Origin of the sequence: Leptothoe sp. LEGE 181152, from assembly GCF_032906605.1 — a bacterium.
Taxonomy (GTDB): domain Bacteria; phylum Cyanobacteriota; class Cyanobacteriia; order Phormidesmidales; family Phormidesmidaceae; genus Leptothoe; species Leptothoe turfae.
This window is the reverse complement of sequence record NZ_JASATU010000003.1, coordinates 1-115343: the sequence shown is the minus strand read 5'-3', so window position 1 is coordinate 115343 and position 115343 is coordinate 1. Positions and strand designations below refer to the sequence as shown.

At 44.5% G+C, this 115343-nt stretch carries 58 protein-coding genes and 5 pseudogenes (1 of these 63 running past the window's edge); 37 read left to right on the top strand and 26 right to left on the bottom strand.

Annotated features, from left to right (window positions below):
• The 8 genes from QGP82_RS01580 to QGP82_RS01545 form a co-directional block, all read left to right on the top strand.
• Positions 1 to 4321, top strand: the 3' portion of a protein-coding gene (locus tag QGP82_RS01580) for a choline/carnitine O-acyltransferase (RefSeq protein WP_499056768.1). It extends 2837 nt beyond the left edge of the window; only the last 4321 of its 7158 coding nucleotides appear in the window; its start codon lies off the left edge, out of view; it ends in the stop codon at positions 4319 to 4321.
• A gap of 41 nt (positions 4322 to 4362) precedes the next feature.
• Positions 4363 to 14949 carry an amino acid adenylation domain-containing protein gene (locus QGP82_RS01575; protein ID WP_499056767.1) on the top strand — a complete coding sequence of 3529 codons (10587 nt, stop codon included), beginning with the start codon at positions 4363 to 4365 and terminating at the stop codon, positions 14947 to 14949.
• Positions 14950 to 15006: 57 nt separating this feature from the next.
• Entirely contained in the window at positions 15007 to 16188 is a 1182-nt protein-coding gene (locus QGP82_RS01570) for a TauD/TfdA family dioxygenase (RefSeq protein WP_499056765.1), read from the top strand.
• Positions 16189 to 16200: 12 nt separating this feature from the next.
• A complete protein-coding gene (locus QGP82_RS01565) occupies positions 16201 to 16830 on the top strand; it encodes a class I SAM-dependent DNA methyltransferase (RefSeq protein ID WP_499056763.1) in 630 nt (209 codons plus the stop codon).
• A gap of 15 nt (positions 16831 to 16845) precedes the next feature.
• Positions 16846 to 18591 (top strand): MFS transporter, encoded by a 1746-nt coding sequence (locus tag QGP82_RS01560; RefSeq protein WP_499056761.1) that lies wholly within the window; start codon positions 16846 to 16848, stop codon positions 18589 to 18591.
• Positions 18592 to 18595: 4 nt separating this feature from the next.
• Positions 18596 to 20362: an MFS transporter gene (locus QGP82_RS01555; RefSeq protein WP_499056760.1), complete on the top strand. Its 1767-nt coding sequence runs from the start codon at positions 18596 to 18598 to the stop codon at positions 20360 to 20362.
• A 165-nt stretch (positions 20363 to 20527) separates the two neighbouring features.
• Positions 20528 to 20785: a hypothetical protein gene (locus tag QGP82_RS01550; protein ID WP_499056758.1), complete on the top strand. Its 258-nt coding sequence runs from the start codon at positions 20528 to 20530 to the stop codon at positions 20783 to 20785.
• Positions 20786 to 21575: 790 nt separating this feature from the next.
• On the top strand, positions 21576 to 22373 hold the full coding sequence (locus QGP82_RS01545; protein ID WP_163665674.1) for an HAD-IIA family hydrolase: 798 nt from the start codon (positions 21576 to 21578) through the stop codon (positions 22371 to 22373).
• A 135-nt stretch (positions 22374 to 22508) separates the two neighbouring features.
• Here the strand turns inward: QGP82_RS01545 and QGP82_RS01540 are convergent, their stop codons facing one another.
• The gene (locus tag QGP82_RS01540) at positions 22509 to 24311 is read right to left on the bottom strand and encodes a hypothetical protein (RefSeq protein ID WP_499056756.1); all 1803 of its coding nucleotides are present in this window, start codon (positions 24309 to 24311) and stop codon (positions 22509 to 22511) included.
• 891 nt (positions 24312 to 25202) lie between these two features.
• Here QGP82_RS01540 and QGP82_RS01535 point away from each other — a divergent pair.
• Entirely contained in the window at positions 25203 to 26324 is a 1122-nt protein-coding gene (locus tag QGP82_RS01535; protein ID WP_163671880.1) for a hypothetical protein, read from the top strand.
• Positions 26325 to 27031: 707 nt separating this feature from the next.
• Here the strand turns inward: QGP82_RS01535 and QGP82_RS01530 are convergent.
• The 5 genes and pseudogenes from QGP82_RS01530 to QGP82_RS01510 form a co-directional block, all read right to left on the bottom strand.
• On the bottom strand, positions 27032 to 28165 hold the full coding sequence (locus tag QGP82_RS01530; protein WP_163697791.1) for a formylglycine-generating enzyme family protein: 1134 nt from the start codon (positions 28163 to 28165) through the stop codon (positions 27032 to 27034).
• A gap of 394 nt (positions 28166 to 28559) precedes the next feature.
• Positions 28560 to 29546: a ParB/RepB/Spo0J family partition protein gene (locus QGP82_RS01525; protein ID WP_163697789.1), complete on the bottom strand. Its 987-nt coding sequence runs from the start codon at positions 29544 to 29546 to the stop codon at positions 28560 to 28562.
• Positions 29547 to 29548: 2 nt separating this feature from the next.
• Positions 29549 to 30349, bottom strand: a complete 801-nt coding sequence (locus QGP82_RS01520; protein ID WP_163671140.1) for a ParA family protein — start codon at positions 30347 to 30349, stop codon at positions 29549 to 29551.
• Positions 30350 to 30591: 242 nt separating this feature from the next.
• Positions 30592 to 31068, bottom strand: coding sequence for a tyrosine-type recombinase/integrase (locus tag QGP82_RS01515; protein ID WP_499056754.1), 477 nt, complete (start codon positions 31066 to 31068; stop codon positions 30592 to 30594).
• A gap of 232 nt (positions 31069 to 31300) precedes the next feature.
• Positions 31301 to 31429: pseudogene (locus tag QGP82_RS01510) on the bottom strand (HU family DNA-binding protein); the annotation flags it as partial.
• 290 nt (positions 31430 to 31719) lie between these two features.
• On the opposite strand from QGP82_RS01510, the gene QGP82_RS01505 reads away from it, so the two are divergent.
• The 3 genes from QGP82_RS01505 to QGP82_RS01495 all read left to right on the top strand — a co-directional run bounded on the left by QGP82_RS01505 (position 31720) and on the right by QGP82_RS01495 (position 32881).
• The gene (locus QGP82_RS01505; RefSeq protein WP_163671138.1) at positions 31720 to 32196 is read left to right on the top strand and encodes a hypothetical protein; all 477 of its coding nucleotides are present in this window, start codon (positions 31720 to 31722) and stop codon (positions 32194 to 32196) included.
• Positions 32159 to 32545, top strand: a complete 387-nt coding sequence (locus QGP82_RS01500) for a hypothetical protein (RefSeq protein WP_250565215.1) — start codon at positions 32159 to 32161, stop codon at positions 32543 to 32545. The genes QGP82_RS01505 and QGP82_RS01500 overlap by 38 nt, the downstream gene beginning before the upstream one ends.
• Before the next feature lie 123 nt (positions 32546 to 32668).
• The gene (locus tag QGP82_RS01495) at positions 32669 to 32881 is read left to right on the top strand and encodes a hypothetical protein (RefSeq protein ID WP_499056753.1); all 213 of its coding nucleotides are present in this window, start codon (positions 32669 to 32671) and stop codon (positions 32879 to 32881) included.
• Between the two features lie 427 nt (positions 32882 to 33308).
• Here QGP82_RS01495 and QGP82_RS01490 read toward each other — a convergent pair whose 3' ends face one another.
• The 12 genes and pseudogenes from QGP82_RS01490 to QGP82_RS01435 form a co-directional block, all read right to left on the bottom strand.
• Entirely contained in the window at positions 33309 to 34289 is a 981-nt protein-coding gene (locus tag QGP82_RS01490; protein ID WP_499056751.1) for a tyrosine-type recombinase/integrase, read from the bottom strand.
• Positions 34290 to 34503: 214 nt separating this feature from the next.
• Positions 34504 to 34734: pseudogene (locus QGP82_RS01485) on the bottom strand (ISKra4 family transposase); the annotation flags it as partial.
• 113 nt (positions 34735 to 34847) lie between these two features.
• Positions 34848 to 35618 (bottom strand): thioesterase II family protein, encoded by a 771-nt coding sequence (locus QGP82_RS01480; protein WP_163697781.1) that lies wholly within the window; start codon positions 35616 to 35618, stop codon positions 34848 to 34850.
• 124 nt (positions 35619 to 35742) lie between these two features.
• Positions 35743 to 40380 (bottom strand): amino acid adenylation domain-containing protein, encoded by a 4638-nt coding sequence (locus QGP82_RS01475; RefSeq protein WP_499056750.1) that lies wholly within the window; start codon positions 40378 to 40380, stop codon positions 35743 to 35745.
• A 200-nt stretch (positions 40381 to 40580) separates the two neighbouring features.
• Entirely contained in the window at positions 40581 to 42236 is a 1656-nt protein-coding gene (locus QGP82_RS01470; RefSeq protein WP_163659756.1) for an NAD(P)/FAD-dependent oxidoreductase, read from the bottom strand.
• Between the two features lie 42 nt (positions 42237 to 42278).
• Positions 42279 to 43664, bottom strand: coding sequence for a cytochrome P450 (locus QGP82_RS01465; protein WP_163659758.1), 1386 nt, complete (start codon positions 43662 to 43664; stop codon positions 42279 to 42281).
• 141 nt (positions 43665 to 43805) lie between these two features.
• A complete protein-coding gene (locus tag QGP82_RS01460) occupies positions 43806 to 49670 on the bottom strand; it encodes an SDR family NAD(P)-dependent oxidoreductase (RefSeq protein ID WP_499056749.1) in 5865 nt (1954 codons plus the stop codon).
• Between the two features lie 54 nt (positions 49671 to 49724).
• Positions 49725 to 53141 carry a non-ribosomal peptide synthetase gene (locus tag QGP82_RS01455; RefSeq protein ID WP_499056748.1) on the bottom strand — a complete coding sequence of 1139 codons (3417 nt, stop codon included), beginning with the start codon at positions 53139 to 53141 and terminating at the stop codon, positions 49725 to 49727.
• A 51-nt stretch (positions 53142 to 53192) separates the two neighbouring features.
• On the bottom strand, positions 53193 to 59129 hold the full coding sequence (locus tag QGP82_RS01450) for an SDR family NAD(P)-dependent oxidoreductase (protein ID WP_499056747.1): 5937 nt from the start codon (positions 59127 to 59129) through the stop codon (positions 53193 to 53195).
• A gap of 42 nt (positions 59130 to 59171) precedes the next feature.
• The gene (locus QGP82_RS01445) at positions 59172 to 65828 is read right to left on the bottom strand and encodes an amino acid adenylation domain-containing protein (RefSeq protein WP_499056746.1); all 6657 of its coding nucleotides are present in this window, start codon (positions 65826 to 65828) and stop codon (positions 59172 to 59174) included.
• Positions 65825 to 66877 (bottom strand): annotated as a pseudogene (locus QGP82_RS01440) (class I SAM-dependent methyltransferase); the annotation flags it as partial. The gene QGP82_RS01445 and the pseudogene QGP82_RS01440, both read right to left, overlap by 4 nt.
• A gap of 609 nt (positions 66878 to 67486) precedes the next feature.
• Positions 67487 to 70441 (bottom strand): annotated as a pseudogene (locus QGP82_RS01435) (non-ribosomal peptide synthetase); the annotation flags it as partial.
• A gap of 1663 nt (positions 70442 to 72104) precedes the next feature.
• Between QGP82_RS01435 and QGP82_RS01430 the strand changes: the two are divergent.
• Positions 72105 to 72242, top strand: a pseudogene (locus tag QGP82_RS01430) (ISAzo13-like element transposase-related protein); the annotation flags it as partial.
• Between the two features lie 544 nt (positions 72243 to 72786).
• Here the strand turns inward: QGP82_RS01430 and QGP82_RS01425 are convergent.
• Positions 72787 to 73791 carry a helix-turn-helix transcriptional regulator gene (locus QGP82_RS01425; RefSeq protein ID WP_163659773.1) on the bottom strand — a complete coding sequence of 335 codons (1005 nt, stop codon included), beginning with the start codon at positions 73789 to 73791 and terminating at the stop codon, positions 72787 to 72789.
• 2154 nt (positions 73792 to 75945) lie between these two features.
• Here QGP82_RS01425 and QGP82_RS01420 point away from each other — a divergent pair.
• From QGP82_RS01420 to QGP82_RS01315, 22 genes are all read left to right on the top strand, one after another.
• Positions 75946 to 76203, top strand: coding sequence for an acyl carrier protein (locus tag QGP82_RS01420; protein ID WP_163666334.1), 258 nt, complete (start codon positions 75946 to 75948; stop codon positions 76201 to 76203).
• Between the two features lie 618 nt (positions 76204 to 76821).
• Positions 76822 to 77010, top strand: a complete 189-nt coding sequence (locus tag QGP82_RS01415; RefSeq protein WP_163666336.1) for a hypothetical protein — start codon at positions 76822 to 76824, stop codon at positions 77008 to 77010.
• A gap of 491 nt (positions 77011 to 77501) precedes the next feature.
• Positions 77502 to 79214, top strand: a complete 1713-nt coding sequence (locus tag QGP82_RS01410; protein WP_163666338.1) for an NAD(P)-binding domain-containing protein — start codon at positions 77502 to 77504, stop codon at positions 79212 to 79214.
• A gap of 86 nt (positions 79215 to 79300) precedes the next feature.
• Positions 79301 to 80866, top strand: coding sequence for a benzoate-CoA ligase family protein (locus QGP82_RS01405; protein ID WP_499056744.1), 1566 nt, complete (start codon positions 79301 to 79303; stop codon positions 80864 to 80866).
• A 62-nt stretch (positions 80867 to 80928) separates the two neighbouring features.
• Positions 80929 to 82251, top strand: a complete 1323-nt coding sequence (locus QGP82_RS01400) for a salicylate synthase (protein WP_163666342.1) — start codon at positions 80929 to 80931, stop codon at positions 82249 to 82251.
• A gap of 622 nt (positions 82252 to 82873) precedes the next feature.
• Complete coding sequence (locus QGP82_RS01395) at positions 82874 to 83761, top strand: 3-hydroxyacyl-CoA dehydrogenase family protein (protein ID WP_163666345.1); 888 nt, start codon at positions 82874 to 82876, stop codon at positions 83759 to 83761.
• 62 nt (positions 83762 to 83823) lie between these two features.
• Positions 83824 to 84075: an acyl carrier protein gene (locus QGP82_RS01390; RefSeq protein WP_163666346.1), complete on the top strand. Its 252-nt coding sequence runs from the start codon at positions 83824 to 83826 to the stop codon at positions 84073 to 84075.
• A 107-nt stretch (positions 84076 to 84182) separates the two neighbouring features.
• Positions 84183 to 85337, top strand: a complete 1155-nt coding sequence (locus QGP82_RS01385) for an acyl-CoA dehydrogenase family protein (RefSeq protein ID WP_250565033.1) — start codon at positions 84183 to 84185, stop codon at positions 85335 to 85337.
• Positions 85338 to 85532: 195 nt separating this feature from the next.
• The gene (locus tag QGP82_RS01380) at positions 85533 to 87932 is read left to right on the top strand and encodes a non-ribosomal peptide synthetase (protein WP_163666348.1); all 2400 of its coding nucleotides are present in this window, start codon (positions 85533 to 85535) and stop codon (positions 87930 to 87932) included.
• Between the two features lie 39 nt (positions 87933 to 87971).
• Positions 87972 to 88739 carry an alpha/beta fold hydrolase gene (locus tag QGP82_RS01375; RefSeq protein ID WP_163666350.1) on the top strand — a complete coding sequence of 256 codons (768 nt, stop codon included), beginning with the start codon at positions 87972 to 87974 and terminating at the stop codon, positions 88737 to 88739.
• Positions 88723 to 89511: a 4'-phosphopantetheinyl transferase family protein gene (locus QGP82_RS01370; RefSeq protein ID WP_163697750.1), complete on the top strand. Its 789-nt coding sequence runs from the start codon at positions 88723 to 88725 to the stop codon at positions 89509 to 89511. The genes QGP82_RS01375 and QGP82_RS01370 overlap by 17 nt, the downstream gene beginning before the upstream one ends.
• A 325-nt stretch (positions 89512 to 89836) precedes the next feature.
• Positions 89837 to 91249, top strand: coding sequence for an alpha/beta hydrolase family protein (locus tag QGP82_RS01365; protein WP_163666354.1), 1413 nt, complete (start codon positions 89837 to 89839; stop codon positions 91247 to 91249).
• An 850-nt stretch (positions 91250 to 92099) separates the two neighbouring features.
• Positions 92100 to 93632, top strand: coding sequence for a 3-oxoacyl-[acyl-carrier-protein] synthase III C-terminal domain-containing protein (locus QGP82_RS01360; protein WP_163666356.1), 1533 nt, complete (start codon positions 92100 to 92102; stop codon positions 93630 to 93632).
• Positions 93633 to 93763: 131 nt separating this feature from the next.
• The gene (locus tag QGP82_RS01355) at positions 93764 to 94744 is read left to right on the top strand and encodes a sulfite exporter TauE/SafE family protein (RefSeq protein ID WP_163666358.1); all 981 of its coding nucleotides are present in this window, start codon (positions 93764 to 93766) and stop codon (positions 94742 to 94744) included.
• Between the two features lie 359 nt (positions 94745 to 95103).
• A complete protein-coding gene (locus QGP82_RS01350; protein WP_499056741.1) occupies positions 95104 to 97575 on the top strand; it encodes a TIGR03118 family protein in 2472 nt (823 codons plus the stop codon).
• A gap of 284 nt (positions 97576 to 97859) precedes the next feature.
• Positions 97860 to 98876, top strand: coding sequence for a helix-turn-helix transcriptional regulator (locus QGP82_RS01345; RefSeq protein ID WP_163666362.1), 1017 nt, complete (start codon positions 97860 to 97862; stop codon positions 98874 to 98876).
• Between the two features lie 236 nt (positions 98877 to 99112).
• Entirely contained in the window at positions 99113 to 101209 is a 2097-nt protein-coding gene (locus tag QGP82_RS01340; RefSeq protein ID WP_499056739.1) for a TonB-dependent receptor, read from the top strand.
• A gap of 393 nt (positions 101210 to 101602) precedes the next feature.
• Positions 101603 to 103399, top strand: coding sequence for an ABC transporter ATP-binding protein (locus QGP82_RS01335; protein ID WP_499056738.1), 1797 nt, complete (start codon positions 101603 to 101605; stop codon positions 103397 to 103399).
• Positions 103366 to 103950 carry a protein-S-isoprenylcysteine O-methyltransferase gene (locus QGP82_RS01330; RefSeq protein WP_250565034.1) on the top strand — a complete coding sequence of 195 codons (585 nt, stop codon included), beginning with the start codon at positions 103366 to 103368 and terminating at the stop codon, positions 103948 to 103950. Before QGP82_RS01335 ends, QGP82_RS01330 begins: the two co-directional genes overlap by 34 nt.
• Before the next feature lie 11 nt (positions 103951 to 103961).
• Complete coding sequence (locus tag QGP82_RS01325; protein ID WP_499056737.1) at positions 103962 to 105704, top strand: ABC transporter ATP-binding protein; 1743 nt, start codon at positions 103962 to 103964, stop codon at positions 105702 to 105704.
• Positions 105705 to 106027: 323 nt separating this feature from the next.
• Positions 106028 to 106856 (top strand): IS1 family transposase gene (locus QGP82_RS01320; RefSeq protein ID WP_250565035.1). Its coding sequence is split into 2 segments (ribosomal slippage): positions 106028 to 106371 and positions 106370 to 106856, totalling 831 coding nucleotides; the frame shifts between segments, so codons are not numbered across the junction.
• Between the two features lie 118 nt (positions 106857 to 106974).
• A complete protein-coding gene (locus QGP82_RS01315; RefSeq protein ID WP_163666370.1) occupies positions 106975 to 107433 on the top strand; it encodes a GlxA family transcriptional regulator in 459 nt (152 codons plus the stop codon).
• Positions 107434 to 107546: 113 nt separating this feature from the next.
• On the opposite strand, the gene QGP82_RS01310 is transcribed toward QGP82_RS01315, so the two are convergent.
• The 6 genes from QGP82_RS01310 to QGP82_RS01285 all read right to left on the bottom strand — a co-directional run bounded on the left by QGP82_RS01310 (position 107547) and on the right by QGP82_RS01285 (position 113057).
• Positions 107547 to 108086: a phosphotransferase gene (locus QGP82_RS01310; protein ID WP_163666372.1), complete on the bottom strand. Its 540-nt coding sequence runs from the start codon at positions 108084 to 108086 to the stop codon at positions 107547 to 107549.
• A 33-nt stretch (positions 108087 to 108119) separates the two neighbouring features.
• A complete protein-coding gene (locus tag QGP82_RS01305) occupies positions 108120 to 108530 on the bottom strand; it encodes a protein kinase family protein (protein ID WP_163666374.1) in 411 nt (136 codons plus the stop codon).
• 22 nt (positions 108531 to 108552) lie between these two features.
• Entirely contained in the window at positions 108553 to 109116 is a 564-nt protein-coding gene (locus QGP82_RS01300) for a GNAT family N-acetyltransferase (RefSeq protein ID WP_163666376.1), read from the bottom strand.
• A gap of 402 nt (positions 109117 to 109518) precedes the next feature.
• Positions 109519 to 110274 (bottom strand): class I SAM-dependent methyltransferase, encoded by a 756-nt coding sequence (locus QGP82_RS01295; RefSeq protein ID WP_163666378.1) that lies wholly within the window; start codon positions 110272 to 110274, stop codon positions 109519 to 109521.
• A 112-nt stretch (positions 110275 to 110386) separates the two neighbouring features.
• Complete coding sequence (locus tag QGP82_RS01290; protein ID WP_499056735.1) at positions 110387 to 111172, bottom strand: GNAT family N-acetyltransferase; 786 nt, start codon at positions 111170 to 111172, stop codon at positions 110387 to 110389.
• Positions 111173 to 111491: 319 nt separating this feature from the next.
• Positions 111492 to 113057 carry an iron uptake porin gene (locus QGP82_RS01285; RefSeq protein WP_499056734.1) on the bottom strand — a complete coding sequence of 522 codons (1566 nt, stop codon included), beginning with the start codon at positions 113055 to 113057 and terminating at the stop codon, positions 111492 to 111494.
• Positions 113058 to 113409: 352 nt separating this feature from the next.
• Here QGP82_RS01285 and QGP82_RS01280 point away from each other — a divergent pair, with 352 nt between their 5' ends.
• Positions 113410 to 113880, top strand: coding sequence for a hypothetical protein (locus tag QGP82_RS01280; RefSeq protein ID WP_499056732.1), 471 nt, complete (start codon positions 113410 to 113412; stop codon positions 113878 to 113880).
• On the opposite strand, the gene QGP82_RS01275 is transcribed toward QGP82_RS01280, so the two are convergent.
• Positions 113833 to 115221: a group II intron reverse transcriptase gene (locus tag QGP82_RS01275; RefSeq protein ID WP_499056731.1), complete on the bottom strand. Its 1389-nt coding sequence runs from the start codon at positions 115219 to 115221 to the stop codon at positions 113833 to 113835. The two genes, QGP82_RS01280 and QGP82_RS01275, sit on opposite strands and share 48 nt — an antisense overlap.
• Between QGP82_RS01275 and QGP82_RS01270 the strand changes: the two genes are divergently transcribed.
• The coding region (locus QGP82_RS01270) for a DUF5372 family protein (RefSeq protein ID WP_499056846.1) at positions 115173 to 115343 on the top strand (171 nt) is incomplete at its 3' end. The genes QGP82_RS01275 and QGP82_RS01270 overlap by 49 nt on opposite strands.

Genomic DNA, 115343 nt, shown 5'->3' with positions numbered 1-115343 from the left:
AATTATGCCCGGAGCTGCCTTTGCCGTCATGGCAATGGCCTCGCAGCAAGATCCTACTCAACTGCACGATGTGACCTTTGAGCGGCCTCTGCTGGTATCGGAACTCTGTGAACTCCAGCTACACCTGGAAACAGGAGGAGAGGGTGAACAGCAACGCTTCACCATTTATAGCCGCACATTATCCCAAGCCGGAACCTGGCAACTCCATAGCTATGGCCGTATTGGTCTCGCCTCCTCAGGTTCTGAATTCATCAATAAATACATCGATCTTGAACAACTCCAATCTCATCTCCCATCTCACTCAGTGGATCAGATGTATGAGCATTTAGGGGCCACTGGCCTCGAATTCGGCCCTGCATTTCGAGGGATTCAACAGCTATGGGGGGGAACTGGTGAATCCCTGGCTGAAGTAATGTTGCCTGAGGCACTGGTAGCTGCCGAACAAATCGAGCCGATTCATCCAGCCTTGTTAGATGCTTGTACCCAAACCCTCTTTGGTGCCATGGATGAGACTTTAGATGGTGGGCTCTATCTACCCCTGCGATATGGTCAGCTTGAGCTACAGCGCTCTGCCCCCTCCCATCTATTCTGCTATGCCCAGATCAGTGAAATTGATGCCACGGAGCAGACAATAACCTCGCATCTCACGTTTGTCGATGAGCAAGGTAACGTATTCGGCGGCATCCAAAACTTTGTTATTAAGCGAGCAGCTAGTGATAACCTGCTGCGAGAGCAAGTTCAATCAACAACGCAGTTGTTATATAAGACCCAATGGCAACCCGTCGTTCGCAATCAGACAGTCAATATTGAAACCACCATGGCACCATGGCTTATCTTGGGCGAGGTCGATGGTTGTGCCACCCTGAGTGAGCAGTTAGCGGCCCAAGAACAGTCGGTGTTGTGTGGTTTACCTGAACAATTGGCAGAGTTGCTCACTCAAGGGATAGCCCCAGACCCCACGGAGCATGCTGCCCTGACAGGCATTGTGCTGATCAGTACCGTCAATATGGACGATATGACCGCTGAGGTTGAGGAGAATGCCAATACCATTCTTCAGGTGGTTCAGACACTGCTAACTCAGGATGTGCCTCTACCCCAGGGGCTAACGCTGATAACTCAACGGGCCATAACAGTGGATGCCACAGCTGATGTAGCACCGGCTCAATCTGCACTCTGGGGCCTTGGCCGAACTATCCAGATTGAACAACCGCAACTCGGATTACGGCTACTGGATGTTGACAGCCTTGATACTGTCTCCTTGTCTGCAGGTTTAATGCACTCCATGGAGTCACAGTGTGTACTGCGGGAAGAACTGATCTTTGTGCCGAGACTTACTCGCACTCAACTCGACCGTACTCAACTCGACGTCGCTGAGTCGCTGAATATCCGAGCCGATGGCAGTTATCTCATTACTGGCGGATTAGGAGCCTTAGGTTTCCAGGCTTGCCAGTGGCTTCTGGAACAGGGAGCCCAGCATGTGGTGCTCAGCAGTCGGCGGGACGCTGATGAAGCCATTCGACAACAGCTTACTGAACTTGAACAAACCTATGACGGCACCATTGAAGTCCAAGCAGCGGATGTCACCAATCCGGAGCAAGTGAGTGAACTGATCAACGGCTTTGGCCAAAAATGGCCACATCTGGCTGGCCTGATCCATGCCGCTGGGATTCTTGATGACGGTAGCATCAGTGAACAAACACCTGAACGCTTTGCTCGGGTGCTTGCCCCCAAGGTGCAAGGTGCCTGGCATCTACACCAGGCCACGGTTCACCATGACTTAGATTTCTTTGTCCTCTATTCATCAGTAGCATCCACGTTGGGGTCTGCAGGACAGAGCAATTATGCCACCGCCAATGGATTCCTCGATGGTCTGGCCCAGCATCGTCGTGCGCTGGGGCGCTGCGGCACCAGCATAAACTGGGGACCGTGGGCCAATGTTGGCATGGCCGCTAATGCCACCGTGCGTGCCAACGTAGTCAAACGGGGACTGGTCCTCCTACAAGCTCAGGACGCCCACCAGGCAATGGCACAGTTACTGGCAACCGACACCTCCACCGGGATAGTCCTGGATGTCGACTGGAATCGCATGGGTCGCCACTTGGGGGGAGTGCGCTCTCCGATATTGAGTCAATTGATCTCCCTACCCACGCTCACTGGCCAGAGTGAGCTGGTTCAACAACTGCGAAACGCCCTCCCATCTGACCGCGCCTCCTTGTTGTTGCGTCATATTCAAGGAGAGCTACAACGGATTCTCGGCCTGGCTCAGTTGCCAAATCCAGATGAGAATTTCTTTGACCTGGGCATGGATTCACTCATGGCCGTTGAATTCCGTAACCGATTACAAGTCCAGCTACGGTTAGATATTCCGGTTACTCAATTTACGGGAAAAGCCAGTGTATTGGCGTTGGCCCAATTTGCCCATCAGCAGTTAAACCTTAAGATTTTCTCCATTGACTCTGCTAAAACGCCCATATCGCATGACAGTAATGCAGTCAGTGAGTCAGATAGTGTAGCTGATCTGCCTAAGATACCATTACCTTCTTTGGCGGAAACCTGCGATCGCTACCTGGAAATTGTCACACCGTTTTTAACAGAACCAGAACAAAGAAAGACCCAAGCAGCGGTCGAGAAATTCCTCACTGGCAGAGGCATTAAGCTACAAAAGCTCCTGGAAATTCATCATAACTCAACAACAAAGGGGTACATGTATGACTTCCGAGAACAAGAGTTTCTGTCTATCCGAAAACCCCTATCTGTTTTCCAAAATTATAATTTATTGTTTGAAGCTTCACCACAAGTCTCAGAGCTTAAGTGGTCTCGACAAATTGCATTATTAAGCAGTGGTGTCCTCCACTTTTACCTGAAAATTAAAAATGGTACCTTAGAACCCGACAAAGTAGGTGATATCCACCTCTGTATGTGTCAGTACGCCAGGCTCTTCCGCACCAATCGGATTCCTAAAATTGCCCAAGATAACCTCTATACTCCAACCCAACACCAGACTTTATCACCGTTAGCTAATGAGCATTTTATTGTTGCCCATGACAGTCAGTTCTATGTTGTCACCATCGATTTAAATAAAGCTGACACGTTAGTTCAGCAAGTGGAGAGACAGATTGATGATATTCTGAGTGCTCCCAAAGAAGAAATACCAACCGTTGGGCTATTAACAACCCTACATCGTACAGAATGGGCAGTTTTAAGGTCTGCATTGGCTTTATCTAATGCAACCGCACTGAAAGCAATAGATGCTGCCCTGTTTATCCTTTGTTTAGACCATGAAATCCCAGATACATTAGAAACATGGAGTCAGCAAACTCTGTATGGAAATGGTAGCAATCGCTGGTTTGATAAAACCTTACAATTAATTGTTACCCCTGGATGCAAATGGGGGGCAAATGTGGATCATGCCCCTGTGGATAGTTTATTAATTGCTCGATTGCTAAGAGATATAAGCAAATACATTGATACTTTTCTAGATCAACAACTAGTTGCATCAGTTTATCCTGCACAAGCACAAGATAAACTGATGCAGTCACCTACCAGGTTAGAATGGGTGCTCAGTAACGAGCTGACACAATCCATAGAACGGGCGAAATCGGAGTTCGATAAACTGTCGCAGACGTTTCAGTTTCGCAGTTTAACCATTGAAGGGTTAGGTGAGGACTTGATTGCTCGACATCAATTTAAGAATCCAGAGGCGATTGCTCAACTGATTTTGCAGCTGGCCTATGCCCGTTGCCATGGCCAGGTGGATAATATTTATCAACCCGTGTCCACTCGACATTTTCGTTATGGGCGCACAGAGGTTTTACGTCCGGTTACCCCAGAGTCATTGCACTTGATTCAATGTTTTGAACAGGGGGCTAATGCTGAAGACGGTTACGCAGCTCTTTGCCAGGCTATGGCTAAGCATGATCAGCGAAAATCTCTTTGTATGTCTGGCTACGGAGTGGATCGACATTTATTCGCCCTTCATGAACTAGCCAAACAACAAAATTTTATGCCTGAGATTTTTCAGGATAAGGCGTATACACAAGTTCTGACCAAAAGTGTTGTAGCCACCACTGGGTTTATGGAGTCTTTTCTAACTAAGTTTATGGGGGCGAAAGAAGATATAGAGAGGGGGATGTATCCAGGTTCCTTTGCACCGGATACCCCTGACGGTTATGGCTTTAGTTATATTTTGATGGGTGATTGTTTTCTCTGTGTCGTTACCAGTTGGTCAGGGTCGATCAACCAATTTACGCAATGTTTACAGCAGTCTGCAGAAGACGTTAAGGCATTGCTTATCAGTCAAATGCCTACATCTAAAATATAGACCGAAGGGGCGAATTTCTCAGGGTTTGGAGGATAAATCAATTGACAACGCAATCATTACATCAGTTATTAGCGACCTGGAACAATACTGCTGTTGATTATCCTCAAGTCTGCCTACATCAGCTGTTTGAACAACAGGTAGAACGAACACCTGATGCGATCGCAATTAGTTTCGAAGGCACTCAACTAACCTATCGCCTCCTAAACCAACGTGCCAATCAACTCGCCCACTATTTACAACGTCTCGCCATTGGTCCGGAGACCTTAGTTGGCATCTGTATTGAACGATCCCTGGAAATGATTGTGGGCATTTTAGGCATCCTCAAAGTGGGTGCCGCTTATGTCCCGTTTGATCCGGGCTACCCAAGAGAGCGCCTGGCCTATTTACTCTCCGACTCTCAAGTTTTAGTGGTGCTGACGAGTGAGGTTGCGGCTCCAGCATTGCCCACCTCTGCAGGCCACCAGATTTATCTCGATCGGGATTGGGCCATGATTGCCCGGCAACCCCAAACCAACCCTGCCAGTGCGGTTAATCCTGAGAATTTAGCCTATACCCTGTACACGTCAGGGTCTACCGGTAAACCCAAAGGGGCCATGAACACCCATCAGGGGATTTGCAACCGGTTGCTCTGGATGCAAGATGCCTATCAATTGCAACCAGATGATCGGGTGCTACAAAAAACACCCTTTAGCTTTGATGTCTCCATCTGGGAAATATTTTGGCCCTTAATCACCGGGGCACGTTTGGTGGTGGCGAGACCCGGTGGGCATCAAGATTCTGGTTATCTAGTAAAAACAATTGCTCAAGAACAGATAACCACATTACATTTTGTTCCCTCAATGTTGCAGGTTTTTCTAGACGAGAAAGACCTCACGATCTGTTCCTGTCTTAAACGGGTGATTTGTAGTGGTGAAGCGTTACCCTTTGCACTTCAGGAGCGTTTCTTTAGTTGTCTAGATGCAGACTTATATAACCTCTATGGTCCCACGGAGGCAGCGATTGATGTCACATTTTGGTGCTGTCAACGGGGCACGTCTGACAAAATTTTACCCATTGGTTACCCGATTGCCAATACACAAATTTACATCCTTGATGGTCAGCAACAACCTGTTTCCATTGGAGAAGTCGGAGAGTTATACATTGGCGGAGTTGGCTTAGCTCGGGGCTATCTCAACCAACCAGAGCTAACCGCTAAAAAGTTTATCGCCAATCCATTTAGTCCCCATCCTCAAGCTCGACTTTATCGGACAGGAGATTTAGCTCGCTACAGAGCCGATGGTGCCATCGAATATGTAGGTCGCTTAGACCATCAGGTGAAAATCAGGGGGTTTCGCATCGAATTGGGTGAGATTGAAGCGGTTTGCTACCAATATCCGGCGGTTAAAACAGCAGTCGTCGCTGCCCGCGAAGAGACACCTGGCGATCAGCGTTTAGTTGCTTATGTCGTTGCTAAGGACCAGGATGACCAGGCCAACTTAGATCTCCAAAATGAGCAGCTATCGCAATGGCAAACGGTCATTGATGCCACTTACCATGCCTTGGAGAAATCACCTGACCCCACACTCAATTTAGCAGGCTGGAATGATAGTTACACAGGACAGCCGATTCCAGCACCAGAAATGAGAGATTGGGTTGAACAAACTGTAGCCCGTATTTCGGCCCATCAGCCCAGACGAGTGCTAGAAATTGGCTGTGGCACCGGGATGCTGCTGCTACGCATTGCCTCTAGATGTGAGCACTATTATGGGATTGATCTGTCTCAGGCCGCATTAGACTTTATTGACCAACAGGTACAAGGCACAAGCTGGCAGGACAAAATCACCCTTACCCAGGCAACGGCCAATCAGCTTACCCAGCTTGAGACAGAGGGGCTGGACACCGTTATCTTGAATTCTGTTTTACAATTTTTTCCCACCGTTGACTACCTGGTGGCGGTCCTGGAACAGGCTGCTCAGAAGGTCACAGAGGGAGGGGTTATTTTTGTTGGAGATGTACGCAATTATGAATGGCTAAAAGCTTTTCATACGGATATTCAGCTTTCTAAAGCACCAGATTCTCTACCTTGGGAGCAACTGCAGCAAAGGATTAAAAAAAGTCTGAATGCTGACACGGATTTGACCATCACCCCCGAGTTTTTCCTCGCATTACAGCAGCAGATTCCGCAGATCAGCCATGTTGACATTCAATTAAAGCGAGGGCAAGCTCAAAACGAACTCACCCGCTTTCGCTACGATGTTGTCCTACACATTGGCAAGCAACAACAAACAGGACTCCCCATAACATGGCTGGACTGGCATGCGGATAAACAATCTCCTCCCCTGGACGTAGGGACTGTCAGACAGTGGCTGCAAACACAACAATCTGACCTGTTGGGTATTCGAAATGTCCTAAACCCTCGCCTCAGTCATCCATTTCAGGCGTTACGGTGGTTAAATGGCGAAACGCCATCCGGTATATCTACGGTTAAAGACTTACGGCAAAGCTTGCAATCCCAGCCAGAGTCAGGAATGAATCCAGAAGTCTGGTGGGAGCTAGCGGAGGAGTTGGCTTATACAATTTATCTAACGCCCTCTGGCTGTAATGCTCAAGATTGTTACAACGTTGTCTTTCAAAAAGAAGGACAATCTAATGGTCCACTGTTAGATTACCTCGGTACTAATGTCGACTCTCGACCCTGGGCGACTTATAGTAATAATCCGTTGCGATCGCAACTCACTGGCAAATTAGAAACCAAATTACGCCAATATCTACAAGAGCAGCTGCCAGACTACATGGTGCCGTCAACGTTTGTGCTGTTGGACAAAATGCCCCTCACCCCCAATGGCAAAATTGATCGCCGAGCCTTACCGGCACCCGATCGCCAGCGCCGCGAATTAGAGACCGAGCTAGTCTTCCCCCAATCAAAGCTGGAGCAGGACATTGCTCAAATCTGGCAAACTGTGCTTCAGCTGGACGTTGTTGGTATCCATGACAATTTCTTTGATCTAGGTGGTAACTCTTTACTTTTAAACCAAATCTATAGCCAGTTAGCTGACCATCATGGTGGGATACTACTGTCAATGGTCACGTTATTTCAGTACCCCACCATCAGTGCCCTCGCTAAGTATTTAGAGCAGGCATTACAGCAGCAGCCATCACCGGCAAAGCAACCTTCTCGCTCTTCTCTAAAGTCTCGTCAAACCCATGGTGGGACTAGTGATATCGCCATCATTGGCATGGCAGGCCGTTTCCCTGGGGCCAATAATCTGGAAGAGTTTTGGCAAAATCTGCGCGATGGCGTAGAGTCAATTACATTTTTTGCGGATCAAGACTTAGATGTTAACGATGCGGACCTTGTTCATCGGCCTAATTACGTGAAAGCCGGTGCGGTCTTGCCCGAGATCGATCAGTTTGATGCCGCTTTCTTTGGGTACAGTGCCCGTGAAGCCGAACTGATTGATCCGCAGCAGCGCATCTTGCTGGAATGTGCCTGGGAAGCCTTTGAACATGCCGGGTATACCCCTGAAACCTATCCTGGTTTAGTGGGCACTTACGTAGGGTCTGGCCTCAACACGTACCTACTCAATAACGTCCACCCAAATCGAGGATTTTCCCACCACAGAACCTTTTTAGAATCAGCCACCGATTTGCAAGTCCGGTTGGGCAATGCAAACTTCAGCTTGCCCACTCGCATTGCCTACAAACTTAATCTTAAAGGTCCCAGTCTAAATATCCAGACAGCTTGCTCCACCTCTCTGGTATCTGTCCATGTGGCGTGTCAAAGTCTCCTTGCCGGAGAATGTGATCTGGCCGTCGCTGGTGGCGTTGCCATTACAGCCCCTCAACAGGTGGGCTATCTCTATGAAGCAGGTAGTATTTCTTCCCCAGATGGCCACTGTCGAGCCTTCGATGCTGAGGCTGAGGGGACCGTTTTTGGTAATGGTGCAGGTATTGTTATCTTAAAACGATTACAACAAGCCCTAGTAGATGGTGACACCATCTACGCAGTGATCAAAGGATCGGCGGTGAACAATGATGGCGCGCTCAGGATTGGTTACAGTGCCCCAGGCGTTGAGGGACAGGCGGCAGTGATTGCGGAGGCCCAGGCTAGGGCTGGCGTTGATGCGGATACGATCACCTATGTCGAGGCCCACGGCACTGCCACACGCTTGGGGGATCCCATTGAAGTCACTGCATTAACCCAGGCCTTTCGTCAAACTAGCCAGCGGCAGCAATATTGCGCGCTAGGGTCTGTTAAAACAAATATTGGCCATTTAGCCGAAGCCGCAGGCATTGCCGGATTAATTAAAACCATCTTGTCCCTGACATATAAACAAATTCCGGGCAGTTTGCATTTCAAACACCCCAATCCTGAGATTGATTTTGCTGAAAGTCCCTTCTATGTCAACACCCACCTGACAGACTGGGTCACCGACAAGATTCCCCGCCGTGCTGGGGTAAGTTCCTTTGGCATGGGTGGTACCAATTGTCATCTTATTTTAGAGGAAGCACCCAACCTAGTAACAGAACCTGTAAAACAGAATTCACTAACCCCACCTTTGCAACGTCCATGGCATCTATTAGCCATCTCTGCTCAAACCGATACTGCGCTGAGAACTTTAGCAGATCAGTATATTGATTATCTGGCATCTGATGCAGTTGGAACCTTGGACAACATCTGTTTCACAGCCAATATAGGTCGTCAGCACTGGTCACATCGACTCGTCATTGTCGCCTCTTCCATATCAGAACTCCGGCAACAATTACTTGCTTTCACGGCAGCACCTGCCTCAACGTTACCTGCCTCAACTTTTAAATCCTCTAACTCTAGCGGTTTAAAAGAACCAAATCCAGGCAATCACATTGCTTTTCTTTTTACAGGACAGGGATCTCAATATGTGGGTATGGGGCGTCAATTATACGAGACTCAACCATTGTTCCGTGAGACCCTCGATCACTGTAACAACATTCTCCGAGCCTACCTAGATCTAGATATTCTGAATATTCTCTACCCAGATATCGTAGAAGAGGGGCAGGCACAAGGCCAGCCCCTACAGTCTGATTCCCTCTCTTCCCCTCTCTCTCTCTCTCCTTCCCCCCTCGACCAGACCATATATACCCAACCTGTTCTTTTCGCCATTGAATATGCCCTATTCAAACTCTGGCAATCCTGGGGCATTCAGCCCCAGGTGGTGATGGGCCATAGCGTTGGAGAATATGTGGCAGCCTGCGTTGCCGGTGTTTTTAGTCTTGAAGACGGACTCAAGCTGATAGCGGCACGGGGTAGGTTGATGCAGGCATTGCCCGCCAATGGGGCCATGGTCGCCACCATCGCTGCTGAGCACAAGGTGCGTGAGGACATTGCAGCAGCAGGCGTCACCGTTGCCATTGCCGCCGTGAATGGACCCGAGAGCGTCGTATTTTCGGGACAGCACGATGCGGTCCATGCGGTAGCGGCAAGATTAGAAGCCCAGGGCATTAAGGTCAAGCCTTTAGCTGTTTCTCATCCGTTTCATTCTGCGTTGATCGAGCCGATGCTGGGTGACTTGAAACAAGTACTCCAGGAGATTCAGTTTTCTCTCCCTCAAATCCAACTGATTTCTAATGTGACTGGCACGTTAGTGACTGAGGAAGTAACAACAGCGAATTACTGGTGCCGTCATGCCCGTGAAACTGTTCAATTTGCCAAGGGCATTGAGCACCTGAGACACCAAGGGATCGATCTATTTGTTGAAATTGGCCCAAAGCCCACACTATTGGGCATGGCACGGCTCTGTTACTCCAATAGTCCTCCGCCTTGTCCACCCCTATGGTTACCCAGCTTGCATCCCTCAAAAAATGACTGGCAACAGCTGCTGACCAGTTTGGCTGCACTTTACCAACAGGGGCTTGCTGTGGACTGGTCGGGGGTTGCCCGAGGGGATGATCGTCGTCGCCTGCCTCTGCCCACCTATCCCTTCCAACGGGAACGCTACTGGATTGAGGTGAAACCCCAAACACCAACACCGCCCATAGTTTCAAACCCTGACTCAGCGCTTTTTCCAAAGCAGATCCAACAGAGCCACCCACTGCTAGGCTGTCCTGTGCCCTTGGCCGGAAGCCAGGAATTACGATTCCAGGCCGACCTGCATCCAGATTCACCCGCCTGGCTAAAAGATCACCGCATTTTTGAAACGCCGCTGCTGCCTGCAACCGGCTACATAGAAATGGCCCTGGCCGTCGGAACAATCGCCCTAGAATCAAACTCTCTCTTTCTCAAAGATATCAATTTTAAGCAAGCGTTAATCCTGCCTGAAACGGCCCATCAGGTGGTTCAAACTGTGTTAACCCCAGAGAAATCCACCTATCGGTTTGAAATCTATAGCCTTCATCAATCGTCCTGGATATTGCATGCCACTGGTCAGATTTTGCCATCGAGACCTAAAAACGAAATCGGAGTCACACTGCCGGACCTGGCCACACTGAAGGCACAGTGTAACCAGCCTATTGCGCGGGAGACATTATACGACCGGTTTGATCAGCAGCAGATGCACTATGGCCCCAGTTTTCAGGTAATCACACACCTGTGGCTAACAGATAACCTGGCCCTGGGGCAGATTGAATTAGGAGACCTTGAGGCCAGGGATCTGGCCAATTATCACCTGCACCCCATTATTTTAGATGCCTGTCTGCAAGTCTTAGACCTGCTGCTTCTAACGGACCATATACCCGGCAAAACCTATGTGCCCGTGGGGATTGATCGCCTACAAGTCTATGGGCGGGCCACCCAAGAAACCTGGGCATTTGCACAACTACAGCCACTGGAGAGGAACAGTGCAGGTGCTGAAATCAGAGCTAATTTTGGATTGTATAGCCCCGACGGTCAGCCCATTGCTTGGCTAGAAGGGGTGCGGCTCCATCCAGTGGAACACCGACAAATTCAACGCCAGGCGACAACGAGCACTCCAACCTGGCAAGACTGGTGGTATTCGGTTGAATGGCAATGCAAACCGCGTGCTAATGCTGCCCATAGTGCCAGGTCAATCCCTCAACACTGGTTAATCTATGCCGATAATCAGGGCATTGGGGAAAAATTGGCGGTTTTGCTGGAGCACCAGGGGCATGATTGCACATTAGTCTTTCAATCTGAAACAGGTCACCCGCAATCCCATGAACAACCACTGACCACCCGCCCCCTCACAGGGGTTATTCAGTTATGGAGCTTAAATTGGCCCTCGTTGCCGCACCAGGATAATTCAGATAGCTCAGCCACCTATTTAAAGCAAGCGACTCAAGCCAGCTGCCAGGCCACACTGCATTTGGTCCAGGCTTTGGTGAAAACATATCGGGAATTGCCGAAGCTGTGGTTGGTAACACGAGGTACCCAAGCGGTTATTTCCAACGAACCAGTCCCTGGCCTAGCTCAAGCCCCTTTGTGGGGGATGGCCAAGACAATTGCCCTGGAACATCCCGGATTCAACTGTTGCCTGGTGGATTTAGAGGCGGCAGCAGTTGACATAGACCATGACATCAGGCAGCTTTGGGCTGAGATTGCCCCCAGAGCTGCCACCTCGCCCCAGGAACCCCACATCGCCTTCCGCCAGACAAAACGCTACGTGGTACGACTCAACCATTATGTACCGGGAAATTCTCACATTTCAGATAACGACCGATCACCAACAGAATCCTGCCAATTAGACATTTCTGAACGGGGTAATCTCGATCAGCTATCTCTTGTTCCGGTGGCAGTCCCCCAACCCCAAGCAGGAGAAATTGCGATCGCAGTTCAAGCCACCGGTCTCAACTTTCGAGATGTGCTCAATGCCCTGGGACTTTACCCAGGCAATCCTCCCCTGGGTTCCGAATGTGCGGGATACGTTGTCGCCTTGGGTGCTGGCGTCACCACCTTTAAGGTGGGTGATCCCGTTTTGGCGATTGCCCAAAATAGCTTTGCGAGTTACGTGACCACCCCGGCAGAATTAGCGATCGCAAAACCCACCCATCACAGCTTTGTCGACGCCGCCACCCTTCCCGCTGCATTTTTAACCGCCTACTGGTGTTTACATCACCAGGCCCATATTGCCCAGGGCGATCGCGTTCTCGTCCATTCTGTCGCAGGGGGCGTCGGCCAGGCCATTTTGCAACTGGCACAGCAAGCTGGAGCCGAGGTGTTTGGTACAGCTAGCCCGGCTAAATGGTCGGTATTGCAGGCCCAGGGATTGACCCCCATGATGAACTCCCGCACCCTGGAGTTTGCTGATCAGGTGATGGCCAAGACAGACGGTCAGGGCGTGGACCTGGTGATCAATACGCTGACGGGTGACGGGTTTATCGCCAAAAGCCTGGAAATTGTTGCCCCCAACGGTTGTTTTTTGGAACTCTCCAAACGCAATATTTGGAGTGCCGAGCAGGTCGCCCAGGTCCGACCCGATATTCACTATGAAATTGTGGATTTAGTCGAGGTCTTTGCCCAGCAACCTGCACTTATTCAACAGATGTTGCAAACGCTGATGGCAGACTTTGCGGCAGGCAGTCTGCAGCCATTACCCAAAACCCTATTTCCTTTGCAACAGGCTACCGATGCCTTTCGCTATATGCAACAGGCAAAACATATCGGTAAGGTGGTGGTGACACAAACACCGGGCAATGGTGCTGCGATCGCACCGGTAAAATCGGCAACTGGAGAGGTGTGTATTGATTGCGATCGCACCTATCTGATCGCTGGGGGCCTGGGGGCTTTGGGGTTACAGGTCGCAGGCTGGTTAATTGAGAAAGGAGCAAAGTATTTAATTCTCCTGGGTCGCAGTGAGCCATCCCCCGACATCCAGCAAAAAATCCAAGCCTGGCAGGCCCAGGGCATCACCATTGACGTCGCTCAAGTCGATCTGACCGATATCCAACAGGTTGCCAGCCTCCTCACTAGAATTGACCAGGAAGCACCCCCTTTGGCCGGCATTTTTCATACAGCTGCCATCCTCGACGATAGCGTCATCACCCAGCAATCCTGGGAGATGTTTGAGCGGGTGTTAGGGCCTAAAGTTCAGGGAGCCTGGCATTTGCATAGGCTTACTCAAACCCAGCCCCTCGATTACTTTGTTCTCTTCTCATCCACAGCCTCTCTGTTAGGGTCCGCAGGGCAAGCTAACTACTGTGCTGCCAATGCTTTTTTAGATAGTCTGGCAGCCTATCGCCGCTCCTGCGGTTTACCTGCCACCAGTATTAATTGGGGACCCTGGTCAGAAATCGGTCTGGCCACACACACACCGCAGCTCTTGCAGCGACTGGCCCAGGCGGGTATGGGCAGCATCAGACCAACCCAGGGCATCCAGATTTTAGAACAGGTTTTAAAGGAGCAGCCCTCCCAGGTCGGCATTATGCCCATGGACTGGCCAAAATTCCAGCAACAAACAGTATCAACCTCCCCATTCTTAAACGATATTTTAGATAAAGATATTTTAGAGAAAACCCAACCCAACCAGCTTCAGCACCTCTCCAGTGACCAGTTGCAGGCGCAGTTACTCAGTCTTTCCCCAGCAGCGCGTATTCAACACTTAATGGAGAATGTACGCTCTCAAGTTGCCCACATTCTAGGAATACGCGATTCGGAAAACATTAGTCCAGAACAGCGTTTAATCAGCCTGGGTTTAGATTCTCTCATGGCAATCGAATTAAATAATCGCCTGCAAGCCAGACTGGGTTGCACCCTAAGCTCAACCGTGTTGTTTGATTATCCGACCCTAGAAAAACTTGTCCAGCATCTGGATGCTGAATTGGCTGCCAAATTTAACCTGGAAGCTTTGCCAATAGCTACAGACACGTCCTTCCATTCCACCCTTGTTCCCATTCAATCCAACGGAACTCGACCCCCACTATATTTTGTCCCTGGCATTCTGGGGAATGTCTTTTATTTAGAATGTTTGGCCCATTACTTGGGTGCAGATCAACCTGTTTATGGGTTACGTTCCTTAGGTCTCGATGAAGATCTAACCCCCTATACAACCATTGAAACCATTGCCGCCCATCACCTCCAGGCTATTCAACAAGTCCAACCCCAGGGACCGTATAAATTAGGGGGACACTCATTCGGGGGCAAGGTCGCTTTTGAAATTGCTCGACAGCTCCATCAGCAAGGTCAGTCAGTCTCACAGTTGGCCTTGCTCGATATTCCAGCGGGGATAACTAACCAAACTCAAGCCGTTAAAAGCTGGAATCAGGCTGACTACATTGCCTATTTAGGCTATGAATGGGGCAGCAGTTTGGGCCAAAATTTACATATCTCCAGTGAACAGTTACAAACTCTCTCACTACCACAACAGATTGAGTATCTGCAGCAAATGTTAAAAGATAGCGGTCAATTATATACCTACGATCAACTGTCTCGAATCCTGCAGGTTTACCAGGCCAATACCCAGGCCACCATTCACTATGATCCATCTATCCCAGAGCATAGCGATTTGATCTCAACTGTTCTCTTTCGTGCTAAAGAGGCCTCCCCAATGCCTGAATTTTTACCCGATCGCCATCAGACCCAGCTCGATCCCACCTGGGGTTGGCAGCAGTATCTCAAGCAACTTGATTACAAACTTGTTCCAGGCAACCATTTCACCATGCTTAAAGTTCCAAACGTTCAGTATTTAGCGACTCAGCTCTCAGCCTGGTTAACCACTTAATCTGGTAACTATCTCACCCCTATGAGCAACAACAGAAACTTAGACGCTTAGAATTTTATGCAGCCAAGTAGTACTCAAATACATCAACCGCAGACTAGTGAGCCCGTCCCTTTGCACGATACCTTTTTACGTGTCAGGGGCAAACGCTTTCATTACCTTTGGCTAAGAGATAACTGTTTATCACCAGAGTGCCATCATGCTAGTTCATTCCAAAAAATCTATGACATTAGCGATCACCCAGTTCCCCCACGCCCCCATGCCGCTTGGATAGACGATGACAAGCTAGTGATTGATTGGCAAGAAGAGCCACCCCACCGTAGTAGTTTTCCACTTACCTGGTTGTTAAGCCAAACCTACGACGGAGACAATCATACTCATACCTTGAGGACACCGAACTCTCAATTAGAGGGTAAAAAAACTCTCTGGAATCAGGCCCAGCTAAAGGCCCAAGGATTTGAAAAGCTTGACTTTCAAGCTTGCTCGCTACCAACCTTGATTGAGCAATTGGATGTTTTAGGATGTGTCTGCCTACGCAATGTGCCATGGCCAGCCTTAGATCCATTTGTGCGGTCAATTGGTCCGGTTTATGAGCTGCTGGACCTCGGACGCTATTCTACTGTTCAAGCCGCTGCTAATAACCACGATTTATCCTATGAAGGCAATGCGCTACCGCCCCATACTGATCTGACCTATATCCCCGCGCCGCCAGTGGTTCAACTACTTTATTGTGTCGAAAATCAAGCCACTGGCGGAGAAACAGTTTTAGTGGATGGGTTTCGCGTCGTCCAAGACTTTTGTGCAGATCATCCTGATCTCTTTCAAATCTTAGCCACATCTGACGTTCAATTTCGACAATTTTTTGAACAGGCTGGTTACTTTACTTCCCATAAAACCCCAATTATTAAACTTGATAAAGCTGGAGATATCACTCAACTTTACTTTAGTCATAAAAACTTTGGTCTGCATTTAGCATTTGAAAAACTAGAACAGTTTTATCAAGCCTATATTATGTTTTCTCAGTATTTGAAAAATCCAGCGTATCAATACTGGTTTAGACTCAACCCCGGTGACTGTCTTTTACTCCAAAACTTTAGAATTTTGCATGGACGTAGCGCGTTTGATCCAAGTTCTGGCCCCAGGCATCTTAAAGTCGCTTATCTAGAATGGGCCTATTTCACAGGTCGTCGTGATTTTCCAGTTTTGCGGCCTTTTTATCAAGTTGAATCACCCATCAATTGAGGAATGAGCGAGATGAATGTCCATGAAAAAGTGCAATGGGTCTATCAATCAAAAAATAACCAGGATCTAGTCGAGCGCTACGATGCTTGGTCTGCCGAGTATGAACACGATCTAGAAGATCTCTCAGGCTATGTCGGTCCCCAACGGACGGTGGAGGTCTTGACCCAGTATTTACCCTACACCGCAAAAATTTTAGACGCAGGCGTTGGCACCGGATTGGTGGGTAAGGCACTGCATGCTCAAGGTTTCACTCATCTTGAAGGTATCGATCTCTCTGAGGGCATGCTGAAAAAAGCGGCAGAAAAAGGGATCTACCAAGCGCTGTACCGGCGGGTAATGGGTGACCCCCTAGGTTTTCTTGACAATTCATATGATGGAATTATCAGTGTAGGTGTCTTTACCTATGGCCATGCTCCCAGTAAAACATTTGAGGAATTGATCCGAATCACCAAACCGGATGGATATATTATTTTCCCCCTACGACCTGAATTTTATGAAAGTAGTGACTTTAAAGCCAAAATGCTTGACTTAGAAGTCTCGGGTAAGTGGCAACTGGTTTCACAAAGTAACAAAATTCAGCCACTGCCCCAGCTTTCACCTGAACTTGACTATCAAATTTGGGTCTATCAAGTCAATAAATAATTAAATCTTGAACAAATGACAACCCTGCAAGATCGAGAGAAAAAGGTGTTAGCAATTTTGCTGACGAGTACCCTTTTGGATTATCTCGGTGCTGGCATTATTATTCCACTATTACCCTTCTACGCAAAAACCTTTGGTGCCTCCCCCTTAGAAATTGGACTTTTATTTAGCGTTTTACCTTTTATGGGTATTTTCGCACCCGTTTTTTGGGGCAGTTTGAGTGATCGGATCGGCCGCCGCCCCACCATACTCTTTAATATTGCTGGCACAACCCTGGGATTTTTATGTCTTACCATTGCCAACACACTACCAATACTTTTCCTGGCACGAATAATCGGCGGTGCAGCCAGTGCCAGCACTGTTATTGTTCAGTCATATATCTCTGATTTAACCACTCCTGAACAGCGTACCCAAACCCTAAGTTTTCTCGATGCTGCCGCAGGCATTGGCTTTATCTTAGGGCCTGTGATTGCTGGGCTACTAATTGGCAGTGACCAAGCCCAGCCTAATTTTCGGACACCGGGTTTGGCAGCAACCATTGCCTCTGGCTTAACATTTTGTATGGCTTTTATAGCTCTCCCTCGAAAGCATGTGGGACGGATAGCTCTAGCCAGTAAAAAAATTACCTCACCCAAACGATTTCTGAAGGAAATCAGGCATACACTGCGGCGTTCCTTGATTGGCAGCTTGATCCTGGTGGTTTTCGCCATGGTTTTTGTTGGAATGGGGCTACATACCACCTTGGCCCTTTGGTGTGATGCTCGATTAGGTTGGGGACCTCGGCAATTTGGCTATCTCATCGTAGGCTACTGCCTGGCTACCGCAGTCATCCAAATCGGTGTAATGGGACGCCTCGTGCGTTGGTTGGGCGAAGTTAAATTGATTCTCTTAAGCTTGGTCCTGATGATAGCAGGACTTGTCTTAATTACTTTTTCAAGCACAGGCCCTCAACTGGTTGGGGCGATGCTGCTGTTCGTTGTGGCTGATGCTACAGGTAACCCCACCCTGACTAGTTTATTAAGTCATCTATCGGGTGCCAAACAACAAGGTAAAACCCTTGGAATCATGGAGTCTGTTTCAAGTCTGGCCAGTTGTTTAGGGGCTATTTGGGGTGGCTTTTTATTTGAGATTTTGGGGACAAATTGGCCCTACTGGATTAATGCGATATTGCTATTGATCGGTGCCTTCTTTGGCTGGCAGCGGATTACCCAATCCCGACTATCAAGAGTGATGCAGCGACGTCGTCAGCAAAAATCAATGCACTTATTTGATCTGCTAGATCAGGATCAAAACGATGTGATTGAATTACAAGATTTCCAGAGATTGGGTCAAGAGTTAGCGAACATTAGAGGTTGGAATCCTGAAACATCAGATTATCAAGTTTTACAAGGATCGCTCACAAGGTTTGGTCGATTATTGCAACAGCTAGCCGATCAAGATGGGAATAAGAAAATTGATCGCGCCGAATGGTTACATTGCTTAGAGCATAGAATTGATTACGATTTCACAAACCTGTTTCTGAATATGATTGATGCAGATGGTGATGGGCAGGTAACGGTCAAGGAACTCAGAGATTTTTATCAAGCCACTGGCATCAATACAACAGAGCTGGAGGAATCCTTTGATATCTTGGACCTCAATCAGGATGGCCATCTATGCCAGGAGGAATTTGAAAAAGCTGTGACTCAATTTCTATATGACGAAGATTTACAAGCACCTGGCAATTGGATCTTTGGGGTAAGTTTACCAAGGCAGTTGTAAACCTATGACCTTAGAAGACGTTAATCGACCAGGTTTCTTGGCCTGGTTGCAAGATAAAAGTCATCTTGCTCAGATTGCTCTCTTTCTCAGCGTACTGATTGATACTGTCAGTTCCTCGATTGTGGTGCCCCTGATTCCCTTTTATGCTCAAAACTTTAATGCGTCACCCCTAATGACAACATTGGTATTTAGTGCATCCGCCATTACGGGGTTCATGGTAACACCTGTATGGGGCGGACTGAGCGATCGCTTTGGTCGGCGTCCTTTATTGCTCACCAGTATGGTGGTGAGTGGAATCGCGTGCTTGTGGTTTGGGCTGCTGCACTCCCTCTGGGCGTTGTTTGCCTGTAATGCATTGATTGGAGCCGCCTCTGGCAGTGGCACTGTTGCTACAGCCTATATTGCCGATGTTACCTCAAGTGACCAGCGAGCCAGAGGTTTAGGTGTTTTATCGGCAGCCTATGGTTGCGGCATTATTTTAGGTCCAACCTTAGGCGGGTTCTTGGTGGGCTCAGACTCTGCAACGTCTGATTTCTTGACCCCTGCCCTGGTTGCAGCCAGTCTTTCTGCCCTTGCGGTGACATTCACCTTTTTTGTCTTACCAGAATCCTTACCTAAGATTCATGTAGAGCCTGAGCAGACACAGTTAAAGTCATCAGCTTTCAACTTCACAGACTACCAGACAATCTTGAAGAATCCGTTGACACTTACCTTGATCATGGGCTTAGTCCTGATTGCCTTTGCAGGTAGTAGTGTGCAATCGGTTTTAGGGCTATGGACAGGTCAAGAATTACATTGGGGCCCTCAAAGTACCAGCTTTCTCTACGTTTACTGGGGAGGGTTAGCCATCTGTATTGAATTGGGCTTAATCAACCCATTGATTAAACGATTTGGAGAATCGAATCTCTTTATTTGGGGGCTCTTCACTTACAGTATTGCGATGATGCTTCTGCCCACTAGCAGAAGTTTACTCAATATTCTCCTGTCACTGTCAGTGATTTGCCTGGGCTATTCACTATGTCGAGTTGTTGCGGTTAGCCTGCTGTCACAATCTGTATCAGCTCGACAACAAGGTAAAGTATTTGGACTGACTGACTCTGCGATCGCATTAGCCACAATTATATCTCCTCTATTGGCCGGGTATATGTTCACCGCCTGGGGAACCTCATGGCCTTTTTGGGTTGGCCCAATTCTTATTATTGTGGTTAGCCTATTGAGTGTTCGTATAATTATGCAGTCCAGGGTTTCCGTCTCTTGTATGCAACAGCGACAGCAAAATCTACAACAACTTTTTGATATTCTTGACTATGATCAAAATGGAGAAATCGAGGCCCACGACTTCCAGCAAATGGTCAATGCATCAGCTCAGGTTTGGAGATGGAAAGATGACTCAAAAGAATATAAAACAGCATTGTCTTTTTGGACTGGACTGGGGAACACCGTTCAGCAACTGATGGATACCAATGGGGATGGTAGAGTCAGTCTAGATGAATGGATTGAGTTTATGGTTAAGGATTTAGATTTTGACCTGGCAACTGCATTTACCAAATTTCTAGATGTTAATGCCGATGGGAAAATTTGTCTAGAAGAACTCAAAGCATTTTATTACCTATACAAAACAGATGAAGGTATTGCAGAAAAGACCTTTGAGTCTTTAGACTTAGATCAAGATGGTTATATTTCTCCAGATGAAATGAGTAAAACCTTTAAACATTTTATCTATGGTGAGACATTAGAAAGTCTCCAGCGAAAATGGTTGACAGGCATTTAGAGCATGTTGCTTGTGTAAATATAAGCAAGCTAGTGCAGCAACGTACATTCCGCAGGTTAGGTTCAAAGATCAGGCTTAGGGGCACTGCGTTGGATTACCCGTGTTCCGTTAGCGCTATCTGCCGCAGCCACCCGCTGTCCCTATCACCGATTGAGGCAGTTAGACGTGGTCGAACAGCCCTACTATGACCAATCAGAGCGCCCAAAAACAGGGGCGACACCCACCCGAGTCACCTATCGAATCACCGCCGATGACGCCGCTATTCATCAGGCAAAGCGGAAGGCAGGATACTTCTGGTCTAGGGGCGTTTTAAAGCACAACAGCACCCAGAACGATCTACCTGAGGAACTCTTCTACATTAGATTAAGACGCTCAAGAGTTGTTGTTAGAAGAGTAATCTTGACTAAAAACAATGCTCTCTAGTGCAAGTAAGAAGAAATATCAGTGACCTGTTTGGGTGCTGGCATTGAGCCGTCAAACGATTCTGTTGAGATATCGATTGTTGACCTCCTTTGTTGTGATTACGAACTTTTCAGCTCATGTATTCAGCATATTGCTTGAGTGGATCAATGTCTCTTTTCTGACATAAACGTTAATGTTGTTAGTTTTTGTTACTAGTCAGTGAGTTGGGTCTCTAGGATATTGTGGTTGATGACACTGCAAGCAGTGATTTTATACTTGTAGAATCGGGCTGTTCAATCGTAGGTTAAGAGCTGATGCGCCGACCAAGACCGTAAATAGCTAGCCAAGGGGCAGACCCGTTACCTAAATCGCGGAATGCGACTGGCAGGCTGAAGTATTTTCGGCCATTGCCGTACCATATTGCGCTGAGTCAGTTGGCCCGGTTTGAGGCATGGATGTAGGATGTGGACGATGTGGGTAGTCCAGCAGAGGCGGTGGATAGTAGTGATTTTGATCCGGGGTTGATGGAGTGGTAGAGATGGTGGAGATCGCAACGTCAACCCAATAAATTAACTGCCTTTCAATTCCGTAGGCTTCTCCTGTGTCTGTGGAGTGTTGCTAGCCGAATTATCCAAGACTACTGCAGCCCCTAAACCAATCCAATGCGCATTCTCCTGGCCAATTATGGGCCAAGAGAATGCGATGGGTGAACGGATTTTTCCATAAGTACGCTAATCAACCTCAAGGTGACACTGCCTTTTTTTCGGCAGAGCTCTAGAATGCAAAGTGTTCCACTTAGATGCCAATAGCCATGTCGACTGAACCTCTCAATCTCACACCTCTTCGGGATAAAAAAGCCTTCATTTGCGATATGGACGGCGTCATTTACCATGGCAATCGGCTACTACCGGGAGTATCTGAGTTTGTCGATTGGCTACACCAGAACGACAAAGCTTTTTTATTTTTGACCAATAGTAGCGAACGATCACCTCGTGAGTTAAAAGAGAAGCTCAGCCGATTGGGTATTGAAGTGTCAACCAACAACTTCTACACTAGTGCCCTAGCTACCGCTGCCTTCATAGCTCAGCAGAAGCCCGGTGGCAGCGCTTTTGTCGTGGGAGAACCAGGGCTAATCAACGCCCTATATGAGGCGGGGTTTTCCATCAACGATACAGCTCCAGATTATGTGGTAGTGGGTGATACTCGCAGCTATAGCTACGAAAAGCTAGAACATGCCTGCTTTTTGGTACAGAAGGGAGCGAAGTTGATTGGGACTAACCCAGATGTTACCGCCCCGTCAGAGAAAGGAATCATCCCAGCAACAGGAGCTTTGCTATCTCCTATTGAACTGACAACGGGAGTTAAGGCTTACTGTGTAGGTAAACCCAACCCGTTAATGATGCGAAACGGCCTCAAAAAGTTAGGAGCACGTCCGGAGGATACCGTAATCATTGGAGATCGTATGGATACAGATATTATTGCGGGTATTGAGTCAGAGATTGAAACGGTGTTAGTGTTTAGCGGTGTCACGCATCCAGAAGATCTCCCTCGTTTTGCTTACCGACCCAACTATCAAGTCTCTGGAGTAGGACAGCTTGTACCAAGCTAAGATGGTTATCTTAGAGAAAGACAATTTTTGTAACGAAGCTTGCCCCTTAGCCGCATCTTTTAGAATTCGCGATCGCAATAAGCCCATCCCTTTATCCGGTGTCAGGGTACGTATAGCCCGAAGGGCAAGGCTCCGCTAGGGCGGAGCCTCTCTGGCGGAGCCTTGCAAATAAGATAACCACTGTTGTCTTTGTTCAGCCGTGAGATGGGCTAGCGAGGGTATTGAAAATTGAGATCGTAACTCCTCCCCTATCCTGCTCGGCCCCCAATCCAGCCGTTGCAACTGCTCCACTATCTCCACAACCGTCTCTAACAACCGCTGCTGCGCCTCTGACAGCTCTGTATCTAATAACTCAGCACATAGCTCAGGCGGCTGTTGCCTTAACCATGCCAGGGCCTCTGCCATCAAAATCGGGTCATCCAACGTCAACCAGTAAGCCATCTGCTGTAGATGGGCTACTCTAGACTCCTGGGCCAGTATCTCCTCAGCCTCTACAACCTCCTGCGCTGCCTGTAAATCGACAACGATCTGAGCCTTTGACAACCTCTCTCGGATGCGCTGAATCTCCTCTCGATGAGGATTACCACCCTCTGGCTGAGATGCAACAGATTTCAGATCGCTAGAGCCATTGATTTCACTGCTATTACCATCTATACCTTGTAATAAGCTTGTAGAGCTGTGACAGTTTGGTGCGTTAGCATAGCCAAACTGTCCAGATTCATTTTCATTCTTAAGTTGCGGTGTATGTGGGCATCTTTCCTGTAATTTCCAGTGTGGATGCCAGAGTTCTTTATATCGATATAAAGAACCTCCGCCAATACCAAATTTCTTAAGGGCATTAAACCTGGCAGTTGCCTGTTCTGGCAGTTCATTTTTATCTGAGAGTTCTTTTAGTGCGGCTTGGATTTTGCCTTTGGTCTTTTGGCTCTGCCGTTGATTCCAGCTGGGTTCAGTGTTTTCAGAGTCTGGTTTCTCCTTTTTAGATTTGTATTTTCCAAACTGTTCTCCATAGTGAAAGTAATGACTTTTCTCGATACAGCTGACCCACTCAGAAACACGGTCTTCGATTTCATGCTGATGACGACACCACAGCTCATAGCCAGGCAAAGCTTTAGCTATCGTTAGAACTTCTTTGATTAGACTGTTACCGTGTAGCGTTTCACCGCCGTATATCACATGGTGAAACACATAGGTGCGCATGGTGATCCGACCCAGCAATCGATTTGTTTGCCCATGGTCAGTCCAACCCTGCTCAATTTCAGCATTGAGATCGTTTAGGAATTTGTCGGCCTTGTTCGACAGACGATAACTGCGCCGTTTCTTCTGTCGAATGATTTGCTGTAGTGTCTCATTGCTCAGGTTGTTGCGTCCCTGGCATTGTCTCCATTGATCGACAAAGGTAGTTTGGTCAGTCCAGATCGGGTCTAGATCATCATTGAGTAAATACGACCCACGCTGTAGTGGTAGCCGGTGGGCGTTAAATAAGTTCGGTGTACTTTCGATGGTGTACAGTCGGGCATTGGGAAAGACTTCAAGCTGACCAGGTGTGACCTTAAATCCCTGACTTTCCAAAAGTAATGTGATGCCACTGCCTACTTCCCAGGCTGTTAGCGTTTCTGAAAATGGAAAATAGAGGTGCAGGCCCTGGCTATCGGATGAGGTGCAGGTGATTGCTGATACCAGACCTAAGGGTTCCAATGCCTCGGTCAGTTTTTGAAAGGCAATGGGATCTCGCCGGGGATGGTATGCGCTGCCAATATCAATATCGAGCATGGCGTACTGGGTTTCCTTCCCAAACCGCACACCATATAAATAAGTACCCTGTTCAATCAGTCGGTCTGATAATGGATGCCGACTTTCCGTTTGCCATTGAGGGCGTTTACCTGGTAATGGATGCCGCGCGTAGATGTAATCGTGACGATGGGGAAAGAGTTCCAAAAACTCATTATTTTCTGGAACATAGCTAAAACTTAGAGAGGCGGCTACGATAGTGCACCTCCTTTCCTATTTAACCCACTACAAATTGTCAGCCCTGGTAAATCAATACCAGAGTTGCTAGGATCGATAGGCATGCAAAACAAACCCACTTTGTGGGGACTGTTGATAGCACCAAGCTCTTAGCAGACCGGCAAGAAAGCGAAGGGCGGGTGCTTTTGCTGTTTACCTGCTTCCAGTTGAGTAGTTCATCTGTTTCCAGGCACCTGAGAGGTTAACACTAGTCTGTGCTGTTCTCAAGAGCTGGAAATGCCTAGTACGTCAAAGTTATAGGGCTTTGATACGCGAAAGTCACAGGTAAATTGATACGCGAAAGTCACAAGTGCTGGCACATTATTTACGGTAAAGTTACAGGCAAATCCATACGCGAAAGTTATAGGCTTCAATGTATTGCCTACGGTAAAGTTACAGGCAAATCCATACGCGAAAGTTATAGGCTTTAATGTATTGCCTACGGTAAAGTTACAGGCAAATCCATACGCGAAAGTTATAGGCCCTATTTGAGAAATACTTTGAATTAATTGTTTCAGTTGAACTGCACTTAACGGTATACGGCAAAGGGATAGGCAAATCCATACGCGAAAGTTATAGGCTCTGATGCCTTACATACGGCAAAGGGATAGGCAAATCCATACGTGAAAGTTATAGGCTCTGATGCCTCACATACGGTAAAGAGATAGGCAAATCCATACGCGAAAGTTATAGGCTCTGGTGCCTCACATACGGCAAAGGGATAGGCAAATCCATACGCGAAAGTTATGGGGTTTTATTCAAAAAACATACGCGAAAGTTATAGGGTTTAAGAACTGGGAAAAGCCCTTTATCATGTGGCTGATGTTTCCCACGGTGGCGGTCTTGTCGACAACTAAGGATGCTGCAAAAGATACGACGTTTCCAGTCGATGGGCAGCTCTTACGGGTTCTTCCGCGAGCCGGAGCCTCATTGAGAAATCCAGATGTCAACTTGCCAACGTTACGAACAGATGGTGAAAACTATTACCTGGAGATGCGGGTTGATGCAGATCCAGATGAAGCTAGTGAAGTTGCTGTCACTCGCCGAATTCCTATCGAAGACCTATCTGGAGAGGAATGGGAAGAGCTTAAGGAGCAATATGACAGTTTAGATCTCGAGGCGTATCTCGGGGAAGGAATTAAGGGGTTAGAGAAAATCCAAGACCGACGAATGCAGCGGTTGATTGCTGCACTGCTGACATTTCTCAACCCACGTCAGGTTTCAATTGTGCTTTATCTTTATAGAGCTGCGGCCCAAGAAGGTAATCGTCCTGGTGTCAGCTTTCGCTCTAATGATTTATTAGAAGCTATGGGCTATAAGCGTACTAAGGATGGCGGTTTTCCGGCTAAGCTGCGGTCCCAGCTCCACTGTGATTTGATGGCATTGCATCGTACGGAGTTAGTGTTTGCTCAGTCTCTGCCTAAAGGAGATAGCCTGGGTGCTAAGGTTACGATCAAAAATGTTCTGCGGATCAAAGAGTTTGAAGTGGACAATGTGCCGCGTGACTTTGATCTGGATAAGGCTGCAGACTATACCTATGAGTTAGCGGATGCTTATACGGTGTCTTTGGAATTTTTTGAAGGGCCAGCCCGTACAGGAGACTATGTTCTCTTTGCGAATAATCTCGACATGACTCAGCGTTTGGGTGGAAGTGCAAAACATAATTACAAAACCAAGTTGTTGCTCTATCTTGCTAGTCGGTTAAAGTGGGACTCTCCGGAAGATGGTCAGTTTTTGACAATTTCTAAGCGCTATCTGTTCAAAAATCTTGATCTGTTGGGTAGCAATTCGTCTCGTAACAATCAGTTATTTTGGCGTACGGTTGAGGAACTGCGGAGTGGGGGGTATTTGATGGGGGCTCAAGAACTTCCTGGTAAACGTAAAAATGCGTTGATTCAGTTTCAAATTAATGCAGAGAAGATTAGTGCTTCTTCTAAGAAGTAGCGAAGATCACGTTATCAATTACTGGGTTCTTTCGTCATAGCAGCCGTTTCTTTTGATTTCTGACCCTCTGTCTAAAGTTTTTCTACGCTCCAGATAGATTCGGTATCATCCTTACCCTCGCAGGTAAATTGGTATCCATACCGTTCAAAGGTCTCATCTTCGAACACTCGTCGAACTAAATTGAACGGCGGACAAACGAAGCTATAACCCTTGCAAAGTAAGGATTTCACCATGAATGATATATCTAGTTTGACCGTTGAGCGAACGGTTATAGAACAGGCATCGTACATAGCGTTATGTGGGTGCGACGGCGACGGGGGTGAATTTTAGTGATTCGGGCGACTAGGGGCGCGTTAATCTATGGGGTAGTGCCAGACCTTGGATGCTATGAAGCTGCTGGAGGTAAAATTCAGAGCCAGACGCGGACACTTTAAATGCGTGGATGGATAATGAGCGTGGATGGATGATGATGATGTCTTGCAGCCTGAGAATTTTGATAAGGGGAGTGCTGCTTTTTGCGATCGCAGGTGTAAGGATATCTGGATTGAGGGGTGTTTGAGCTGTCGTGTCTGAAGGAGAACTCGTAGGGGGATAGGGAGCCTTGGCATTGGCAGTATGTGGAGTTGGGGAAAAGTATTGGGGAAGAGAAATAAAGTGTGTAGGCTCAGAGGAACCTTCGGTATGATCCGAGCAAGCTATTTACTCTCTTATGTGGAGGGCATGCAGACCACCCGACAGCCGAAGACGTTGTCAGAACGGTATGGACGTATATCGTGGAGACGACTTGCCGAGCGACTGTAGCTCGGCGAGTAGTGCCACGATCCACCCCTCAGTACCTTAAAAGCATCTGAGTAGCTATCAGTAGAAGACCTGATGCTTCCATCTAATGGAAGATTGTTGTAGCTATTGTGATAGTCTTCAGCACACCATTCCCATACATTGCCATGCATGTTAAACAAACCGAAAGCGTTGGGCGAAGAGAAATTTACATGGACAGTTGATTCTCTATACGCCCCTTTGGGGCCTGCACCATAAGTACCCTTGGCAGCAGTATCTTCTCCATAATAATTAGCGATTTCAGTCGTAATCGTTTCTCCGAAACAAAACGGAGTAGTTGTTCCTGCCCGGCAGGCGTACTCCCACTCGGCTTCGCTAGGTAAGCGATAAGTGCGACCTGTCTGTTCACTCAAGCGCTGACAAAAAGTATCTGCGGAGTTCCAGGAAACTTTCTCTACAGGACGATTATCTCCATCTTGGGTAAAGCGTGAAGGGTTCTCTCCCATGATCTCTTGATACTGCCGCTGGGTGATAACAAACATTCCCATGTAAAAACTCGATATTGTTACCTGTTTTTGTGGCCCTTCGTCGTCGTCTCTGCCTTCTTCAGTTTCTGGTGATCCAATTGTAAAGCTGCCTGCTGGTATCTTCACCATCCGTAGCGGCAGAGCATTCCCCAGTTTGCCCAACAGAAACGGTTCATCAAAATATTCCACTGAGCCTGAGGGCCTTTGGATGATCTGCCCCTTGGCATCGACCTTGACTGATTCAAAGTCAAATCGTTGTAAGGGTTCACCTGTTGGGGTGTTAGCGGTGGTCTGGGTTCCTGTTTCCTGGGTTAGAGAATTGCTTGTTGTTTCTGTTGAAATGTCTGGTGCAAGGTCTTCTGTTTTTGTTGTGTTGCAGCCTTGTAAGAGTAGCTGACTACCTAAAGTGGTTCCACTTCCCACTACAGCAAATCCTAAAAATTTCAACATATCTCGTCGTGAAGATGACTGAGGTAGTATGCTGGCTTCTGGAGTTTTCGACTGTCTTTTATGCTGTGGTGTCTGCGGCAATTCCATTATTTGCTCCTGAGTTTTTTGAAGGACACTACTCACATTTCTTCTTTCCTAAGTTTCCCTACCCCACCTACTTAGACCAGCGGAAACACCGACGCAAAAAACTATGATTTTGAAATCGTAATTAATTCGGCCTATATCGCTTACCAGTTGTATTCTAAAACCCTGAATTTTTCGTTCAATTCTTTGAGCGAAGCCCTTGATTGCCATAAGATTAGTTGCCAGCTTCAAACGTTCAATAAATCGTTAACCCTTTAAACTCTCTGCTCTGATACCGTTTCAAGCACAACTTTAGGCATTGGGTTAAGTACCCCCATGAGACCAAGGTGCTTTTGCTTCGTATACTTCGGCTTCTGCTAAATTTGCTTAGCTAGATTATCTGAAAATTCTGGAATTCTTAGACACTCAATTTTTCGATCTCTTGTAAGAGCTTATTGATTTTCGTTAGACGCTTCTGTACCTCTGCTGATTCAAGTAGTGATTTCTTTTTGCGTACAGACTTAAAACGATCAAAGATCTGATCAGAAATAGATAATGATACCGGTGAACTATTCGCTGGCTGTTCCTTTTCAAGTTCTTTCACCAAAGCCATTACATCTTGCTTAGTCAAACCCACTGCTTTTTCAACCAGCTCACCATGTAACTCAGGCTTCTGACGATTCAAAAGCACTGCATTCGTAGGTGATAACTTCCCCTCTCGTACTGCCTCTAAAATCTTAGGGGCCAAATTCAACATCGGTAACCGATTAGAAACAAAACTGGAAAGCTTCATCCCAAACTCACCAAGGATTTCAGCGATTAGTTTCAGCTCATCCGCGCTGAAAATTCTAGAATTCTCAGCGCCTCGGGAACGTGAATTCTTGACCCGATAAAGGCCTGCCTTTACATCTTCAATCGGGATATCCAGGTGCAATGACAGTAAACTTAAAATACTTTCCGTCTGCTCAATTGCCGTAATTTCTTCATTCAGCAAGTGGGCGATCAGTGCGGCTTCCAATGCCATCGCATTTGGCATATCCCGCACAATAGCCGGGACCGATTCCATCTCTAACGCACAGCAACTACGCCAGCGCCGCTCACCACTGATGATTTCATATTTACCCCTAGCACCAGGCCTGACCAAAATTGGTTCCAGCACACCATGCTTCGCAATCGACTCCTTAAGCCGCTCCATCTTTTGCGGATCAAAATAAAGTCGAGGCTGCTTTAACCTCCCTGGGAGCTGGAGCGGTTGAATATCAGCAACCGGTAATCTAAATGACTGCCCAGAAAGTGACTTCAAACTTTCAATTTCTTCCTTCAGCTGGGCAATCGTCTCACCCTCTTGAGCATTTAAGGCACCACTAAACATGGTTGCCATGGGTCGTTTACTGATGCGAGCCATCGCTAATCCATCTCCTTAATGACTTCAACGGCAATTTTTTCGTAAAGCTTGTTGTTGGGATCCCCTGCTCTGTAGATACCCAATGGCAACCCGGCAGCTGCGGCATTGGCAATATAGGCATTGTCCTTAATCGTCGGAAACATCGGAATTTGCATGTGCCGCATAATATCAGGTAATCCTTCAATATCTGACAGACCTAAATTATCTCGATGCATTGCCCGGTTCTTGGCCCCATTTGGCACCACTCCAAACACCTTAGGCGCAGGCTTTAGACGTAACTCAGTGCGAGTCAGGCTAATCCACTCCAGCAATTTAGCCATCGCATCCATATCCTTGTCCTCTGGCTTCAGTGTGATAATCACATCTGTACTTGCCGACAGAGCTGCGATATGTAGCTGCTCAATCGTGCCAGGGCAATCAATAATTAGCACATCGTGGGGAAGCGGATGATCTTCCAATGCATCTGCCAATAAGTAAGCCCCCCGCTTATCCAAAACGAGTCGCTGTGTCGTTTCAGTGAGTGGTAGTCCCCCCAGACAAGCCTCGATCCCCTCGATACGATCCCTCCAAACCGGAAACAGAGGATAGTCCCCTTTAAAGTCAGGCCGCAACACCCAATCCATTGTTTTCTCCTTCGGAGGATCATCCAATCCACAGAAAAGAGTCAACGAACCATTGGGGTCACAACCAAACATCGCAACCTTTTTTCCTTTGCGGGCGAGCTGGTAAGCCAGGTTAACCGTCAGTGTGGTCTTACCAACGCCACCACTATTCGACATGATTGAAATAACTTTTTTCAGCATCTTTGGTGTGGCGAAGTTTCAAAGCGTGCGCGCACATCATAACTCAATCTGACTAAAAATTCTCAGAATTCTTAAGTGAAATTGTTGAATTTGAGAATTCCAGAATTTTCAATAGATTTTTTAGTTGTGATATTGATGCTGTAAGCGCTCCTTGAGCGGAGTCGAAAGAAACGCTTACGCTACCTTGTGCCTGATATCGGAGGTCAGGCACTATGAACCAGCCGCTCTCTCCAAAAACAAGATTACCTTTTACCAAACAACCCAGACTCCGATGCCTGGAGCGTATCGTAAAAACTCTCTTTCGCCTTCAGTTCCAAAGCCCGTTTGGTATAGCGTCCAAACACATTCATTGACTTAATTCGCATCAGCCTGCGCACAAACTCAGGATTCATTCCCTCCAGGATCAACTGAGTCCCAAATGTATGACGCAGCTGGTGCGGATGAATTTTCTCGTCCAGTTCTGCTAACTCAGCCAAATCCTTGATGCAGTTGTATACCCCTTTGTATCCCATCCGCTGTCCCCGGTTCCGATTTGAGAGACTTACAAACAAAGGAGCCTCCAGGCTAGTATCAAACCCCTGGTTGAGACACCAACCCAAATAACGATCCAATGCATCACACGCCTGGGCCGATAACGGCACAACGCCATCACTCCCCCACTTCGCCCCCTGAATCGAGATAGACCGATTGTCATAATCCCCCACATTTCTTGCTGCCACCTCATTCCCCATCCAATTTGGCTAGCTCTGAGCATGCCCCTAAGTTGGGACATTGAGATGCTACCAATCCCGGTGTTTGAGTAACAGTTTCACAGAAGAACCTAAATGGGCAATACTTTCGAGCCATAGCTTTATTCTAGTTATCTATTAAAACTATTTAGCTAGAACTAAGTCTGAAAGATGGATGTCCCATTGAGCACCCACAGTAATGAATCGTTAGGTCTTAACCAAGCTATGCGTTTTTCACCCGATCCTTAAAGCCCTTACCTGCAGAAAAGGCAGGAATCGTCGTTGCCGGAATCTTGATCACTTCAACCGTTTTCGGATTACGCCCATCCCGTGCTTTGCGGTCCTGTGACTTGACGTTTCTAAGTGAGGCACAAGCACTTATTTTCTGAAGAAAGTCAGGTTCGGTTTACTACAGTATTTCTGGACATCAATGGGTTGCCATTTATTACGATAGTACTGGCAATGCGACTGGTTACAGCATTAGCGATAGTCAGTAGACAGCAACCAGGCAGAGACCAGGGTAAAATTTTCTGACTGTATATGTTCTGAAAGGTCGCTTAACATCTAGTAGACAGCACTAGTTAGCAACGGTATCATTACCATAGTTCAGATGTATTTACGTCCGTAAACACAGGTGAACCCATGAAAATGCAGCAGCTTAAAAAACGGGTTTGGAAAAGTTGGTCCAAACTCAATAGCTTTAAGGGCAAGCTCACAGGGTCATTAGATGACTATGTGAGAGAGGTTAAGTTGTTTGGGGATAGACGCTATAAAAAGACCTGGATAGCAGCTTTAGCCCGGTTTGAGGCAGCTTTGCACTACAAAGGCACTTTAGACCCCTGGACACTTATCGTTCATGGGTTCAATTTCACTCAAGACCGCTGGGATTACGAGTACCGTAATGAAATCCTGGACGAGTTTTTGATGTACGAAGACGGTCTGGACATCATCAAAGCGGGCCTTGAACAGATTTTCACATCGACCGATTTTACTGCTGACGAACAACAGGAAGCACGAAATAATGGGTTTTTTGAACTTCTGGAAGGAAGAGAAAAACAATTACGAGGAACAGGCGTCCCAGTTGGATCTATCGGGCAACTCGCAGGCGCTAACGCCTAAGCGTCACCGGGTTGATGGGGCCATTGTTAACCGTCGCTTTAACAGGGCCATCAAAGACAATGGAGGCGCAGGCGATGTTTATCGTGACAGTGCGATCGCACAAACCCAGGAACTATTTGATTGTGACGTAGACGAACTCTATCGAGAAACTGGTGGTAAGCGTAACGACCGAAGTTCATTGCCCCAGCCAGCGCAGGAAGCCTACATGGTTAACGAGTCGATAACAGCTCACGAACTTGAACGTATGATCGGGACCATTGGTGGTGAGGACCAAGAGGAAGTTAATGACGCGATTGTTGGTCTGGTTCGACAAGAGGCGAAACGAACCCGTTGGCGTTTGCCCTGGTAATGATTTAAGCAAATTTTACTGATAGTTTACTTACAATTTCCTTATTGCTGTGATGCTGTTATACAGATTGCTGCAGGAGGATAGAAACTCAGAGGATGGTTATATACTTGTGTGCAGTCGGTTATGACAAGCAATTCAATGAGTGAAGAGCTACAAGCGACATTAGAGCGTATTGCTGAGCAGCAAGAGGCAAATACGGCTGCGATCGCAACTCTAATTGAACGTCAGGCCCAAAATGAAGCAACCATTGCGCGGCTGCTTCAAATGACGGAACGCCTAGCACCTCAAGTAATTGAAAATACCGAGCGTCTAAATGACCTTAGCCCTAGTGTATAGATCTGTAGCTCAGGCTAACCACTGTAGGGAAGCCGCGCTGAGATGCAATTAGTAACTGAACAACTCGCACTATAAAAACGCTATAGTTTGTTGCGATGCTTTGCTTATCAACGGTTTTGGATTCTACCTGTAGTGATTCTGATATCTAAAATCAGACAATTGAAGCCCTGCAGCTATTTAAGCGAAGCTGAAATATGAGGCAATTAGCTTCTGAATCGGCCAGTTCCACAGAATCCATATGTCAATTACTCCGGTTATTTGAATAAATCCATACTCTGAACCACCCAATTCCTCGATCAAGGTCCAGGGGGCTGACAATTTATGTCAGCTAATTTTATATATCTCTAGCATTCCGCCCGGAAGCATTACCCAGTGGGAGTTTCACGTTGTAGACATGTCCACAACGTGAGTTTGAAAAATCAACAGATCATGACTCTTTTGGTGTGCCATAGAGATCTTCAAAGGCCTCTTCCATTTTGAGATCCAAGGCCCGGTCACTGTACCGAGCAAAAATTTTGTCAGAGCGAATGCGAACCGCTCGCTTAGCCAACAATGGGTTCATGCCAGCAGCGACGAGAGACGTGGCAAAGGTGTGTCTCATGCGGTGAGGGTGGATATCGTCTAACTCACTGGCTTGCGCTAAATCCTTGACCAACTCATAGATGCCGCTGTACCCCAGGCGTTGCCCCCGACTGTTATTAGACAAACTAATAAACAAGGGAGTCTCCTGGCTGACGACGAACCCATGGCGTACCAACCACCCCAGATAGCTATCCAAGACGGCGACCGCCTCCGGCTTTAACGGCACCAGGCCATCACTGCCCCACTTAGCCCCACGCACCCTCAACCGCCGTCCATCATAGTCGCTGATATCCAGACCGCACACTTCCCTGGCCCGTAATCCATGGCTGAGCACCTGGAGAATGGCCCGGTCGCGCACTTCAGAATCACCCCGGTAGGCCAGGGCCTCAAATAGCTGATTAATCTGAGTTTCCGCTAAATCCCGAGGGGGCTTAGCCGGTTCTTTGAGAAACTCAATGGTGAGGGTGGGATTGCGGGTGATATAGTCCTTGACGGTGAGCCATTTGAAGAAACTCTTCAGTGTGGCCAGGGCCTGATTGATGGTGGTTGGAGCCAGCGCTCCCCCCCGTTTACTGGGCCGGTTCTTCAGGTATTGCTTATAGCGGTCAATGTCGCGGTGGGTAATGTCGTGCCAGGGTTTATTCTGGGTCCAGGTATAGAAGAGCCGGAGCTGCCGTTCATAGGCTTTGAGGGTACTGGCGGATAGCTCACGCGATCGCAAAAACTCCACCACCCGCTGCCAGCCCAAATCCTCGGTCACCCGCACCGGTGCCTGTGTTACCTGCCCAAACTCAATAAAGGTGGGCTCAGGAATATCACGAGCCATTGGCAACTCCCATTCTTTGAAACAACCCGCAGAGCGAAACACCCAATCTAGCGTGGGCATCGCCCGATGGTAGAAATTCTACCCAAACTAATCCCCTTTATATTGGTTACACTAAAAATACGACTAAAAATAATCTGCTGAATGTGAGTTATCATGAACCTTGAAATTAAAGCGTTTTGTCGATTCCTCGATTTTTGATGGCAGATGGCACGACGCTTTGGTAGACTTTTGTCTCTTTACCTTTGCTGGTCCAGTGCTGGCCTGCGTAGTCGAGGGGGCTACCATCGCTATCGTATTGTTCAAGTGCCTTTTCTGTCGCCAGTTGACCCGCTATATTCAACACCTCTTGAATCTCATCCTCACTGGTTAACATCGAACTGCTAAAGGGGATGGTTACCTGTATCGTGACACTATTAGCATCACTACTGACAATAGATGCTGGCATGCTGCGCGCTCCGACGACAATGGCATTACCTTAGTCTATCGTTACTGAAAATTACATCCTGGCGAGGTCATACCCCTTGTCTAGCTCCCTGAAACACCGGTTGAGCCTCTCATTTATATGCAAGACATTTGGTCAGTAATGCTGTTTAAGCTTTGAGTTAGAAACTGTAACAGAAGTGATTGCGCAGTATGAATGAAAAAGTGATCGCCTGGAATCATTTGCATGGAAAAAGCTGCACTGGTTTGCTTTTTCCATGCTTCCAGCATCTCACAGCTCATAACTGGATCTTGCAAACCACCAAAAGCTGTTATTGGACACTTTAACGGAAATTCTGGCTGATAAGTGTAGGTTGTAAAAACCGCAAAATCTGATCTGAGAGCTGGTAAGAGTAATTGCATTAACTCTTTATTAACAAGTGCTGCTTCTGGTGTTCCATGTAGACGACGCAAGTTCTCTATAAATTCAGCATCCGGTAATGTATGAATAGGAGGAACTGAGAAGGGCAATTGAGGGGCGCAGTGACCAGAAACAAACAAATGCGTCGGAGTGTAAGCACCGATTTTGCGAAGGCAACGGGTTAGTTCAAAGCAAACCAGCGCGCCCAGACTATGCCCAAGAAAGACAAAGGGTTTATCAAGATAGGGAAGCAGAGACTGTACAAGCTCTTTAACTAGAAGGGACATTTGAGTAAAGGGAGTCTCCTTTATCCTCATCCCTCTTCCAGGTAGTTCAATGGGGCAGACTTCTATCGTGGTAGGCAACTGCTCTGACCAGTTACGAAAGCTCAAAGCGCTACCGCCAGCGTAGGGAAAGCAAAATAGTCGTAAACTAGCCAAAGTATTAGGGTTGGGACAAGTTACCCAGGAATTTTTAGGAACGAGCATTATGGTTGTCTATCTCATCAACTATGCATAATTAAAAACACTAGACTACTAAAGGTTAACAAAGTCTGTAAGTCTTTATCTCGTCAAACATTTTGAATCTTTTACTGTAGATTCTTCGCTCTCCTTAATGGCTACCTAATGTAGTAGCAGGAGTCAAATTCTCAATTTTTTCCGAGATGCCAGCCACAGTAGGTGACTCATAAATGATGACTAAGGGTAACTCCAGCTCAAACGCTTTGCGCATCTGAGCAATAATTCGTGTGGCAAGCAAAGAGTCTCCACCTAACTCAAAGAAATTATCATAAATCCCTATCTTGTCTACTTGGAGAATTTCTTGCCAAATAGCAACAATGAGTTTCTCATTCTTGGTTCGGGGCGATACATAATCTGTTCTTAACTGTGGACGCCGCCCTCTACCTTGAATGTTAGGTAGGGCAGAACGGTCTAATTTACCATTAGGAGTTAAAGGAAACTTATCCAGTAATATAAACGCAGAAGGGAGCATGTAATTGGGCAACTTTTCTTGTAGGAAGTTGCGCAACTCAACAGACTTAAACCGCCTTACTGAAGATGGACCTCTAGACATTAGAACATCAAGTCCTATAAAATCAGCCACACAACCAGGTTGATTCAAAACTACACTTTCTTCAAATTCGTTAGCGGCGAATAACGTCTGCCACTGTTCTCTAGACAAAAGAGCATGCTTTGTACGTAATTTCTCATCCTCGAATACATCAAACCCTTGCTGAAGTCCCAAATGTAGATCAAATGACCGGTGAAACTTAGTTTCTTCTATTAATAGAAGCAATCCATTGGGAGCCAGCAGAGAACGAACATGCTGCAACGTTTTCTCTAAATCACGGGTAGTATGTAGAACACTTGCTGCGATAACGACATCAAAACTATTAGATTCATACCCCTGAATATGGGGATCTTTCTCCAAGTCTAACAGGCCGTAGCTAATGAAGGGGTAATCAGCAAAACTTTCTTTGGCTCTCTGGAGAAAAAAGTTAGAGATGTCTGTGAAAACGTAGGTGGTTTGATCTGGAGGCAGAAGCGGCAGTAAATGTAACGTACAGGAACCGTAACCTGCACCAACTTCTAATATACGTAGTTGCTTTTGCGGTCCTAGATTTTGCACCAAAACTTTAGCTAGTTCGCTAGCTATGGCATGACAGTAGGCAAATCTTTTCTGATAGCCATCCACGGCAAGTTTTTCATTAGCATATAATTCTCCAGAGTGTATTTTTTCGGTGAGAATGTTTGGTAAAATCTCAGCTGCACTGATATCGAGGAAATCAACCCATACTTTTGTAAACTCATTGCTTTGAGATAGTTCTGACTGAACTTCTGGTGATAACTCTTCAGAAACAAGTGTTGGTAAGCCAATGATACTTTCGTAGACCTCACCTTGTTGTTGTATCCATCCTTCCGCAATCAATACATTCAAAGCTCTAAGTACCCATCTACGGTAGCGGGGCGCAATCTGACACTTGGATATCAAATCATCTAAACTATATTTCTCTCCAGCTGAATTATAAGCGCCTAGCTTTCTTAGTGCCCTGCATACTGAGATGGCATATAAATGATCTTGATACTTCCATAGATGCGAAAATATTTTCGCATCTACATGCCAAAGATCATGCTGAGCTTTTTGGAGACCTGCTTGTACTAAAGATTCCCATAATTTATGAGAATCTGAGGGGTTTTTGCTTTCTACTTCAAAGAGATTAGGTCTTTTATCTGATTCTGGAACTACATAGGCTACTAATTGTTTATCCTCTCTCGATTCTCCAACTGCCGCGACTAACGCTTCTTTAACAGCCGTATGTTGTTGTAAATTTGTCTCAATCTCTCCCAATTCAATCCGGTGACCTTTGATTTTGACTTGAAAATCTTCACGCCCAAGAAATTCAATATTCCCATCCGGTAGATATCGACCCAAGTCACCTGTTTTATATAAGCGTTCCTTGGTTTGAGGATGAATTATAAAACTGGCATTGGTCTTTTCCTCATTTTGCCAATATCCCTTAGCCAGACCAATGCCGCCAATGTAAAGTTGTCCAGGAACCCACAGAGGGCATAACTCGAGGGCGTCATTAAATACATACATGCTCTGGTTAGCCATGGGGCGACCGTAAGGGATACTTTTCCACGTTGGGTCAACCTGTTCAATCGGGTAGAGAATTGACCAAATAGATGCCTCAGTCGCACCTCCTAAACTAACCAGTTGTATATCTTCACAAATGTCTTTAATCTGTTTTGGTAAGTTCAAGGGCAGCCAGTCTCCACTCAACATTACTAGCCGCAAAGATTTAGATAATAAGTCGGGACAATCTGCTGCATACTCCATTAGCATCTGCATTAAAGCCGGTACCGAGTTCCAGATGCTTACCTGCTGTTGCGCCATTAGTTTTATCCAGTGAGCTGGATCTTTTGTCGCATCAGCATCGGGGATGACAATTGTTCCTCCAGCAGCTAAGGTGCCGAAGATGTCATATACCGAAAGGTCGAAACTTAAAGATGAAAGAGCAAATACATGGTCTTGAGATGTTACATTAAAACGCTGGTTAATATCCAAAATAGTATTGACAGCACCTCTGTGGTCAATCATTACCCCTTTGGGTTTCCCAGTGGAGCCAGAGGTATAGATGACATAAGCTAAATCAGACGATTTCTGTATGGGTTCTAAAGGACCTATGGAACTAGGAGGTCTTGTTGTGTAATCTATACAGAGACGTTTGATGTTGTCTGGCCATTCTAAGGAAGCATCTAGCTTTGGTTGAGTGATGACCCATTGAACGTTTGCTTCCCGTAACAGATGTTGCCTCCGCTCAGTTGGAAGTGCGGGATCGATCGGCACATATGCGGCACCAGAAGCGTGGATACCCAAGACAGCGACGACTTGCTCCCAGCCTTTTTCCATGACAACTGCTATGAGCTGATTGGATCGAGTGCCTAGCTGTCGTAGATGATGGCCTAACTGATTGGTGCGATCGCTTAGTTCCTGGTAGGTTAAAGTACGATCAGAGGTAATCACAGCTGCTTTTTGTCGATGCAAAGCTACTTGGTTAAAAAATAAGGTATGGAGCAGAGTATCTTCTGGAATGGCTATCTCAGTAGCATTAATATCTGTTAGTTGTTTAAGCTGCGTTGGGGGCAACAGCTGCCGTTTGGGTTCTTGCCAAAGGTCATCCTCGTCTGCTAAGCGACTAAGGAATTCACAATAGGCCGCAAACATATCATCCAAAAAATTAGGAGGAAAGAGATTCTTGATGGCATCCCAATTAACAATAAGTGCACCGTCGTCTTCAACCGCCTGGTGATCTAGATAAACCTGAGGCGTTTGACTCAGACTGTAGACAATTTCTCCCATTTCCTCGTTACTAGGCGATGGGGGAAGATCTGTTGTTTGAGTTAAGCTCCCCATAAATGCTTCGGTATCAATACTATCATTGCCTAAAGTGCTGGTATACACTACCGGCATAAGTGCTGCTGAAGGCCGTTTTTGCAACTTGGCTATTTCTCTCAGCACTTCTAAACCACTGACATAACGATGATCGATATCGTTCCAAAGTTGCTTTTGAATCCGTTGAGCTCGGACTTCAAAGGAACTCTGGGCAGAGTTATCTACAGCTAGCAATGCTAACGATGTGAAGTCACCCACGATTTTATTAACTTGAGGATGTAGTGGAAACCGCTTGAATAGGGTTACATTGATTGTAAAGCGTGGATCTTTACTCCAAGCGGTAAGAATTTCAGCAAATGCTGCCAATACGACGACGGAAGGGGTTAAATTCGCTTTATAGCCCCTTCGTTTGAGGCGGTTCCAAGTGTCAGCTTCAAAACGTTTACTATAGTGTACAAATCGGGGGCGGTCAATTGTGGCTAAACTTTTAGCAAGGGGTAGTTGCGGAGCTGCAGGTAAGGTATGGAGTCGGTCTCGCCAATATGCTAGTGAGCGTTGATAGAGCGTAGATTTTCGTAGAGAAATTTCTGCTAAGACATAGTCTCGGAATGATAACTCTAGGGGAGTGAGAGAACTTTCTGGGTGATGAATTAGCTGAATGAAGTCTCGCTTTAGAATATCGAAGCTCCAGGCATCAGAAATCATCAGATCAATACTGGAATATAGACGGGTCTTCGATTTACTTAATTTGACAGCGCGAAATTCGAAGAGCGGATATTGATCAATGGGCAGTACTTGATGCGACATGCGGTCACGAATTCGCATCAAATGCGAATTCCTGGTATCTGGGTCACTCTCACTTAAGTCTAAAACTTCTATCTTATAAGCAGGAACCTCTTCTATAATCTGTTGCCTTCCGTCTGGCAAGACAATTGCTCGCATCATTTCATGATGATTAATGATGCGATTTAGTATATTTTCAAATCTCTTCAAATCTAAGTTGATAATATCTACTTCGGCATAAGCATGGGTAGAGATATTACTTAACTCAAATGCATCGTTACGACCGAGCCAGTAAGCCTGCTGAACATCATTGAGAGGAAAAGGCTGATATCGAGAGCTTTCATTGGGAACAATCGTAGGTAGTGATTGAGAGCCAGAACTTATGCTTTCAACAGCACTAAACTTATCCATAAAGGCTAGGACTTCTACTTTCCGCTCAGCTAGCTGAGTACGAAGAGTCGATGTCAAGGTTCCTTTGGGAGCATTACAGTGCAAGTAATCACCCTTACGCTGGAGCCGTATACCTAGATCCTTTAGGTAAGAAACGAATTCCTCTGTAGATTGTTTCACGACTCTATTTCCTTACGATTAACAAAATATCAAATCCTTGGAAGAAACTTTTAGCGCTTGACTGGCCAAATGCTAAAATCCCGGCATTATGTTTTGCCAAATTATCAAAATGGAGCATACTGAGCTAGAAGCTAAGAAAATGCCACTAAATTGGAGGTTATTTTAGAAAATACATGATTTAATCCTCTAATTAGACCACTTTATGCATAGTTAAGCCGAAATTTGAAGAAATCACTAATCGTAAAGTCAAATGGCCTATTGCTTTTAGCTAAAAATATCTGTGACCAGAATGCGAAAGCTAAGAGACTAAGGTTAAAGCGTTGGGATTTGAGTAGGTCAAAATAATTCTGTGAGGTGTCTCCTATTCCCATCGCCCTAAATAACCAACTGGCTGAATTCAGCGTAGATATGATATTACGTGCTGCTTCATTTGGAGAAATCAAGCCTTTTTCCACCTTTTCCATTTCGGCAATAGCTTTTGAAACATAACCATTTCCCCATGGACTGATTTGTGTATCTAGATCTTCTAAATACTTGATATCAGTAAGCTGCGATAATGATCGTGGCTTATAACCCTTTGTAAAAAGATCAATCTGCGAAAAGCCAAGTTTCCAAACAGGCATTAAATGTTGCATAAGCCAAACACGAAGCCATGCATTCATCAGATTGAAGTCTCTAAATGAAATATATGTACAGTGAGCGATCATGTCATTATAGTTGAAAATTTTCTCCTGCAAACTTGCTAACGAAAGAAAGTTCTGTGAGGAAAAGTCTTTTTCGGAAACTGCTTGTAAAATTAGTGCAGCAAGTGGATTGATCGTCAAGAAAGTTTGCGATAGTCCAACTGAAAATATCGGGTCAACAAACCCTGATGAATGTGGAAGGATATAAAACCTTTCTCCTACACAAGTTCTAGACGAATATTGGATGCGATCAGTAGATGTCCATCTTTGGACAGTTTGAGCCGACTCAAATTGAGATGCGATAGATGGGAATCGCATTATAAACTGTTGAAATTCTTGCTCTGGAGCAAGACCGTTTTTCGGCAAGTAGCGACTATTAAAGTTAACGCCTACACTACACACCGGATTGGTCGATTGCTCATGATTGTCAAATGGAATGACCCACATCCAACCTTCTTTGAATATATGATGCGTTGTTCCTCTTTTCCAAGGGATGTCACTTTTTTTTCCATTAGATTCCCGAATTGCTTCATCAGTACCCTTAACATTAATCATATGGGTAAATAGGCTTCTCGAATGGGTTTTGAAGCGTGTAGGATACTCTCTGAGGTTAAATTTTCGAGCGAGTATGGAGTTGTATCCACTAGCGTCAACTAAATAGTCTGCAGTAAATGATTCGCCATTCTTGGCTATAATTCTGACACTATGTTGACTAATCTCTAAATCAACTACATTTATATTTTCTAATAGCTTTGCTCCATAGCTGACAGAAGCTTTCACCAAATAGTGGTCAACTTCCTGACGGAATAAGTGACTGCTGTCGCCTGTTCCCCACTGTATTCTTTCATGGGAGGACTGTTCTTCTCCTTCATGATGGTATAGAAAACCGAATATTCGCTTATGTCCACAGGCAGAGGTGGAAAGATGTTCCTTAATATTTTGAAATGAACTTAAGTGTTCAAATTCAGGAATAGAATAGTTACGACTGAGTAATTTAAGAAGAAGTTCTGTGTGAGTTGTTAGTGATTCCCCAATTGCATATCTAGGATGGCTTTTTTTATCGACCATCAAAACATTTAAATTATGTTTTGCCAATATCGTGGCTAGTGTAGCCCCCCCTACTCCAGAACCCAGGATAATGACATCAAACTGATTTTTATGCGCATTATTCATTGCTATTCTTCCTGCTTTATTAAGCAAATTATGGGCTGCTAATCAGGCTACAAACTGTGGTGATCTTTGTCTTTGAGGTTGCCGTAGATTGGTTATCTTCACCTGAATCCCATTAGCAGGCGTCAAAAAAGTTCCTGCGACATGGTACCGCTCTGGCCGTCGATTAACAAGTGTCCATTCATAGTGAGAAACTAGTGTGGCTAACACCAGCTTTATTTCATATTCAGCTAATGGTTGAGCGATACACCCACGCTCGCCACCGCCAAATGGTAGAAATTCATAGTAGGAGAATTTTCTTTCTAAAAATCGCTCTGGCCTAAACTTTTTAGGTTCTGGATATAGGTCTTCACGCTGATGAACTAGATAGATGCAGCAGTCTAGGATTGTATTTGGATTTAATTGATAACCCATTAGTTCGACAGGAGTTTGAACTAACCTTGGTGATGTAAATGGAATAATTGGTGAAATTCGCATTGTTTCATTGCACACAGCTGTGAGATAAGGCAACTTAGCAACGACAACTGGATCTGGATCCTCACCCAAACCATCTAGTTCTTGTCGTAATTTTTCAAGTATATTGGGATGCGTATGCAACCAGTACATAGCCCAGGCAATAGCGATGGCAGTCGGTTCTTGCCCGGCAGAAAAGAGAAAGCGCAAATCATCACACAACTCATCATCTGTCATCGATTCACCTGTCTCATCTCGAGCTGAAACCAGCAAACTCAGAATGTCAGTTCGAGTGGAGTCATTTTGCTGACGACACTTTCTAATTTCATCGTATATTAACTCATCAAGCTGTTGCTTTAAGTATAGGAATTGCCCCCATGGACTCCATCGCCCTAAATCTTTTCTCAGACTAGGGAAAGTTATCAAGAATGGAACTAAAGGATTTTTAGAGTATCCTTTATAAGCTAGATAGCGCTGTCTTAGCCGTTGACGCAATCCTGGTTGATGCAAACCAAGAACAGTCTCTAGAATGACTTGAAGCGAAATTTCTTGTAGCGCTAAATAAATTGAAAAGCCTTGATTTGGAGGATGTCTGCTGATGATTTTTCGAGTGATCTCACAGATGGATTGACCATAGGTATACAATCGTTTGCCGTGAAATGGAGGCAATAAAAGTTTGCGTCGGTGTTGATGGCGTACATCATTAACCACGAACAATGAATTGTCTCCTACAAATGGAGCCATGGCTTGATGTAGTTCACCCGGTGACGTAATCTCTTTAGGTCGCGTAAAAATCTGCTGAATTGCCTTTGGGTGAGTGACCACTACGACAGCTCTAGACTCTGCAATCGATAAACTGCCTGATAGTGTAAAGATATCTCCATGACGTTTAGCTGTTTTGTCTAGAAATCCAATTGGATCAATGATATATTTCATCATCTGTAGCCAATGGGGGGTTTTAGAGCCTGCTAGTTCCATGTGTCAAAATAGATTTCAAAATTACCGAGTACCTAAAAAGATGAAAAACCTACGTATTCAATTGTTGAGTCTTTGCTAGACCAATGCTTAACTACATAATCTTGACTTCAGAGTATGTATAAGATAAGACTTCAATCGATTTTATAAATCAATCTCTTCTCGATCGTCTGCTGCTTGATCTGTAGTTTCAGATTGCAGTTGCTTAGCCGTCTGAATGTTATTAATATGGTTTGCCATGCCAGCAACTGTAGGGGATTCAAATAGACTGCTCGATGGTAAATCTACTTGAAATGTTTCACGAATTTGAGCCATCACCTGAATTGAGATTAAAGAGTCTCCGCCCAACTCAAAGTAGTTATCATGAATACCTACCAGGTCAATGCCAATAATTGTTTGCCATATATCTGCGAGCATCTTTTCCGTCGCATGTCTGGGAGGGACATAAGCATTTTCTAGTTCAGGTCTTGCATGATGTGATTGATCATTATTTCCTTTGATGAGATTTGCTTCTTCTCGTAGCGACTCCCATCTTGTCCAATAATCAACTCTAGGTTGTAGCTCCCTCGTTGAGACAATAATCTGATTAAGTTGACTCCAGGCTAAAACATGCTGGAAAATCTTTATGTCTTCTTCAGGAAGAATCGTCTGCTCTGAACTTGTTTCAACCAATGGTATAGCTTTACTTTCTGGTAAAACAGGTTTTCGCCCATCCCAATTGACACTGAGCCAAGGCGTAGGGAACGCTTGATTATGCTGATGTGCAAAGGCATCCATAAAAAGATTAGCCGCAGCGTAGGCCGCATGGCCAAGTCCACCGAAAAGTGAGGCTAATGAAGAAATTAGCAGACAAAAATCAAGGGATTTAGAGCCCAGGAGCTCTTGTAATATAAATAGCCCATCTATCTTGCCTTGAAACTGTAGCTTACAGTCTGCCGGAGTAATATCTTGAATCGGCTTAAAGAGCTGGGCTGCACCTAATACAACAGCATGAATCACCCCATTAAGTGCGCCAAACTTCTGCTCCGTTTGACTTAAAGCAGCCTGCATTTGTTCGAAATTAGAAATATCTGCCTGCAGGATTAGAATTTCTGCTCCTAAAGACTCAAATTCCTGTATTTTTCGAATCTGGCAGCTAATCTTATCAGATTCCTCATGGGAAGAGAGCCATGCTGACCACTGTTCTCTATTGGGAAATGACGAACGCCCTGTCAAAATTAATTTTGCCTGAACCGTACGGGCCAGGTATTCTGCCAGTATTAGTCCTAGGCTGCCAAGCCCACCAACAATTAGGTAAACGCCTGATTGTTTTAGCGGTAATTCTTCAGTAGGTCGTGCTTTTAAGGTTATCGGTTCAACCGTCTGAACCCATCGTTGCAGACCTCGATAAGCAACTATTAGCTCAGCTGGAGGTGCAAGGATTTCAGCACAGAGCTGATGAATTAACTTTTTTGATTGCCAGTTACTAGTCGTAGTAAGACTAATGTCAATGCTACGACAACGGATGTAATCATATTCCTGGGGGATGACTTTTAGTAAGCCAAGTATTGTTGTTTTTTCTGGATAATATATCGATTCCTCTTCTGTGACAGACTGCATATTATTGGACAGGACTGTCAATTGCAATTCCTGGCTCCAATTTTGTTTGCCAAGGGTTTGAACCAGGAAAAGCAAACTATAAAATCCCTGGGATTGAATCTGATCAAATTGATCAGGACTCGAATGGGGTTGACTTAGGGATGTAATTGTCCAACCATGGACAATATGATTAGGGACAATTCCTTTCTCCTGTAGCGATTCAAAAAGTTGGGAATAATCGCTTTTTTGCTCTGGATTAAGTGTGTAGCTATGCCGAACTGAACCATCCGATAAAGCTTTTTGTTGATGACCAAATATCTCTGAAATCTGAACCGTAATGACAGTTTGTTTCTGTTGTTGTAATTGCTCAGCAATAGACATGCCTACAGCTTCGTTAATGAAGACTAACCAACAATCAGAATGATCAGTGTACGACGTTGATTGTAGTGAAAATGGCGGTAAGGAACGCTTCCATTGAGGTAGATAGAACCAGTCAGCCACATCAGGCTTTTGTTCTAGGTTTTGCTTAGGTGACTGACTACCAAGCTGATTGTTGTCTGTAGCAAGGGCCGATGGGAGGGATGGTGCTGTTGTTTTAGTTGCTTTTGCCAGAATAATACTGTGACCAAATGCACTATCCTTAGGGAAAACGGCCACATCAGTAAAGGCGTTATTTTTGAGTGCTTGCTGCCATTCCTGACTGGATAGAAATGGATTGCCCAATGTGCGATCGCTTTTCTGATCTTTAAAGGGCTTCATTAACAGCCCCCAAGTTACCTCAAAGTTCAGTTGTGGTTGAGTGATCTCCCACAGTAAAAGGAATCCACCTGGAGCTACCAAAGAACGCACATTTCCCAGCGTCTCACCAATATTTTGAGTAGCATGCAGGACGTTAGCGGCAATCACGATATCGAACTCATGCAATGGAAACCCTTGAGTCTTGGGAGACTGTTCAATATCAAGCAATTGATACTGAATAAACGGATAATCAGCAAATTTTTGTTGTGCCTGTGTCAAGAACGCACCCCCAATATCGGTGAAAGTATATTGAGTCCGCTCATGGGGCAGCACTGGTAGCAATACTGATGTGGCAATACCCGTTCCTGCCCCAATTTCTAAAATCTTTAGGGTCGTGTCTGATGGTAGGGCCTGCGTCAATTTCTCCAAAATTGATCGCATAATATTCCTGTAGTAATCTTCCCAGGGAGACTTCTGTGTAGCTTTTACATCTTGATTGTGATAGATCAAACGATTAAATAGTTCTAGCGGTTCCTGATCACCTACCAAGATGTGGACTAAATTTTCACCAAAGAGCTGCACAAAATCCACCATCTGTGGTGTCTCTATCCAGCATTCTTGAGCTGTCTTAAGCAGTGTTTCAATAGCTCCATCAGTAGAATTGTTATCGTCTGGCGAGGAAGGTGACTGCTTAAAGGAACTTCCCTCTTGCTGTAACTGTCCTACTCTTACTAAAGCCTTTAACCAACTTTTAACTAGCTGATGGTAGCGAGGCAGAATCTGACAATGTTTGCATAGATCCTCTAAATTATGCTCAGTTTCTAAACGATCAAACGTGCCTAGCTGCCTCAAGGTTGAATTGATGTAGGCAAGACATAAGCGGTCAATCCATACTATATTTTTGGAGTATGTTGCCTCATCCAGGGCAGCTCCTCCAATTTTTGCCTGTTTTTCTCCTGCTTTTAGAAGCGATTGCCACAGGGAATGCGTCGATAAGTCAGGGTTTGATGGAGAACTGGAGGTATCTGTTGCCCCCAACCAATACCGTTGACGCTCAAAGGGATAGGTTGGTAAAGGCAAACGGTGACGATGTTCATGGGCATAAAAACCATGCCAGTCTATTTGAATACCAGCCAACCACAATCGGCCCACTGCATTTAATATAAAACCGATATCAGATTGGGTTTCCTTGGGATGGTGTAATGATGTCAGAACAACTTGCTCAGAGCGTTTAGCTGAATGCTGTTTCAGCAGAGTACTTAAGGTTCGCCCAGGGCCAACTTCAAGGAAAACATGGGCAGATTCTTGCAATATTACGTCTAAACCATCACTAAACCGGACAGTTTGTCTCAAGTGAGAGGCCCAATAATTAGGATCAGTAGCTGCTTCGTCCGTTATCCAATCGCCTGTAACATTTGAAATATAAGAGATTGTAGGTGATTGAAGCTTAAACTTCTGAACCTGTTCCTTAAAGCTATCCAAGATAGGATCCATCATCGGCGAGTGGAATCCATGGGACGTGTGCAGGGGACGACAATTCACGCCTTGAGATGTTAACTGAGCCTGTAAAGCTGAGATGGCTTCTGTTTTACCCGATACCACGCACGTCGACGGCCCATTAACAACGGCCAATGCTAAGTCTTCTCCCAGGAGGGGTATAACATCATTCTCGGGAAGTGGAATAGCTAGCATCTGTCCAGGGGAAAGTTCCTGCATTAACTGCCCTCGCTTTGCCACAATGGCCAGAGCGGCTTCCAACGAAAATACCCCTGCTAGCGTTGCTGCAACGTATTCACCTATGCTATGACCAATCATGGCCGCTGGCCGGATTCCCCAAGCCATCCAAAGCTTTGCAAGTGCATATTCAATAACAAACAGTGCTGGTTGAGCGATTGCTGTTTGGGTTATTTTTTGAGCTGCTGTCTCCGCATGTTCCAGATCGGGGTAAAGGATATGGCGCAGGTCAAGCCCCAGAAGAGGATAAAGATATGTGGCACAGGTATCCACATGTTCTTGGAAGATGGACTCTTGTTGATAGAGTTCACGGGCCATATTGATATATTGAGCCCCTTGTCCCGAGAACATAAAAATTATGGGCCGCTTATGAGGCGTTTGATGCTGCGTCAAGTCATACTCAGGATCTAGCGATTCAAACTGTTTCTGAGCCTGATCTAGGTGCTGACAAATTAAGATTCTGCGATGCTCGAATGCTTGACGACCAATGCTCAGGGTGTAGGCAACATCCGCTAAGTTCACATCAGGATGCTGGCTCAAATAATTCGCTAGATTAGCTGTTGATTTATCCAGTGCAGATTGCGTTTTAGCAGATATTACCATCAACTGCCAGGGACGAGAAGAACCTGACGGTTGTCGTGATGGTGCTTCTTCAAGAACAATATGTGCATTGGTACCACCAACGCCCAAGGAACTCACGCCAGCTCTTCGGGGTGTCCCATTAGCATGCCACTCTGAGAGGGTGTGGTTGACATAAAATGGGCTATTAGCAAAGTCAATCTTAGGGTTGGGCTGCTCAAAGTTTAAACTGGGCGGAATAGTCTGATTTTCAAGGGCTAATGCTACCTTAATCAGACCAGGCATACCTGCTGCAACCCCTAAATGCCCAACATTACTCTTAACCGAGCCAATGGCACAAAATCCTTTTTGATCCGTGCTTACTCGAAAGACATCTGTGAGAGCAGCAACCTCAATGGGATCCCCCAAGACTGTTCCAGTTCCATGGGCCTCTATGTACGTCACAGTTTTAGGATCAATTTCGGCGATCGCTAATGCATCAGCTATCACAACGGCTTGACCATCAACACTTGGGGCTGAGTATCCTACTTTACTAGCACCATCATTGTTAATAGCTGAGCCTCTGATCACCGCGTGGATATGATCACCGTCCTCTAGGGCATCAGAAAAACGCTTGAGAAGTACAACACCTGCCCCACTGCCGGGAACAGTACCCTGTGCTTTGGCATCAAAAGCCCGACAGTGCCCGTCAGGGGAAAGAATCCCCCCTTCTTGATAAAAGTAGCCTGTTTTCTGGGGTCCCCTCAGATTTATTGCCCCCGCTAACGCCATATCACACTCGCCATTGAGGAGACTTTGCCCTGCCATATGAATAGCCACCAGAGCACTCGAACACGCCGTTTGAACCATCATGCTGGGGCCTTTGAGATTGAGATGGTAAGAAACTAGCGTTGACATATAATTCAGGTCATTACCAAATGAAGCCTCTACCCCACTCATGGTTGGCTGCAACAAACCCTCTTGACCTGTGAATTTCAAATAGTGACTTATATTGCTACCAGCGTATACACCAACACTACCGTCATAATGCTGAGTAGTATAACCCCCATGTTCAAGCGCTTCCCAAGCGCATTCTAAAAATATGCGATGCTCTGGGCTGGTTAATTCAGCTTGCCTGGCATTTAAGTTAAAAAATGAAGCATCAAACCATTCAACATCTTCGAGACAAGGATCTGCCTTCACGTAATTTGGCTCATTCACCCAAGCCTGGTTCTTGCCTAAATGATTATGTTCTTGGTCTGAGAAAAAATAAATCGACTCTATCCCATCAGATAGATTTTGCCAAAACTGCTTAGGACTATCAGCTCCTGGAAAACGACAGGACATGCCAATGATGGCAATAGTTTCTAAGGCCTCTCTATCTGCACTAGTTCCAACCATAATTTGTCTCGCTTCATTTCATGTACTCAGTCTTCTTTAAGCAGTAGGGGGGACTTACAGAGTCCGTCGCCGTCGTTTCTTAAGCTTTTCTTTGCGACTCTCGGCACGACTTAGCTGTTTATAATTTGACCGAAAATTGCTAGTGTTCTCACTAAAATACTTATCCAAATCATTAATCGTTGGATGCCTAAATATTTCAGTAATGGGAATATCTTTTTTGAAAACCTCCTTGATTTTATTATGGATTTGAACAATTTGGATTGAATTTCCTCCGAGATCAAAGAAATTATCATAAATACCAACCTTTTCTATTTGTAGAACCTGCTTCAGAATGTCGGCTAAAGTATGCTCTGTCTCAGTAGTCGGTGAAACACTCTTTGCTTTTGATGTGGGTACAATATCTGCCGCCGGGAGTGCTTTTCGATCAATCTTTCCATTCGGAGTTAATGGAAACTTATCTAAAAGACAAAATGCTGGAGGAACCATATATTCTGGCAGTTTTTTACGTAAAAATTCCTGTATTGAATCAACAAACAATCTGCGCTGATTTTCTAATGGCGTGTTCTCTTCTTGGCAAATGATATAGGCAATTAATTGCTTGCTCTTTTCATCGACATCTTTAGCTAAAACAAGCGCTGTTTCAATCGCTGGATGTGAACTGAGTACAGATTCAATTTCACCGAGTTCAATTCGATGACCATTAATTTTGACTTGAAAATCTTCTCGCCCAAGAAATTCAATAGTGCCGTCAGGCAAACAGCGCCCTAAATCACCTGTTTTATACAATTTTTCCTGAGTTTGAGGATGGGTGATAAAGCTTGCTTTTGTTTTATTGTCATCCTGCCAATATCCTTTTGCTATGCCAATGCCACCAATGTAAAGTTGTCCTGTAACCCAAGTTGGGCAAGCTTCTAGCGTTTCATTTAGGACATAAATTTTTTGATTGGCCATGGGACGACCATAGGGAATGCTCTTCCAGTTTGGATCAACTTGATCGATAGGGTAAAAAATAGACCAAATTGAAGCTTCTGTTGCTCCACCTAAGCTGACTAGCTTGATATTCTGACATAGTGACCGAATCTGGTCTGGTAAAGACAGAGGAATCCAATCACCACTCATTAGAGCCAATCGCAAAGATTGTGGAAACAGTGATGTAAACCCGACTGAATATTCTACTAACATTTGCATCAAGGCTGGAACTGAATTCCAAACGGTCACTTGCTGTTGGACCATCAATTCTGTCCAATGAGCTGGATTCTTTATCTCATCAGGATCAGGAATAACAATGGTTCCACCAGCGGCTAGCGTTCCAAAGATGTCAAATACGGATAAGTCAAAACTTAGGGATGAAAGTGCAAATATACGATCAGAAGAGGTGATCTTAAAGCGTTGATTAATATCGAGGATGGTATTAACAGCACCCTGATGATCAATCATGACGCCTTTGGGTAAGCCAGTGGAGCCAGAGGTGTAAATAACATATGCCAGGTCGGATGTGCTTTGTACACACTGCACTTTGCTGGCAATTTGAGGCAAGCTATCGTCTATGGAGAGACGTTTGACCGTTTCAGGCCAGTTTAGAGTATTATCGAGTCGCGATTGAGTTAATACCCATTGAACTTTGGTTTCCTTTAAAAGATAATGCTGGCGCTCAGTTGGCAGCTTGGGATCAATTGGCACGTATGCTGCACCAGATGCCAGGATACCCAAAGCTGCAACCACCTGTTCCCAGCCCTTCTCCATAACAATGGCAACCAGTTGGTTGGGCTGAACACCTTGTTGATATAAGTATTGAGCGATGTAAGCAGCTCGCTCACTTACCTCTTGATATGTAAGTATACGTTGGGATGTGGCGATAGCAGTATGATTTGGAAACGTTTCAGCTTTTTCAAAAAACAATGTATGTAATAAAACATTTTTCGAAAAAGAAACATTAGTTGCATTGATAATAGCCTGCTGTTGAGCAGATTTGGAAAGATTACGAATAGGGACTTTCCAAAGATCCTCAGAAACAGCCAATTGTTGAAGAAATAGATTATAAGAAGAGAACATTTCATCTAGTAGTGCCGGAGGAAAAACCTCTTCAACGGCATCCCAGATATAGAATAATCCTTCGTCAAGTTCGGCAATTTGATGATCTAAATAAACCTGAGCAGTTTGGGTTATATTGTAAACGTGCTCCCCTAACCAACCCATTGTCAACGCTTTTGCTTTGGTTGCATCATTTGTTACCCGTTCACTAATTAGCGCACTAGTGAAAACAACTGGCATGAAAGCCTTTGACGAATTTTTCTGCATGTGGGCCAGTTCCCGTAAGACGTAGACGCCTCCTACGTCTTTATGGTCCAGATCTTGCCAAAGCTGTTTTTGAATGCGCCTTGCCCGGTTTGTAAAAGAATCTTGTCCAGAATTATCGATGGCTAATAGTGTCAATGACGTGAAGTCGCCTACGATCTGATTGACTTGAGGATGTAGTGGCAGACGATTAAACAGGGTTAAGTTAATCGTAAATTTGGGATTTTTACTCCAAACTGTCAGAACTTCAGCAAAGGCAGATAGCAATAATCCCGAAGGGGTCAGGCCAATGCTTTTAGCCCGCTGCTTGAGGTGATTCCAAGCATCATTGTCTAAATGACCACTGCGGCGTGCAAATTGGGGATGTTTAATTTGGGCAGGTTGTTTAGCTATCGGTAGCTCAGGGGAGGGTGGTAAAGTAAGAAGACGATCCTGCCAATATGTTAGCGAGCGACTATAGGATTCTGAACTTTTCAGGGAAATTTTCTTTAGTACATAGTCTCGAAATGAGAGTTCTAAGGGGGGTAAAGGATATTCTGGCGTTTGCATCAGTTGGGCTAACTCGCGACTAACAATTGTCCAACTTCGCCCATCGCCAATCAAGATTTCGAAGCTAAGATAGAGCCTTATCCGATTGCCGTCCAGGCGAGCAGCCTGAACTTCAAACAGGGGATACTGATCTACAGATAATACTTGATGAGATAATTGTTCCCGAAGGTTTAGTAATTGAGTCTCAACTTGCTCAGGACTATGGGTCCTCAAATCTAAAACTTTTATTTTATAAGGGGGGACTCGTTCTAAAATTTGCTGCTGTCCATTGGGAAGAATAATAGTGCGTAGCATCCCATGCCGCTCAACTATTTTCTGCCAGGCATTTTCGAAGCGATTTAAATCTAAATCAATAGTATCTACTTCCAGATATCCATGGGTGGATACGTTCCCCAATTCAAAGGCACTATTACGTCCAATCCAGTAAGCTTGTTGAACATCTGTCAAAGGAAACGGTTGATAACGCTGACTAGGATCAACTGTAATTTGAGAAAACTCATCAGTCGTTAACTTGTTTTCATCACCAGACAGATTCTTGCCCCGCAACCGTCTTTCAAGCAGGGCTAGTTTAGTCGGCGAAAGATCCGATTTTTGTTTAAGAATTTGTTCTTTACTAGTATTATGCATCGTTAATACTTTTATCCATCAAGAGTTGATTGAAAGGGCAAAATCTAAGTTTTACAGGGCTGATTTGACTTCCTCCTCTGTAAGTGATGCAAGTTCTTCAATGATCATCTTTTCGATTAGTAATTCGAGTTCTGAAATGGAAGGTGCCTCGAATAGCAGACGAAGAGATAAGTCAACTTCAAATACTTCGTTGATTTGGGAAATTAATTTAATCCCAATGAGTGAATCGCCCCCTAGATAAAAGAAATTATCATGAATACCGATAGGCTCAAAGCCTAAAACTGTTTTGAAGATATCAGCCAATTTATGCTCCAGATCGGTTTCTGGAGCAACATAAGCAGTCTTTAGATTGGGTCGCGTATGCTGAGTTAATGTATTTACAGATTGCGCAGCATCTTCCTTTGAAGACTCAGGGTTTCCCCACTTGTTGATCATCTCCTTTAAGTTTCCTGGAGAGATCAATACTTGATTTAAGTTTTCCCAGAGAAGAATGCGTTCCAATGCCTCGATTCCTTCTTGTGGCATCAGACCGAGGTCACCCCAATTTTGAGCTAAAAACTGACGCGAGGCTTCTGCCTCACCTATTTTCCAAAATCCCCAATTTGTTGTTATCCAGGGGATAGAAGACCGTTGATTGTGCCAATGTGTAAATGTATCTACAAAGAACATTGCTGCTGTGTAGTCAATTGTACCTCGGCCGCCCAAAACAGAAGATAAAGAGGACATTAGCAAACAGAAATCTAAATCCTTATCTTGTAAAATTTCGCTTAGCACCCAAGTTCCGTAGACTTTGGGCCGGAAGTTTTGCTCGAATTGATTTTGGTTAATGCCTGCTTCGATGAGAGATAAGCCACCTTCGGAGGTATTGAGACCAGCTACATGAATGACGCCATTGATCGGACCAAATGCTTGTTCAGCCTGGGTTAAAGCGACTTGCATTTGCTGAAGGTTGGCGACATCGGCTTGAATCGATAATACGTTGGCTCCTAATGCTTCTAATGACTGTATCTTATGAATTTTACGGCTGATGATATCATCTTCATCTTCATGGGCTGCCAACCATTCAGCCCATTCTTCCCTGGCTGGTAAGGCTGAGCGACCCGTCAGGATCAACTTGGCTTGCACAGTTTGTGCTAAGTGTTCTGCTATTAGCGACCCAAGATATCCCAGTCCACCGATGATCAAATAAACGCCGTGATGTCTGAAGCGAGTTTGCTCATCCTCAATGCTCTTTAGAGGTGTCTCCTTTAAAATTGGTAGCCAACGGTGACGCTCTCGATAGGCAACTATAGTTTCCATGCTTGGGGTGGTAATCTCTTGCAATAGTTGAGAAACGCGCTCTGCAACTATTGGCTGATTATTTTCTGGTAAGTCAATATCAATGAGGCGACAGTCAATATCCTCATATTCTTGAGGAATAACCTTGATGGCGGCAAGGAGAGGTGCTTGTTCTGGCTGTAGTTTTTCGTCTCCATTGACCAACTGTATCTGGTTAGAGATCACCGTTAGCTGTAAAGGATTGGAGTTATTAGTCTGCTTACCCATGACTTGGGCAATGCACATTAAGCTATAAAGTCCGAAATGCTGCACTGCCTGAAAGTTCTCAATCGCTAACGTTAGCGGCTGTTCAGATGAAGTGATGCTCCAAAGATGTAGAACTTTTGTGGGTGTTAAATTAGCCTGTTGGAGAGCCTGGAATAGAGAGCTGTAGTCGTTTAGCTGGTTTGGATTGAGTGTATAGCTGTAATGATGTTTGCCTTCTGCATCTGTAGTCTGCAGACAGTCAAAGTAATCGCCAACCTTAACCATCACAACATCATGGCCTGATTCTTGGAGCGATTGTCCTAACTGAACGCCTAAACCATAGTCATCCGCAAATACAAGCCAGCATTCTGGATCGACAGCTGATTTTGTTGCGATCGCAGGTCGCAATAATGATGAGCGTGTCCAAGCAGGAATATAAAACCAATCAGCAATATCCGATTTTCTACCCAGTGGATTAAACGTGTTTTGAGCAGTAGTTGTAGACGTTGTCGTAAAAGCATCGGGCGTACTAGATGTGCTAGGTGAGTCTGCTTGGGCAACAAATATTTGTTGCCCAAATACTTCGGTTGCAGAGAATGCCTCCACCTCAACAAATCCATGGCGCTTTAGTGCAGCCTGCCATTGCTCTTTTGACACAAAGGGATTACCCATGTTGCGATCGTTATCGTTCTCATCAACCGGATTCATCAACAGAGCATCAGCAATATCAAAATTAAGCTGAGGTTGAGTAAATTCCCAGATAACAAGGATGCCCCCAGGTGCCAATAAAGATCGAACATTCTCAAGAGCTTTCTCTAAATTGCGGGCCACATGGAGAACATTTGAGCCGATGATAACGTCAAAATGATGTAATGAATATCCTTGCTCTTGCGAAGACTGGTCGATGTCTAGGAAATCATATTCAACAAATGAGTAATCCTTAAACTTCTCTTGTGCTTGAGTCAAGAATAAACGACCAACATCAGTAAATGTATAGCTGGTTTGTTTTGGTGGTAATACTGGTAGTAATTCAGCTGTTGTGATGCCAGCACCACCTCCAACTTCTAGAATTTTAAGCTCTGTTTGAGGCGTCAATGATTTTATCAACTGAGCTAAAATAGCGCGGATAATTGATTTATAATAATAAACCTCTGGAAGCTCTAAGCTATACTCATCTTGGATTTGGTTAACTAATTTTGAGAGAATATCCCAAGGTTCTTTTTGTCCTGTTAAGACTGTTGCTAAATTTTCACCGCAGTTTTCGACAAGCTCTACAAAGTTTAGATTTTTTGCCCATTTTGCTTTGACATCAGCCAGATGATTCTGAATGGTGTTCCTTGAGCAAGGAGCAAGATGAGTGAAATAGTTATCCTCCTGCTCTAACTGGCCAGATTCTAATAATATCGCCAGCCAACGCTCTAATAGTTGATGATAACGAGGAATTGTGTGGCTTTGTTCCACTAAATCTGCCATCGTATATCGACTTTTTGCGTCCAGGAAAGTGCCTAATTGTCTAAACGCCATATTGATGTAAGCAACACAGAGCTGATCCAAGGCTTGTTTATTAGCTATGTGGGTGGACTCATCCACAGTAGCTAATCCATTCTTTGCCTGTATTTGACCAGCTTGTACTAGTAATGTCCATCTGTCTGATGCGGACAAGAGTAATTGAGGGGATGCTACTGCTTGAGGTTCAACCCAATATCGCTGGCGTTCAAAAGGATATGTTGGCAAAGGAAGCCGATGGCGACGTTCATTGCTGTAGAAGCTTAACCAATCGATTTCGATGCCTGACAGCCAAAGCTGTCCAAGGTTGTTTAGTAAGAACGCAGTATCGGATTGCCGATCGTATGCATGACGTAATGAAGATAAGATGTCGGTTACTTGATTTTTCTGCGTACCTAAACATTGCAATGCCAAGCTACTTAATGTTTGTCCTGGTCCAACCTCTAATAACACCGAGTGTTGCTGTTGATGTAATACCGTAACACCATCTGCAAACCGGACGGGTTGACAAAGATGTTGGACCCAATAATTGGGATCGGTTGCTTGTTCGGCAGTAATCCAGTTTCCGGTTAGGTTTGATATATAAGGAATTTGAGGCGTATTGAGCTTAATATTCCTAAATATTTCAGTGAAAGAGGGGACAATTGACTCCATCATATGGGAGTGGAAAGCATGGGATGTTGCTAGCCGACGACAGGCGATACCTTGGCTCATTATTTGCTCTGCCAATGCATCAATGGCTTCGGTTTCACCAGCGACAACGCAGGCTGAAGATCCGTTAATAGCGGATAAAGAAATCTTTTCACTGAGTAGTGGATGAACCTTTTGCTCTGGAAGTGGAACAGCCAGCATTGCTCCGTTCGGCAAATCTTGAATCAACCGGGCTCGTTTCGCTACTAAGGTCAGAGCGTCTTCTAAGGACAAAACGCCAGATAAACAAGCAGCAACATATTCACCAATGCTATATCCCATCATCGCCGTAGGATTGATGCCCCATGATTGCCATAGGGCTGACAACGCATATTCAATGACAAAAACTGCCGGCTGGGTAAGATAGGTTTGATTTAAAGTCTGGGTAGCTTCATCAGGTTTCTCTTCCCCTCGCCCCAGCATCTGACGGAGATTAATACCAGACTGAGATGATGATACGTTTACCGGTGGTTCAGGATCTTTAGATGTATCCATCTCTTGATTTCGATTGGGATAGATCACATCTCTCAAGTCAAGTTGAAGGAGAGGCTTGAGGTAGTCACAACAGCGATCAATTTGTTCCCGAAAAGCTTCTTCAGATTGATATAAATCCCATCCCATATTGATGTATTGGGATCCTAAGCCTGTAAACATGAAGGCAATAGTGGCCTCATCAGCCTGGTTGTTATCTGAGATGCTGCTGTATATCCGTTGAGGATTTTGAAATGCACTGAGCGCATCTTCAACATCATGACAAAGCACCATGCGGCGGTAATCAAAGACTCGACGCCCCATTTGAAGTGTGTAGGCAGCATCGGCTAAATTCACATCAGGGTTCTGTTTTAGGAAGTCGGTGAAATTGGCCGTCATCGTCTCCAGGGCAGAACTGGTCTTGGCAGACAGCATAACTAATTGCCATGGACGAGATGAGCTAGACGTTTCCATCAATGGCGCTTCTTCTAACACCACATGGGCATTGGTGCCGCCAATACCAAATGAATTTACACCTGCCCGTCGAGGTGTGTTATTGGTTTCCCATTCTGAAAGCTGAGCATTAACCTTAAAATTGCTGTTCGTAAAGTCAATCTGTGGATTAGGCTGCTTAAAATGTAAGCTGGGGGGAATTAATTTATGTTTGAGTGCCAAGGCTGTTTTGATTAACCCTGCCGCCCCTGCAGCAACATCCAAATGCCCTACATTTGTTTTGACGGAGCCAATCGCACAAGGCTGATTGTCTTTAGAACATCCAGCAAAGGCTTGAGTCAAAGCAGCAATCTCAATTGAATCACCTAAATGCGTTCCACTACCATGGGCTTCTACATAGGTGATTGTTTCAGGGGCAGCTTGGGCAATGGCCTGTGCTTCTCTGATGACATTTGCTTGGCCATCGACACCCGGTGCTGTAAAACCGACTTTTAGCGAGCCATCATTATTGACTGCAGACCCCTTAATAACAGCATGAATATAGTCACCATCGGCAAGGGCATCCTCTAAGCGCTTAAGGAGAACTAAACCGACGCCATTGCCACCGATAGCACCCTTTGCTTCAGCATCAAAAGCACGACAATGGCCATCCGGTGATAGGACAAGACCTTCCTGATAAAGATAGCCTGTTATCTGAGGGACACGAACCGTAACCCCCCCAGCTAATGCCATATCACACTCACCATTGAGCAAGCTTTGACATGCTAAATGGGCCGCCACTAGCGAGGTCGAACAGGCTGTTTGAACATTAACGCTTGGACCTTTTAGATTTAAGTGATAGGAGGTACGGGTGGGTAAAAAGTCTTTATTGCCACTTATCATTAATTGAAAGATGCTAGCAGAGTCTGAGGTATCAACAGTGGGATACAGATTATTTAGCAAATAGGTGTTGGTGCTAGATCCAGCGTAGATACCAATGGCACCTGAATAGTTCTCAGAACTATAGCCAGCATTCTCTAACGTTGCCCAGGCTTGTTCCAAAAAGAGACGATGTTGCGGATCCATCCTTTCTGCTTCTCTGGCACTGGTGTCAAAGAAAAAAGCATCAAACCATTCAACATCTGACAAAATGCTATTAGCTTTAACATAATTTGGATGATTGACTAGCTTTGCATCCACTCCAGCGTCTATTAATTCTTGAGTATCAAATCGAGAAATAGATTCTATGCCATGGCACAAATTATGCCAGAATGCTTCAATATTAGGTGCGCCTGGAAATCGACAGGACATGCCGATAATAGCAATTTCGGAACCATTAAAGTTTGATGACTGGACTGGATTCATTGAATAACCTCCTTTGGAAATAAATAGCTAATCTGCCCTCACTCACTGTTGAGTTGTTCTATACTGTTTTCTCAGTTGCCGGGTTTGTGAGATCGCAAATCGACGCCCTTGACGAGCGATAATTCGATCTTGTGCTTGCTGCCCAGAAGTGATGGCATGATGCGATTGGCTAATGTAATTTGCCAGTAACTTAATAGTCGGATATTGAAATAAATCCACGACTTTAAGATTCTGATTTAAATCCTTATTAAGGAGAATTTGCATCTTTACCAGAAGCAAAGAATGTCCCCCTAAATGGAAGAAATTAGCATTTGTACTAATATCTTCCAACTGTAAAACCTCTTGCCAAATCGAGGTAATCTTACGTTCAATTGATGTTTTAGGTGCTGTATAAGGTGCGTCTGAAGTTGCTTGCTTATCCGGTTGAGGCAAAGCTAAACGATTTATTTTACCATTGGGTGTTAACGGGAGATCCTCCAACATGACAAATGCCGACGGTACCATGTAGTCGGGCAGTTGGCTTCTAAGAAACTGTTGTAGTTCGTTGATAATGGTTGTGCCAGACGTTGAGAGGTCTTTAGCCGCAACAACATAACAGACCAACCGTTTGTTGTCGCTCGAATCTCCTTGAGCAACGACAACTGTTTCCTGAACAGCGACATGGGTAAGTAGCGTTGCTTCAATTTCCCCTAGCTCGACTCGGAAACCGCGTAGTTTGACCTGATGATCGTTGCGCCCAAGGTATTCAAGAGTTCCATCTGGCAAGAACTGTACTAAATCGCCTGTCTTATAGAGCCTACCGGCCTGTGGGTGAGAGATAAATTTTTCAGCTGTCAGTTCGGGGCGGTTCAAATATCCCTGTGAAACTCCTATCCCTGCGATATGCAGTTCACCAGGTACACCAATGGGCACTGGCTGTCCTAAGGAATCTAACACCAATACTTGTGTGTTCGCAATCGGCCGACCAATCGCAACTGTGTGACTGGACAACTGTGAAGCATCTATCTTATGAGCCGTAGCATAAACAGTGATTTCCGTTGGACCATACAAGTTCCAGACACCGGTTGCCCTATCTAATAGTTGATTAGCTAAATTACGAGATAAAGCTTCGCCACCACAAAGAATCTTAAGCTGGACGTGATGACCTTGCCATCCAGCAGCCAGGAGCAAACGCCAAGTTGCTGGTGTTGCTTGCATCAAGGTCGCGTTAGAAGTTGTAAGACATTGCTTCAACTGCTGAGCATCCATGGCAACCTGACGACTGGCAATAACAACACAGGCACCTGTTATCAGGGGTGAGAAGAGTTCCACAACAGACATATCAAAAGATATAGAGGTTACACTCAGCAGGATATCTGTAGGGATAATCTGGAACTCGTGCTGCATTGCCACCAGTAAATTGACCACATTTTGATGGGTGATTTTTACACCTTTAGGTTTTCCTGTGGAGCCCGATGTGTAAATTACATAGGCTAAATGATCAGAATGCTTGGGTTTCGTTTCACTGTAGGGAGTTGTTTGGCTAATTAGATCCCACTCCGTATCTAGACAAAGTACATGGGCAGGATGATCCAGCAATTGTAATTGTCCGATGAGATGTTGCTGAGTTAGTAGGATTGAAACCTGGGAGTCTAATACAATCGATGAGAGTCGCTCCTGGGGATAACTGGGATCGAGCGGTAAGTAGGCTGCACCAGCTTTGAGGATACCTAGCATTCCTACCAACATATCTAGAGAGCGTTCCAGATACACCCCAACTAGCATATCGGGTTTAACACCTAAAGTTTGCAAATAGTCCGCCAGATAATTTGCTCTCTGATTTAATTCACTATAGGTCAGTTTCTGACCATCAAATACAGCTGCAATTGAGTCAGGGGATTGCTCAACTCGAGCTTCAAACAGCTCATGAATACATGAATTACGAGGAAAGTCTATTTTAGTATTATTCCAATTAAGAAACTGTTGCTTTTCAACAGAAGTTAATGGCGATAGCTCACTAATAGATTGAGAAGGTGCCGCTACAATGCTTTCCAACAGTACTTCAAAATGCCCAATCAGACGTTCTATCCTATCTATCTCAAAAATGTCTGTATTGTATTCTAACCTGCCCATCAAACCTGATTCGGTCTCAACCATATTAAGACTCAGGTCAAACTTTGAAGTATTGGTATCAATGGGTGAAATATCAATGGACAGGTCAGCCGCGTTAAAAGTCAATTCCAGCGTATCTTCAAAGGAAAACATTATCTGGAATAATGGAGAATGTCCTAGATTTCGTTCTAACTTTAGTTCTTCTAGTAATTTTTCAAAAGGCAAATTCTGATGAGTATAGGCCTCTAAAGAAACCTTTCGTACTCGCTTCAATAAATCTTGAAAGCTAGGATCTCCAGATAAATCAGTTCGCAATACTAACGTATTTACAAAACACCCGATTAACGGTTCAATCTCAATTCGATTCCGGTGGGCAACGGGAACTCCCACCAGAATATCCGTCATGCTAGTGTAGCGATAAAGTAAGACTTTAAATGCTGCTAACAGCATCATAAAGAGAGTCACTTCAAACTGTTGACTGAGTGTTCTAAGTGCTTTAACAAGCTTCTTAGGTAGTGTGAATAGTTGCGCGTTACCTGAAAATGTCTGAACTGAGGGTCGTGGCTTATCCGTGGGTAATGCTAATAGAGTTGGCGCATCAGCGAGTTGTCGTTTCCAATAAGCTAATTCAGATTTCCAAAAAGCTTCCTGTGAGTATTGCTTTTGCCAAAGTGCAAAATCTACGTACTGAATTGGTAGCTCTGGTAATGATGAAGGCCGACCTGTGGAGAAAGCGTTATAAAGTGCCAACAGTTCACGCATCAATATATTGCTTGACCAACCATCTGCAATACTATGATGCATGGTTAGTACCATCAGATGGTCGGCTGTGCTCAATCGCAGAAGTTTAAAGCGAAAGAGTTGATCAATATTTAAGTCAAACGGTTGACAGGCTATTTCTGTTGCTAAATGCTGTATCTTGGTCTCTTGTTCAATACTAGAGAACTTACTCAAATCCACGAGTGGTAGTTCAAAGTTTGAAAAGGGAGCAACAACTGCATAGGTTTTCTCATCCTTGTCAAGAAATCGAGTCCGTAAAATGTCGTGACGCCTGAGGATTTCAGTCAGACTTTGTTCTAAAACATCGACGTTGAGTATTCCCTGTAAACGTATTGATGTAGCGATGTTATAGAAGGGATTATTGGGCTGCAACTTTTGTAGAAATACTAATCTAATCTGAGCAAACGATAACGGTAGCTGATCGCTGTGGGGACTCTTCTGAATAGGAGGTAAATTATAGTGGGGCGTCATTTGCAGTGCTGCTTTAGCGGCAACTGCAAGTTCGGCAATCGTTGGTGTATCAAATAAATTGCTAAGAGATAATTCGATTCCCAATGTGGTTTCAATTCGAGCGATAATTTGAGTCGCTATTAGGGAATGTCCACCGAGTTCAAAGAAATTATCATGGATACTAATTTCCCCAATTCCTAAAACCTGAGCCCAGATCCTGACAATGGATTCTTCGATTTCATCACGAGGAGCAACAACCGATTGCCCTAGGTTATGGTGAATGGCATCAGGAGTGGGCAAAGCCCGACGGTCAATTTTGCCATTCGGTGTCAAGGGCATGGATTCTAAAGATATAAAAATCGATGGAATCATATAGCCGGGCAAAGTTTTTCTCAGCCACTGCTTCAGTTCAGAGGAATTGGGTATTGCAACACCTTGATAGACAAGATAGGCAACAAGTTGCTGATTGCTAGATTCATCGTCCCTAAGAATAACGACAGCCTGCTCCGTAGCAGGATGCGTTGTCAAAGCTGCTTCAATTTCTCCTAGCTCGATTCTAAAACCACGAATCTTTACCTGATGATCAATGCGCCCTAAAAATTCAAGATTGCCATCCGGTCGATATCGAACCAGATCTCCTGTCTTATAAAGATAAGCAGAACTAGACTCTGTTAAGTGAGCTATAGATTTTCCTGAAATAAAAGATTTCTCAGTTAAATCAGGCCGATTTAAATAACCTTTAGCAAGATTAGTGCCACCGATATAGAGTTCCCCAGGAATACCAATGGGAACCGGTTGCATATGGCTGTCAAGAACATGGGTTTGTACATTATTAATGGCTTTTCCAATGGAGGGAGCCCAATGCTGTTCTAACTTAGCAGTCACTATGCCAGATGTTGTCACAACCGTATTCTCAGTTGGACCATAGTTGTTTATGACTGTAAAAGGTATGTTCTCAGATGGATATTGTTTTAATTTATCTCCCCCAGTTAACATAACGCGTAATGCTGTCTGAGTGGGCCAGTCCAAAGAAAGTAGGGCTTCTGCCAAGGGCGTGACAACAGCTGTCACTGTAATTGAATTTTCTAGGAGCCAGCTTTGTAAATTTCTAGGAGAGCGGAGGATGTTTGGCTCTACCAAATAGAGCGTTGCCCCAGCTGTTAGGCAGGGATAAACCTCTAAAACACAGGGATCAAAAGCAAGCCCAAAAATCTGTGTGACATGATCGCAAGTGGATATCTTAAAGGTAGAGTGATGCCAGAATACAAGGTTGAGCAGCCCTTTATGTGGTACGAGAACTCCTTTGGGTTGCCCGGTTGATCCGGATGTATAGATAATGTAAGCCAGGCTTTCGGCAGTGACTTTGCTATCTGGATTAACGTTACTTGCTTGGTCAAAAGCCTGAACAACAGCATCTAAACAAAGGATCCGTTCCTGGAAAAATGACAGGCTAGGCAATAATGTTTGCTGCGTTAGTAAGATGCTGACTTGGGAATCAGACAGCATAAATCTCAAGCGCTCTTGGGGATACTCTGGATCAAGGGGGACATAAGCCCCGCCGGCTTTGAGAATTGCCAAAAAACCAATCACTAACTCAGGCGATCGCTCAAGACAAATACCGACCAAGCTATTGGAGCCTACACCTAATGTTTGTAAGTAATGAGCTAACTGGTTTGAGCGTTGGTTTAACTCACGGTAGGTGATTTGCTGATTCCTAAAGACAATTGCGATCGCATCCGGTGTCTTTTCTACTTGCTCTTCAAATAACTCATGGATACAACGCTCATAGGAAATATTAGTAAACGTATTATTATTCCACTTTACCAATTGCTGTCTTTCAGCGTTCGTTAATAAAGGTAAGTTGGAAAGACACTGATCTGGATTGGCCACAATTGCTGTTAGTAAGGTTTGAAAATGGCCGATCAAGCGCCTAATTGTGGCATCGTCAAATAGCTCTGTATTATATTCAAACCTACCAATTAAACCACCCGTAGTTTCTTGCATCGATAAGCTCAAATCGAACTTAGCAATGGCGACTGGAGTTTCCCATCGACTAAGGGTAAGCCCCCCTGATTCTATCTGCTCGATTCCTAAACTCTCTAAAACAAATACAGCTTGGAATAACGGTGTATAAGACCGATCCCGCTGCGGTTGAAGTTTTTCTACTAATGTGTGAAAGGGAAGATCTTTATGTTCTTGGGCTTCAAAGACAATCTGCTGTACATGCTTGAGAAAGTCTCGAAATGAAGAGTTCCCTGATGGTTGAGTACGGATAACAACAGTATTCACACAGTAACCGACCAGTGATTCCAGGCTACGATTATCACGATTTGAGATGGTTGTACCAACGCACAGATCAGTCTGATGTGTATAACGGTGCAGCAACACCTGGAATGCTGTAAGAAGCAATGTGAAGAGAGTTACCCCATGCTGCTGACTCAATTGCTTGAGGGATCTCGTCAAATCCGCTCCAAGCGTTAACGTAGTTGCCTTTCCACGATTAGTTTGAATAACCTGTCGCGGACGATCCGTCGGTAGCTGTAAAAGGGGAGGAGCACCATTAAGCTGCTGTAACCAATAATTCAAGTGCTTTTCTAGAACCGTTTCAAGCTGTTGCTGTTGCCAATAGGCAAAGTCGGCATACTGAACAGAGAGTGCTGGTAGGGGTGAAGGGTTACCGACAAGAAATGCTTCGTAGAGAGTACCTAACTCTTGGATGATGACGCCACTGGACCAACCATCTGCAATCAGATGGTGCATGATAAAGATCAAAACATAGGATTTATTTTCCAGGCGGAAAAGCGAAATACGGAAAAGTTGCTCCTGTGCCAGATTAAATGGACGCTGAACTTCGGCAATGGTAAATTGCTCAATTTCTGCCCGTCGATCGACCTCTGCAAGATGTGAAATATCTACCTGAGATAACTGGAAATCATTGAGCGCTTGAATAACCTGAACTGGTTTTCCATTTCTACTTACAAAGTTTGTGCGCAGAATTGCATGACGAGCGATAACTTCCTGTAGAGAGCGCTCTAAAACATGAACGTCAAGCTGCCCCTCCAACGCCACTGCAAAGGTTTGGTTGTAGGTCGCTAGATTATTGTCCAACTGTTCGATAAACCAGAGCCCTTGTTGATTAGGAGCTAATGGTAAAACACTATCAGACGGAGCCGGTGAAATAGTGTTCACTTTGACAGCAGCAGCCGTCATCGTTTGAGACAGAAACGAGATGATTTCGGATTTATGCTGTGCCAGTTTGTCGCGCAAAGCAGGTGTAAGGACATCATGAGGCGCATTGCAGCACAAGCTATCGCCCTCTAACCAGAGTCTAATATCCTTTTCACTCAATTCGAGCAGAAATTCCTGTATCGAACTCATAATTTGATTTCCATCCGTTGAGATGATGCAACATCAATAGGGGCTTGTAATTTTTGAGTGATTTGCTGAAATTTTTCAATAGAGTCTGCTAAAGCTGCAAGCGTAGGCGTTTCTAGCAAACGTTGTACAGACAAATTGATTTTCAATTTCTCACGCAGTCGAGAGAGAACCTGAGTCGCTTGTAAAGAGTCGCCTCCTAGGGCAAAAAAGTTATCTTGGGACCCAATTCTCTCAATTTGTAAAATTTCTTGCCAAACACTGGCAACCAACTGTTCCATATCATTTTGAGGCACTACATACGTGGCCTTTGCTTGGGAATGAAGCCCCTTCAATGTGCTCAGCGATAGGCGATCTACCTTGCCATTCGCGGTCAAGGGTAATGCATCTAGGAGAACAAATTGATGCGGCACCATATATTCTGGCAGTTTTTTGTTAAGGAAATTCTGTAGCCTTTCGGGTTTAAACTGCTTCACTGAGGATGGGCCTTGGGCAACCAGGACATCAAAGCCAATATCATCGGCAACTGAATCGGGACGATTTAGGAAGGTACTGTTTTCAAATCCAAGATGACATAAAACGCTCTGCCATTGTTCTTTAGAAGGAACGGGATGCTCTGGCCGTAAACTATTATCTTCAAACCGTTCAAAGCCTTGCTGTAGACCCATATTCAAATCAAACGCAGGATGAAATCTTGTTTTCTCAATAGCTAAAAGCAATCCATTGGGAGCTAACAAAGCACGAATATGCCGCAACGACTCTTCAATTGATCGGGTGTTATGCAAAACTGTTGCAGCAATGATGATGTCAAACGAGTGGGGGGCATAGCCTTGCTGGTAAGGATCTTTTTCAAGATCAAATCGATTGTACTCAATGAAGGAGTAGTCGGCAAAACATTCTTGAGCTCTCTGTAGAAAGAAGTTAGAAATATCGGTGAAGACATAAGTTGTGCGCTCAGGCGAAAATAATGGCAACAGGTGAATTGCTGTTGTTCCGTAGCCAGCGCCAACTTCTAAAACTCGTAATGGTCGATCTGGTTCTAAAGTGTTAAGGTAAGCACTCATAAAAGCTTTAGAAATCGCATTACAATCGGCAAACATTAACTGATATATCGTCTGAGTGTTATCAGATGTGTAAATCTCTGCCGAGTGAATTTTTTCAGTGATAATGTCTGCTAATTCTTCTAAGGGAGTTTTTGGCATGAGGGCAATCCAGTTTTGCATGAATTCGTCACTGCAAGATAAGCTGGATTGAATCTCTGCTGTTAAAGGTTGGAAGACCGTTGCTGGCAGATCTGCAATGCTTTTGAAGTGCTGGCCCTGTTGCTCTAACAATCCTGCTTTAATCAGTGTCTTGAGACCGCGAAGTAACCACTTGCGATAGCGAGGCGCAATTTGACATTGCACTATGATTTCATCCAGTGTGTACGCGTCTCCTATCGATTGGTAAATACCTAGCTTCTTCAATGCCTTACAAACTGAAATCAGATGCAAATGATTTTGATAGTCCCAATAGGCTGAGAAAGTAGATCGATCAAGCGTCCAGAAGGTTTGTTCAGCCTGTTTATATCCTGCTCGGAGAAGATCTTGCCATTGTTGCTGATGCTTTGAAGAGTTTGCCCGCTCTATTTGCAATAAGCCAGATTCTTCGCCAGGTTGAAGCACAATATAAGCCACTAGAGCCTGGTTCTCATGAGTATTTTTTAATGTCGTAACAACGGCATTTTTGATGGATTGATGCTGCATTAAGGTAGCTTCAACTTCCCCAGGTTCAATCCGATATCCGCGTAATTTTATTTGAAAGTCGACTCGCCCTAAAAATTCAATATTTCCATCAGGTAAATAGCGCCCTAAATCACCTGTTTGATAAATTCGCTCACCTGTACGAGGGTGTTGGATAAAGTTAGCCTCTGTTTTTTCCTTATTTCGCCAATACCCTTGGGCTAACTGAACTCCAGCACAGTGCATCTGACCTGGAACCCATACGGGACAGTCTTCTAGTGCATCATTCAAAATGTAGTACTGCGAATTAGCCATTGGCTGACCATAGGGAATACTTTGCCAATTAGGATCAACCTCCTCAATTAAATAGCCAATGTTCCAAATCGTTGTTTCTGTTGGACCACCAATACTTAGTATTTGTATCTGTGGCACGAGAGCACGTACCTGATTGGGGAGCGAAACGGGTAGCCAGTCTCCCCCTAAGATTGCTAGCCGTAAACTGTCAGGTAGACTTCTAGAATGGCTATCTGCATAGCGAACTAGCATCTCCATCATGGCAGGAACTGAATTCCACAACGTCACCCGATGTTGCTGCAATAGGCTGGCCCAATGAGCCGGCTCTTTAACTAAGGCTGCATCAGGTAGAACAATTGCTCCCCCAGTACTCAAAAGTCCGAAGATGTCATAGACTGATAAGTCATGATTAAGTGCCGTAAGAGCTAGGATGCGATCGCAGGCATCAATGTTGAAGCGCTGGTTAGTATTAACAACCACATTGATAACGTTACGATGTGAAATCATCACACCTTTCGGATTGCCTGTAGAACCAGACGTGTAGATCACATAAGCTAAATCATCAGAACCTTGAACAAGTTCGAGATCCTCTGTAGATTCATCTGCCAAGGAAAACTGATCAATATCATCCACATCCAAGCAGTGAATTTCTGAAGGATATTGCAACTGTTTTAACCAAGATTGAGTGAGGACAATCCGCGCCTTACTATTCTCTAATAGGTAAGATAACCGCTCTTGAGGAAGCTCAGGACTAATCGGAACATAAGCTGCACCAGCCAACAAAGTCCCCATCACTGCAACAATTTGTTCCCACCCCTTTTCCATCACAATGGCTACTAGCTGGTTAGGGCGAACGCCTAAGGCACGTAATCGATGGCCAACTTGCTTTGATAATTCATACACCTCTTGATAAGTGAGGTTGCGGCGGGAAGAAATAACCGCAACCTCTTTGTCCCTTAGTTTTACTTGTTCTATAAATAGCTGATGCAGAGTGATTTCAGGAATGGGGATTAATTTAGCATTGGCCTTAGAGCGTTGGTTAAGTTGATTTGGTAAGGCAAATTGACGACTTGTCTCAGTCCAAGCTGACTCAGATGATGCCAACTTTTGCAGGAATCGACAATATGCTGAAAACATATCATCAACCAACCCTTGTGGAAATAGCTCTTCAACAACATCCCAGTTGAACGTTAGAGTATTATTCTCTTCCCAAACTTGAACATCTATCCAAGCTTGTGACGCTTGGCTGATGCCATACACTAACTTGCCGAAGTGACTAAACGTACGAGTGTCCTGTCCCAGTGAACTGAAACCTAACGTGCTTGTAAAGATAATTGGCATAGCACTGGGCGCAGTGCCTCGCTTGCGGGATAATTCTCGTACTACACGGACACCACTGAAATAGCGATGTTCCAAGTCTCTCCATAATTGCTGCTGAAGCTGCACTGCTTGGTCCGCAAAAGATTTGGGCACTGAGTGATCGGCTTCTAACAAGGTAACAGACGTAAAATCCCCCAAAATATGGCTAACTTGGGGGTGCATCGGCAAACGGTTGAAAAGGGCAAGATTTATAGTGAACCGAGGAATTTTACTCCAAACTGCCAAGATTTCAGAAAAGGCTGATAACAATAATCCAGAGGGTGTTAAACCAGCTTGAGCTGCTTTCTGCTTCAATGCTTGCCAAACAGACTGTTCTAACCCACCTTCGTATCGTCTACATCGATGATGCTGAAGATCGCTAGGACGTTTTGCTAAAGGTAAATCTGGCGCTGGCGGTAGGGTATCCAAGCGATTCAACCAATAGTCTTGTGATTGTCGATACTGTTGCGTCTCCTGTAAAGATTGCTCAGCTAAGACATAGTCCCGAAATGAAATTTCAAGGGGGACTAATTCAGCGTTAGATGCTTGATAAAGCTGAAACCATTCATCAAACAGTCGAAATAGGCTCCAAGCATCAAATATTTGCAAATCATAACTAATATGCAGCCGAATTTTGCCTTTGTCTAAGCGCGTCGCCCGAAACTCAAACAGCGGATATTGGTCAGCAGGTAATACTTGATGAGACATTCGATGACGAATGTCGTTGATTCTAGCCTTTACTACAGGATCTGGCTGCGATCGTAAGTCTAATATTTCAATTTGATAAGGAGGAACTTTTTTCAGAACTTGCTGTTGCCCATCGGGCAAAACAATTGCCCGTAACATATCATGGCGATCAATTAACTGTTGCAATGCCAAATTCAATTTTTCTAAATCTAAATCATATGACTCAATCTCGTAATAGCCATGATTGGCAACCTCACCCAGTTCCAACGCACCACTGCGCCCTACCCAAAAGGCGTGCTGCATATCTGTCAAAGGAAAAGGCTTATAGCGATCTTCTGGCCGAGGTGCTACGTTAGGTAGCTGATTGACGTTAACATTCAAAACCTCACTATATTGATGTAATAGCGAAAGTAACTCTGCTTTATGCTGCGTAATAGAACAACTTATATCTGGAGTAATAGCTCCCTTAGGTGCGTCAACTTCTAACGCATCGCCGTAAAGAGATAATTTTACTCCATGACTGGAAAAATAATTTAACAACGAATACAGATCCATAATTACACCAAAGTAAATTGATGATCTACTTATCTCATTGCGAGCCAAACAGATTACAACTCTTGTTCCTGCAAGCTTTAAAAAGGAATACTTAATGTGTTTATTTTACTAGGCTATTTCGTTTCGAACATCAGAAAACTAGAACTAATCTTTCGAGGCCTGTTCCAACGATTCTAATCTACCTCGAACAATATCAATTTTTCCGATGCTACCTGGTCATAGCAAGAAGATAAATCCGAGCCTAGCTCTATAACTAAAGCATCAGGATGGGTCGTAATATGGTTCACTACAACATCATCAATCAGCTTTGTTCCAATAGCAATTCCCGCTTGATAACTCCAACTATACCAATCCTCCGAGTCAGCAGCCCAATTTAATTTCTGCCTCCATTCCATAGCTCTAGGATTACAAAACAGCCTATTCTCTCGCTGATGTTCATCAGCTCCTCCCCTAAACGTAAAAATTGTGGGGTGCGAGGAGCCCCGGTTAGTTGTGTCATCAGCATAGGAAGGATGTCTCCGTACCCTTAACCTATCGTTTGCAATGGTATTAGGATTAAGTAATACAGAGCCCTAAATATTTCTGACGTTCTACACAGTCAATAGAAGAATGGAGTTCTAATTTCTGGATTTACCTATCCTTGTATTCAATAGAAGACATGCCTACATCAATATAAAGTTCTCAATTGCATAGAGCTACCTCAATGACAGCTCAAAAATTGCTACCACAGAGATTAGGACGTTGCTTGCAACAACAGATGGAACGTTAGGTTGTGGAAGGCCATCCGCCTAAATTTTATAATTCTCACTTGTTTCCTAACATCCATACAATACTTTTCTGAAGGCAATGGATAGATATTCCATACCTTCGCTCCCGTAAAAATTACATGGAGAAACCCAGACAGTTGATTCACCTATTGAGTAGGCTCAATTTCTTTACTCTAGCCGTATACTCCACAGCTAGCAAAGTCATTCTAACTATTAGAAGACTATCTTTCGTCTGAGTCTTTCTTCTCAAGATACCCCCCTTTTCCAACAGGATTATCTACAGAGTGCAATAGTAACGATTCTCAGATGGTATTCATCTATGTATAAGCAGTCAAGAATTTAAATTGTGAGCCATGCATCTTGCTATCAGGTTAATCTAAAAATTCGCTAAGCCTAGGGTTTGAAAAAGCATTTATGCTTCAAAACCCAGCTACTTAGGCCGCAAATGTTTGTTCATTAACTAACCTTATCCTCTCTTATCTGACCCAAGTTAATACTACAGGACTAAAGCAGTAATCAGTTCATCACAATAAATATTTCCATATTTCCTATCCCAAACGGATCATCATCTATCCTCAGTAGAGCATAAATGAACACTGTTATGGTTCAGTAGATAAGAAAACAGCCTGGATGAGGGGACAGTATCGTTTAACGGCATGGGCTATAAACTCCAGCAGGGTCGCGAGCGGAAACATTCGCCTGTTATAGGTGCAAATCACGCGTATCTCACAAGGGACGGTCCCGTACCGAGAGCCGGTCAAGAGATACTCAGTGACATAGCTACACCGCTCTTTGAGCAGTTGCCTGGTCCCCCTGCTTACCGCGTACAATGACCGGCATCAGAAAAGGGGTATCGATAGCAATGACATGTTTGTGTTTCTTGAGTCGTCCTTGGGACCAGTCGAGACACCTTGGAATTTGCCTGTGACTCCATCTATCATTGGTGGACTCAGCATGGCATCAACGACTATCCCACGGCTACCTCAATTAGCCCCTTGTGTGATGCAGGCGATAGCAATAGTGCTAGCCACTAGATCTTCCAAGAAGATTTACAGCTGTTGGCCCATGACTTGGGCCTCGAGATTCGGATTGCTCATTGGAACTATGTTGCTCAAGCACAACAGGTCTAAAATTGGAGTTTATCAAATCCTTTTTCTTGAGCGGTTACTATACCGTTCAAGAACAGTTAGTGTGGACCCTTAGGTGTTCCAGGTTACTAAGACGTTAGCACAATGATCCTTTCTGAACCTCCCCAAGGCTTTCTCGATAAAACAACAACCTTGTTCCGTTCTCAACGCTTAATAGATAGACTTGGCCTGCGTCCACTATTTGGCTCAAGAGAGCTATCTTCAATTCATTTCAGATGTGCATTAGAGTATACACAATACCTATAGGAGGGTATATTGAATTACGACATTACATCGTTCAACCTCATTACAACCCCCTTTACTAGTTAAAGTTGCTGGATATATTGAAACATTCCCACTGGTCGCTGACTCACTACCTGGAGTTTGGCGGTGTTACCGATGCCCGTTAGATTCACCCCTTAATTCAGCAACACCTCTTTTCTCAGGCTCCCTAAAAGATCGATGCTCTATAAACAGTCGGGGGCACACCAAATTTCTCTTTAAATGCAGCACTAAAAGACGTTTCACTAGCATAGCCGACAGCTCGTGCAATTTCAACAATACTGAGCGCCCTGGTGGCAAGTAAGTCTTTAGCATGATGCATTCTATGCTCTCTAAGATAGCCAAAAGCAGTTTTACCTAAAACTTGACGAAAACCAATCTTGAGCTTGTAATCATTTAGACCAACTAGTTTAGCTAAGCTTGCTAATGAAGGTGGATGAGCTAAATCATTTAACAGAATCTCTTTGGCCCAATGAATTCGATCGATATCAGTAGGTTTGAGGGCAGGAGTTCGAGATTTTGTCTTTGCACTAGATGAAAGATGATCTAGAAAGCAGGCGAATACTTCAAGTGCTTTGCTTTCTAGATAAAGACGTTTTGTGAGGCCATGGTATGGGCACTTTAAGACTTGCTGCATGGCCATTTTCATTGTGTGCGTCATCCAATCAGTTTGTAAATAAGGGGACCTATCTTTCCCTTTCATAAGCCGCTGAAATTGGGTAGGGAGCGACTCAGCACGGCCATTCAATAAAGTATCGAGCACTTCAGTATCCATGGAGATATTGATAAATGAAAATGGTTTTCCAGCACAATACTCAATTGTCCCAAGTGTATCGGATGTAACACCCCAGCCAATTTGCCCTGATTTGAAGCTCAATTCCTCTTTGACCCCTTTGATCGTTCCCCTGGAACTGCCTGAAACGCAGAAGCCGAGAGTCAAAGATGCCGGGTGGCTAAATTCAGTCTCTAAGATAAGACGCTTTGGAAATAAAGTATTTTGTACCGATAGCTCAAATCCTGGACGTAACTTATAACTCTTTACCAAACCATTGCAAATACGCGACGGAAATATCAACGTATGCTCATATTCTTCTGAACTGATCGCTAAATCTTCTTGATGACTCAATTCGGCAAATAGTTCGTCTATATTTCGAACAGAGAAATTTACTTTCATGACGTCTGTGTGCAAAGTTTGATGTTGTCAATGAGTAAGTTCAATAAGAGATTTCAGTCTAAGGTCATACTTATTGATATGTTCCTAACATATGTATGAACTTACTCTCTTTTACACTTACTTATTCGGAGGAAGCCTGAAGAATGCTGAGCATTTCTCTAAAATCACTTTGTTAGCCAGCAAGATTAGCGTAAGAAACTATTTTAACGAGCAGAGAGGGAAGCTATGAAATTATGCCCGTTTCCGAAGAATCAATTGAGTCATTAAAATGTGAACCATCATTTTTGTGAACCATCACTTTTGTGAACCATCACTTTTGTGAACCATCACTTTTGTGAACCATCACTTTGGATGACTCGGTTAAATTCTTATACTCAGCTCTTGCACGTATGTTGGTGATGAGGCAATAACCCACGTCGGGTTCAAAATCCAACGCTAATTAAGGGCTGTCTGCTAAGGTGAAAACTTGGCCGTAGGGCTCTGGATATAGAGCTTTTACCGATCTCTCAACCCCTTTAGTGGGTTTTGATTCGATTAGCCGTGCAACTTTGAGTCCATGGTGAGCTAACGCCGCCTCGCCAGTTGCAAGATCTGAGCCTTTTACGAATAGCAGGGCTGTTCGCTCAACCGGCAAGAAACACAATTGTCGTGATTCTGTCGACAATCAGTCTATTTTAGGGTTGATTAGTTTGTGTTTCTTAGGAGTTATAGCTTCTAATCAATGGTCGGTAACATTTCCATCCTCAAAGGCCCGTTCGATGACCCAGCATCCTTTGGCAGAATGGGACTTTTGATTCCTTATGGCATAAAGCGACCTGAACAATCCATCAAATAAATCCATAGCTCATTGGATAAAGTTTACCCCTCCGATGAACTCCATTGCCCCAAAAGAGATACTCACTTGCAGTGACTTTACTTGTGTAAGAGCTTTTTCAAGAACCTACTGTCTCAAACATATTCAGGAACGTTGGTAGTCGTAATTGCAGCACAAAACGTTAAACCGAACGTATCAATTGTGGTACACGTCTTCAACCTTCTGTTGTATCGCTAAAATCATCATCCAAAAGCCATGAATCGTTGTGTTAGGACAACACCCCGACTGTAGCCTTTCAGGTTGACTTAGCTTTCTATGTTTATCCTAGATTCTATCTCCATACTTTCTTTGCTTGCCAATAGTAATAAAGCATTATTGAGAATTTATGTCAATAGATGCCATGCCCCCTTTATATTACATATCGCTTGAGATAGCTTTCAATTGCTAAATCGGCACTGTAATGCGGCGGAATCATATATAACCGATGCGCTGTCAAATGGCGATAGGATTGATAACTTGCTAAATCTAAGCTCATTGCCAGAATTATTTGGAGTCTGATAACGCTAATCAAATAGCAAAGGAATGTAAAGCAATGAGATTTACGTCATAAAGTATGATATAGAGTATATTATTAAGTAGATCCACTGAAAGGTTCTTTAGCTACTGGTAATCTTTCTTGATTGGTCTATCTGAAAAAAGTCACTCATTCATCTGTCATAAGTAGTCTAGGTAACCTTTAAAGAGTCAATTCTGAAGGTTAAGTGATTTGAAAAAGCTTTTGCAACACTTATGTTGTTTAGAGGAATGAAATACTTTAAAATTCAGGCTACATGGAAATGGACCGTTACTTAACTTTTCCTGGTCGGCTTGAATATTTCATCTGTTTTCTAGGTTTATCTAAACTAGCTGTTCGTTTTTCAATCTCTCTGAATTGTATGTTTGAAGTTTAGAGTTGATCGTTGAATGGGGAAAGTTGTTTATTTTAGCATCCCTGTCGATTGAAGCAGTAGATGTTCAATCTATAATGTTACGTTTCGATATTATCGTTTTTCCTGCTGATGAGACGCCTTGGTTTCCTGGTTAAGGTTTTTGGGGTCAAGCTTTTCCTTATTTGACTTGAGAATCTGGAGGGCTCCTTGTTGTCATGGGTAGAAGTGACAATAACGAAAGCTGGATAACATATATCTAGAAGATACGTACTGGAGTTTAACCCTCCTAAAGCACTAGATTGAGAGAACCATACTCCACTTTTTTCAGAATTGAGATGGAAGCATCAAACAGTTAAACAACTTGTTCACCTCTTAGAAAAGATTTAATTGACTTATCGAAGTATTTAATTTATGAATGCATTACAACCAATGAATGTGCTCATGGATATTTTATATGAGCTAGGTATTCCAACAGATGAGCTTAATCCAGATTCTTTCCTTTATAAGGATTTACAGTTGGACTCGACAGAAATAGTCGAAGTCGCTGTTGTACTGAAGCAGAAATTTGGTGTCAGGATTAAGCTAGAAGGCCGTCGAGATAAGACTTTAAGTGAGGTTTGCGATTTAATCAATTCATCCATATCTAAAGATTCTGAAAATGCTAGTTAAGCAGACTCATCTTGTTTTTGGAGAGATTGTGAATCATGTGGATGGGATTAGCTTGTTGAGGATTGTTTACATGGAAAATTAGTTTTCAAGCCTAGATTTTGACAGACGGGTACAGAGTGATTCTAGATTAGTGATAGCTAAGATTGATTGTCTTAGTTCATATCCATCGTCATTTAAAAAGTTCTCAATCCATGAGTAAAGGCTATTATGGTCAGTATTGATGAAGAGTTGTTTGATGTTTCCAGGCTTTCTGCATATTTAAATAGTTGACTTGCTCTGTAGAGTCAACTACCATTCTGTTATGAGAGAATCTTTTCTTATAATAGAATATAGAGGAACGCACTTTGTTACAGTCAATGGCTTAGTTTAGGTTATTGTGTTGTTAAGTGATATAGCTGCTGAATGTTTTTTGAAAAAGATTAGCTTTCAATTATTTTTGGACGATTCTCAAGATTTTTGGAGAGTACATGATTCTTGTAGTAAGTTTTTGTAGTAGATCAAGATTTGAGATTAGGAGGTGCTATCATCGCTTACTTTCTTCACTGCCTGCTAGATCAAGATAGGCAAGAGCTAATGAGTTCGTTGCGACCTCAACATCGTGTTTACATGAGAAATCACTTGGAGCAGATTGCTTTTGGTGGACTTGCTTATGATGAAGACTCTGATACCACTGTGATCTGTATTTGCTTAAACGTCGAGTCAGACTCTGAAGCAAGCGACTTTGTTAAAGATGATCCGTATTGGGAGGTTTACAAGCAGGTTAAGATTGAGAAGTTCAAGCAAATGATCCCAGGAGTGATTACTTAAAGACGATCATACGGTGTAAAGTCGGTCTTCAAAGCACTTCTTTTCGGTGTTGCTGTTTTTGGTAAGTCTTTAAAATATGAGTTGCTGTTTGTGCTTTGATAATTTGTTTTCGCTTAAGGAATTTCAACTAAGCGTAAGACATTTTTTCCTTCTAGAGATTCTGCCTAAGATTTTATTAGGATAAATCTTAGGCAATTGGATATGTAATCTGTTTTGAAAAGCCATCTGACTTAGGATTCTATAAAGCTATCGCTTTATTTGGATTGGTTCGGGATTTTAGAGGCTTTAAGGCAGTTTTGATTTAATCTAAGATAGCGTGTGACAAGTTCTTGGCGTAACTAGATTAATTCCCTAATCAATGAAAATCGCAAAACAGATCTACTGTACCAAAAGATATGTGAAGTTTCAGTAAATCTATTTTGTGATTAATTCTGTAGATCTGCTCAGTTCGAGTTGAAAGAATTTCCAAGAAGCAAGGAGCCGAGATAGTTATGGATGTTAGACGTCATAAATACATTATTGTAGGTGCCGGTCCGAGTGGCTTGCAGCTTGGCTATTTTATGGAAAAAAATCAGAAAGATTATGTTATTTTAGAGCGTAATCAAACTGCAGGGTCCTTTTTTTCTAAATATCCGCTACATCGCAAGCTTATCTCCATCAATAAGAAGAATAATTATTTCCCTGAGGATGATTTTAATTTGCGTCACGATTGGAATTCATTATTGTCTGATGATCCAGAGATGCGCTTTACTGAGTACTCAGATGATTTATTCCCAAGTGCTGATCGACTTTACGAGTATCTTCAGGATTTTGCTAAACACTTTGATTTAAATATTACTTACGGCACTACGGTTTCTAAAATCAAGCGCTATGACAATGGGCACTTTCATCTCGCAACAGAGGATGGGGTCCATTATGAGTGTGAAGCTCTTTTTCTTGGATTAGGCCCAGTGAAAGCGCTGTTGCCAGATGATATTGAAGGCATTGAGCTGGCTACAGTTTATGATGATCAGATCCTCGATCCAGAAACTTATCGGAACAAGAGAGTCTGTATTATTGGACAAGGTAATTCAGCGTTTGAAACAGCGGAGTTTTTATCAGGGATTGCTAGCTTCGTTCACGTCTTTGCTAAAGAACCTATCAAGTTCGCATGGAATACTCATTTTGTCGGAGATGTGAGGGCTGTTAACAATAACATCTTTGATATGTATCAGTTAAAGTCGCTACATGCTGTACTAAATCCTCGATTAAAGCGAATTACTCGTCTGGAAAATGGTTGTTTGCAAACTAATCATAGCTATGATTATCCAAATTCAGACATTCCTGGCTCTCTTGAGTTGACTCGTGAGTATGACCACATAATCTGTTGTTCTGGTTGGCGCTGGTTTGATGAAGAACTCTTTGATGAATCGGCCATGCCATTATCTTGGAAACGAGGTAAGTTTCCAAAGATGACTCCCATCTGGGAATCGGAAAATGTTCCTAACATGTTCTTTATCGGTGCGGCCATGCAGAGCATTGATAGAAAAGCTTCATCTGCTTTCATACATGGCTTCCGGTATGCTATACGAACACTGTTCAAGCTTATAGAGGAGCGCTATGAAAATATTCCTCTGCCCAGCAAGACGATAAAACCATTAGATTGGGATAAACTTTTGGACTGGATGTACGAACGATTTAGCATCGCGTCTGCTATCTTTCAGCTTTTTGGTGTTCTTTCGGATGTTGTTGTCCTAGCCGATGATATGACGGAAGCGACGATTTTTGAGGAACTTCCCTTCAATCATGTAAGAGAACGCCATTTTGACGGAAAACATGTCCTGGTTTTTACGCTTGAGTTTGGTTTCGATAACTTTAAAGACCCAGCTATTACCTTTATGGGCCCCTCTGATCCGGTAGACACTTCCTGTGCGGCATTTTTGCATCCCGTCATTCGACACATTTACAACGGAGAGGAAACCGAGTTTCATTTTGGCGATTCATTGCTGGCCCGGTGGGATCGTCCCCATGGTGACGGAGGTGCCGTTATGTCGTATCACTACTTGTTCCAAAAATGGCTCGAAAATCAGTTAGGAATTGACCTTAACCTGCCAGAGCCTGTAGAAGGAGGCCCTTATCGTAGATGGTCTCAAGAAGAGATTGAAAACTGGAAGTTAAACAATCCACCGACTGATTCTATTGCAAAGTGTGTTCGCCCTGTGTAACGACAAAACCTTTGTGTTGGTGAGCCTAAAGTTGACTTCAGCTTAATCAGCTAGCTAATGATTGCAGGAACCATAGGACAATTGCCATGAAAAGCGTCAACGAAGAGTTACCTGATGTTTTTAATCTTGCTGCATACCTCATTGAGGGTAATCTAAACATAGAGTATAGTGATAGGATCGCTTTTTATACTCGACTTGGAACGTATACTTATACCCAAGTAAATAGTTTGGTCAAGCGTAGTGCTCAATTACTTTCTGATCTAGGTGTAGAGCAGGAAAATCGAGTGAGTATTCTCCTTGAAAATGAACCTGAGTGGATATTTTTCTTTTTAGGTGCAATTTGGTTGGGCGCTGTGCCTGTCCCTATTAACCCCACCTGTTCCGTAGAAGATATTGGTTATATCCTTCAGGATTCTCGGAGTAAGGTTTTGCTAACAGCTCAGGTATGGCAAGAAGAAATAGTATCTCTCCCATTAGACTATTTGTGTCATACCCTGCTTGTGGATGGTGAAAATCCCTTCTTGTCATCGCTTGAACATAGAAGTGAATTGATGACTCATGCTCAAACATCTCCCAATGAGCCTGCTTTTTGGCTGTACACATCGGGTAGTACAGGGCGGCCTAAAGGCGTCATTCATGCACATCAAAGCTTTCTTTTCTGTGCCCAAAATTATGGTCAAAGTACTATTGGTTTAAGTCAGGATGATATTACCTATTCGGTTGCCAGTATGGCATTTGCCTATGGGCTAGGCAATAGCCTATACCTACCCATGACGATGGGGGCTGCTTCAGTACTTTCTGCTACTAAAAGTGCTTTTGATATAGTTGATGATGTTAAACGCTATCGACCTACAGTTTTCTTTGGAATACCCAGTGTATATGCCGATCTTTTAGAGGTGGAGGACATTTCTAATTTTGATTCTTCATGTCTACGTTTGTGTGTATCGGCTGCTGAAAAACTCCCTAACAGTATTTGGCAGAAGTGGTTTGATACTCATCATCTAGAAATTTGTGAGGGAATTGGCACAACTGAATTTCTTTATATATTTCTCTCTAATCAATTAGGAAAGTCAAGACTAGGTAGCTCTGGATACCCTGTGGCTGGTTACGAAGTTCAAGTTGTCGATGAAAAAGGGCTTTCTTGCTCTATTGGTGAGATTGGTGAGCTGCAAGTTAGCGGTCCTAGCCTGATGTTAGGTTACTGGAATCGCCTGAAGGAGACTCGTAAGGCAATTCATGGTTCTACGATGAAAACTGGAGATAGGTATAGACGAGATCGTGATGGTTTCTTTTGGTTCGTAGGACGGAAGGATGAACTGTTTAAAGTTAAAGGGCAGTGGATTTCACCTTTGGAGATAGAAGAGGTCTTGCATCAGCACCCACACATCCATGAAGTTGCCGTGGTGTCCTCCTCTACCCATGGTGAGCAGTTAACTGAAATTGTCGCCTATATTAGTCTCAAGCCAGAGCAAATCTCTTCCCCAAAATTAGAAAGAATGATTTATCAGTTCGCCAAGCAGCGACTACCCCATTTTAAGACACCTAAACGTATGTTCTTTTTGGATAGCCTACCTCGCACATCCACAGGAAAAATTCATCGACAGATGTTGAAAAATATGCTTTCTGAACCTCCATTAGCTATTGCCAATTAAGCAATACCAGGAATTCTAATTTAGTCTGTTGAAAAGTATGTAACCCCAAAAGGAGAAAATAAATGGTACTGGATTTTAAACCTTCGACCAAGTACTATGAAACATTTATTCCTGGCAAAAGAGAACCCGTGATTATTTTGCATAATCTTCTCCAAACCGGAATATTTTCTAAGTATATGATGTACGAGTCAAAGGACGAGACTTGTATAGCTGGGGGTGAGTTAGCAAAAGTTTTAGTCACTCAGGAACAGATTTCTTTAGAGGGATTAGGTGCATCTAAATCTGAACCTGTTAGTGATCCCCTTAAACAAGTCGAGAATCTTTTGAATTCCTTACGCTTTGAAGATTGGACAGCTTATGGCTATGTTGCCTTTGATATAGCCCGATTTTATTCTTCTTATTCTAAGGCAATTGACCAACCGCTTTGCCATTTTTTTATTCCTGAAACTGAGTTACGCTTTACCAAAGAGGGGGTCAGGATTAAAACAACTAAACCTCTAGAAACAATTAGAGACCAACTCTTTTTTGATGGTCAGATGCCCAGCTTTGAATCAGCATCTTTGATATGTGATGATAGCGATCAAGAGGCCTATCAAAGCTCTGTCAATCAAATGGTTAATCTTATTAAAGAAGGACACTTGCATAAAGCTATTATTGCTCGATCACGTGAGATTTCTGGTACCTTAGATGTCTTAGGAACCTACGAGGTTGGCTCAAAAGTAAATAATGCAGCTCGTTCCTATTGTTTGGATTTTAAGGACATAAAAGCTGTTGGTTTTAGCCCTGAAACCCTTGTAGAGGTGAGTCAAGATGGGTTTGTAACGACTAATCCTTTAGCAGGGACTCGACCTCGTAGCAGTACTTTAGAGGAAGATATCAAGCTGAGCAAGGAACTTTTTACAGATGCCAAAGAGGTTAAAGAGCATGCCTTATCTGTGTGGCTAGCACAGGATGAAATTACATCCGTTTGTTTGCCAGGTACAGTGCAGGTGTTCAACTTTATGGAGGTTAAAAGGTACCGATGTGTACAACATTTGTCATCAAAAGTTGGTGGCCAGCTGCAGCCTGATAAAACCTTTTGGGATGCCTTAAAAGTGTTATTTCCAGGAATTACAGTTTCCGGTATCAACAAAGATAAAGCTCTGGAATGGATAAATCATTTGGAATCCGAGCCCAGAGGTCTTTATGCTGGAGGTATTGGGTGGTTTGATAGTCGTGGCAAAGCAGATCTAGCGATCGCAATTCGTTCAGCCTATCAATATGGTGAACGTACTTATCTGAATGCGGGAGCAGGAATTGTAGCTGAATCAATTCCTCAAAATGAGTACACTGAGTCTGTTAATAAGATGAATACAATGTTAACCAATTTAGTTTTGAAATCTTGAGAAGAAGCTTGAGTGACTGCTCTAATCGTTCAAGCTCAAGCCTATCTGATATTCATACGACTCTATCTCTCATGCCTTGAGATATTAAACGCCAACTATCTTAAAGCTAGTCTGGTCATGACGTTAACTATCCTGATGTAGTTGGTCACGGAATTTATTTGGTAGAAATCAGCCGCTTTCAACAACTAAGAAATGAGCTGAGAGAATCTTTAGATCATCATTGTTTCACGCACAGAGCGCACTGCAACTCATTCTCTGGAGAACGCCACCTTCACTTTTTGGTAGACTGTTTAGCTGGAAAATTGTTGTTGTAAAAGTACTTGGTCAAGACAATGTTCCTGAAAATCCTTAGCAGAGCATGGATATTCAAAAGCGGCCTAACGATCAGCTATTAGTAGTCCTTAACGGAGAGATGTAAAATGTTGCTGATCGGCGAAGAATTAGAGCATAGAGTCACACGCCATCCTATGCGTTAACTAATGCGATTGTCCTTGGCTCAAACCAAGGGGTTAGGGTAAAAAACATTATTCCAATCCACTTTGGGGAAATGTTGGACGATGAGTGATTAGTGATGGCGAGTCTACATTACCTCATATACTCACTGAGTTCTGAAATAGCAGTTATGAAGATTCAATCAGTTGGTGTTATTGGTGCTGGCACAATGGGCATTGGTCTTGCCCAAAATTTAGCCCAGACAGGTCATCAGGTTACGTTGTTAGATGTTGCTGATCGGATTTTGGAAAGAGCTGAAGCCGAAATACGAAAAAATCTACGCATGCAAAATTTTTTCTCAGCCTCTAAATCTAACATTTCTCTTGAGCTGAGTACTATAGAAATTCTTGATAAAATTATTTTTTCCACAGATTATCAACAACTTAAAGATGTTGAATTTATCGTTGAAAATGCCACAGAAAAATGGAATTTAAAGCAAACTATTTATGAAAAAATAGATGAAGTTTGTCCTGCTGAGACTATCTTTGCAGCTAATACATCAGCCATTTCCATTACACGATTCGGTTCAGTAACTCAGCGGCCAGATCGAGTAGTTGGTATGCATTTTATGAATCCTGTTCCAATTAAACCCATGGTGGAAGTGATTCGCGGTTACCATACCGCTGACGCGACGATTCAAAGTGCTCAAACATTGTTAAGACAAATGGGTAAGGACTCGATTGTTGTCAATGATTCCCCAGGGTTTGTAACTAATCGAGTCATGATGTTGACCATCAATGAGGCAATTTTTATCCTACAAGATCAGGTTGCTACTGTTGCAGAAATCGATCGGTTATTTAAAGGATGCTTTGGCCATAAAATGGGGCCTTTAGAGACGGCAGATCTCATTGGTTTGGATACTATTCTTTATTCGATTGAGGTTTTGTATGAAAGTTTTAATGACGACAAGTATCGCCCTTGTCCCCTACTCAAGAAGATGGTAGATGCGGGGCTATATGGCTGTAAGAATGGTAAAGGTTTTTACACCTACATTCAAGGGCAAAAGGTATCTGATTAAGCTTTTATCCTTGAATATTCACGAAGTTTTGAGGTCATTTTTACTGAATAAGGTTAACAAAAATGAAAGAAATAAAAGAAAAAATCTACTCGTTTCTATCAGGTCACTTTAGCGATTATCAATTGAAAGAAGATGAAGATATTTTCGCAACCGGTTTTATTAATTCTATGTTTGCCATGCAGCTGGTTCTCTTCATTGAGAAAGAATTTCAGTTGACTATCAGGGATGAGGAACTTGATTTTGAAAATTTTAGGACGGTTAATGCGATGACTCGATTGATCGAGAACAAAGTCTCTGTCACCACTAGTCACTAATGTTTTGATGTATTCTCTGCCCCTTTGGTATCAGCGTCAGTGTATTAACTTGTGCTGTCGAGTACTACAAAGTTTATGCATATCATAATTGCCAGTTATTTCTCATAATGAGTATAAGTTTTGCTTGGGATTCAGATCAACTTGACTTCCGTAAGTCAGTCATTAGCTTTGCTCAAAAGGAATTAAATCAAAGGTTAATTGAGAGAGATCGGAATAGTGAATTTAATCAAGAAGGTTGGATAAAATGTGCCGACTTTGGCATCTTAGGTTGGCCAATTGCTAAGGAGTATGACGGACAGGATCTAGATTTTTTGACGATTATATTGGGCTTAGAAGGGTTAGGTTATGGTTGCAAAGATAATGGCTTAGTATTTGCCATCAACAATCATCTTTGGAGTTGTGCCGTCTCAATCGCCAATTTTGGCACTGAGGTTCAAAAGCAACAGTATCTACCATCTCTTTGTCGAGGAAAATCTCTTGGAGGACATGCTTTAACAGAGTTAACGTCCGGTTCAGCAGCCTTTGAGATGAAAACTGAAGCTATCCGTCATGGAGATTACTACATCTTAAACGGCACCAAAACGTTTATTAGCAATGCTCCTATTGCTGATGTCTATGTTACATTTGTTCGTACTGACTCAGAGGTAGATATTCAGAAAGGAATTTCTGCTTTTATCATCCACAAAGATTTACCTGGTTTGACGATCGAGAAAGAGTGGGAAAAGTCAGGGCTTCGTACGGCACCGATGGGTGAATTAGTTTTTCAAGATTGTAAGGTACCGGTTGACCATCGCTTAGGTCAGGAGGGGCAAGGCTATAATATTTTCCAGTCAACAATTATTTGGGAACGAGGATTTTTATTTGCTAGCCAGGTGGGCGTGATGGAAAGAATCTTGGAACAATGTGTCAACTATGCTAGAAAACGGCATCAGTTTGGCCAGTCCATTGGTTCTTTTCAAGGAATTTCCCACAAAATTGCTGATATGAAGATGAGATTAGAGCTAGCAAAGCTAATGCTATATAAAATAGGATGGCTGAAGAAAGAAGGTAAACGAGCTTTCTTGGAAGCTTCGATTTCTAAAGTTTTTATCAGTGAAAGTTTGCTTCAAATTTGTCAGGATGCCATCCAAATTCATGGTGCTAGAGGGTATATGACTGACTATGAATTAGAGAGGGAACTCCGAGATTCTATTGCTGGTACTATTTATGCTGGTACGTCTGAAATCCATCGCAATATGATCGCTACACTCATAGGTATTTAATCTTTTATGAGTATCAATTCAAGGTGGGGAGTAATTCTGGGAAAAGGAGATAGTATATAGAATGCAGCAGGGCTAATACTTCTAGCTCTTGCATTCTATATTTCCACCTACCAAAATTTCCCAGATTAAATTGATCTCCACCTTTTATTTAATCAAGATTTTCTATCATTTAGGCTTAAGGAAAGAAGTATGAGTATGAACAGTCCATCTGTTTTGGTCTCACTTTATCAAGAAAATGATTATCAGGGTCTTAAGTCTGATAATCAATGGCTGGATTTATGGCAACATCGTATTGAAGCTTTACCGTTAGCGCCAGAACTACCTTTATCACGAAACCTCGATAAGCTTAATCCCAAGCTGATCCAGTATAGTCACCAAGTTGATTCTGCAACCTGGCTTCGGCTGCGAGAACAGACTGTGCAGTCTGGGTTAATGCCTAGTGAGATTGTGTTAGCAAGCTACGTTGAAGTTCTAACAGCCTGGAGTAAAAACTCTCACTTCACCATTAATGTGGTTGAACAGTTAGCTCCAGATATCGGTGCAAAAGCCGAATTCGGGTTAGCAGCTAATCAATTCAAGCCAGGTAATAATTCATTCACCTTACTAGAGATCAATCACTCTGCTTCTGACTCTTTTGGGAATAAAGCTAGGCATATCGCAACACGCTTGAGAGATAATCCAAAACATCGATCAGAAGTTCAGTTTCAACAACTAACCTCATTGTCTGAAAACTCCTTAGAAAAGCTAAAGTCTATATTGGCTACATCCTTTTTTATTGAGCCTACAGAAATTAAAAAAGATGTGGCCACAAAGAATGATATAGCCATCCCAGCTGTGACAGTTCCTGCTCATTTAGAATGTCGATATCGGGAAGAAAACAACACGCTAACTATTAGTTTAAATGTTGATGAAGGTCTCTTTCCACCTGGCATGGCTAAAGATATGCTAGTGTCTCTCTGCCATTTATTACAACGCCTGGCTTATGAGGAAGACATTTGGCATGCAAATACATTGCAGATGATTCCTTGCACTCAACTTGAGCAGAGGGATACAGTTAATGAGACATCCACCTCGTTATCTGAGGAGACACTTTATAGCTTATTTGTTACACGGGTTCAGCAGCAGGGCGAATCAATTGCCATTGTTACCCCAAAACAATCATTCACTTATGAAATTTTATATCAACGCATTAGCCAATTAGGTCATTATTTAAGACAGTTAGATGTCCGACCTAATCATCTAATAGCAATTGTTATGGAGAAAGGATGGGAACAGATTGTTGCGGTGCTTGGTATCTTAGCTGCTGGCGCTGCCTATGTTCCAGTTGATCCTGAGTTACCGCCAGAAAGATTCCAATATCTTTTAGAGAATAGCGGTGTAGACATTGCTATAACTCAGTCATGGCTAGACGAGAAGCTATCCTGGCCATCGTCGATCCGTCGATTAGCCCTTGATCAAGAACATTTTCACCAGGGTAATTATTCTCAATTATCGCTAATCCAAAGTCCTGATGATCTGGCTTATGTCATTTATACATCTGGATCCACAGGTTTACCTAAGGGGGTAATGGTTACCCATCGTAATGTGGTCAATGTGGTTATCCATACTAATCAGCTTTTTCAGGTGAATTCCAGAGATCGGGTTTTAGCACTCACTGCCCTCAACCATGATCTATCTGTTTATGATATCTTTGGTCCTTTAGTAGCTGGAGGAACCATTGTGATGCCAGATGCTGCTGCTGTTAAATTTTCTCGTCACTGGCTTGATTTGTTGATCAAAGAGCGGGTAACTCTATGGAATTCAGTGCCTGCCATGATGGAAATGCTAGTCAATTATCTTGATATTACGTCTGAAAAGCTACCGCGGAGCTTACGCTTAGCAATTTTGGGCGGCGATTGGCTACCAGTTTCCCTAGTGAATCGCCTAAAAGCACTCTCACCTGATTTAAGTATTCTAAGTATTGGTGGACCCACTGAAACTACAATCTGGAATATTGGTTATCTAATTCGCTCAGTCAATCCTGATTGGAAGAGTATTCCTTATGGGAAGCCTATGGCTAATTCGAAGTACTATATTTTAAATGATAATCTTGAAGACTGTCCGGTGTGGGTTCCAGGAGAAATGTATTGTGCCGGTGTGCAGTTAGCTAGAGGCTACTGGCGCAACTATGAAAAAACAGCTGCTAACTTTATTAATCATCCTCGAACTGGTGAGCGGATATACCGGACTGGAGATCTAGGTTGTTATTTACCAGATGGTAATATCGAATTTTTAGGTAGAGTTGACTTTCAAATTAAATTGCGGGGCTACCGCATCGAAGCCGGAGAAATTGAAGCCGTACTTACAGAGTACCCTTCCATACAAAATGCCGTAGTTACGGTTGCAGAAACACAACAGCATCAAAAATATTTAACAGCTTATATAATTCTTCACCGAGGACACGTTCTTAACATTGAAGAAGTTCGCAGTTTTCTCGAAAAAAAATTGCCGTCATACATGGTTCCATCAGACTTTCAGGTCTTGGATGTTTTTCCGTTGACAGCAAATGGTAAGGTTGATCGTCTCATGTTGTCACAAGGGAAAATTACTCGATAAAAACCATGCATATAGGGCATATTTTTGTTACTTGAGCTTATGAGAGAGACATTTTTGATGAATAAATGGATGGTTTGTTTCCATCCAAGATCTCATCCTAAGCTGAGATTGCTATGTTTTCCACATGCAGGTGGTTCGGCCAGAGTATTTTATAAATGGTCTGAACTATTACCGTCGACAGTTGAGGTATGTGCACTTGAGTTGCCTGGACGAGGTAAGCGTCTATTGGAAACTCCATTTACTAACATTGATTTATTGCTGTCAGCCTTAGGCCCTGAATTATTACCTTTTTTAGATGTTCCCTTTGCGTGTTTTGGCCATAGTCTAGGAGCACGGATTGCTTTTGAGTTTTGTCGATGGCTACAAGAGACAGTTCAGCTTACTCCTCAACATCTTTGGGCAGCAGCAGCCCGCGCCCCTCATCTACCACCGGATACTAAACCAATACATGGTTTGCCTGATCCTGACTTCATTGTTGAATTAAGACGATATAGTGGCACGTCTGAAGAGGTTTTGAATAATCCTGAGCTCATGGGCTTAATGCTCCCTGCTCTGAAGGCAGATTTTTCATTACTGGAAACATATCAATATCGCCCTAGTGCTCCGCTAGATTGTCCAATTACTTGCTTTTGGGGACAATGGGATGACATTGCGATTCAGGCAGATGTGGCAGCCTGGCAGCAGCATACGAATACATTTAGCCTAGAACCCGTTCCAGGTAATCATTTCTTTCCCCATGATCCCCTGTTTCCCAAAAGATTATTATCTAAACTGATGAAATTTAACTGCGTTGAGTCTCCTAGTTGAAAAACTCAATAACAAGACAGATGACTCCATCAGTCCATCATCTCCAATGAATCTGACGTTACCGGTTTGCTCGCATATTCACGTTTGGCAGCTACACATACCTTGTTTTCGCTTTGAACTTGATCGCTGGTTTAAGTGGCTATCTAATGATGAATGTGAGCGTGCCCAGAGATTTTTCAGATGCCAAGATCGAGAACGCTTTATTCTAAGCCGAGGCGGATTACGCTATCTCTTAGCCTGCTATCTTGACTGTGCACCCAAATCGCTGGTTTTTGCCTACAATTCTTACGGAAAACCTCGTTTGGCAATTCCCGATGGGTCTTTACAATTTAATTTATCTCACAGCGGTGAATGGGTCGTGTATGCGATCGGATTCAAAGTACTACTGGGCGTAGATATTGAACAGATCTCCTCGCGAACTCGCTTGGATAAATTCCGAACTCGCTTGGAGGGGTTAATCGAGTACTGCCTCACATCAAATGAACAAATTACTTTACCAACATCCCATGTCGAAAGATTGGAAGGCTTCTTTAAATACTGGACCTTGAAAGAGTCTCACCTCAAGGCTATTGGGTTGGGCTTGAGCTATCCCATGACAGATATAGAGATTGCATGGCTTCCCGAACCCAAATTAGTGATTCCGGCCAAGATTGACCAAGCCCCTGTAGGTTGGACAGTCAAGCTTTGGTATCCTGCTGATGGCGCGATCTCAGCTATGTGTGTGGGTCAATCAAAGATTCAGGTAGTGATTCGGTCTTTTCCTGGGCATTAGTGCCCTAGGGATGGCGAGTACTGTTATTAAGGGTGCTACAACTTACAAATTTTTTCCTTAACTTATTTATTAGGTTTTCTGGGCAGTATGGGTAATACTGGTAATGTAGTAGAGACATCTTTTTCCATGAAAGGTTCTGGAGGATGCTAGAAACAAGTTCTTTGGATATACTGCTACGCTCTTTTACTACCTTTAAGACCTGATGCATTGGTGTGTTGTCATTCCTTGGTGTTAAGCCAATATTCGAGCCTAAATAAAGTTATCAGCAGGCTTATCGGCAACAAACTTATCCAGTCGTTCTGAATATTGATTCTAGAAGCGCAATATGGCAATAATAACACAGTTCTCTGATTATGAAGTTGATAGTTACACTACGATGATCGCGGCAGAGGATCCCGTAGATATTTATTTTCCCGTTTTACCTGATCCCGTTGAAGATAGTCTTGAATTTCCTATCGCTTTAATGCTTCAGGGGGCTTTTCTGGATAAGGCAGAATACTCAAATTACGCTTCTACAGTAGCGAGTTATGGATTTGTTGTCGTAGTTCCTAATAACGAACGAACAATAGTTGCTCCGACTGGGGACTCGTTATCTGGCTTGCTTGCCGAGCAGCAGCAAGTGAATGAGACTTTAACACAAATGCTATTAGAGGATACAGACAGTTCGTCTCCAGTTTTTGAGATTATTGATACAGATAAGATGGGACTGCTAGGGCACTCCTTTGGTGGCGCAGCTGGATTAAGTGCTATTCAAGAAGACATTTGCCTACTCGAATTTTGTTCTGAAGACGAAGACTATGTTCGACCGCCAGAATTAATGGCAGGCATCTTTTATGCGGCAAGCTTTAGAGACACTTTCACGGAAGAGGCTCTGCCAGTTAATAACGACGATATACCGACTGGCTTGATAGTCGGTGAGTTGGATGGTGTAGTTCCATCTATTCTTAGTGAAGAAACCTACGACCTGATTCTTAATCCACCGAAAGCCTTAATCACTGTTGAGGGCGCTAACCATTACAGCATCACAAATGAGGATAATCCTTTACGTGAGCCAAGCCGCTCCACGTTAGATCAAGCCATTGCAACAGAGACAATTGCTCGTTGGAGTGCCTTATTTTTACGAGCACATTTATTTGAAGATGAGGCTGCATTTGAATATGTCTATGGCACAGGTGATTCTCTTGATCAAAACGTTACCGTTATTAGTCAGTTACCAGATGTGAATCCTGGTTCTATCAGTGTCATCGATTTTGAGATGGCTGATGACCTCGTATTAACGGCTGGCACTATTATCACTGATCAATTTGAGGGGCTAGAGGTTTCAACACCGGATAATCCCTATGGAGCAATGATCTTCGACAGTGCTGAGCCCACAGGCGGCGATAACGACCTACTGGCACCCGAGTTGGGGAACGTGCTAATTATTTCCGAAGATGGGGATAGTAATGACCCCGATGACAATGCCAGAGGTGGCACTCTACGTTTTGAGTGGGATGAGCTAGTCAATGTTGCCAGTGTTGGCTTCCTAGATATAGAAGAGTCAGGCAGTTCTATTCAGTTATTTGACGAAAATAATCACTTAATTGAAGCTGTAGATATTCCAAGTTTAGCTGATAATAGTATACAAGAGATTATCTTGGGAGTGTCTGAGATTGCGCGGATGGACGTCACATTTGTTGGCAGTGGTGCGCTAACAGATATAGCATTGACAACAGATGTCGTCGTAAGTACGGTGTAAGAGTTATTTATGTTGGTCAAGACCTCTTAACCAGCGTAAATAATCGTAATTTTCAAGAAATTGCCAAGGGTCTGTATTCTGTCCAAACAGATACAGACCTTTTTTTATAGATTTACCGACAATATTATTATTTTGTCTGGAAATGTTAACTCTGATGGTGAATAGGGTTAGAAAATTCTGATGCATTAAGAAGTTTGCTCGTCATATTGGCTTTGTAGCTGAATGCCCTCGTGGGAGATGAACTGCCTTAACCAATATGACCAAGGCTATAAATCTATATCTAGAAGGACCATAGGATAATTTGTTAGATGCGAGATGATTTTAATATTTTTCAACCTAGCTCGATTAATTTGAGCTTTTAGAAAGATAAAGTATTGCAATCAGTCATTTTCTCTGTTAATAATGAGAGTATTATCAACACTGATATATTCGCCTCTGAAGAGCGATAAAAATATTCACCAAATACTGGAGAAGTCAAAGGGTACGCTGTTTCAATTTGGTTGATACAAAGCGAGATACTCAAGTTATGCAATTCTTTAGACTGTTTAGATTTTAGACCTTGTTAAGGTCAAATAGTCTCGGGATATTTGTTTGGGCTAGAAAATCCTGACCAGCTGTGGATTTAGGATCCAAGGGGCTTATAACTTCTGCCCTAACTGAAATTTCTCGGCATAAGCTCATACCTAGGTTTGGTTGCATAAGAGCATTTATCGTCTCAACTAGGGGCATATTGAAAAGCTGAAAATACTTTTTGGGAAACTTTGAATTTTTTTCCTGATGTGACAGTGTCGGGATTTGACAAGTATTTCCCTTTAAAAGAGATTCAAGGATCATTAAAAGGAGTTATATCATGGTAATGGATGCAGTTGGAATCCGCTCCTTAGCATTATGTTTTCCAGATACAATTCGAACTAATGAATATTGGCAAGAAAAGTTGTCATCTGAGGCACCTCTAAGTGCACCAAAACGGGTTCGAGTTAAACGCCCTCGTCAATTTACTCCTAGTGCAGATGGGCTTGATATCTGGTCACGTGCAGTTGCACCATATTTGCCCGATCCATTTCGAGGCAGTGTGGAGCGAAGAGTAATTGGAGCTAAAGAGTCGTCACGCTCCCTCGAGTATCGTGTGGCTCAAGATGCTTTGTCGGCGGCTGGCTTAGTTTCAGATGAGGTTGAATTACTAATAGTCACTTCTATTTTTTCAGAGTCTTTAGGCTTACAAGATGCCTCTGACTTGTCCCAACAGTTGGGGCTGAAAGCGCCAGCCTGGAACTTGGAAGCAACATGTTCCAGTGCTTTAGTAGCATTGCAGAATGCCAGTGCTTTAGTAAAGGCTAACGAGCACAGACATGTTTTAGTTGTAGTTTCACATGTTGGTTCAAATGTTAGAGCAGACGATGATACGCTTTCGTGGTCATTGGGTGACGGAGCAGGGGCATTTGTCGTTAGTTCGCTGAAACCACATCAGGGGATTTTGGGTACAAAGATGATACATACTGCAGAAACAAGAGGAGCCTATATTTACGAGCCTGCTATCAATGCACAAGACCAGCCACGTATTTGTCTGCGCACAGGTGAAAACGCCAGTTCTCTTGCTGAAACGGCTGTTAAATTTGTTCGAATATGTTGCGAGGGAGCGCTCACTGCTGCTGGGGTAACGCTTGAGCAAATAAAGTTTTTTTCATTTAATACACCCTCTGCTTGGTATGCAAACGTTTGTACTCAAGCACTAGAAATTGATTCCAATAACACTATAAATCTCTATCCCTACTATGCAAATATTGGTCCTGTTTCGCCGATTGCAAACCTGTATCACGGGATGCAAAATGCCAAGTTTCAAGAAGATGATTTAGTGCTTGTTTATACGACTGGCGCAGCATCAACAGCGGCAGCAATGGTTATACGATGGGGAGATGTAAAACTTGGAGCAACTCCAGCTCCTCCCCTAGATGAAGAACTTACACAGCACATCGCAACATCTTATTGTGAGGCTGCTCCTCAATCCTCGTTGTCTCAGGTGGGCTATATTTCCCGCTCAAAAATTTTAAACGCCAGACCTAATCAAAGTCGGCAAATCTTAGAAATAGCTTTGTTAGAATGGCTAGCGACCTATCTTCAACGCCCAATTTCTGACTTCAATGCTCAGGAATCAATGGCTGCGTATCTTGATTCTCTTATGGTGTTCACTCTAAGGACCCATATTGAGCAACATCTCCAGATCCAAATTCCCATTGAACAATTTTTTAATGATAGTAGCTTGACTCAGCTTATTGAATTTATTTTAAAGCAATTATTGTTGGTAGACCTGATTGAAACTGAATCTATTGCAGAGAACAAACTTAGTAGTGAAAAAACAGTATCCAGGAAAAAACTCCTTTTTTAAACAACTTTTTCGATCTAAATCTTATTTGTGTTTGTCATTGGGTGAAGCTTTATCTGTTGGAGTATTCGGCTCCTTGCTTCCATCACAAAGTGCTAGCGCGGAGGTCATCAATCCATGCGAGTGTTTTTAAGATGAAGGCTCTAGCAAGTGCGGCTAAGCATAAACTCAGCATCTGTCTCTTGATTGCCTCATTCGTCTGGAGTGTCTGGTTTATCCTTTTAGGACCGACTTCTATTATTAATATTTTGCAGGCTTATTGGCCAATAACATTGACGATGCTGTTTGGCTCGATGGTGGCAGGCGGTACTAGCATGGGTGGCGGGGCCGTTGCATTCCCTGTCCTGACAAAACTCTTGGAGGTACCACCCCACGAGGCTAAGATATTTGCCCTCGCCATTCAAAGTGTGGGCATGACCGCTGCCACGCTTACCATCATCGCCATGAAAACTAAGATAGACTGGCGACTCATTTGGTGGGCCAGCAACGGTGGCTTGATAGGTATCGTAATTGGCACGCTGTTGCTGGAACCTCGGCTGCCTCCTGATTTTATTAGGTTGTCATTCACTATGATGACAAGCAGTTTTGGATTGGTGATGGTATTTATTCAACTACGTAATAGTGAACGGTGTATTCTGCATCCTTTTTGGGGACATCAAGAACGGGCTATTTGGTGGACGACGGGCTTTGTCGGCGGGATCATTAGTGGGCTGGTGGGTTCGGGAATTGATATTTTTGCCTTTTCGGTGATGGTGCTGCTGTTTCAAATGTGCGAGAGCATTAGCACGCCGACTTCAGTTGCCTTGATGGCAATTAATGCGATCGCAGGGTTTGTTCTGCACGGCCTATTCCTTAACGACTTTGGTTTCCCTGTTCGAGAATATTGGCTGGCCTCGGTGCCTATTGTTGTTGTGGGGGCTCCTATCGGCGCGGTTTTGTGCAGTTATGCCCAACGTCATCACATTGCGATCGTTCTACTGGGATTGATTTTTACTGAATTAGTCAGCTCTCTTTTGCTCATTCCACTTACTTGGAATAGTCTTTTGGCTTCCATCTGTGTTCTGACTGGCTTTCTTTGCTTTTATATCTGGATTGCTCACGCACAAGTCAAATAAAGCTTTTCTATTATATCTAAGTAGGCTCAGTCCAGACAAATTTTCCGTTAATTTTAAGAAAAAGTTTTGAATTAACTTAAAGGCTCTCAAATGAGACTACCTAGGGTATTTTCAATCTCCAGAATACCTGAAGGGCTTAAGAAAATACCGCTTGGAGCTGTTTTGCAGACCCTTATTATTTACGCTTCATAACAAACCTTACATTCGAGAGCTTGTGTTTGCAAAATATTGCAACCGCAGCATAGCCTCTCCAGAAAATGTTGGAACAACTATGAGAAAGGTACTCATATGATTCCAGGGGGACACCTTAGAGTTCAGCTAATAATTCGTTTCCAAGTCAACGAAGGATAATACTGTTTATGAATAGCGATTCATTGAATCTAATTGGCAATGACTCAGGCTATGTGGTCACTAATTTAGTGTCCAATAATCCCGATAACAATCCACAACTACTAGATCCTTATGTCAGTTTAGGTTGGGGAATTGCCATTCGACCTGCAGGATTGGGTGGTCACTTCTGGATCAACAATTCCGGTACCGGTACCGTGACCGAATATGTTGGCGATGTTGGCGGTGTTCCTATATATCAGGATAGTCTTAAAGTAGTAGAGGTTTCTCCCACACCACTTAATCCCTTTGAGCTGTCTGGACCAACGGGACAAGTATTTAATGGATCTGGTGATTTTATCATCACCCAGGAGCATCCCAATGGTGATATCACTGCTCCCAGCAAATTTATCTTTGTATCTAGCGATGGCGGTATTTCTGCCTGGACCGAGCGCCGCAATGATGATGGCACTGTTGATCGCCCCCTAGTGTCTGAAGTGGTGGTGGATAAACTGGGACAATCCATCTATTACGGGTCGGCGATTACCAACTTTGAAAGCGATAATCGTCTGTATGTGGTCGATTTTGGTCCTACACCAGGGATTGAAGTTTATGACGCTAACTTTTCTGAGATTACGGACAATTTTGAGTTTATTAATCCCTTTATTGATGAAGGGTATGCCCCCTACAACATTCAGAACGTTAACGACTCTCTATTGGTTGCCTACGCGATTCCATCGCCGGTTATTCCAGGGGATGAAATCATTGAACCTGGCCTGGGTAGAGTAGCCGAATTTGATTTAGACGGTAACCTGATCGCCATTTGGGATGATGAAGGGCTTTTAAATGCGCCCTGGGGATTTGTCGCAGCCCCCGACAATTTTGGCGAATACAGCAACATGCTGCTGGTGTCTAATTTTGGGGATGGCACTATCGTGGCTTTTGATCCTACGACGCAAGAAGCCGTTGATTATTTACGGGATGGCAACGGTGACCCCATCGTTATTGACGGTCTTTGGGGCTTAGTCTTTGGTAATGGAGGCAGCCTTGGTGAAACCAATGATCTCTACTTTGCTGCCGGTAATGATATCGGCAACAATCCAGGAGATGGCGTTTTTGGTAAGGTTGAAGTTGCCACCGATGTGGATGTCCCGGCACCAGGGGGGGATCAAACCTTTACGGGGACTGCCGATGACGATCTGCTGGTGATTGATGGAGATAACAACACCTTCTCTCTAGGGGCAGGCAATGATACTCTGACAGCTCGTGGCCTTAATCAAACGGTAACTGCTGGCGACGGTGACGATATTGTGAGTATCGGTAGTGGCACCGTTGATTTGGGTGGCGGTGACAACTTTGTGACCGCCAGTGACGGATCGACTACTGTCACCGCTGATGCAGGTAATGACACGGTTAATTTAGTCAAGGGTGACCTGACGGCTAATGTCGGTGAGGGCGATAACCATATCACCTCCGGTGCTGGAGATGATATGGTCACAGCAGGCAGTGGTGATGATATTGTCCATGCGGGTGCAGGCAGTAATACCCTCGACCTGGGTGGGGGGAACAACACGGTTAATACCATTGTTAACCAGGGCAATTTCCTAGTATCCATTGGTCAAACCACTGTTACCACTGGCAGCGGTAGCGATACCTTTAGACTGGGTGCTGGTGAGGGCATTGTCACGATTACAAACTATGATGCTAGCGATCGTTTTGAGCTAGTCGGCTTAAAGTCAGATTTTTCCGGGATTCTTGGCTTTAGTGACTTGGCTATTATTCAGGAGGGTGTAGACACTGTTATCACCCTGGCTGGTACAGACGATGTGTTGGCCATTTTGCAAAATGTGTCAGCCGACGCCATCAATAGCGGTGATTTTGAACTGGGTCAGACGCTGGTAGGTGGGGATGCTGACGACACCCTTGACGCTGGCGGTGGGGATGACACCGTAGCGGGTGAATCAGGTAACGATATCATCACAGGCGGCGGCGGTGATGATGTGCTGCGGGGAGATCGCAACTCCCGCGATGCTCAAACAGGTGAACCTGGCGGTAACGATATTATCTTTGGTGGCGACGGCAATGACCGCATCGGTGGCAAATCTGGTAACGATATCCTCAGCGGTGATGCCGGCGATGACTACATTTGGGGTGATGCCGGTGATGACATCCTAATGGGTGTCACTGGCAACGATATCCTCGTAGGCGATAACGACTCTGGCGGTAGCGGCAGCGACTTGTTTGTCTTTGGCAATGGCGATGGCACCGATACCATTCTTGATTTTGAGGTGGGCGTTGACCGCATCGGCCTGGTGGAGGGTGAGCTGGTGTTTGCTGACCTTAGCCTGACTCAGGATGGTGACAATACTCTGCTGGGCGTCACCAGTACTGGTGAAACGCTGGCAGTGCTGCAGAATGTTCAAGCTTCTGCCCTTGGGGCGAACAGTTTTGAGATTGTGCCTGATATTTCCGACCCTAGCGGTGGGTTGAGCTTAGCAGTTTAGATTAGAGAAAGGCTGGAAAAAGGGGACAGGGCGACGCGGGGATGCAGAGATCTATCTGAAGCTGCGTCCCCATGTCCCCCTGTCCCCGCGTCCATCTCAAGCCCTGTCCATTTCAAGCCCTGTCCATCTCAAGCCTTATCCATCTGTAGTCGCTCCTGATGGAGCAGACACTGCTGGCTATTGACAATTAATTTCAATAACGTAAAAATATTCATGTATATAATATTCCAGCTATAAGGCGTGATTGCTTCGGTGAGATCGCACCTAGCGAAGCATCAGTTATTATGTCAAGTCAAGTCTTTCTTTCCGATCACGATCTTGAAGAAATGCTGGCGGAGCTGCAGCAAGAGGCTGAGCAGCCAGATATCGGTAAACATTATCAAGCAAACGATAGTGAGATTGTATGGACCCTCAATAAACCCTTTGGTAAATGGTTTAACCATTCATTTCATCTAAGGGATTATCTTACTCTAACCTTAACCGAATGGACCTTCCAAGAGAATTTTAACTTCACAATGAAGAGCCAGACAGAGCCGTTATTTGGCTTCTCATTTTGTATGTCTGGCGGGTTTAGCGTAAAGCCATTTGGTAGAGCTAAAGAATTTGTAGCCCATGCTCGTGATACCCATATTGCCTTTTTTCAAGGCGATATGCAGACTACTTCTGAAGTGGATTCTGGTCAAACAGTTTCCCTCGTTCAAATAGGGGTAAAGCCCGAGCTTATTAATACCCTATCGACAGAAGTATCGGACCCATCGCAATCGGTTTTGCACCAGACCTTTTCCAACTATCAGACTGGAAAGTCGTGGTTAACGATAACGATGACTCCAGCAATGTCCATTGCTCTCCAACAAATTCTTCAGTGTCCCTATCAAGGAATAACAAAACAACTCTATCTGGAAAGTAAAGCGTTGGAGCTGATTACCCTGCAACTACATCAGCTTACTGAAGACCGATCGACCGCATCCACATCGCTTAAGTTGGACGATATCGACCGCATACATCTGGCTCGGGATATCCTGATTCGTAATCTAAACGAGCCACCTTCCCTATTGCTCTTGGCAAAGCAAGCGGGCATCAATAGTTTTAAGCTCAAGCAGGGATTTCGTGAGATTTTTAATACGACCGTATTTGGATACCTACATGCCTATCGGATGGAAGAAGCACGGCGGTTGTTACAGTTGGGCAAGTTGAATGTGACTCAAGTTGCTCAAACTGTTGGCTATGATCATCCAGGCAAATTTGCAGCTGCTTTTAAGAAAAAGTTTGGTATTAGCCCAAAGATGCTTAAGTCTTGCTAGTCAGTAGAGTGACGCGAGGACGAGAGGGTAGAGTGACGCGAAAACGCGGGCAAAGGGAGATGCGGGAATCCCTGATTGATCAAGCTCTCCGTGTCTGCGGGTCTCCCCCTTTCCGTGCCCTAACAATACCGGAAGGGCTTAAAAAAATACCGCTTGGAGCTGTTCTGTAGGCCATTATTGCATAAATTTCTCAACAAGCCCTGGTGTGTGTGAGGAATAGTATAGTGCGAAAATTTATGTTCAACGAACTTAGGGTATTTGGCATAGCTGCGTTTACCCTGTTAGCAACAATGCCTCCGACTATGGCAGAAGAAACGCTGCGCATTATTGTAACGGCCGAAAGAACGCCTGAAGATGTTCAAGATGTGCCCATTAGCATCACGGCTATTACTGAGCAGGAAGTTGAAGATGCGGATATTACATCGTTAGAAGACATTGCTCGCAATACTCCTAACTTTACATTCTTCTCCAGCGGTGATCGCTCCTTTGGGCTTTACAGCATTCGAGGGCTGTCCAATAGCACTGCGATTTCAAATCGAGATCCGGTTGATTTTTATGTGGATGGCGTTCCCTATAATTTTGCGTCTTTTATAGATTTTGATCTACCAGATTTGGAGCGTGTGGAGGTACTGCGGGGTCCCCAGAGTGTTCTATATGGCAGAAACTCCCTAGCGGGGGTGGTCAACTTGATTACCCGCAAACCCACCGATACCTTTGAGTTTAGCGGGGTGGCTAGCTACGGTAACTATAATGACCTGGATTTAAGGGCCAGTGTCAGTGGCCCCATCATTGATGATGAGCTGTTCTTTCGTCTTTCTGGCAACTATGGTTCACGGGACGGCTATCTCCGCAACACATTATTGGATGATGGGGTTAATGAACAATCTGGCGGTAATGGTCGAGGACAGTTGTTATGGACTCCATCAGATAATCTAGAGATTGCATTAAATACTTCATTTAATAACTACCAAGATGGAGCAAATGCCTATGTAATTCTCAATACTGATGATCCATTTGAAACTGAGCAAGATATTGATGGCTTTACCGATCTGGTCTCCAATGACCAGTCGTTACGCGTTGCCTATACCCATCCTGACTTTCGTTTCACCTCCATTACCAACCGTCGCTTTTCTAAAAATGATGTTGAATTTGATGGAGACTATACAGCCGCAGATGCTTTTGTGGTGACCATAGAAGAACTAACCAACACCATATTTAGTCAAGAATTACGGCTTCAGTCTCCTGAAACTGCAGAACGATTTGAGTGGATCCTGGGGGGATATTATGAATCAAATCACACTGACTCAATTAATAATGGTCTGATCAATGGTGATGATATCGCGACGATATTTGGCCCCACATTTCCTCTCCCTCCTGGCAGTATCAATGTAGCCAACGCTGAGGTCAATAGCGACACATTTGCTATTTTTGGTCAGATGAGCTACCGCCCCATTGATGCCCTTACCCTCACCACGGGCCTCCGCTATGAGTCAACTAATAGCACTCTGGAAAGGTTCGATCGATCGATTGCGATTCCTGGTCTGCCAGATATGCCTTTTATCTCTCTAGATGAGATTGAACAAAATGGGGATGAATTATTACCTCGCTTTGCAGTTGAGTATCGTTTCTCTCCGGACCTGATGGCCTACGGCAGTATTACCCGAGGCTATCGCCCTTCGGGTGTCAATTTAGGTCCCGGTGGTGAGGATTCTGCCACCTTTGATGCGGAGCGTTCCTGGAACTATGAAGTGGGTTTGAAATCCTCCTGGCTAGATGATCGTCTAGCGGTTAATCTTGCCCTGTTTCATACTCCGGTGGATGATTTTCAGATACTACAGTTTGATCTAATCGGCAACTCGTTTACTGACAATGCCGATGTGAGCATTACGGGCTTTGAGCTAGAGGCTAGGGCTACCCCTGTACCAGGGTTTGATATTATTGCTGGTCTGGGTTTGACCGATGCTGAATTTACTAACTTTACCAATCCCTTTACGGGAGACGATGCGGAGGGAAATAATCTTCAGTTTTCTCCTGATGTTACCTATAATCTTGCCCTCCAGTATCGCAGTCCCCAGGGACTGTTTGGGCGGTTAGAGCTTCAGGGATTGGGGACTACGTTTTTTGATGATGCCAATACCATAAAGCAAGAGCCCTACGCCATTTTCAATGCTCGTCTGGGATATGAGTTTGACAATACTGGCATCTATCTCTTTGGCAATAATATCTTTGATCAAGAGTATATCAATCAGGCCTTTGCCTTTCCTCCTTTCGGTACGTTGGCATCCTATGGAATGCCAGCAAATTATGGGGTACAGGTGAGGACGCAATTTTGAGTGGTGGTCGAGAATAAGGGGTGAGGGGGAAGCGGAGACAGGAAGATACGGAAAGAGGGGGAGGGTTTAACAAGTAGCGTCTCCGTCAATCATTTCCTTTGGTTGGATATGCTCATCTCGGTAAATTTGCCGCTACCTTTAAGAAAAAGTTTGGCATTAACCCAAAGGCCCTAAAATCAACCTCATTAGAAGATTTAGAAGTCTGAAAATACCAGAGGGGCCTTAAAGAATACTGCTTGGAGCTGTTTTACGAACCATTATTATCTAAATTTTTGAATAAGCCTTGTGTCTAAGGGAGGGATAAAAAATAATTTAGTACGAAAATTCATATCCAATCAAAAGACTAACCGTAACTTTCACCATTCTTTCCGGTAATTTATTACTGGTATTCTTATGAAAAATCGCCCTTTTACTAAACCGCCAACGGGACTCTGGAGCATCGTGGCTCCGGTTAAGGGCAAGATTGCGATCGCAATCATCCTTGCAGCTCTGAGTTCTCTCACCAGTCTTGGAGCTCTGCTTGCTTTTCCGCCCATTGCTGCCAACCTGCTTTCTGATTCCCCCCAGCCTGATTTGATTTGGCGCTGGCTGGCCGTTGCCATAGGACTAGTAATTGTTGCCTTTACCTCGCGCGTTCTGGCATTTAATATTTCTCATATGGCGGCCTTCAAGCTGGAGGTAATTCTGCGCACTGCACTGACAGAACATCTGGCTCGAGTTCCCCTGGGCTATGTGATTACGATGGGTTCAGGAGCAGTGAAGAAACTGGTGCAGGATGATGTTAAGGCGCTACATGCGTTTGTCGCCGATAGTACTCCCCTGATCGGCCAGGCCTATACGATTCCGCTGCTAACCCTGGTGACCTTATTTGTTGCCGACTGGCGTTTGGGGTTAATTACCCTGGGGGTGTTGCCTGTAGGTATGATTTTTATTCGTTTGGCCTTAAAAGACTATGCCCACCAGCGAGATGCCTATAATCGTGCCAATGAGGCCATTAACGGCGTGATCATTGAGTTTGTACAAGGGATGCAGGTGGTACGTACCTTCGATGATGGCAGTAGTTCCTTTGCTCGCTTTCAACAGGCCCTGGATGATTTTACCCGTAATCTGCGGGCTTGGAATCGAAAAACAAGGACTTCTGGTAGCTTAGGCTCACTGTTGTTTGAGCCGTTGCCAACATTACTCATCGTTCTAGCAGCGGGCACAGGATTTATGGCGCAGGGCACGCTAACATTTCCACGACTGTTGGTATTTTTGTTGTTAGCACCGCGACTATGTGGAGGCTTTAAACCTATACTTACCCTGTCTTCTTTTATCAATCAGTCTAATGCCGGGGCCTTACGCATCGGCTCAGTACTGGCGGAACCCATACTTCCCCAGCCGAGCCAGCCGCAACAACCTCAGAATGCTTCGATCGTCCTAGACAATGTTACATTTACTTACTATGGTGATCGCTCTGCCTTACAAAATGTGTCGTTAACCATTCCCACTGGTACTGTCACTGCTTTAGTAGGCCCTTCTGGCGCAGGCAAAACGACCCTGGCTCGGTTAATTCCCCGATTTTGGGATGTGACCACCGGTTCGATGCAAATCGGCGGTGTTGATGTTCGCCAGATAACGTCTGATACGCTGATGTCCTGGGTGTCATTCGTATTTCAAGATACGTTTTTGCTCCATGACACGATCTACAACAATATTAAATTGGGCAAATCTGATGCCACCCAAACTGAGGTAGAAACAGCTACTTGTGCAGCCCAGGCCCATGATTTTATTCTCTCATTGCCCCAGGGATATGACACCGTTGTTGGCGAACGGGGTGCACGACTGTCCGGTGGTCAACGCCAGCGTATCACCATTGCCCGCGCTATCTTGCAAGATACTCCCATTGTTGTGTTAGACGAGGCCACTGCCTTTGCCGATCCTGAAAATGAGGCCTTAATTCAACAGGCCATTGCCGCCCTCACCCAAGGTAAAACCTTAATTGTTGTAGCCCATCGTTTGGCCACTATCATGGGAGCCGATCAAATTGTCGTTCTAGATCGGGGACAATTAGTAGAATTGGGGCAACACGACCAGTTAGTGACTGCTAATGGCCTATACGCCAGACTTTGGTCACACCATCAAACCGCTCAAAATTGGCAAGTAAGAGGTCAATCATGGACACCCTCACTCTCAAAATCATCTTCTTAGTTTGCTTCGTATTAACGGGAATTATCCGCAAACCCTATCAGCGAGAGGTTAAGGATAATAACATCATCGACAATCGTAAAACACCTCTAGAGAATAGCTTGTTAGCATTTGTTCTTGTGGGGATGTTTGTTTTACCTCTGATTTATATAGTTACGCCATTGTTTGATTTTGCTAATTATTCGCTACCGATTTGGGCAAATAGTTTAGGGATTGTGATGTTTGCGATCTCACTCTACCTATTTTGGCGTTCTCACCATGATCTCGGCAAAAACTGGTCACCTACATTACAAGTCCGAGAAGACCATAGCTTGATTACCAATGGTATTTATCAAAGCATTCGCCATCCGATGTATACATCTATTTGGCTATGGGCGATTGCTCAAGCGTTGTTATTAACCAATTGGATTGCTGGTCTCTCAGGCATCATTGCTTTTGGTACGCTGTACATTCTCAGAATAGGCAATGAGGAGGCAATGATGCTAGAACAATTTGGTGAGCAATATCGAGAATATCGACAGAGGACGAAGCGGTTAGTACCGTTTCTTTTTTAACTGCCAAAAACATGTTCAAAACCTACTCCCATATGATGACCGTTGCCGGTCCTTACAGACCGCAACTACAAAAGACTCTCTGTTTATCTGCCATTGCATCTGTCATTCAAGGTATTATTTTCGCCTTGTTCTTTCCGTTGCTCTCAGCATTGATAGCCCAACCTATCAATACTCAGCGTGTATGGACGCTACTGGTGATTTTGGGGCTACTTATCCTTATTGAGGGATACATTCGGTGGCAAGAGCTGCATTTTGGTTGGATTACCTCTAGTGAGGTGGCTCATGACACTCGTTTGCGCTTGGCAGAACAGCTACGGCAGATGCCTTTGCAGGAACTAAATCGGCGGCGAGCAGGGGATCTCAATGTGGTGATGAGTGGCAATGTCAGCGAATGTGTAATCTGGATCGGTAGTCTAAGTACCCTGGTGATTCAGACCCTGGTGACGCCGTTGGTAGTGGTGGTGGTGACGCTGTTTGTGGACTGGCGGCTGGCACTGACATTATTGGTGAGTTTTCCTCTGGCAATACCTATTTATCGCTACATGCGAACTCTGAGAAAGAGAAGTTTAAAGGCTGTTTCAGCGGCGAATGCAGATACCGCTTCCCGGGTAGTGGAATATGCTCAGGGGTTGCCAGTACTCCGGGCGACAAAACAGGTGGGAGTGAGATCACAACATTTACAAACGGCCCTTAAGCGTCAGCGACAGGTACAGGCACAGGGACAACGGTTGGCTAATTTACCCTCAATGGCCATTGCAACGTTGGTGGAAGTGGGGCTGATGCTTGTTATTGGTTTGGGTGCTCTGTTTATTTTGCAAGGCAGTCTGTCTGTAGCAGCTTTGTTTGCCCTGGTGGTAATTACCATGAGATTTAGCGAACCCCTATCGCTGCTCATCGTCTTTGCGGGTGTGTTTGACCTGATGGAAATTGCCCTGGAGCGAATTGAGACGGTGATGGCGATTCCGTCTTTGCCGGTGCAGGAGCCTCTAGCCCAGCTGGCTTGTTTTGATATTGAATTTGATCAGGTATATTTTCGCTATGCTGAGCACACTGAATGGACTCTGCGAGATGTGTCGTTTCAACTGCCGATGCGATCGCTAACGGCTTTGGTGGGTCCCTCTGGCAGTGGTAAAACTACAATTACGCGCCTGATTAGTCGTTTTGCCGATGTTCAAAATGGCTCTATTCGCATTGGCGGTGTTGATGTACAACAGGTACAACCGGCTGAGTTAATGCGGTGTATCTCGGTGGTGTTCCAGGATGTGTATTTGTTTGACGATACGATTCTTAACAACATTCGTATGGCTAAACCAAATGCCACCAATGCTGAGGTAGAGGCAGCGGCCCGTGCGGCTAACTGTCATGCGTTTATTACTCGATTAGCCCATGGGTATGAAACTCGCATTGGTGAAATTGGCGGTGCCCTATCAGGGGGCGAACGTCAGCGTATCTCTATTGCCCGCGCGATTCTTAAGGATGCGCCCATTGTTGTGTTGGATGAGCCTACCTCAGCATTGGATACGGAAAGTGAAGTGGCGGTTCAGACTGCCATCAATCGACTAGTGGAGAATAAAACAGTCATTGTGATTGCCCACCGACTTTCAACGGTGGTTGGGGCAGATTTAATTCTTGTTTTGGCAGATGGCCAGGTGGTTGAACAAGGTACCCATCGGGAATTGTTAGAGCAGCAGGAGCGATATGCAACGATGTGGACTGTGCAGCAGCAATCCCTGGGGTGGCGAATTATGGCTTGAGGTAGGTATGGGAGGTGAACTCTACAAGAATACCTATCTAGCGAATGTTTGAATAACTCTTAAGAAACACACTTGTCAGTCATGGGCTTAGGTTAAGCATAGGCCTGCGACTTTCATCACATCGGGGTTCTCTCTAAAATGAGGATTGTACACTATCACCTAGAGAAACCGCCGCGATTGGGCAGCTGCACAGCATTAAATCCCGGATATACCGCATTCTACAGCTGGGGTACTTTAAAGTTCGTCATCTCTTTTTTTGTTTGGTCGTGAACCAAAGAAGTGTGGGAAACGTCCTGTAAAGGGATGCTATCTACCCGAAACCAATGGATTGCCCCTATTGCGACTATCCGAAGACTCACAAACACGGTAAAACCAGCAAAGGAACTCAACGCTACAAATGCGCCCACTGTACGCGTACCTTCGTCGAAACCTTTGATACTTTCTACTATTGGCGTCAGGTCAGTGCCGATGAAGTGGAGAGCATCCTTCAATCGCAAGCAGAAGGGAGCAGTTTACGGGGCATTAGTCGAATCAATAAACGCGCCTACAATACCGTCGTGAGTATCGTCCATGCGGCGGCTTACCGAGCTCAGTTGGTTCATAACGAAGAAGTTAAGGAGATTGAGACAGAGCAAGTGATTGCCGATGAGATGTGGTCATTTGTAAAAAAAACAGAAACGATGCGGGCCTGAGGATATCAATCTGGGAGACTGCTGGATAGGGGTAAGTTTAGCCAAGCAAAGTGGACTCATCCTGACTGCCCGAGTGGGCAAGCACACGGATGCAGTCTTAGAAGAACTCATCACCTGCACCGAAGGCAAAACAGATTGTAAGGTCTGGTATACCAATGATTGCGCTGGCTATGGGCGAGTATTGCCGCCTGAGGTAGTCCATGTGGTTGGCAAAGAGAACACCCAAAGGTTAGAACGAACCAATGGTATCATTCGGCAACAGACCGGTCGTTGGCATCGACGACAGAATAAGTTTGCGAAAGTCTGGCAGACGACCGAGAGTATTACTCGACTGGTCGTGACCTATTTCAACTGGATATGGCAGCACAATCGCACAGGTGATACGGCTGCTCAGAGAGCAGAGATAACCACGAAACCTTGGTCCTGGAATGACATTGCTGCCCATCCCACTTTTTTCTGAGGCACGACCCGCTAACGCACTCATGCGAGGCACGACCTCAATCGACACACTCCTTTACTTTAGAGACTTTCGTCCTATTATGTCTAGAATGAAATAGCCCTGCACTGCTGGTATTGATATGGCGCTTGCCATTGTTGAGCAAAATTATGACCACAGTGTAGCAACTCAAGTAGCACAAGATTTAGTTGTGTTTTTACATCGACCGGGTGGGCAGTCACAGTTTAGCGTGGCATCTAGACGCCAAGATATTCGAGATGCCTCCATACGTGAACTGCAACTATGGATGGTCGAGCACCCTGAGGCAGACCTTTCGGTGGCAGCTTTAGCACGTCATGTTCGTATGAGCGAAAGAAATTTTTCGCGTGTGTTTATGGCTGAAGTAGGAACCAGCCCTGGAAAATATGTGCAACAGCTTCGGGTTGAAATCGCCCGTCAGTATTTAGAGCAAACCAAGAGGTCGATAGATGAGATCGCACACGCTTGCGGCTTTGGTAACGAGCTATCGATGCGACGCAGCTTTCAGAAAGTGTTAGGAATTAATCCAAGTGACTACCGTGCACGCTTTACCTCAAGTTAAGCCTTTGGTTCACAGCTTTGTGATTGAAGATTAGAATTCCAATAACACTATTTGCAGCTTTTCGACTCCCTTCAAACCTGCATTCCTTTCTAAACATGCCAGGGTTAACTGCTTCACTTTAAGAACAAAAAGGTCTCGCCATTAAAATATGAATGAAAATGGTTCTTGACAACATAAGGTACAGCATGAGAAAGCCATTCGTGCTCCTGTGGGTTGGCACTGGGAAAAGCATAGTTTTCTACTGTTGAACTTACAACAAATGCTTCAACAATGCTTTGATAATTTGTTGGTAATGACTTAAAATTTGTGTAACCTTCGAAGAAATGCAAACAAAATGATGCTTCAATATCTCCTAGCGTTGACGCGATATCGTAGAGGTAAAAACCAAAACCACAGAGTGAAAAGTCTATTGGACGAACGTCTTCATCGTAGAAGACGTAATTACCTTGGTGTAAGTCAGCATGAATTATTCCCCATGTATCGCTTGTCTGCTGCAGGCTAGGCATAAGTTCTTGAACTTGTATCGCAGCCCTTTGGAAGACTTGATAATCGTCTGATGAAATTGTTCCGTTCTGCACTAGCACACCAAGTTGAGATGTTGCGGACTTTAGCTTCTCCGCATTGTGAGTAGGACGAGAAAATCCAGATGGCAATGACCAAATGCTTGAATGTTGGTGCAGTTGTGCCTACAGCGCATCCAACTGCCAAATTTGCTGTGCTGTAGGCTCACTACCGAGATGTTCACCGTCTACCCACTGCAATAACGAACAAGGTATTGACACACCTTGTTGTGTTCCGACAATGTTAGTTACCCAGTCACCCAAACGGTTTTGTACTGGTTGGGGCACTGTTAACTCGGTATCCTGTGCGATCGCATTCAGCCATAATAGTTCAGACTCAATGATTGATGGCTTTTTCCAAGACTCATACAAACTCTTTCCGGCAGCCTCAACACCAATATGAAGCCGAAGCAAATACGTCTCTTTTGCTGGTGTTTCAACCCGAAACGTAGTGTTTTGACTTTGTTCTAAAAACGATAATTGAACTTTGGGTAGGTCGTAATAGGTCAGGGCCGCTTGAGCAATTTCATAATTCATAACCAAGGTGTACTCCGTCAAGTTATACGGTTACGAACGTTTGCCTTGTCAACATAAACGGCTCTAAATCGTGGTGCTTCCCTTTCCAGAAACCACGCGCCTTAAATACTCCTCTGCTCTCAAAATCTAATTTCTCTAACAGCTTTCTAGATGCCAGATTTTCTAGCATGATTTCAGCCGCAACGAACTGCACTTTTTTAACCTCAAACCCATAGGACAGAATGGCACGTAATGCTTCACCCATAATGCCTTGTCGCCAAAATGGACTGGCCAGTTCATAGCCAAGTTCAGCAGCATTCGCTTCTCTATCCCAACTAAACCCACAAGAACCAATCAGGCGATTATCTTGTTTAAGAGCGATACCCCAACGTATCCCACGTCCACTTTCAAATCCTTTTGCCCGTCGCTCAATCACCCTCATTGCTTCATCGAGATGAGTAAATGTATCAAGATCATGAAATTGAGTCACTTTTGGGTTAGAAAATACTGAAAATATAGCTTCAGCATCTTTCTGGGTAGCTTGTCGCAGCTTTAGCTGCTTTGTCTCAAGGTAGGGAAATGGAACCGTTTCAAAATCCTGGCTCATCAGAATTATGACCTCATTTTTCGCCGTTGCTGATTTAAGGGATGCATCGATCTGTTAGAAATGTTATACACCAGAATTTTGTAGATGTAATCATCCCGAGGATCAGCAACGCCCATTTTTTTGATACGCATCTCCATTATGGAGATGTAGTGCGATTGTTACAGTGAGATCGCACTGTTGAAAAGCTTTTCATAATGCATATTGCATAATCACTTCTCCATCCTCATCCATCTCACCTGTGGGTGTGAAGCCCATCTTTTTATAAAACCCTTCGGGGCTTCCTTCACCAGGAACACAGCTTGTCAATAAGACCTTTGCTTGTAGACGTGTTTTTACGTATTCAATTACCAACTCTGAAGCACGTTTGCCAAACCCACGAATTTGAAAACGTGTATCGCACAGTTATCCCGCGATCGCGTTTGCCGAGAGTTTGAAAGCTAAATAAACCATGCCGCGAATTGCAGTTCTGTGGATGAGTGAGAATCCATGCGATTCAGCGGTTGCGATCACGCTATCAGGACGCAAGCGTAGTTTTGGATAGGCGCTGACGGACGTTTGCCATGACGAATCAATAAGTGAGTGAACAATATCATGGACAATAACACTATCAGGACGATACTCAAGAAAGCATGTGTGAATTCGATGGTTGTCAGCTCGAACAGGAATAAACCGGTCTGTGCCAGTTAATTCATGGGTTGAGTAATCACGAAATGAGAAAATCAGTAATCCATCTGGCACCAGCTTGAGAGCGACATCACGAATCAATACATTAACGGTATCGATAGAGGGAAGATGTGGCAGAGTGTCCCCCATGCAGACAACGAGGGACACCCTTTCGGTTTCAAGGTGGTCGGTGAACCTAGTGAGATCGGCAGCGATAGTCTTAATTGGTAAATCATTGACTACTGCTTTAAGCTCACTCAGTAATTGGGCCGACGTGTCGAACGCAAAAACATGGTATCCACGGCGAGCAAGGGGGACGGCATGGACACCATGGCCGCAGCCGAGATCAGCCACAATTTGTCCATCACCATCGGCGAGGCCAAGGTCGGCGTAGAAGTTATCGGCTTGCTTGCACGCAGCTTCAAAGTCGCCGACCATCCATGAGTATATTGGGGCAAGGTGGTTGGCATAATGGTCAGCAACAGATGTAGTCATGGAATTTGGCAGAGTAACGGTCGTGTTCAACAGATGCAGACACGTTCGAATTTAACAAAGTAGGCCGGTACGTTCCACATAGGAAAACTCAAGGTTTTGAGTCAGATTTAGCTTATGCGGCAGCTAGATAACATTTGAACTGATCATTCATGGTTCGATATCCAATCCGCTGATAAACCGGTTCCCCCATTGGGCTGGCCTGAAGTACAGCCCATTTTGCCCCTGCTGAAAAACCAGCGTTGCTAGCCAATCGGCAGCAGGCCTCTGCCAGGCCATGTCCTCGGGCAGAGGGTTTAGTACCCACCCAATAAACCCCCGCGATTTGTGGGGTTAGCAGGAGCATCGCAGTCGAGACGGGCTCCCCATCCAAATACGCCACATACACCCTCAAATTTGGAGACAGCAGTCGGGCCGGAACCCCAAAAATGGCTTCGGTCTCCGTTCTGGGAAAGTCTAATGATTCAAACGCGTCGGCATTGATCTGTTGGGCATCGAGAATGCCTTGCTCATCCGTAACTCGTTTGATTTCCACGTCGGGTGGAAGCTGGGGTTCGGCAACTTGGTGATCTAACACCATCCAGGGGACAGCGACAACCGGCTCCATACCAGCATCCGCCGCTGCTGCCTCAAGATCGCGGTCGGCTTGCCCACGGCTCACAATCGAAAAACCGCGCCCAAGTGCGTTGAAGAATCGTTTCGCTTCGTCTATGACCGTTGAAGCGGCAATCTGAGAATCAAACCGGACAACATAGTTCATGAGTAGGGGGAAGGATGTTGTCCCGGCTACCAGCAGTACCCCATTTTTTTCAACCAGCTGACTTGAATGCTGCCAACGCCCAAACTCCCGATAGGCTTCAACAAGGTTGGCATCAATGAGGGCACGCGTTTCTGAAGTCAAGATCTTACTTGTTATACCCATTGTTTCTTCTGGAAATAGTTGTCTCTAATGGCGGGAACTCTGGTTGTGGTTATTTAGGGGTAACTGACAACAAGTTTTGAAACGGTAATTACTCAGCAAAGACAGCGCATTTAGCCTATTGTTTATACCCGCTGGCTTTTACCTTAACTGTTCTTTAGTGGGGCATCCATGTATGTTTCTCATTGTCTGTATGGGCGAAATCGATAGACTCAGCAGCAGCGTCAGCGTGCCCAGGGCCCAGAGAATTGACCGCAATCGGGTCGGTGCTTTAGAGACATCAAATGAGAGCATAGGCTGACTAAAACTCAAATACGGTACGCAGACTCCCTAACCAAATGGTGTCATTGGCACGATTATTTTCAGGATTCACCAAGACAACAAACCCTGGAATTAAAGCAACATTTTGATTAACGCGATAGCGATAAAACGCCTCAACTTGCCAGGTGGCATCTGCTTCATCAGGGCCGCTGTCATTGCTTAACACTCGAGGCGGTTGCCCCACCAATAGTCCACCAAAATGGCCTTTTCCACCCAGATTGCGCAGCCCCAGGGTTAACGCCCAGTTGAGCAGTGTGGCATCATCTCCGTCCCGCACCGTTCCCCGGTCCGATTCGGCGCTAGCCAAACTTAACCCGGCCCAGCCAGAGAGCGTCGCATTGTCCCCCAGTTTTACGCTAGACTGCAGCCCAAAGTGATTGGCGGATGTCGCCACACTATTACCAAACGGCGCATTGGCCAGGCGACTACCCGTGCCCGCTGTCACCGCCACGGCTCCCCCTGGATAATAGGAACGGGCATAGGTCACACCCAGTTTAACGGTATCAGTCGGTCGAAAATCTAGCTGGCCCAGTGCCGTATAGCCACCGCTAAACAGCCCTATCTCCGAGTTAGCCGCACTTTTGCCAGGGACTAAATATCCGGCTGAGAGAGTGAGATCAGAACTGATGTCATAGACTCCAGTAATCCCCGTCCCCAGCGCTCCCTGATAGTAAATCGGATTAAAGCGCCCAAAGCGGGAGACGGCCCCATTAATGGGATTGGCAAAGCCTGGATTAAAGGTGCTGGAGACATTCGCCTGATAGGCTCCCCGAGTAGCATCAATGTGGAGACCGATGCGATCGCTAACCGGAAAGCGATAAAACAGCTTACCAATATCCACGTCATTATTGGTATCACGGTCAAATGCCAGCCGGGTCATATTTGTGCCAGTGATGGGAGCATTGAGGCGAACCGGATTCAAGGCATCCAGACGCACTTTAAGTAAGTCCTGCCCGGTAAAGCTGGTATTAAAATTTAACCTGGCCCGACTACCAAAGACCAGTTCATCGGGCAGGTCATTGTCGCTGCCAGGCTGCTTGTTCCCAGCGAGTTGTTCTAGGGAAAACACCACCTCGCTACGTAGACGGGTGGTGGTAGAAAACTGATTAGCCTCTAGAGCGGCGGTATCGGCTGCCAGTGACTCCAGGCGGCTTCCTAACGTGTTTAGATCTCGGTTAAACGAAGTCTGTAGCCGCTGGATAGTGGCCATATCGGTTTCAGAGATCCCCCCTTCTGCCATTGACGTAGTAACCTCCGACAGACAGGCCTCTAAAAGAGCGGCAAACTCATAGCGTGTCAGGGGGCGATCGCCTCTAAACGTGTCATCGGGATAGCCGACTACACAGCCATACTGCTCCATCAGTCGCTGTAATGCACTATAGGCCCAATCGGACGGCAATACATCAGATAGTTCATCCACTGAAATACTCAACGCCGCTGAAGTTTCTTCATTCTGTACCCCAGTGACTGTTGTTGCCCAAGCATCCTGAGCACCCATGCTAATAACGGTAATTGCCCCGACTCCTAACTGTTTCCACATCTCCATACAGTTCTATCAACCAGTGAATAATCAATGAGGATGACTTTTGTCAGGACACCATAACTGCGCCCCACCGCTGAAAGAATGCCGTCATCCTTAGATTCTGCTCACTGTAAGCACTGGAGATAGGTATTTCTCTCAAGTAGAGATTTAATTTAGATTTATGTAGCAATTATTTATTGTATGACAGGTTGTCTTTTGACATTTCTCTTTTTAGAAGTCAGTTAGATAGCTCGTGAGATAGTTCGCATAGCTAACTGTAGCGACCGATGCCTGTCTAAGTGTTAAATAGTAAACAGAGAAAAAGGTTGAGAAGGGATACGGTACGCTAAAGCCAGTCAGGAATAGAGAGGTTGCCGTGCTAACCGAAATCGTTCAAAGGTTTGCCCAAGAAAGCCCTATCAGCGTGATGATGCGAGGGGTGATGGAGTTGTTTTTCCGTCCTGAGCGGTTAGATGACATCTTTGAGCGTCATGCCAAAGTTCAGTATCAGCGCGAACTGCTTTTCTCGAGTGTCGTGAACTTGTTGAGTTTAGTGGTGTGTGGGATTCATCCGTCGATGAATGCGGACTACCGAAAAAAGGCCGAAGAGATGAACGTGACCCGCAATGCAGTGTACGAGAAACTCAATGGCATTGAACCGCAGGTAAGTCGGGCGGTGCTCAAGGAAACGGCTGCTGAGTTGTCTACCTTGATGGATACGATGGGGGGTAAACGTGAGCCCCTCTTAGCGGGAGCAGCGTGTCGGGTAAGAGGGCACACGTCGCCGTGTCCCCCTCCCCTAAGAACGGCTCGTGACAGTCATCCCATCAAGCCGCTCAAGCCTTAGGCCATTCAAAACCACATCCTCATTGTTGTGTAAGTATTGATGGCATGTATGATGAAGGTGAACCAGATTCTCTTCACTTTCTCTGCCACCCTGTTTTACAGGCAACCGATGATGGGTGTGTAGGGCTTCTCCATTAAACAAGGCTTCATGACAGACTGGACATCGCCAGTTCTGGCTCTGAGCTACTTTGAAGTATTTAGAGCCTTTATCCCAATAGGTTTTCCCATATCGGGTATGGCGATGACGCCAGTAGTCTTGAAGGGCTGGATCATCCGGTGAGGCTGTTCCTTTAACCTTGACATGGCGTTGAATCGGAATATCTGCCAGACGTATTAGCCTCAGCAGTTTTCGATTATCCGCTCGGTCAGTGACGTTAGTGACAAATGTCCACGCACGTCCCTTAAAGGTTCGGTAGTACTTCCTGATAATCCATCCCTTCGACTTGTTCGGATGACGCCGACAGCACCATTTCCAGAGTGCTCTCCAGAGCTGATGGTCCACGTAACCAAACACATCTTTACTGACGCCATGTTTGTAGTAATTGCCCCAACCTCGCAGAATGGGATTCAGGTAATGAATCACCGTCGCTGGAGAGACCGAGGCGTTTTGCTTCAACCAACTCCGTAGCCGCGCCAGGAAGGCCAACACCTTTTCCTTTTGCGGTCGGCAGAGACATTTCCTGTTGTAGTGCCGAAGCGAGAAACCCAAGAACGGAAAACCCTGTTGGATGTTCACGATTTGGGTCTTTTCAATATTCAGCGCTAATCCGCGTGGTTTAAGCCACGTCTGTAAGATAGGGACGATAGCTTCGATGTCTGCTTTTATTTTCGCCGTTACCAGAAAGTCATCCGCGTAACGACAGTAGCCATAAGTTGGCGATGTGCGTTTGCGTGGAGCCTGTGATTTTGCTTTTGAAGAAGGCTGGTAGGTTCGAGTTGTTGTGAATGACAGCAACAAGTCCTGCATCCCATTCAAAGCAATGTTCAACAGTAACGGCGACAGCGGGCCACCCTGGGGTGTACCTTCAGAGGTGGCATAAAACATCTCAGCCTCTACATAACCTGCTTTGAGCCACTGCTTAATCAGCTCTCGACCTGGCACGGGGCCGATGGTGTCGAGGATAAAGCGGTGATCTACTTTGTCGAATGCACTCTTTAGATCCGCATCAAGTATCCAGGTATCACCGCCACCTTTAAGTCGTAGAAAGCACTGCTCAATGGCATCGTGACAACTACGACCAGGGCGAAAGCCATAACTGTGGGACTCGAAACGAGCCTCCCAGTGGGGCTCAAGTGCATGCTTCACTATCGTCTGGGCAACTCGGTTTTCGAGAGCCGGCACGATTAGATCGAACTGCACATCATCTCAACCTGGATTTGGGATGTGTCACCATTACCCATCCATTTCATCCCTACTCGGGTCAAACCTTTGAAGTTCTGAAAACTCGTAGGGTCTCAAACCAA

Bases quoted from the DNA above. Each gene is read 5' to 3' on its own strand.
- QGP82_RS01330 (WP_250565034.1), top strand. From the start codon at position 103,366: ATGGACACCCTCACTCTCAAAATCATCTTCTTAGTTTGCTTCGTATTA.
- QGP82_RS01395 (WP_163666345.1), top strand. From the start codon at position 82,874: ATGAAGATTCAATCAGTTGGTGTTATTGGTGCTGGCACAATGGGCATT.
- QGP82_RS01470 (WP_163659756.1), bottom strand. From the start codon at position 42,236: ATGAATAATGCGCATAAAAATCAGTTTGATGTCATTATCCTGGGTTCT.
- QGP82_RS01495 (WP_499056753.1), top strand. From the start codon at position 32,669: ATGACAAGCAATTCAATGAGTGAAGAGCTACAAGCGACATTAGAGCGT.
- QGP82_RS01285 (WP_499056734.1), bottom strand. From the start codon at position 113,057: ATGGAGATGTGGAAACAGTTAGGAGTCGGGGCAATTACCGTTATTAGC.
- QGP82_RS01295 (WP_163666378.1), bottom strand. From the start codon at position 110,274: ATGACTACATCTGTTGCTGACCATTATGCCAACCACCTTGCCCCAATA.
- QGP82_RS01530 (WP_163697791.1), bottom strand. From the start codon at position 28,165: ATGGAATTGCCGCAGACACCACAGCATAAAAGACAGTCGAAAACTCCA.
- QGP82_RS01420 (WP_163666334.1), top strand. From the start codon at position 75,946: ATGAATGCATTACAACCAATGAATGTGCTCATGGATATTTTATATGAG.
- QGP82_RS01375 (WP_163666350.1), top strand. From the start codon at position 87,972: ATGAGAGAGACATTTTTGATGAATAAATGGATGGTTTGTTTCCATCCA.
- QGP82_RS01425 (WP_163659773.1), bottom strand. From the start codon at position 73,791: ATGAAAGTAAATTTCTCTGTTCGAAATATAGACGAACTATTTGCCGAA.
- QGP82_RS01520 (WP_163671140.1), bottom strand. From the start codon at position 30,349: ATGCTGAAAAAAGTTATTTCAATCATGTCGAATAGTGGTGGCGTTGGT.
- QGP82_RS01505 (WP_163671138.1), top strand. From the start codon at position 31,720: ATGAAAATGCAGCAGCTTAAAAAACGGGTTTGGAAAAGTTGGTCCAAA.
- QGP82_RS01410 (WP_163666338.1), top strand. From the start codon at position 77,502: ATGGATGTTAGACGTCATAAATACATTATTGTAGGTGCCGGTCCGAGT.
- QGP82_RS01525 (WP_163697789.1), bottom strand. From the start codon at position 29,546: ATGGCTCGCATCAGTAAACGACCCATGGCAACCATGTTTAGTGGTGCC.
- QGP82_RS01300 (WP_163666376.1), bottom strand. From the start codon at position 109,116: ATGAGCCAGGATTTTGAAACGGTTCCATTTCCCTACCTTGAGACAAAG.
- QGP82_RS01545 (WP_163665674.1), top strand. From the start codon at position 21,576: ATGTCGACTGAACCTCTCAATCTCACACCTCTTCGGGATAAAAAAGCC.
- QGP82_RS01325 (WP_499056737.1), top strand. From the start codon at position 103,962: ATGTTCAAAACCTACTCCCATATGATGACCGTTGCCGGTCCTTACAGA.
- QGP82_RS01450 (WP_499056747.1), bottom strand. From the start codon at position 59,129: ATGAATCCAGTCCAGTCATCAAACTTTAATGGTTCCGAAATTGCTATT.
- QGP82_RS01535 (WP_163671880.1), top strand. From the start codon at position 25,203: ATGTTTCCCACGGTGGCGGTCTTGTCGACAACTAAGGATGCTGCAAAA.
- QGP82_RS01480 (WP_163697781.1), bottom strand. From the start codon at position 35,618: ATGCTCGTTCCTAAAAATTCCTGGGTAACTTGTCCCAACCCTAATACT.
- QGP82_RS01560 (WP_499056761.1), top strand. From the start codon at position 16,846: ATGACAACCCTGCAAGATCGAGAGAAAAAGGTGTTAGCAATTTTGCTG.
- QGP82_RS01360 (WP_163666356.1), top strand. From the start codon at position 92,100: ATGGTAATGGATGCAGTTGGAATCCGCTCCTTAGCATTATGTTTTCCA.
- QGP82_RS01390 (WP_163666346.1), top strand. From the start codon at position 83,824: ATGAAAGAAATAAAAGAAAAAATCTACTCGTTTCTATCAGGTCACTTT.
- QGP82_RS01305 (WP_163666374.1), bottom strand. From the start codon at position 108,530: ATGAATTATGAAATTGCTCAAGCGGCCCTGACCTATTACGACCTACCC.
- QGP82_RS01570 (WP_499056765.1), top strand. From the start codon at position 15,007: ATGCAGCCAAGTAGTACTCAAATACATCAACCGCAGACTAGTGAGCCC.
- QGP82_RS01405 (WP_499056744.1), top strand. From the start codon at position 79,301: ATGAAAAGCGTCAACGAAGAGTTACCTGATGTTTTTAATCTTGCTGCA.
- QGP82_RS01565 (WP_499056763.1), top strand. From the start codon at position 16,201: ATGAATGTCCATGAAAAAGTGCAATGGGTCTATCAATCAAAAAATAAC.
- QGP82_RS01445 (WP_499056746.1), bottom strand. From the start codon at position 65,828: ATGAGTTCGATACAGGAATTTCTGCTCGAATTGAGTGAAAAGGATATT.
- QGP82_RS01455 (WP_499056748.1), bottom strand. From the start codon at position 53,141: ATGCATAATACTAGTAAAGAACAAATTCTTAAACAAAAATCGGATCTT.
- QGP82_RS01400 (WP_163666342.1), top strand. From the start codon at position 80,929: ATGGTACTGGATTTTAAACCTTCGACCAAGTACTATGAAACATTTATT.
- QGP82_RS01385 (WP_250565033.1), top strand. From the start codon at position 84,183: ATGAGTATAAGTTTTGCTTGGGATTCAGATCAACTTGACTTCCGTAAG.
- QGP82_RS01350 (WP_499056741.1), top strand. From the start codon at position 95,104: ATGAATAGCGATTCATTGAATCTAATTGGCAATGACTCAGGCTATGTG.
- QGP82_RS01335 (WP_499056738.1), top strand. From the start codon at position 101,603: ATGAAAAATCGCCCTTTTACTAAACCGCCAACGGGACTCTGGAGCATC.
- QGP82_RS01490 (WP_499056751.1), bottom strand. From the start codon at position 34,289: ATGGCTCGTGATATTCCTGAGCCCACCTTTATTGAGTTTGGGCAGGTA.
- QGP82_RS01380 (WP_163666348.1), top strand. From the start codon at position 85,533: ATGAACAGTCCATCTGTTTTGGTCTCACTTTATCAAGAAAATGATTAT.
- QGP82_RS01345 (WP_163666362.1), top strand. From the start codon at position 97,860: ATGTCAAGTCAAGTCTTTCTTTCCGATCACGATCTTGAAGAAATGCTG.
- QGP82_RS01355 (WP_163666358.1), top strand. From the start codon at position 93,764: ATGAAGGCTCTAGCAAGTGCGGCTAAGCATAAACTCAGCATCTGTCTC.
- QGP82_RS01365 (WP_163666354.1), top strand. From the start codon at position 89,837: ATGGCAATAATAACACAGTTCTCTGATTATGAAGTTGATAGTTACACT.
- QGP82_RS01460 (WP_499056749.1), bottom strand. From the start codon at position 49,670: ATGGTTGGAACTAGTGCAGATAGAGAGGCCTTAGAAACTATTGCCATC.
- QGP82_RS01340 (WP_499056739.1), top strand. From the start codon at position 99,113: ATGTTCAACGAACTTAGGGTATTTGGCATAGCTGCGTTTACCCTGTTA.
- QGP82_RS01555 (WP_499056760.1), top strand. From the start codon at position 18,596: ATGACCTTAGAAGACGTTAATCGACCAGGTTTCTTGGCCTGGTTGCAA.
- QGP82_RS01315 (WP_163666370.1), top strand. From the start codon at position 106,975: ATGGCGCTTGCCATTGTTGAGCAAAATTATGACCACAGTGTAGCAACT.
- QGP82_RS01465 (WP_163659758.1), bottom strand. From the start codon at position 43,664: ATGGAACTAGCAGGCTCTAAAACCCCCCATTGGCTACAGATGATGAAA.